Genomic DNA, 115,343 nt, shown 5'->3' on the forward strand with positions numbered 1-115,343 from the left:
CGCGGCGAGACTGTGGTTGCGCAGGGCGTGGGTCAGGGCGACGGCCAAGCCGTCTGCCGCATCGCTTTGCGGCGTGCCGGATAAGCCGAGCATTTGTACGACCATATGCTGTACTTGTTCTTTGGCGGCTTTGCCTTGTCCGACAACGGCCTGCTTGACTTGCAGCGCGGTGTATTCGAACACGGGCAGTTTGCGCATGACCAACGCCGCCATTGCCGCTCCGCGCGCCTGTCCGAGCATCAGCGTTGCCGCCGGGTTGACGTTGACAAATACCTGTTCGACGGCGGCCTGTTGCGGCCGGTATGTGGTGATGACTTCGTCGAGATTTTCGGTGATGACGGCAATGCGTTCGGCCAGCGGCGCATTGGCCGGGGTTTTGATGTAGCCGGAAGCAACGTAAAAATGCTCGCGGCCGCGCACGTCGATGACTCCGAAGCCGGTAACGCGGCTGCCGGGATCGATGCCTAAAACGCGGACGGTGTCGGTATGCATATCGTTTTTTCAGACGGCCTGTTGGTGGGAAGAAAACGGATTATATAGGAAGTCGGTTGTTGGGCGAAGATGGGAAACTTGGACAGAAAGAAAGCTTATTTGTTTGGACAAATAAGCTTTCGTTTTATGAAAGGAGGCCGTCTGAAAATTTATACGAGGATTCCGCTCAGGTTCAATACAAACACGATGGCAAAACCCACCAGATAAACAAAGCCGAGCATGGCAAGAAAATTCATGCCGCCTGAAACAGCGTGCTTGTCGCTGTTTTTTACCAAACGGTAGTTTAGCCAGGCAAACACGGGCGCGGTCAGGAATGCGGAAATCATGGCGAATTTCAGCATTTCACCTAAGGCGCTGTTAAACCATAAAATCACGGCCATGCCTGAAAAAGCCGGCCAGCATGTCCACAATCCGACCATGCGCATATTCAGTTTCGGCTGTTTCAGCATTACACGCAGCGCTTCGGCGTTGACCCGTCCGTAGCCGTCGACCACGGTAATGGTTGTGCCGAACATGCAGGCAAAGGCGATAAAGGCAACCAGTAGTCTCGACCAATCGCCGATGGTGGAGGCATACATATTAATCAGTTGGCCGATATAAGCACCGCCTGCCAATTTCACTTCTTCGCCGTTGCCGTATTGCACCAGTGCGCCCAAAGCCAGAAAAATAATGGCCAATACCGCCGAAACGATATAGCCGACATGGAAATCCCACATGGCATCACGGTAGTTGGCCGGATCCAGTTTCTGTTTGGCGGTAACCCACATCGAGTTGATGGCGGTAACTTCCAACGGTGCAGGCATCCAACCCATTAAGGCGACAATAAAGGCAAAAGAAGCCATGTTCCACGGGGAGGGCTCGATAAAATCCGGAACCTTCTGCGCGCCTTGTCCGGCGGCAATGATAACGGCGGCAAGGGTGGCCAGCGTCAGACTGAACATGATGGCTTTGGTGACTTTGTCCAATACGCGGTAGTGTCCCAGAAGTACAATCAACAGTGTCGCTGCCATTACACTGCCTGCCAACAGGTTGACAGGCAAATCGGCGGCAGGAAAAGCCATTTTGAGAATCACGGCGGTAATCAGTGCCAATGCTCCGGAGCTGATGGTGGAGGAAGCGATGTTGAGCGCGAAGAACACCCATAAATAGATACGGCTGCGTTCGGCATAACCTTCCACCAGCGTTTTGCCGGAGTCTAACGTGTAATGCACGCCGAAACGGAAAAACGGGTATTTCAGCAGGTTGGCCAAAATGATGATAATAGCGAGCTGCCAGCCGTATAACGCGCCGGCTTGGGTTGAGGCAATCAGATGGGAGCCGCCGACTGCTGCCGAAGACAGCAGAATGCCCGGTCCCAAGGCGTGCAGCTTGCTTTGCCAGGTAGATACGGGGGAAACGGAATCCAGTGTCGGTTTTTCTGAAGGGGTTTGCATAGCGTTTTATCCTGATAAGGCTTAATCGGATGGTGTCTGTTATTTTTCAGACGGCCTCTGAAGCAGAGACGGAATCTTATCTTAAAAATTAAAAAATTATTTCGTTATGAATGAAATAATCATATTTAATTTTCTAATTATTTAAACTAAAAATTTGTATTTTTATTGTTTTTGAAATTAAATTTCATTATTTAATGTCGAAAAGCCGATGTATCGCTTTCTTGCCACTGTCGCAACAAGGCTATAAGATAGCCCTTTCTCGCAAAAAAAAGCAGGATCAATCTTATGAAACAGGCTGTATTGGCCGTAACCAGCGGCGAGCCGGCGGGCATCGGGCCGGATATTTGTTTGGACTTGGCTTTAACCGATTTGCCGTGCCGCTGTGTCGTATTGGGAGATAAGGCATTATTCAAGCAGCGTGCGGAGCAGTTGGGTAAACCCGTCCGCATCCGTGAATACGCCGACCAAGCACCGGAGCAGGGCTGCTTGGATGTTGTGCATATTCCGCTGGCGGAAGCGTGTGAGGCAGGCCGTCTGAATGTGAACAATGCGGCGTATGTGTTGAAGTTGCTGGATACCGCATACGACGGCATACAGTCCGGCCGGTTTTCAGGCATGGTTACCGCGCCTCTGCATAAAGGCATCATCAACGATATGGGCTTGGCGTTTAGCGGCCATACCGAATATTTGGCGGAGAAAAGCCGGACGCCGCAAGTAGTGATGATGTTGGCCGGCGGCGGTATGCGGGTGGCGTTGGCGACGACCCATCTGCCTTTGCGCGATGTGGCCGATACCATAACCGTGCCTTTGCTGTGTTCGGTAACCGAGATTCTGTATCGCGACCTGCAAACCAAATTCGGTATTGCCGCTCCGCGGATTCTGGTGGCGGGCTTGAATCCCCATGCCGGAGAAGGCGGCCATCTCGGTCGGGAAGAAATCGAAGTAGTGATTCCGGCTTTGGATTTGTTGCGTGAAAAGGGTTGGGATATCAGAGGGCCTTATCCTGCGGATACTCTGTTTCAGCCTTTTATGTTGGAAGGTGCGGATGCCGTGCTGGCGATGTATCACGATCAGGGCTTGCCCGTATTGAAGTATGCCGGTTTCGGCGAGGGCGTGAATATTACTTTGGGCTTGCCGTTTGTGCGTACTTCGGTTGATCACGGGACGGCTTTAGATCTGGCCGGAAGCGGTAATGCGGATTCGGGCAGCCTGATTGCCGCGGTGGAGGCGGCATATCAAATGGCCGTAGGCGGGAATAAATAAGTTTTTGATTATTTTTGAAACTTAGCAGCCTGTTTTAGGGTCTTACCTTTATTAATGACTGGATTTTGTTTAGGGGTTCCGCCGCGGTTTCGGATAAGCGTCGGAAAGGAAACAGAATCCGTATCATTAATATTGATAAGAGTGTGGTATTTCAGGCAGACGGCTTTGAAATAGCGGGTGTAAAAACTGGCCTTTCAGGAAAATCATGTTATTATGCCGACACTTTTTAGAGGTAGTGATACAAGTTCCCAATAATACTTAAGTTTACGAGCGGAAGATAATAACTATGGCAAAGTTGACGGAAAAAGACATTCTGAATTGGAACGGTCCTGAAGAGGATTATATGAACGAAGACCAATTGGCCTTCTTCAGAGAACTGTTGGTCAATCTGCAAAACGAATTGATCGAGAATGCCTCTATTACTACAGGCCACCTGCAGGAACATGAATCGGCTCCCGATCCGGCAGACCGTGCTACCCAAGAAGAGGAATATGCTCTGGAGTTGCGTACTCGCGACCGTGAAAGAAAGCTCTTGGTCAAAGTTCAGGCGGCCATCCGCAAGATTGACGAGGGTGATTACGGTTATTGTCTGGATACCGGCGAGCCTATCGGCTTGAAACGCCTGCTGGCGCGTCCGACTGCGACTTTGTCGGTAGAAGCGCAAGAGCGCCGGGAACACTTGAAGAAACAGTTTGCCGATTAATGCGAAACGGTTAAACGCATTAACGATACTGATAAAAACAGCCGGGGAAAGGATTCGTTCTGCCACGGCTGTTTTGTATGTTGCCGTGTTTGCACGGGTTAAATTGAAGTTTACACATTTTAACCCTTACCTAATTTTTTAATAATTTTTCGTCTTTACAATGGCATTCATCGGTAAAGCAAGACAGATACTTTATCCCAACAAAAAAGATAGGAAGAAAATATGAAAAAAGCATTTCACGCATTGGCAATGGTTGCTGCATTGGCAGGTATGTCTGCAACGGTATCGGCAAAATCCGATTTGTATAATGTTCCCAATGTGGCGGTAAAACCCGTTCAGGCCATTGAAGCGGCAAAAAAACAATTCGGCGGGTATGCGACCAATTTGGATCTGAAAAACAAATACGGTTCGGTGGTATATAAAATCGAATTGCGCAACGGCAACCAAGAACACGATGTGGTGATTGACGCGCAAAGCGGAAAAGTATTGAGCCACCGCGTTGAGAATGAATGGAAACCGGCCCGCAGCCACAAAATCAGCATGGAAAAAGCCATCAACATTGCGGCAGCGAAAGTACTCGGACAAGTGTTTGATGCCGATTTGGATAACGACTACGGCCGCGGACGTTATGAAGTGAAAATTCTTTCTACCGACAATGTGCCTCATAAAGTCGTAGTGGATTCGGACAGCGGCGAAATTATCTTCAGTGGCGTCGATTACGATTAATTTTGAGTACAATGGCCGTCTGAACATTGCGTCAGGCGGCTTTTTTGTGTGGGAACCGTATCTGCGGTTTGATTGGTACGGTCGATTATTGTGAATGGGAAGCGGAGGGTATATGCGTTTGCTGTTGGTAGAAGACGACAATATGATCGGTGAGGCGGTGTCGGGCAGTTTGAAAGATGCACGTTATACCGTAGATTGGGTTCGTGACGGTAAAACAGCATTGACTTCGCTGTCTGCACAGGCTTACGACGTGGTTTTGCTGGATTTGGGCTTGCCGCAGAAAGACGGCTTACAGGTGTTGTCGGAAATACGTTCCGGCGGTTTGGATGTGCCGGTGTTGATTTTGACTGCGCGTGATGATTTGGACAGCCGTCTGAAAGGCTTGGACAGCGGGGCGGATGACTATATTATCAAGCCCTTCGATATGTCGGAGGTGTTGGCGCGTATCCGCGTGGTCATTCGCAGAACGGGCGGCAGCGCCGTAAATGTTTTGGATAACGGTGTGTTGCAGCTCGATCCGGCCAATTATCATGTGAAGCGTTTGGATACGGGGGAAACTTTCTTCCTTTCTAACCGCGAGTTTGCCATTTTGCAGGCATTGATGCAGTATCCGGGAAAAATTTTTTCCCGCTCCGAATTGGAAGACAAGGTGTATGCCTGGGGTGAAGAGCCTGAAAGCAATGCGGTGGATTATCTGATTCATGCCCTGCGTAAAAAATTGGGACACAATTGCATTAAAAATGTGCGCGGCGCGGGATGGTTGGTGTCCAAGCGCGAGGGTTGAAGGGGCTTTAAATTTTCAGACGGCCTCCTGACGGTATGCGGGGGTGTGGGAGATTAATGTGTTTGTAATTGGTTTGGGTTAGGGGAAATATTTGGCAGCGATATTCAGCAGGCCGTCTATCCAGCGGCGTTTGGCATTATTGTTTACGTTGATTTTCCTGTTTACCGCAGTGGTTGCGGGGGCGGTGTCGTTTTATACCGTTTTTAAAGAAGTTCAGGAATTTCAAGATGATTTGCTGCGTCAAACCGCATTGTTGATCGACAAACCCGGTCGTGCGGGCTATGCCGATATCGACAGCGATGTGCAGATTTATATCCAACCTTTGGACGAAAGCGGCAAGTTTGCTTTGTCTCAATCTGCGGCCGACGGCTTTCACGACATTGCCGACCGCAAGCAGGACGACTCCTACCGCGCTTATGTACACACTTATGAAGACGGCAGCCGTTATGCGTTTATTCAGGAAACGGATTTCCGTGACGACATGGCGGCCGACAGCGCGTTGGTTGCCGTGTTGCCTTTATTGCTGCTGGTACCGATATCAGTGCTGCTGATGGTTTGGGTTGTTTGGCGCACGTTGGCACCGGTCAAACAGCTTTCAAAAGAAATGGAAGGACGGAACGAATCGGATTTATCGCCGTTGCCGATTGAACGGATTCCGGCCGAAATTTACGGTTTTGCCGGTGCGATTAACCGTTTGCTGGGGCGCGTAGGTGAAAATGTGCGCGAACAGCAGCGGTTTATCGCCGACGCGGCGCACGAACTGCGCTCGCCGATGACGGCGTTTTCTTTACAGGCCGAGCGTTTGGCTTCGCGGGAATTGCCGCCTGAAACGGCCGAGCTGGTGGCGGATCTGCGCGACGGTATCCGCCGCAACCGCCGTTTGTTGGATCAGTTGTTGTCGATGGCCAGAGTCAAAGCCGAAGAAGAGCACCCGTTTCAGGAAATCGATGTGGCAAGGCTGTATCAGAATGTTTTGCAGGATCTGTATCCTTTGGCGGATGCCAAGCAGCTGGATGTGGGTGTGGACGGCGAGGTTTCGGATTGCGCTTGCGTTTATGCCGGAGAGGCGGATATGTACACTCTGGTGAAAACGCTGTTGGAAAATGCCATCCGTTATACGCCGGAGGGCGGACAGATTGATTTGCGTGCCCGTGCGGCCAACGGCATGTGTATACTTGAAATCGAAGACAGCGGCTGCGGTATACCGTTGTCGGAGCGTAAGCGCGTGTTTGATCCGTTTTACCGCATTTTGGGCAGTGATGTGGAAGGCAGCGGCTTGGGTTTGCCGATTGCGAAAACCGTGGCCGAGCGTTATGGAGGCAGTATCAGTTTGGCGGATTCCGACAAATTTCCCAGCGGCTTGAAAGTGTCGGTTATGCTGCCCTTGAAAAGATAAGGTTTGAGGCCGTCTGAAAAAAATCAAACGTAAGGCTGTGGCTTGAAAGGCAACAGCCTTTTTTGCTGGATGCCGATATAATGAATGCGCCGTATCCGAATGTTTTACGGCAAACCGGGCCAGAGTTTCCCGAACGGTTTGCAGAGATAGGGCGAAATCAGTTTTGGCAACGGAGGAACTATGGATATTCTCACCCGCCTGCAAAACCTGCCTGCCGGTAAATTTCATTACCGCTTGCTGGTGTTGATCGGTTTGGGCTGGCTGTTTGATGCAATGGATACCGGCATGGTGTCGTTTGTTTTGGCGACGCTGGGCAAAGAGTGGGCGCTGACGCCGTCTGAATTGGGGTGGATTGTCAGCATCGGTTTTATCGGTATGGCTTTGGGTGCGGTCAGCAGCGGTTGGGCGGCCGACCGCTTCGGGCGCAGGAATGTGTTTGTCGGCACGATGGTGCTGTACAGCGTGGCCACCGGCCTGTGCGCTTTGTCTTGGGACTTGGCCAGCCTGCTGTCTTTCCGCTTTTGGGTCGGGTTCGGCTTGGGCGGACAATTGCCGGTGGCGGTATCTTTGGTGAGCGAATATGCACCGCCCAAAGTGCGGGGGCGGTTTATCGTGTTGCTGGAAAGCTTTTGGGGATTGGGTTGGCTGGCTGCGGCTTTGGCGTCTTATTTCGTCATTCCGCAATACGGTTGGCACAGTGCGTTTCTGATTGGTGCTCTGCCGGTGTTTTATGCGTTTTGGGTTTGGAAGAAACTGCCGGAGTCCGTACCTTATCTGTTGAACAAAGGCCGTATTCAAGAAGCGCACGAGTTGGTTTGCCGTTTGGAAGCCGAAGCCGGGCTGCCTGTTGTTCAGACGGCCTCTGTGGCTGAAAAAGCCGTTGCCGAGCCGGTGCGTTTCGCGCAGTTGTGGCAGCCGCCGTTTGCCAAGCGGACGTTGATGTTGTGGTTGATTTGGTTCGGTATCGTGTTTTCGTATTACGGGATTTTCACTTGGCTGCCGAAGTTGCTGGTGGAGCAGGGTTATACGGTGGTGAAAACCTTTGAATATGTGCTGGTAATGATTTTGGCGCAGCTGCCCGGCTATTTTGCGGCGGCGGTGCTGGTGGAGAAAATCGGGCGCAAGGCCACTTTGGCAGGGTTCTTGTTTGCGTGTGCGGTATGTGCCTATTTCTTCGGTCAAAGCGATACCGCTGTTGCCATTATGTTGTGGGGCAGTTTGATGTCGTTTTTCAATTTGGGCGCATGGGGCGTGCTTTATACCTATACGCCCGAACTGTATCCAGTCCGTTTCCGTGCATTCGGCTCGGGCTGGGCCGGCGCGGTCGGCCGAGTCGGCGGTATTGTGGCTCCGTTGGCGGTGGCGGCGATGGTTGGCGGCGAAGGCGGATTCGGTCGCATTTTCATTATGTTTACTGCCGTATTGATGGCGGTAGTTGCGGTGATTGCGGTGTTGGGCGAAGAAACCAAAGGGCGGACGCTCGAAGAGATAAATAGTTAAAGTTAAAATAGTTTCAGACGGCCTGTGTTAAAATGCACAGGCTTTTTTTACGGCTTTTGAGGCCGTCTGAATCATTTTTTCACCTGTCAATAATTATGAATCCATCTATTCAAAACGCATTACAACAGCTCAATACGCTGATTTTGGGAAAAGAAGATACGCTGAAAAAACTGTTTGCCTGTGTACTGGCGGGCGGCCATGTTTTGCTGGAAGACGTACCCGGTGTGGGAAAAACTACGTTGGCAACGGGCTTGTCCGCCGTGTTGGGTTTGGACTACCGCCGTGTTCAGTTTACCAGCGATATGCTGCCGTCCGACTTGTTGGGGGTGAATGTGTACCGTCCGAATGACGGCCAATTTGTGTTTCACCCCGGCCCCCTGTTCCATCATTTTCTCTTGGCAGACGAAGTTAACCGCGCTTCGCCGAAACTGCAGTCGGCTTTATTGGAAGCGATGGAGGAAAAGCAGGTTTCGGTAGACGGTACGACTTACGCCCTGCCGCATCCTTTTATCGTTGCCGCTACGCAAAATCCGATTGGCCAATCGGGTACTTTCCCTTTGCCCGAATCGCAGCTCGACCGCTTTATGATGCGTTTGAGCTTGGGTTATCCGACCGCAGAAGCGGAAAAAACGCTGTATGCCGGCGGCAGCCGCCGTCAGGTGCTGCCGAAGCTGAAGGCCGTCTGTAATGCTGATCAGCTGCAGCAATGGCAGGCGCAGGCTGCGCAGGTGAAGTTTTCGCAAGCCGCCGCCGAATATGTGTACCGCTTGGTGCAGGCAACCCGCCAGCCGGGTTTGTTTGTATTGGGCTTGAGTCCGCGTGCGGGTTTGGCGGTGGTCGCTGCCGCAAAAGCATGGGCGTTTATGGAGGGCAGGGAATATGTGCTGCCCGACGACATTAAAGCAGTGTGGGCGGCGGTGGCCAACCATCGCGTCCAGCCTGTTCAGCAGGGTTTGAGCAGCATGCAGATTTTGTCGGATATTCTGAATCATGTGGCCGTTGCGTAAACGCCGTCTGCCGGCGGTGGCAGGGCGTTCGCCGCGTGTGGCCGATCTGTATTGCCGGCCGACGCGCTTCGGCATCGGCGTATTGGTGGTGATGGTTTTGCTGTGGTTGGTGGGCTTGCAGTATCAGGCCAACCTTGCCTATATCGCCGCATTTTGGCTGACCGGCTTTCTGATTGCGGCGGTTATGCTGAATTTCAGACAGCTTTTGGGTTTGCAGATTGATGTGGATATGGCCGACGAAGTGTTTGCCGGAGGCACGGTGGCGCTGCGGTTGACTGTTCCCGAAAACCGCCGTTCCCGTTGGATTTGGCTTTGCGGCGAGGCGGAAACGCCGTCTGCACAGGGTAGGCTGTCTGAAAACGGATGGCAGTTGTGGCAGGTCGGGCCAGATTCAAATTCAGACGGCCCGACTGACGGCGGCGGTTTTGTTTGGCAATTGGACGCCCCTTTGCGCGGCTATATTTATGCGCCGCCGTTGAGAACGGCTTCGGTAGCACCGTTCGGCATCTGTATGGTCGAGTGTGTCTGGCGTTGGCCGAAGCGTGCGGTGGTGTTTCCGAAACCGATTGCACACGAGTTGCCGCTGCAAGGGCATGCCGAAGCCGGTTCGGAGCGGACGGATACGGCGGACGGCAGCGGCGATTTGTCTTATTTGCAGGCACATCAGGAAGGTGCGTCGTTGCAGCATGTGGCTTGGAAGATGTATGCGAAAACGGGCGAACTGTTGGACAAGCGTTTCGAAGAAGCATTGGCGAAAGTGGACGAAACGGTGATTTCTTATGCGGATTATCCCTCCGAAGGCTCGAAAGAGCGTTTGGCCGGATTGCTGTGTTTCCGCGTTTTGGAAGCGGAACGCCGACATCTGCCGTATTCGCTGGTGTTGCCCGACCGAACCATTGCACCGCAAAACGGACAACGGGAAAAATGTCTGACGGCATTGGCTTTATGGTAGGCATGAGGCCGTCTGAAAAATAAACGATATTCCGACAATAAAAATGATGATACAGATTTCGAATCCGTCTTTTCTCAGCCTGCAGCCGCCGAAACGGGTGCAGCTCTTGGTTTTGGCGGTGTTGCTGTGGACGGCGCTGCCGTTGGCGGGCACATTGCCCGTCGGCGTGATGGTGCTGTTCGGTGCGGTTTGGCTGTTGCGCGTGCTGCTGCTTCAATTGGGGATCAGGCTGCCGGTGTGGCTGCCGGTATTGATGTCGGTGGCGGCAGGATTGGCGGTGTGGCAGCAGCTCGGTACGGTGCTGGGGCGTGAAGGCGGTATTGCTGTATTGCTGCTGCTGGTGTTGATGAAGTCTTTTGAAAACAAATCCATGCGCGATTGGCAGGTGCTGCTGCTGTCTATGCTGTTTTTGACCGGCGCATCGGTGGTGTTGAACCAAAGCCTGCTGACCGGACTTTGGCTGTTGTCGGCCTTAACGCTGTTGGGTTGGTGTTTTGCCTTGCTGTGCGGCTTGGCATGGCAGCAGTCGTTCCGCTATATCGGCAGGGTGTGGTTGGCGGCTTTGCCGCTGGCGGCGGTATTGTTTGTGACCGTGCCGCGTATGGAGCAGCCGTTATGGCGGATTCCGCAGCCGGCGCAAGGGCAGGCGCAAACCGGTTTGTCGGACACCATGTCGCCGGGCAGTATCAGCAATCTGGTACAGAGTAACGAGCTGGTGGCCAACGTCACATTTTCAGACGGCCTGATACCGCAGCGCAGCCAAATGTATTGGCGTGCCATCATCATGAGCGATTTCGACGGCGAACGTTGGCGTGCCGTCGGCGAATCCTATACCGATCAGGCGAAAGCCGACGCCGGGAAAACGGTTTCCTATCAAATGATTCTGCGCGACCAAAACGGCGTTTTGCCCGTGTTGGATTATCCGCAGGCTGATTTGCCTAAAGGCTTGAGCGGCCGTTTGGGGGCGGTGGTCAGGGCGGACAGAAGCAGCGACAGCGTCCGCCGCGTCAGCTTGCAGGCTTCGCTGGCCGACACTTTGCCGCACAGTCTGAATCAGGGCAGCCGTGCGTTTTACACCAAACTGCCGCAGGGCAATCTGCAAACGCGCATTTTGGCGGAACGTTTGCGTGCAGAATCGGCAACCGACAGGGAATTTATCGATAAAGTGCTGGCGCATTTCCGTTCGCAGGGATTCCGTTATACCTTACAGCCGCAACCGACGCCGGGCAAAGACGGCATAGACGGCTTTATGTTTGAAACCCGTAACGGCTTTTGCGAGCATTATGCACAAAGTTTTGTGGTGATGATGCGGGCGGCAGACATACCGGCGCGTATTGTAACGGGCTATCTGGGTGCGGACTTTAATCAGGAAGGCGGATTCTGGCAGATACGCAGCAAAGATGCCCATGCTTGGGCGGAAGTCTGGCTGGCAGACGAACAGGTTTGGCTGCGCGTTGATCCGACGGCGGCGGTTTCTTTGGGACGTGCCGAAAGCGGAATCAGCCGGGCATTGCCGGAGAGCGACCGCCATTTGGTAGCGGCCGACATCGGCGCGTTTAGCCGTTGGCAGGAAGCCGGGCGGTATTATTGGCAGCAGTGGGTGGTGAATTTTGACCACGGCAGACAAAACAATCTGTTTGAGCGTTTGGGCTTGGGCGGTTTCAATTGGAAAACGCTGCTGATGGTTGCCCCTGCCGCTTTGCTTGCCGCAGTGTTGCCGTCGGTGTGGTGGTGGCAGCGCGGCAGGCGGCGGGAACGGGATTGGTTGAACGAAGGTTTCGTGCTGTTGAAAACGGTTTTGCTCGGCAGCGAAGACGACACGCTGCCGTCGGTCAGCGCGGCGGATTTGAAACGGAGAATGCGCGAAAACCGTTGGGAAGACGAAACGCTGTTTGCCTTGCTGGACGAATACGATTTTTGGCTTTACGCCGCAGGGAGGCCGTCTGAAAAAGAGCAGCGCCGTTGGTATAAACAGGTTGCGGCAGCGGCGGCGGAATACGGCGATTGAAAGATAAAGATGGAATCAGTTTTGTAATCAATGTTAGAGATGTGAAAGAGGCCGTCTGAAATTTTCAGACGGCCTTTCGCTTTATCCGAACCAACTTACCATAAATGGCGCATGGCTTCTTCTTCCTGCTTGATGCGGATGCCCAAAATAATGAAATAAACCGGCAGGCCGAACAGCATGGTCGTCCATGCGTGGCATAGAATACCGATACCGATCAGCTCGGGAATTACGTTTAAAAAGTAGTTGGGATGTTTCACATTTCTAAACAGCCACGAGCGGTTGATTTCATGGTGCGGGTGGATATAGATTTTCAGCGTCCAGATTTTGCCCAGCGAGCGGATAACGTAAAACAGCATGACTAAGGCAAACGCGGTAATGCCTGCTCCGAAGGCGGACACGCGGTCAAACGGTACGCCGCGGATATGGGCTTCGGCCAAAGCGAGAAAATAATAAGCGATGTGCGCGGCGGCCAATAATTTGGAATTTTTTTCCCCGAATTGTCCGGCACCTTCGGCAATCAGCCGTTTTTCGTTTTTAATCGAAATCGACAGCGATACCAGACGGATAAGAAAAAAGACAATAAAAAATGCCGTAATCATGAAGTTTGATTCCTTTATAAAAAACAACAAAAAATAAAAAACAGTGATTCAAATTGTTCCGCCAACAATAAACCCGGGAAAACCCGGGCTCACCGTTGGCGTTTTTATGTATGCGGCGCAGATAAACCGGCAGTCTCGAAACACAATGCAAGAAAGCGGTTTGCCGTGCCTGAATTTCAGACGGCCTATTATGATGAGGCCGTCTGAAATTCAAACAGATTCAGGCAGAAGGAAGGTGCCTTGTCCCACTTCGACCACTCTGCCGCCGACAAAAATGTTTTCCGCTCCATCTGTTTGCAGATACAGATAATTGGTTCTGCCTGTTTGCTCTCCTTGGCAAACGGCGGTCTGAAACGGAAAACGGCCGCAGCTGATCAGATAGGCACCCAAATTGGCGCAAGCCGATCCCGTTCCGCTGTCTTCCAAGATGGCGCCGTTTTGGGCGTAAAACATGCGTGCCGAAACTTGTCCTTCGTGTTCGCACCAAAGATAAATCATCGTGCGGCCTTGATCGGCGCGGCAGACGGCTTCGAGATGTGCATAATTAACCTGTACGTTTGCCAAGGCCTGTTGGGCGGCAACCTGAAGCAGCAGTTGCGGCGAACCGCTGTTGACCCAATACGCCCGTTCGGCAATATCGGTTTCGGTCAAACCGGTTGCCGCGGCCAACTGTGCGCGGCCGGCGCGGCTTGCGGTGCAGGTGTAGCCCTGTATCTGCATGGTCATCAAGCCGTCCGCACCGCGAACGGCAACCGGTTTGGCTTGGGTGTTTAACGTAAACCGCTCCGCCAAACCGCGCTGTTTCTGCAACACGAACGCACAGCCCAAAACGGGATGCCCGGCCAGCGGCAGCTCGTGTGCGGGCGTGAAAATCCGCAGGTTGGCCGCCGCGCTGTCGGACGGAAAGGCGAATACCGTTTCGCTCAGATTGAATTGCCGGGCAACGGCCTGCATGACCGCGTCGTCCAAGCCTTCCGCGTTGGGAAAGACCGCCAGCGGATTGCCGCCGAAATGCGATTCGGCAAACACGTTAACCAAATAAAAATCATACCGACGCATATTTCTGCTCCTGTTACTGCCGTTTCAGGCCGTCTGAATTTCTGCCGAATCCCGTTAAATTCCGGCCATCCACATTTTCACCGCGAATCCGGCAAACATCAGCCCGACTGCCGCCATTGCCGCCGAAGAAAGCTTGTGATGCCGTCTGAAAATACGGGTCATATTGTGTCCGGCAAACACCAAAGTGTTCAAATATAGAAAACTGCTTGCCTGCAAAATAACCGCCAAAACCGTGAACGACAAAGCGGGGTGCGGATAGGCGGGGTCGACAAACTGTACGAAAAACGACAGGAAAAACAGAATCGCTTTCGGATTGGTCAGGCTCAACAGCAGGGCGCGTTGGAAAATATGCGGCACCGGTTGTGCGGCGGCGGGTGCGTCCGACATCAGCTTAGACGTATCCAGTTGCCATTTCCTTACAGCACCGTGCAATAAATTCCAGCCGATATAGGCCAGATATAAACCGCCGGCCAATTTCAGCAGGTGGAAAAGGGTAGGGTGGAGTTTCAGCAGCGCACCGGCCCCCAATACCGTGGCCAACATCAATAATGTGTCGCCCAAAATAATGCCCGCAATCGCGCGGTAAGCCGCTTTAATGCCGTATTGCGCAGCCATCGACAGGCAAAACATGGAATTGGGGCCGGGAAGAAGGATCACGGCAACAGTGCCGATAACGTAAGTGGTCAGGTCGGTAATGCCGAACATAGATGGGAAATCGCTTAAGTTTGGAAGAATGGAAAAATGCTTGGAAACGGCAATCAAAAAGCCGATGCCCAAACTGTTTGGCAGCAGATATTGCCGCATAAACTTCAGTTCGGATCAATCGGCCGCATAAACTTCAGTTCGGATCAATCGGCCGTATAAAATTTTCAGACGGCCTTTGCATTTGCGAAAAGGCCGTCTGAAAAAACGCTTATTGTTTGGCAGCTTTCATATTGTCGATAAATTTATCAAACAGATAAGCCACATCATGCGGGCCGGGGCTGGCTTCGGGGTGGCCTTGGAAACTGAACGCCGCCCGATCGGTCAGCTCAATGCCTTGCAACGAGCCGTCAAACAGCGAACGGTGCGTTACTTTCACATGAGCGGGCAAAGTATCCGCATCCACTTCAAAACCGTGGTTTTGGCTGGTAATCATCACTTTGCCGCTGTCCAAATCCTGCACAGGGTGGTTGGCTCCGTGGTGGCCGAACGCCATTTTGCGGGTTTTGCCGCCCACCGCCAAACCTAATAACTGATGCCCCAAACAAATACCGAACAGCGGTTTTTTGCTTTCCAGCAGTTCTTTTACCGCCGCAATCGCATAATCGCACGGCTCGGGGTCGCCGGGGCCGTTGGAAAGAAACACGCCGTCGGGATTCATCGCCAACACGTCTTTCGCAGGCGTTTGAGCCGGCACAACGGTTAAACGGCAGCCGCGCTCGGCCAACATACGCAGAATATTGGTTTTCACGCCGAAATCGTAAGCAACCACATGGAACGGCTGTTCAGACGGCCTTTCAAAGCCTTTGCCCAGCTTCCATTCGCCTTCCGTCCATTCATAAGATTCGCCGCAAGTGACTTCTTTCGCCAAATCCTTGCCGACCATGCTGCCGAATGCCGCAATCAATTCACGCGCTTTTTCCTCGGTAGCGTCCGCACCGGTCAAAATCGCACCGGCCTGTGCCCCTTTGTCGCGCAAGATGCGGGTGAGGCGGCGGGTGTCGATGTCGGCAATCGCCACGGTTTGGTTGCGAACCAAATATTCCTGCAAACTCTCGCTGCTGCGGAAATTGCTGTGCAGGAGCGGCAGGTCGCGGATAATCAAACCGGCGGCATATACCGAACGGCTTTCCGCATCTTCGCTGTTTGCGCCCGTATTGCCGATATGCGGATAAGTCAGCGTTACAATCTGTTTGCAGTAAGAAGGATCGGTCAGGATTTCCTGATAGCCGGTTATCGACGTATTGAATACCACTTCGCCGGAAGTCGTACCTTGATAGCCGACCGAAGTACCGTGAAAGATACTGCCGTCGGCGAGAACTAAAATTGCGGGCGTTGTCATGATGGGGTTCCTGTTTTATCTGCTGAATGTCTCAACAGGCCGTCTGAAAAATCACTGCCGTAATATTTCAGACGGCCTCCGTATACGGGTATTCGGTTAAAAAAAAACACGCCGCACAGATGCAACCATCCGTGTTACGTGCTTTTTAAGGCAAACCTGCGTTGCCTCAGAAGCAATATATTCTAAGCGAAAGCCCTTATTTTTTCAATAAGCAAAACCGATTGTTCACAAGCTGCAACTTAAGAAAATGTTTCATTTCTACCATATTTACCAAGACGGTAGGTTAAGAAATCGGGGTAAACGCCACCGAGCGGCAATATTCAATGTTAAAATCAAAACAATAAGAAAACCCCTATAATACAAACATAAATAAACAATAACCGATGAAGGACGGCACATTATGAAAAAAAACGATATTCACCGCAGCAAACTCAGTCCCTTCGCCTGTACCATTGCTTCCGCTTTGGCTTTGGTCAGTTTGGAAGCACATGCAAAATTCGCCGAGATCCCGCTCCATCTGCAAAACGAAAATACCGTTACCGAGCAGAAAGTCAAACCGCAAGTGATGTTTTTGATTGATGATTCGGGCAGTATGGAATGGGAAGTGGGGTCGAGGAACAAGCCAAAAGATCCGAATAATTCCAGAATGGCAATTGCTAAAAGGGCTTTACATCGGGTTTTGGATAAATATCAGGATAATTTTAAATGGGGTTTGCATACTCTGAATGATGCATCCCTGAATACGAACGGCTATATTACTTATGCTCAGATGAAAAACAAGGTCGGGGAGCTAAAAACAAAAGGCCCGACACCGACAACCCTGGCTTACTATAATACAGCCAAAACGGTTATGGACAACACGCTTTATCGCTGTCAGAAAAACTATATTGTTGTGATGTCGGATGGTGATGCCAATGAGAGCTATAAGATGCCTCAGCCTTATGACTATTTATATGATGTGAAACTTCGTTATTATACATACTATCCTGATAGTATCAAACCTCATTATGAGCCTGATTATATAGTAAATTCTCAATTTACTGCTTCTCTCAATAATAGTAGACCTCCCGCAATTCTCGGAAAATCTCCAGTACAGAAAAATCTACTGAACAACTATTATCAGCAACAGGAAGGGATATTTTCACTTAGATCACAAACACCGATTTCCTTACGTGCCAATAGATCTTATATCCCTAATTTTATTAATGACCATTATTTCGGTTATAAAGAAGGTGGACTCCCTGCATTTATTTATCATAAAAACACGCCTCATATACTTGAATCTTGGGATGAGTTTTGGGATAGAGATGAGGGGTTGAAATGGTTCAGCCATACGTTAGCAACCAAGGACTTTAAAACCAAAGGCGATACAACATCTGGTTCCTCCTATCATGAACAGCATTGGGACGGACATCCCGATGATCCTTTTGACTATTCAAAGCAGACTGCCGAAACATTTACGGTTGGCTTCGGTAGCAGTATTTCAGAAGTGGGTAAACAATACTTATCCAAGGGAGCCAGTAAGCCGTCTTATTACTTTAATGCTGAAAGTGCAGAATTATTAGTTCAAGCTTTTGATACCATTTTCTCCAATATTGCTGATGCCAATGTTCCGGTTCGAACAAATGGTACAGTTGCACCTACGGTATTTGGTAATGGTGTGCCAAACCTTGCAGCGATTGTGAGTGTAAATAGTGGTTCTTGGAGCAGTCAAATTAAGTTTTTTGACATTAATGCTCAAGGAAAATTGACTTCCTCACAGCCGAAAGAGCCTTTATTTAGCGAACGTAAAACATTGATTAATTTGGGTCGTCCGATTGGAGTGGGAACCAACAAGCAGATTTTCTGGGCTGATAGGATTGAGGGCGGCAATAACGGTATGTTTAATTTGACTTCTGCTTCCGAAACGGAATGGCAGGACGCTCTGATACCTTGGACAACACGTACACAGGATGACAATTCAATCGCAGCCAATGCACGGACAAGGAATTTTAGCCAGCCTTACCGCATCCGCCCTACAACGTCCCCGAGCCCCGACTATAAAGATTTCGGCAATCAGCGCAATTTGGGAGATATTTTAGATACACCTGTTTTGACCATCGGCGATTTGGTAAATAACCGCCAAAAATATTTGGTAACGGCCGCGAACGACGGCATGGTGCATTTGTTCAAAGCCCACAATCAAACCAATCCGTATAGCTTGAAGTTAAGCTATATTCCTGCCGGCATGGACCGAGAACCCAATACTACTATGGGCATGGTCTTAAAAGATGTGGCTCATGAAGAATACGGTAAAAAAAGCAATCCGCACCAATATTTGATTAACGGCGGTTTGGTGTTGCGCCGTACTGCCCCGAATCCTGAAAACAACCAAAGTCATTCTTTCTTATTTGGCGCGATGGGTCAGGGCGGACGCGGTGCATATGCTTTGAATATCGGTGGTCATGACCGTGCAACCAATAGTCCGACAGGTATCGATAGTCAGACGGAACAATGGATTAATACCGTACCTTTGTTTGAAACCGAGAAAGGTGTTAACAATAAGCTAGGCTATACGGTCGGCACGCCGCAAATCGGTCGTATTGCTTTGAAGCGCACCCAAAGTAAAGTGAATATCGCTGAAGATGTGGTATATGCAGGTTTCCTGGCAAGCGGCTATTCTTTAACAAAGGGTAAGCAGTCGGAAACAGCTTTGTATATCTACAATATGCTGGGGCAAAACGCCGCCGATGGAACGACAAAAGGGCGCAAAGGTGAGTTGATCCGGAAAATTGAGGTTACTAATACGGTTGGAGGCCTGTCCAGCCCGACATTGGTAGATACCGATTTTGACGGTACGGTTGATATTGCTTATGCCGGTGATTACAGCGGCAATATGTACCGCTTCGATTTCCGTGATGATGATTCGTCTAAATGGAAAGTCAGCAAGATTTATCAAGGCAATTCTAGCCAGCCGATTACCGCCGCGCCTGCCATTTCTCGTCGGGGCAAAAATAAATATGTTGTGATTTTCGGCACGGGTAGCGACCTGTATCAAGACGATCGAGACAGCAAAGTGCAGCAGGCTGTGTACGGTATTTTTGACGATGTCAGCAAAAATGCTGCCGAAGTGCAAGATGGTCAATTATTGAAGCAGCAATTGACTGTTAACGGCGACAACCGTCAAGTTACGAATAATCTGTTGAAACCTAATGAACACAAAGGTTGGATGGTGAATTTGGGTGCGGGTGACGGCGAGCGTGTGGTTATCAAGCCGACTATGGTGTTGCGTAGCGCGTTTATCAGCACACGGATTTATCATTCTCAAAAGAATCTGACCCGTTCGGCCAATAACGATATGTGTTTGCCTGACGTAACCAATCATAAAACCAACAGTTCGAGCTGGGTGTTGGCGTTGAATGCGTTAACGGGCGGTATGCCTTCCAAAGCCGATGCGCATATTAAGTTTATCGAAAGAGCCGATGATCCGAATGCCATTGCGGCCGGTATGAAATATTCGGGTATCGTGAATTTCAGTTATGTCGACGGCAACAACCGCGGTGATGATGCGGTTACGGTCGATGGTGACAGCGGCGGCACGGGAACCGATAAACCTTTGAACGACGGTGAAGCCGGTGCGCCTAAAAACCATTGTTTCTCGGCTAAGGGCAAACGTTTTATCTTGAAGACTGACCAGGAAACGGTGGAAGTAGACGGTAAAGTCTGCAGCGGTGTACGCCGTATCAGCTGGCGTGAAATCTTCTAAGTTAGCCGTTGGGTTTTAATCCGTTTCGGATATGAAAGAGGCCGTCTGAAATTTCAGACGGCCTCTTCTTATTGATGGTGGAATATAACTCGGGTTTAAAGGATTATTTCACTTTGTCTTTCAAATGGCCGTAGCCTTCGGCATCCATTTTGTCCAAAGGAATAAATTTCAGACTGGCGCCGTTGATGCAGTAGCGCAAGCCGCCTTTGTCTTTGGGGCCGTCGGGGAAAACGTGTCCGAGGTGTGAATCTGCCGCGCGGCTGCGCACTTCGATACGCTGCATGTTGTAGCTGAAGTCGTTGTGTTCGGTTACGGCGGCAGGATCGAGCGGTTTGGTGAAACTCGGCCAGCCGCAGCCGGAATTGTATTTGTCGGCAGAGCTGAACAAGGGTTCGCCGCTGACGATGTCGACGTAAATACCGGGTTCGAACAGATGGTCGTAAGCGTGGCTGAAGGCGTATTCGGTACCGCTTTGTTGGGTAATTCGGTATTGTTCTTCGGTCAGCATTTGTTTTAATTCGGCATCGTCAGGTTTGCGGTAGGCAGCTGCATCGAATCCTTTGGTTTTCGGTTTCTCTTTGCCGGGCAACGGTTCGTCGGCTTTGCGGATGTCGATATGGCAATAGCCGTTCGGGTTTTTCAGCAGATAGTCTTGATGATATTCTTCTGCTTCGAAAAATTGCTGTAATTTTTGGTTTTCTACAACAAGGGGTAGGCTGTATTTCTGCTGCTCGCGTTGTAAAGCGGCGGTAATAACGGCCTGCTCGGCCGGGTCGGTAAAGTAAACGCCGGTACGGTATTGCGTACCGCGGTCGTTACCTTGCCGGTTGAGGCTGGTCGGGTCGATAACGCGGAAATAGTATTGCAAAATGTCGTCCAAGCTTAATTTGTCGGCATCGTAAGTAACGCGCACGGTTTCTGCATGGCCGGTGTTGCGGTAAACGACATCTTCGTAAGAAGGTTTTTCCGTTTTGCCGTTGGCATAGCCGGATACGGCATCAATCACACCGTTGATGCGTTGGAAATAGGCTTCCAAGCCCCAAAAGCAGCCGCCGGCCAGATAAATGGTTTTTGTATTCATAACTGAAGATTCCTTTTTCTTGTCGTCCAACTTATAGAATGATTGTTTCAGACGGCCTATTTCTGCCTCCGGATTGTCCAGTAGTGCCAGAGCTTGGGCTTCGTTGATGCTGCCTTTGATAACGCGCGCCACTTCGCCTTTGTGGTCGAGCAATACCCAAGACGGATAAACGCCGATATTCAAATTTTTGGCAATGCTTCCGCCTTCATCGGCAATCACGGGCAGCTTGGGATAGCTTAAACCGGCATACCATTTTTGAAATTCGCCGGCCTTTTTCTCTCCCAAAAATCCGGGGGAGGCAACGGTAATCAGATTGGCAGTCTGAAAACGTTGGTCTTGTACCCAATCTTCGGTGTGTTTCAATTCCGACAAGCACAGCGGACACCAACTTGCCCAAAATTTGATTAACGTCGGCTTGCCGTCTTTTAAATAATGACCGGCAGGCTTGCCTTGCACATCTTGCAGTTTTGATAAGGCGGCCGGTACGGGTGCGGCGGCCGCAGCAGGTGTTTTTGGAAGCAGAAAAGCCACACTTCCGACAACGGCAGCCAAGACCGCGCCTGTTTTCCACATCCGATTGTTCCGATTGTCCATAATATCTCCGGCTCCGTTTAAATAAGTTTATAAACCAATAGACGAAATCACACTATTGTTCTTACAAGATTTTCAGACGGCCTTATTGTTTTTTCCGGTTTGGTAAGGGCAGTATGAGCATTATTGTTGCAAGCAGATTGTCTGTATTGTGTAAACAATGAAGCTTGAACAACCGGCTTATCCAAAAAGCCGTAAATTCAAGTTAAGCATACTTGCTTTGCCAAACCCGGCAACCCTAAAATACCACCCGCTTACCTGCATCGTGCAGATTAAAGTATCCAACCTATTATTAGGAGAAAACAAAAATGAAATTAAAAGCGTTATTGGCTCTGACTGCCGCTTCTGCTCTGTCTGCCTGTGTTGTTTTGGAAGATGCCGGCATGCACACCCATAAAGTAGACACTACACCCAAACACTTCAGCTGCGACAACGGTCTCTCCGTTCAAGTACGCAATGTGGATCACGACAAATTGGAACTGAAATTAGACGACAAAGCAGCTGTGTTGACCGCTACTACTTCAGCTTCCGGCGAACTGTACACCTCTAACCAAGGTTTGTTCGGTCACGGCGCGGAATGGCACCAAAAAGGCAACGAAGCCTACTTTGAGTTTACCGATCCGTACCACAACAAAGTTAACACGACTTGTAACATGAAATAATAGATAGGGTGGTTAAACCATCTTATCGGCCAACACCTCCGGCTTTTACGGAGGTGTTTCTTTTTGGGATTAATGAAAACTTAACGATTCACAGATGAAAAGATCAAACCGCCGGTTTGTTTCGGAATTTAAGGCCGTCTGAATTTTCAGACGTCCTTCTCTTAAGCCTCAAACTAAGAAAAAATTTAGCTGACTAAATAAAATCTCACAATTATAATAAAAAAACATGATTTTCTTTAATCAAAGCTAAGCTATGGACTATCAAAAACTCAGCCGCAAGCTGGAAATCTTAGCCGATGCGGCCAAATACGACGTTTCCTGTTCGTCTAGCGGCGGCTCGCGCGGCAACAACGGTCAGGGGTTGGGCAATTCTTCCCGTGCGGGCATCTGCCACAGTTTTACCGAAGACGGCCGCTGCGTATCGCTGCTGAAAATCCTGCTGACCAACCACTGCATCTACGATTGCGCCTACTGTACCTCGCGCCGCAGCAACGACATCCCCCGGGCAGCGTTTACGGTAGATGAAGTGGTGGATTTAACCATGAGCTTTTACCGCCGCAACTACATCGAAGGGCTGTTTTTAAGCTCCGGCATTTTCAAAAACGCCGACTACACCATGGAACGTTTGGTACGCATTGCCAAAAAACTGCGCGAAGAACACCGCTTTCACGGCTACATCCACCTGAAAACCATTCCCAAAGCCTCGCCCGAAATCCTGCACGAGGCTGGGCTGTATGCCGACCGCCTCAGCGTCAACATGGAAATTCCTACCGTTTCCGGCCTGAAGCTGCTCGCCCCCGAAAAAAACCACAGCGACATGACTCAGCCGATGGCATTTGTGCGTAACGAAATCACAGCTTTTGCCGACAGCCGCAAAACCATCAAATCTACACCCAAGTTCGCCCCGGCCGGACAAAGCACGCAGTTCATTATCGGAGCGGCAGGCGAAACCGACCGCCAAATTATCCGCGCCGCCGGCGGCTTTTACCGCCATTACGGCCTCAAGCGCGTGTATTACTCGGGCTATGTGCCGGTATTGGAAGACAAACGCCTGCCGCCTTTATCGACGCAAGTGCCGCTGCGGCGCGAAAACCGGCTCTATCAGGCCGACTGGCTGATGCGTTTTTACGGCTTTTCCGACCATGAAATCTTAGATGACCAACAACCTTTCCTCGACTTAGATTTCGACCCCAAACTCGCTTGGGCGCTGCGCCACCGCGAATGGTTTCCCGTGCCGCTGCAACACGCACCGCTCGAAACCATCTTGCGCGTGCCCGGCATCGGCGTGAAGTCCGCCCGCAAAATCGTGCAGGCCCGCCGCTTCCGCATGATTACCATGGCACAGCTGCGCAAAATGGGCGTGGCGCTCAACCGCGCGCGCTATTTCATCACCCTACCCGAACCCAACCGCTACGCCGACTTAATCGACAGCCCACAATTGCGCGGCCTGCTGCTGCAAAACACACGCTCCAAGTTCAGCCAAAGCGATGCCGTGCAAAGCGATTTATTTGGCTGAACCGTGCCGACAGGAATCCCATCCATGCGTTTCATCTTGCATTACGACGGCAGCTTCGACGGCCTCTTAACCGCCGTGTTCCAAGCCTATGCACGCAAATACCCGCTCGACAGCGTACACATTACCTGCGATGCCGACGACACCGATTTATTCGGCCAAAGCGAAACCGTCGCCACCGAGCCGGAGCAGGCACAGCGCGTGTTTCAACGCTTGGAACGCCAAATCGGCCGCCGCGGTACGCTCAAATTACTCTACGGCTTTTTATCCGCCGCCCCCGAAATGCCCGACACCTTTTTACGCATCGTCCGCCTGGCGTTGGCACAATCCGGCCGCCGCGACATTTTGAGCGACTACGGCCATTATGATGTGATGCAGTGGGCGAAATGGGTGAAAAGCGTCGGCCACGAAAAACACCGCATGGAAGCCTTTGTGCGCTTTGAAGAAATGGAAAACGGGCTTTACCTCGCCCGTATCGAACCGCAATACGACGTGCTGCCGCTGACCGTGCGCCATTTCCGCCAACGCTATTCCGCACAACAATGGGCGGTTTACGACATGCAGCGCGGCTACGGCATCTTCAACCATTCAGACGGCCTCCATCCAATCAGCGACCTAGCGCAATCCGGCATCGAAGCCCACTATTCCGACCGCGAACGCGATTACCAGCGGCTGTGGCAACGCTATTTCCACAGCACCACCATCCTCTCCCGCCGCAACCCGAACCTGCACCGCAGGCAAATGCCGCAACGCTACTGGAAATACCTAACCGAAAAACAGCCAATGCTCTGATTTAGACGGCCTCCCTATTTGATTGGTCAACATGAATGATTTTTTAAGCCCAGCTCCAAGCAGTCAAAGCATAATCCGCTGTATCCGCAGAAGCTTTTATCCGCCGCCGCAAGCCTTTGCCTTCAAGGCCGTCTGAAACACCGGTGCCATTCCTGCAAAACCCTGTTTTCAGACGGCCTTTTCCTTTGCCAAACCTCCCCAAAACCGCTATCCTTTTCCCTTTTTTTCAGCTTCAACACCTTCACCATGAACATCATTTCAACCATTGCATCAGAATTAAACGCCACCGCCGCCCAAATCCAAGCCGCCGTCGAACTGCTAGACGACGGAGCCACCGTGCCCTTTATCGCCCGCTACCGCAAAGAAGTTACCGGCGGGCTGGACGACACCCAACTACGCCACCTTGCCGAGCGTCTGCAATACCTGCGCGAATTGGCCGAGCGCAAGCAAACCGTTTTAAAAAGCATTGAAGAACAAGGCAAACTCACGCCCGAACTTCAGACGGCCATCGAAGCGGCCGACAACAAAACCGCGCTCGAAGACCTCTACCTGCCCTACAAACCCAAACGCCGCACCAAAGCCCAAATCGCTCGCGAAAACGGTTTGCAGCCTTTGGCCGACAGCTTGTTGCAAAGGCCGTCTGAAAACCCCGAAACCGCCGCCGAAGCCTATCTGAACGAGCAAGTGCCCGACACCAAAGCCGCGCTCGACGGCGCGCGCGCCATTCTGATGGAACAGTTCGCCGAAGATGCCGAACTCATCGGCAACTTGCGCGAAAAACTGTGGAACGAAGCCGAAATCCATGCCCAAGTGGTTGCCGGACAAGAAGAAAGCGGCGAAAAATTCAAAGACTATTTCGACCACCGCGAACCCGTCCGCAGCATGCCCAGCCACCGCGCGCTCGCCGTATTGCGCGGCCGCAACGAAGGCGTGCTGCAAGTCGCCCTCAAATACCAGCCCGACGAAACCCCGATCACCGAACAGAGTGAATACGAAAAAATTATCGCCAAACATTTCGGCATCGCCGATCAAGGACGCCCCGCCGACAAATGGTTGCGCGACACCGTACGCCTCACCTGGCGCGCCAAAATCTTCCTCTCGCTGGAGCTTGAAGCCTTAGGCCGTCTGAAAGAAGCCGCCGACACTGACGCGATTACCGTGTTCGCCCGCAACCTCAAAGACCTGCTGCTCGCCGCCCCCGCCGGCCGTCTGCCCACCCTCGGCCTCGACCCCGGCTATCGTACCGGCATCAAAACCGCCGTGGTGGACGACACCGGCAAACTGCTTGACACCGCCGTCGTCTATCTGCACCAAGAAAACAACGCCTTAGCCACCCTTGCCCGCCTGATCAAACAACACGGCGTGAAACTGATTGCCATCGGCAACGGCACCGCCAGCCGCGAAACCGACAAACTGGCCGGCGAATTGGTCAAAGGCCTGCCTGAAATGGGGCTGCACAAAATCGTCGTTTCCGAAGCCGGCGCATCCGTTTATTCCGCTTCGGAGTTGGCCGCCAAAGAATTTCCCGAGCTGGACGTTTCCCTGCGCGGAGCCGTCTCCATCGCCCGCCGCCTGCAAGACCCGCTGGCCGAATTGGTAAAAATCGACCCCAAATCCATCGGCGTCGGCCAATACCAGCACGATGTCAACCAAAGCCAACTCGCCAAATCACTGGATGCCGTAGTGGAAGACTGCGTGAACGCCGTCGGTGTGGACGTGAACACCGCCTCCGCCCCTCTGCTGGCACGCATTTCCGGCCTCAACAGCACACTCGCACAAAACATCGTTGCCTACCGTGACGAAAACGGCGCATTCGACAGCCGCAGAAAACTCCTCAAAGTACCGCGCCTCGGCGAAAAAACCTACGAGCAGGCCGCCGGCTTCTTGCGCATCAACGGCGGCAAAGAACCACTGGACGCATCCGCCGTCCACCCCGAGGCTTATCCCGTCGTCGCCAAAATGCTCGACGACCTGCACATCAAAGCCGCCTACCTCATCGGCAACCGCGAAAAAATCAAACAAATCAAGCCCGCCAGCTACACCACCGACCAATTCGGCCTGCCCACCATCATGGACATCCTCGCCGAACTCGAAAAACCCGGCCGAGACCCGCGCGGCGAATTTCAGACGGCCACCTTTGCCGAAGGCATCAACGAAATCAGCGATTTACAAGTCGGCATGATTTTGGAAGGCGTAGTGAGTAACGTCGCCAACTTCGGCGCATTCGTCGACATCGGCGTCCACCAAGACGGCCTCGTCCACATCTCCGCCTTGTCAAATAAATTCGTTCAAGACCCGCGCGAAGTCGTGAAAGCCGGCGACGTAGTCAAAGTGAAAGTGCTGGAAGTCGACGCCGCCCGCAAACGCATCGCCCTAACCATGCGCTTGGATGACGAAGCAGGCAGCGGTTCGACAAGAAGCGGCAGGCCGTCTGAAAACAGACGCAATGATAGCGGTAGAAATCAACGCAACCAGCGGGAGCAGACACCGACTAATTCGGCAATGGCGGATGCGTTTGCGAAGTTGAAGCGGTAAAGGCTGCCTGAAAAATCAAACCCCGTAGGGTGGGTGTAAACCCACCTCTTAAAATACATTGCAGGAATAAAAAAATTATGAATATACAGGAATTTATGTCAGCATATACCAACCATCCAGTTTTATTTATTGGAACCGGTATGAGTTTGCGATATTTAAAAAACTCGTATACTTGGGATGGATTGTTATCCAAAATTGCGATTGATTTATTCGGGGATGATAGGGAATATTTGAATATAAAATCACGAAATTCAGAAAATGGAAGTTTCAAATATGAAGCAATTGCAGAAGAATTACAAAGAAAGTTTGATGAAATTCTAGAACAAAATCCTGATGGAAAATTCAAAGAAATAAATGATGAATTTTTTGAGAGTATGCGCTCAGGTAGACCGTTAAGCAGGTTTAAAATTTATATATCCAAACTCCTTGCCAATCTAGAATATAAAGAACATGCAAATATAGAATTGGAAGAATTAAAAAAAGCCAGAAAAAATGTTGGGTCAATTATCACAACAAATTACGATAAATTAGCACAGGATATTTTTGAATTTAATCCTCTGATTGGCAATGACATTCTTCTAAGTAATCCTTACGGTTCAATATATAAAATACATGGATGCATTGATAATCCGTCTAAAATCATTATTACGCAGACAGATTACAAAAAATTCAAAGAAAAATATGAGCTTATAAGAGCACAGCTTCTGTCCCTTTTTATTCATAATCCAATTATATTTTTTGGATATAATGTTGGTGATGAAAATATTAAAGAAATTTTAAAAACTATTTTTACTTATGTAGAGCCTAATTCTAATACTGCTAAAAGAATCCGAAGTAATTTTTTACTTGTAGAATACGAAGCTGATTCAAATAACCAAGATATTGTTGAGCACGATATTGATATAACAGGATTTTCAACCATACGGATTAACAAGATAAAAACAGATAATTTTTCCCAAATTTATAAAGCTCTCGCTTCATTAACCTTGCCTATTTCAGCTATGGATATTCGTAAGCTCCAATCGGTAGTTAAAGAAATTTATACCGGTGGTAATATTAAAGTTAATTTTACAGAAGATATGGATAGTTTGGACAATAGTGATAAAGTCGTTGCTATTGGTTCAACCAAAACTATTAAATATGAATTTCAAACAACTTCTGAAATGATGTCTAATTATTTCAAAATTATTGAGGAAGAAGATTCACAAATTTTAGGTTTGCTAAATAAACAGAAAATAACTTCTACCCAATATTTCCCTATTTACGGATTTAGCAAAATTTGCACGGAAATTATAGAAGAAAACAGATTAAAAACACAGCAAAAAAGTAAATTGGATCATTTGATTAGCGAAATGAAAGATGCCTGCAAAAATTATCATTCTTCCATTTCCAATATTATTAATGATGAAAATATTTCTGCAACATATAAGAATGGAGCAATTGCTTGGGGTATTTGGCATAACCAACTCCCAAAAGATGAAGTCATTGATTATCTTAAAAATTTTGAGAATAAAAAAGGCACTGAATACAAAAAATTACTCTGTATGTTTGATTACAAACAATATGCTGATGCCATCTGAAATTTTAAATGGTGGGTTTACCCTCTACGGTTCTAATCATTCAGACAAAAAGGGAAAACATCATGTCCAACTACCGCCGCAGCTACACCTACGGCGGCATTTACTTTATCACGGCGGGTACTGCAAGACCGCTGTTGTAGTTGACTGGTGCGCTATATTGGCTAATGATGAATTACTGGAACGCATCCGTGATATCCGCGCCAGCGAAAAGCGGGTGTATTTACGTGTGCGTGAGATTTTTGCGCTGGCTGCGGATTATCAGCCCAGCTTTAAAGAAAACACGCAATTTTTTAAAACCATTCAAAACAAGCTGCATTTTGCAGCGACCGGGTATACTGCTGTGGAGCTGGTTTATCGGCGTGCGGATGCCTCTAAGCCGTTGATGGGCTTAACACATATTACTGATGGTGTGGTTCGTAAAAAAACATTAAAACAGCCAAAAACTATTTAAACGAAAAAGAAATCAGCCAGTTAAACCGCATAGTCACTATGTGGCTGGATTTTGCCGAAGATCAGGCACAGAGAAAAAAGCAGGTGTTTTTAAAGGATTGGACGGAAAAGCTGGATCAATTTTTAGCGTTTAACGACCGTGAAGTGCTGCAAGGTGCGGGTAAAATCAGTAAAAAACAGGCCGATGCTAAAGCAGAAGCCGAATACGAACGCTATATGGCTGCACAGCGTCAAATCAAAGAGCAGCGTGAGGGCGACATCGCCGAATTATTGCGCCTGTAAGCTAAAAAGTCTGAAGGCCGCAAACAAACTTAAAGTTTGTCATGGCGTTGCTGCTTTGTATCGGGGATTAAGTAGTTTAACAAATGCCTGTCTGAAATCTTTTCAGACAGGCATTTATCGTTTTCAAACTAAGCGGATTTAGGTTCTTGAAACAAGAGTTTGCTGATTTCTTCCGAGGCTGCTTTCATATCGGGAACGAAAGAGAGTAGGTCATCAAGGCTTTTGCGTATGGTGGGGGCGTGGGTGTATAGGGCGGCGATAAATTGGCCGTCGGCATCAAGCACGGGTACGGAGCAGCCGACCATGCCGGAAATGAATTCTTCATCGTCAAAGCCGATGTCGGTTTTGCCGATTTTTTTTATGGCTTGTTCTAAGGCTGTGGGGTCGGTGAGTGTGTTTTGTGTCATGCGGGTGGGTTGCATGTGTTCGATCAGCCGTTTTCGTTTTAATGCGGGCAGGGAGCTAAGGTAGAGCTTGCCGCCGGCCGTGCAATACAGCGGTACTTGTGTGCCGCTGGGTAGGTAAACTTGTAGCGGCCAGTTGGTTTGTACGCGGTCGGTATAAGACATACAGTTGCCGTTGGGCACGCTGATGCCGCAGGTTTCGCCGATTTTAGCGGAAAGCGTGCCTAAAATTGCTATCCGTTCCGCTTGATGGTGTTTGCTTTGCCAAATGTTGACGCTCAATCTTAATGAGCGGATGCCGGGCACGATGCCGCCTTGCAAATCGGTTTGGATAAATTGCTCGCTTTCCAGCAGTTTGAGCAGGCGGTGCAGGCTGGGTTTGGGGATATCCAAATCTTGAATCAAATCTTGCGGTGTGGGCGGGCGGTCTGCGGCGGCCACTGCTTCGATAATTTCCAAAACCCGTGTGATGGATGAACCTCTGCCGGAAGACGTGTCCAATTTTCTTTCCTTCTATTTGAAATCATTAAAGATAAGCTGTTGTGACATAAGCTGATTTATGAATCTAAAACGCTCAAAATCAATTATATATAACTTATTCTGATTGTAAACATTAGAAATTATGATTTTATCCTAAGCTTTTCTGTTTCTATAATCTGTTTAAAACGATACAAATTGTTTCAAATTAGTAAAATTTATATCAAAAATTGATGCAGAAAATCCGCAGCAATAAGAATAAGCCGGCAGCCGATGGGTAATAAGCTTTTGGTGCAGCCGGCCCGATAAATGGGAAATGGAAGGAGAAACCGATTATGTTGAGTTTGACAGGCATTGTGCTTTCACTCGTGCTTTTGATGGTATTGGCCTACAGGGGTGTGAGCGTGTTGATTTTGGCGCCTTTGTTGGCAATGTTGGCGGTGTTGTTTAGTGCGCCTTCGAATGAGCTTTTGGGTACGTACACGCAGGTTTTTATGCAGGGTATGGGGGGATTTGCGATTAAGTTTTTCCCGATTTTTCTATTGGGCGCGATTTTCGGCAAATTGATGGAGGATTCCGGTGCGGCGCACAGTATCGCACATACGTTGGTGGATAAATTGGGCAAACAGAAAGCTTTGCTGTCGATTGTGTTGGCTTCGGCTATTTTGACTTACGGCGGGGTGTCGGTGTTTGTGGTGACTTTTGCCGTGTACCCGATTGCGGCGGCTTTGTTCCGTGAGATTGATATTCCCAAACGTTTGATTCCCGGGGCGATTGCCGTGGGTGCGCTCACATTCACGATGACCGCCCTGCCGGGTACGCCTTCTATTCAGAATGCCATTCCGATTCCTTATTTCCAAACTGATGCGTTTGCATCTCCGGGTTTGGGTGTGATTGCCGGAGTGATTATGTTTATTTTCGGCATGATGTGGCTCAACCGCCGCCTCAAGCATGCGGCGGAAGCGGGCGAGGGCTACGGCAATCACCACGACAGCCATGTAAAAGAGCAGGATTTCAAGCATTTGCCGGGTTTGGCCAAAGCGCTGGTACCGATTATTGTGGTAATTGCGTTGAACTACGCGTTAACCAAGTTTATTTTCCCCGCGATGGATACGGCTTATTTGGCCGATAAAAAATTCGGGGGCGTTTCCCTGAATTCGGTGGTCGGCTTGTGGGCGATTATCGCGGCTTTGGTGGCGGGATGTGTGTTTCTGATTTTTGCCAACATGAAATATTGGCGCAACTTGAAAAAGTCGCTCAATGACGGTGCGATGGGTTCATTGCTACCGATTTTCAACACGGCATCCGAAGTGGGTTACGGCTCGGTAATTGCCACTTTGGCGGGCTTTATCATCCTGCGTGATTTTATGATCGGGCTTTCTCCGGATAATCCTTTGATTTCCGAAGCGGTTGTGGTGAACGTGATGGCAGGTATTACCGGCTCTGCTTCCGGCGGCATGAGTATCGCACTCAGCGCGATGGGCGAAACCTATGTGCAGATGGCGAACCAAACCGGCACTTCACTCGAGCTGATGCACCGTGTGGCATCAATTGCATCAGGCGGTTTGGACGCGCTGCCGCACAACGGCGCTGTGATTACCATGCTGGCGATTTGCGGTTTGACACACAGGGAATCTTATTTGGATATTTTGGTGGTTGCCGTGATTGTGCCGTTGATTGCTTTGGCTGCCGTGGTTGGGCTGGGCACCCTATTCGGTTCGTTTTAATGCCTGTCTGAAAAAAGACGGAAGATAAATAGGAGGAATTATGTCCGCACAAGTTGTATTACCCCGTTTTATGCACATCGGCAGGCACGCCTGCGAAAAGCTGCCTGAGCTGGTAAAAACTTTAGATTGCAGCAAGCCTTTGATCGTAACCGATAAAATGATGGTTCAGCTCGGCTATGTGCAACGAGTTTGCGATATTTTGAATTCAGACGGCCTTAAAGCCGATATTTACGACGATACCGTGCCCGAGCCTACCGATTCTTCGATTGAGGCGGGTGTGGAAAAAGTAAAAAACGGTAATTACGACATCATTATCGCTTTAGGCGGCGGCAGCCCGATCGACAGTGCCAAAGCCATTGCCGTGTTGGGTAAGTTCGGCGGCAATATACGCGAATACAAATTTCCGCGCCAAGTGAACGAACACGGCCTGCCGCTGATTGCTGTGCCCACTACGGCGGGAACAGGCTCGGAATGCACGCGCTTTACCATCATCACGGATGAAGCCACCAGCGAAAAACTGTTGTGCGTCGGCTTGGGATTTATGCCCACGGCAGCAGTGATTGACTACGAGCTGACTGTGAGCGTGCCGCAGCGTACCACCGCCGACACCGGCATCGACGCGCTTACCCATGCCATCGAAGCTTATGTGAGCAAAAAAGCCAATCCGTATAGCGACGTGCAGGCTTTGGCTGCCATGAGACTGATCGGCGGCAATTTGCGCAAGGTGTACCACAACGGCAGCGAACTTGCCGCGCGCGAAGCCATGATGCTGGGTTCGACTCTGGCGGGCATTGCGTTTTCCAATGCGTCGGTTGCGTTGGTACACGGCATGAGCAGGCCGATAGGTGCGTTTTTCCATGTGCCGCACGGCTTGTCCAATGCCATGTTGCTGCCTGCCGTTACCGCCTATTCCGTGCCTGCCGCGCCGGAACGCTATGCCGAATGCGCCCGTGCGGCCGGATTCGCTTCGCATGATGACGATACGGACACGGCCAACCGGAAGCTGCTTGAGGGATTGGTGGCTTTAAACCGTGAATTGAATGTGCCCACTTTGGCGCAGTTCGGTGTGGAGAAAGCCGAGTTCGACAAAGTGGTGGAAACCATGGCCGAGCAGGCTTTGGCTTCCGGTTCGCCCGGTAATAACCCGCGCGTACCCGAAAAAGAAGAGATTATCGCCATCTACCGCCAGCTATGGTAGCCGGGTAGACCTTTATTTTTATGAATTGAAACGGTATGGATATACCGAAACTTTAAACCAGGAGAAACAACATGAGCCAAATCATCGGTCATTTTATCAACGGAAAAATCATTGAAGACAAAGCGCGCACCCAAGATGTGTATAACCCTTCCACAGGAGAGGTAAGCAAACAGGTGGCGCTGGCTTCCAAAGCCACGGTTGAAGAAGCCATCGCAGCCGCACAAGCCGCGTTCCCCGCGTGGCGGCAAACACCGGTTATGAAGCGCGCCCGCATTATGTTCAAATACAAAGAGCTGCTGGAGCAAAACCGCGACAAAATCTGCGAGCTGATCGGCTCGGAGCACGGCAAAATTTCGCATGATGCGGCGGGCGAATTGCAGCGCGGCATTGAAAATGTGGAATACGCTTGCGGCGCGCCCGAATTTTTGAAAGGTGACTTCAGCAAAAACGTAGGCCCCGATATCGATTCGTGGTGTGATTTCCAGCCTTTGGGCGTAGTGGCGGGCATTACCCCGTTCAACTTCCCGGCTATGGTGCCTTTGTGGATGTTTCCGCTGGCGATTGTGTGCGGCAATACTTTCGTATTGAAGCCCTCTGAACGTGATCCGAGCGTAGGCCTCTTTTTGGCGCAGCTGTTGCAGCAGGCAGGTTTGCCTGACGGCGTGCTGAACGTGATAAACGGCGATAAAGAAGCCGTGGATACGCTGCTGACCGACGAGCGCGTTCAAGCCATCAGTTTTGTCGGTTCCACCCCGATTGCCAAATATATTTACAGCACCGCCACAGCGCACGGCAAACGCTGCCAGGCTTTGGGCGGCGCGAAAAACCATGCCATCGTGATGCCGGATGCGGATTTGGACAATGTGGTGAATTCGCTGCTTGGCGCCGCATTCGGTTCGTCGGGCGAGCGCTGCATGGCTTTATCGGTAGCCGTGGCGGTGGGCGACGAAATTGCCGACCGCATGGTGGCGGGCATCAAAGAAGGCATGAAAAACATGAAAGTCGGCCCGTTTTCCGATGCCGGCAACCATTTCGGCCCTTTGATTACCGCCGCGCACAAAGCAAAAGTGGAAGGCTACATCGCCAGTGCGGCAGAGCAGGGCGCAACCATCGTGGTGGACGGGCGCAACCCGTCCGTGCCGGGTTATGAAAACGGTTTCTATCTGGGCGGTACGTTGATTGATCACGTTACCCCGGAGATGACCAGCTATCAGGAAGAAATTTTCGGCCCTGTGCTGCAGGTGGTGCGTGTGAAAACCATGCAGGAAGCCATGGATTTGATTAACAAACATATCTACGGCAACGGCACCTGCATCTACACCCGCGACGGTGAAGCTGCCCGCTACTTTGCCGACAACATTTTGGTCGGCATGGTCGGCATCAACATCCCGCTGCCTGTGCCGGTGGCTTACCACAGCTTCGGCGGCTGGAAACAATCGAGCTTCGGCGATTTAGGCGCTTACGGCCGCGACGGTGCGCGCTTCTACACCCGCAGAAAAACCATCACCCAACGCTGGCCGACTTCGGAAGTACGCGAAGGTGCGGTATTCTCAATGCCGACGCTGGGTTAAGATTTAAGCTTAAAACGGTTTGAATATGCCTGTCTGAAATTTGTTTTTCAGACAGGCATATTTGTTATGTAGTCATACTTGGGTCTGACCTGCATTTCGAGTTTCAGTAATCTTGGCTACGTCCGCTTCTCCGTTGGCGCCGCCGAACGGAGCAGGATTTTCGGGGGAGTAAGGCCGCTACCGGAGCGCAGCGACTAGCGGCCGCCCCGAAAAGCATGCGCAGTGAGGGCAGTTTGCGTAGCAAACCGGCAACCGCGGCCGCCTTTCTTTGCCTACTTTCTTTGGCGAAGCAAAGAAAGTAGGTGGCCGCGCGGCCATGAAGCGCAATCTTGAACAGCATGAAACAGACAAGTAAAAAGCACGTGCTGCCATGTCGAATTTTAAATTAGTTTGTCATAGTTGCTACAACACAATGCCTGTCTGAAACCCATTTTCAGACAGGCATTCATTGTGGTTGATGCACCTTAAATCATTTCACCAAACCCGGCTCGTATAAATCAATAATGGCGGAAAAGTCCAACTGGCCTTCGTGGGTTTCGACGAAGCGGTTGTATTGCGCCAACGCCTGTTCGCCCATCGGTGTGTCGCTGCCGCAAGACTCTGCCAGCGAGCGGGCGAGGTTTAGGTCTTTCAGCATTAAGGCGGCCATGAAGCCGTTTTGATAGCCGCGGCCGGCGGGTGCGTTTTCCATCACGCCCGGATAAGGGTTGTATACATTCAGCACCCAGTTGCCGCCGGAGCTTTTCGACATGATGTCGGACAACACTTTCGCATCCAAGCCGTTTTTCACACCCAGCGCGATGGCTTCGGACGTGCCGGCCATTAAAATGCCGAGCAGCATATTGTTGCAAATCTTGGCTACCTGCCCCGCGCCGTGGCCGCCTGCGTGGAAAATATTTTTGCCCATGGCTTCAAGCACGGGTTTGGCGCGCTTGAAATCTTCGGCGCTGCCGCCCACAATAAAGCTTAAGGTGCCGGCTGCCGCTCCTGCCGTTCCGCCGGATACGGGCGCATCCAAAAAGGCAATGCCGTGTTTGGCGGCCGCTTCGGCCAGTTCGCGCGCGTCGGTGGCGGCGATGGTACTGCAATCGATTACCAGGCTGCCCGAGGCCAATTTATAGAACAATCCGTTATCCTGTTCGCCCAGGTATACATTGCGCACATGCGCGCCTGCCGGCAACATACTGATAACCAGCTGCGTGTTTTCTGGTAATTCAGACAGGCTGTCGATTTGGTTTGCGCCTTGGGCAACCAGATTGGCAACCGCATCTTGGTTCAAATCAAACACGGTTACGTCAAACCCTTTTTTTACCAGATTGGCCGCCATCGGTGCGCCCATATTGCCCAAGCCGATAAACGCGATTTTGATTTTTTCAGACATGGTTTTCTCCTTTGCTTACGAATTTTGCCACTTTAAACATAGCAAATTTCCGCTATTTGATACAAATTGTATTATTTTATGCATTTCATCATGAAAAATGATGAGGTTGGAATTTAAGTGGTTTATTGTTTATAGTGGAGCCCTTTTGAGAATGCCTGTCTGAAAACCATGGATGAACATCTGTTAATCGAAACCCACCCCTTGCCCCCTTTCACGCCTGCCAATGCCAAGCTCTTGATGCTCGGCTCGTTCCCGCCGCCGCAGGCGCGTTGGAAGATGGATTTTTATTATCCGAATTTTCAAAACGATATGTGGCGGATTTTCGGTTTGGTGTTTTTCGGCGATAAGGATTATTTTGTCGAAGCAGGCGGGAAAGCGTTTAAAGAAAAGCCGTTGCGGGCATTTTTGGCGGATAAAGGCATTGCCATCAGCGATACGGCGCATAAGGTAATCCGCTTGCAGGGCAATGCTTCGGATAAGTTTTTGCAGATTGTCGAGCCGGTGGATTTGCAGGGATTGTTGGCGGAGATGCCGCTTTGTCAAACGGTGATGACCACGGGGGAGTTGGCGACGGATACGTTGTTGTCTTTGATGCCGTCTGAAACGGACAAGCCGAAAATCGGCGGGTTTGCGGAAGCGGAATATTGCGGGCGTGTGCTGCGGCTTTACCGTATGCCGTCTTCTTCGCGGGCGTATCCTTTGGCTTTGGAAAGGAAGGCGGAGGTGTACGGGCGGTTTTTTGCGGAGGTGGGTTTGTTGTAGTGGATTCGGGTAAAGATTGGAGAGAGACGCTGCTTTTTTCAGACGGCCTTGCATACTTGTTGTTACAATAAGCGGCAGGCTTTTTTATTGTTTGCTTTAAGTGAAAATCTTTTAATTTATAGTTGGTTATGGTTATTTGATTTTGCTTTGTGCCGTTTTATTGAATATGCCGTCTGTTTTTCAGACGGCCTCTTTCGGGAATATTTATGTCTTCTAGTGAATCAAGTGTGTTGCGGCAGGTGTTTTCGCGCCGTATGCTGATTTGTATTTTTACGGGTTTTACTTCGGGCTTGCCGCTGTATTTTTTGATTAATCTGATTCCGGCGTGGTTGCGTAGTGAGCAGATTGATTTGAAAACCATCGGTTTGTTTGCTCTGATCGGCTTGCCGTTTACTTGGAAGTTTGTTTGGTCGCCGATTATGGATGCGGTGAAACTGCCGTTTTTGGGGCGGCGGCGCGGTTGGATGTTGGTGACGCAGATTGGTTTGTTGTTGAGCTTGGCGGCTTATGCGTTTTTGAATCCGCAGCAGCATATTCCGGTGATTATGGCTTTATCGTTGGTGGTGGCGTTTTTTTCTGCCAGCCAGGATATTGTGTTGGACGCTTACCGCCGGGAGATTTTGACGGATAACGAGCTGGGCTTGGGTAATGCGATTCATGTGAATGCGTATCGGATTGCGGCTTTGGTTCCGGGTTCGCTGTCGCTGATTTTGTCGGACTTGATGTCTTGGCATAATGTGTTTCTGATTACGTCGCTGTTTATGATTCCGGGTTTGGTGATGACGTTGTTTTTGGCGCACGAGCCGGATTTGCCGCCTGCGGTGCCGAAAACTTTTAAGCAGACGGTGGTTGAGCCTTTTACGGAGTTTTTCAACCGTAAGGGGACGAGACATGCTATTTGGGTGTTGCTGTTTATTTTCTTATATAAATTGGGCGACAGTATGGCCACTGCATTGGCTACGCCGTTTTATTTGGATATGGGGTATAGCAATACCGATATCGGTTTGATTGCGAAAAATGCGGGGCTTTGGCCTATGGTGATTTTCGGGATTATCGGCGGCGTTTGGATGTTGAAGCTGGGGATTAATAAGGCTTTATGGTTGTTCGGACTGGTGCAGATCGTAACGATTTTGGGCTTTGTTTGGCTGGCGGGGTTCGGTCATTTTGAAACGATTACGGCAACCGAGCGTTGGATGTTGGGCGGTGTGATCGGTGCGGAAGCGGTGGGTATCGGTTTGGGTACGGCGGCATATGTGGCATATATGGCGCGTGAAACCAATCCTGCTTTTACGGCGACACAGTTGGCTTTGTTTACCAGTTTGTCTGCCGTGCCGCGTACGTTTATGAATGCGACAACGGGCTATCTGATTGAGTGGCTGGGATATGTCAACTTTTTCTGGTTGTGCTTTTTCCTTGCCGTGCCGGGTATGTTGCTGCTGTTTAAGGTGGCGCCGTGGAACGGGGATAAGGTTCAGGAAACGGCTTCTTAAATATTGTCGGTGAATAAAGGCCGTCTGAATTTTCAGACGGCCTTCTGATCTTTAAGATGGGCGTTGTTTCGTTTTCGGTTCTGTTTTAAAACGGCGGTTTTCGATATTTGAAAACACCATCAAACTTACAAACGTTTTTAAATAAGGTTTATACAAAAAGGCCGTCTGAATTTTCAGACGGCCTTCGGATATTTAAGTTAAGGGAATATCGGCTTAGCCTTCGACTCTTACTTCAACGCGGCGGCCTTCAACATCGTTGCCGATGGCGCCGGTTGTGCTTTCCGGTTTGCGCAATTCGATGTTGGTAGCGTCCACGCCTTGTGCTTCGAAGAAAGCTTTAACAGCTTGGGCGCGTTGTTTGGACAATTCCGCATTGGCGGCGGCATTGCCCGTGCTGTCGGCAAAACCGCTGACAACGAGTTTTTTGCCTTCTTTACCTGCGGCAATCACGTCGGCCACAATCATTTCTGCACCGTCAGCCACATCTTTCTTCGCAGTGGCAAAGTAGAATTTGGCAACGCCGTCTTCATAGGTTACCAGTGCGGTATCCGGATTCAGGGCGACGGCCGGTTCGGCTTCAGGTTCAACCGCTGCGGCAGGGGCAACGGTTTCTGAAGCAGGTGCTTCGGCAGGGGCAGCCGCTTCCTGAGCCGGCGCCGGCTCTACTTTCGGTTGGCCGGTGCTGCAGCTCTTAAAGGCGAAGAAGCCTACTGCTGCGGCCAAAGCCAGTGCAATCCATTTGCCCAAGCCTGAGCCGCTTGAGGCTGCGGCCGCCGTTGCCGCTGTTGCAGCCGTTGCCGCACCGGCACCGCCCAGCAAGCCGGTTAAACCGCCGAACAGGCCGCTTAAGCTGCTGATGCCCAAAGCAGACAGCATATTGCCGCTCAAAACTTGCGACAGCCAGCCTTGTTGCTGACCCAGCAGACCCAAAAGCTGCGCTTTGTTCAAATCGTTTTTCTGTGCTTCGCCACGCAGACCGGACAGCACCAAAGGCAAAGCCAATGACAGCAACGAACCTGCCGATGCTTTGGAAATGCCGCTTTCTACGGCAATTTGATCGGCTACGTTGGATGCTTTGCTGCCGAACAGATTGGGCAGCAGGTTTTCGCCCAAATCAATCAGACCGTTGATGTTGTGGCCGCTTTCGGCTTGCTCGACCGCACCGTCCAAAGTGTGTCCGGTCGAACCTTTTACCAAGTCGAACAAACTGCCTGCATTGGCCGGATTGCCGCTGATGTGTTTCACCAAACCGGCAATCACGGCCGGAATCGCCAAACCTGTGGCTTTGGCGCTGCCTTCGGCAGATTCTCCGTGCGCGGTAACAAAACGATTCAGCACATTACCCAGCTGGGCTTGCAGAAGATGACCTAAATCTAGAGACATGCTTAAGCTCCTTCATTGTAGTTAAGTTTTCATGAAGCCCTGCAAACAGTAATGATTTGCAAGTAGGGCGTACTTCATCTTACCTTGCAGCCTACGGCTTTCGGCCGATCCATAAAAAACTTAAACAACTTTTACAGAATGCTAATCGCATATAAACGAATTGTGTCGTTTTTCGTGTCCAATTGTCGTCATTCTGCCGTGACCGGCAACAACAGCGGTGTCTTCGGGTAAAATCAACAACTTACTTCGGATATTATTAATCAAGTGTTCATGATTGCCGCGCGGGAAATCCGTCCGGCCGATGGTTTCATAAAACAATACATCGCCGGCAATCAATAAATCAGCCGTTTGGCAGTAGAAAACCACATGCCCGGGCGTATGGCCGGGGATATGTAATACCTCAAACCGATACGCGCCGACGGTTAGACTGTCGCCCTCTTTCAGCCATTGATCCGGTACAAACGCAGGCGAAACCGGAAAACCGTATTGCGCCGTAATCGTCGGCAGCTGTTCCAACAAAAACAAATCGTCTTCATGCGGCCCCAGCACCGGCACTGCATGATGGCCGCGCATTTCAACCACGCCGCCGGCATGATCCAAATGACCGTGCGTCAACCAAATAGCCGTCAACTTTAAGTCGCGTTTGGCAATTTCTTCCAAGATAAAACCGACATCCCCGCCCAAGTCGGTTAACACCGCCTCACGGGTTTCATCGTCCCAAATCAGGCAGCAGTTTTGGCGGAACGGAGTAACCGCCATAATTTGCAGCTGTAAAGCCATAATTGTGTTCCTTTATTTTTCAGACGGCCTGTAATAATATCTTAAGTGCTTATTTTTATTACAAGGGGAAATAAAATGAAAGCTATCATACCCGTTTGGCTGGTGTTTTTCACGTCTCTAAGCAGCGCCGCACCGCCCGATCTCATATTGGCAAAAGAGTATGAAAACCAAGATATACGCGGTTGGGCGATGAGCGAAAAACTTGACGGCGTCCGCGCCTATTGGGACGGGAAACAATTAATCAGCAGGCAAGGTTATCCCTTTACCCCGCCGGCGGGTTACACACGACACTTTCCCCCGTATCCGTTGGACGGAGAACTGTTCAGCCGCCGCGGCGCATTCGAACAGATTTCAGCCGCCGTCCGCAGCAAAGCAGGAGACTGGTCAACCATCCGCCTGCATGTGTTTGACGTACCCAAAGCCGAAGGAAACCTATACCGCCGTTTAAATAAACTGCAAACATGGTTGGATAAACACCCCCAAGCCCCCATTACCATAATCAGGCAGATACCCGCACGCGATACCGGGCACGCCAAACAGTTTCTCAAACAAACCGAAGCACAAGGCGGAGAAGGCATTATGCTGCGCCATCCCGATTCCGTTTACCAAAGCGGCAGAAGCAGCACCTTGCTGAAAATGAAAACCGCACACGACGCAGAATGCACCGTTACCCGACATCACGAAGGCAAAGGCAAATACACAGGCAAACTCGGCGCAATCAGCTGCAAAAACCAATACGGCGAATTCCGAATCGGCAGCGGTTTCAAAGACGCAGACCGCAGCAACCCGCCGCCCATAGGCAGCACCATTACCTATCAATACCGCGGTTTCACACAAAAAGGCACGCCGCGTTTCGCCACCTACCTGCGCCGCCGAACCGATTAACACGAGGCCGTCTGAAAAAACAGCCTCCCCGTTTTCAAGAAATGAAATAAAGATGAAAACCCCGCCCAAACAAACCGTCAAAGTCCGGCCCTTACCGCAGCAAGCATCAGACGAAGCCAAGCTCGAAGCATGGCGCGAAACCTCCGCACAACACCAACTCAGCGGGGAATGGGCCGTATCCGCCCGCTTGGGCCAACCCGCTTATACCGACGAACAGATAGAAATGATTGCCAATCTGTTTGGCCGTTGAAGATAGACATATTGAAAGCAGGGAGGCCGTCTGAAAATTTCAGACGGCCTTACGCAGCACTAAAAACCGTAAGCCGAAAAAAACATTTGAACCGGCTGCAAGAAGATGCACGAATCCGTTTTCAGCATACCAAACGTAAAAATCATACGATTTAGTGTAATCAAATGTCGGCAAATAGCGTATAATCCCGACTGGCCGATAATAATAAAATCGGATAAAAACGCACACAGCGAATGGATAACAAAGGGCCGTCTGAAAATTCAGACGGCCTTTCATTAAAATAATTTTCCGTAAAATATCAGTTGTGCGAAAGATAACCCGAATATTAAGCCCAACCGCACAGATTATTTTTCAGACGGCCTTAACCGACAATCAGTAGGGTGTGTGTCAAACGGCATGTACGCAGTTGTCGAGGCGTGCAGTAGAAATAAAAAACGCGTACTTAAGATTGCCCTGTTGTGGGTCGGATTCTTGAATCCGACAATTAAGAAAATGCACGGCAAGGAAAAATAGTTCAGACGGCCTTAGAGGGTTTGTCGGATACGAGTATCCGACCTACGGCTTGCTGAAAATTCAGACGGCCTTAATAAAAATCAGTAGGGTGTGTGCCAACGGCACGCACGCGGTGGTTAACATTTTCAGTAGGAATAAAAAACGCGTGCGTGGCTACGCCACACACCCTACACGCAGGCTACGCTTGCTGCCGCCTTTCAAGCGCTTCCCGTGTAGAATTGGCCGAAGCCACAGGCATTTGCGAAGCGCAAATCGCCGAACACGCTTACTGGCTCGACAGCGGTTCGCCGCAACTTTTGCTGCAAGTTTATACCGCCGCCGCGCTGGAAAACGCCCGTATCGACTACGCCAAACTCAATGCCGTTTGCCGCGCAGATTCGGGGCGCACCATGATTTACCTGTGGCACGAACAAGACGACACCGTTCAGGCGCGGATGTTTTACGCACAAAACGGCACTATTTTAGAAGACAACGGCACCGGTTCCGCTTGTGCCAATCTCGGTGCCTACTACCTTTCGCGCGGCACCTTTCCACTTAAGCGCAGCGTTCGGCAAGGCGACCAAACCGGCCGCCCCAACCGCCTCAGTTTGCGCGTGGACGAAGCCGAAAATATCTATGTGGGCGGGCGCGTGGTGGAAGTCGGGCGCGGCGTGTTCAAGCTGCCGCGTTAATCTGTAAAATATTTTACCGGTGATATATTTGCCATGTTTAAGGTTGGTTTTTTTAAATTATTCAGATGTAGGTCGGATTCTTGAATCCGACAGAATAGGGAAATGTGCTGTAAAGAAAATTAGTTCAGACGGCCTTAAATGGTTTGTCGGATACGAGTATCCGACCTACGGCTTGCTATGGCAAAAGCACATGCACGGCAATTGAGATTTGCAGAGTATGTTTGCTTTAAGATTACTCGGGTATAGGTCGGATGCTTGAATCCGACAGATAGGGATGTACCGTAAAGAAAAAATGTTTGGGGTAGACTTACAATTGATTTTGTCGGATTCAAGTATCCAACCTACGTTTGCTAAAGAGAGAGTAAATTATGAAGATTGATAATTTAACGATTATTAAAACTGAAACAGATGCTATTCCAATGCCTGAAATATCTGATGAAATAAAACGCAAAGCACGTGAACTTTCCAATTTAAAAGATAATCAAGATTCAGATTTAGAAGATAAAACATATGCCGAGGAACCATACGGATTTATTAAGTTAAGATTCCCTTTTATAGGTGAATATTTAAATGAACAAGTAGGAACAATGCAAACCTTTTCTGGTTATGTAAATCCTTGTTATGTCGTAGGTCGAAATTATAGCAATAACAATAAGTTGGATCATTTAGACTGCAATAAGAAAAAAGAGCTTATTAAAGAGCTTATTCATGAATATAGTACAAAACCGAATAAATATGGTAAAAAACCGACTCCTAATCGAGCAGTATATTGGTGGTTAGATAGTTTTGGTATTTTGTATGCAGGTGAAGGTAAAAGGCGTGTACATTTTATGAAAGAACATAGTAGTGGTAATGCTATCTATGTAGAGGAAATTAATAAATTAAAAATGCCAAAACCTAACCAAATTTCAATCATTTCTTTATCCCCTACAAATCCACGACCTGAAACAAGTTTTTTATTGATTAAAGATGACAATAACGATGAGCATCTTTATCCAATTATTGAAGAATATACCATTGATTTTATGAAATTATATTCTAATAATCTTACTTTAGACATAAAAACATTAATTGAAGAGGCTCGCTGGTATTGGCGTTTATCTCCAAATAAATTTTCTAGAAAATTACATAGTTTGCTTATTAAAAAGCTCTTTGTTAAAAAGCTCTTTGATGAGAGAGGTAAAAATAGGTTTAATAAAAAAATTGTATTAGCATCTGTCAAACTCTTTGGTTAATAATTTAGAAAGCGAAAAACATGCCCAAACGTACCGACCTAAAATCCATTCTTATCATCGGCGCCGGCCCCATTGTGATCGGCCAGGCCTGCGAGTTTGACTATTCCGGCGCGCAAGCGTGTAAGGCTTTACGCGAGGAGGGCTATAAAGTCATTCTCGTCAATTCCAACCCCGCCACGATTATGACCGACCCTGAAATGGCCGATGTTACCTATATCGAGCCGATTATGTGGCAGACGGTGGAAAAGATTATCGCCAAAGAGCGCCCCGATGCGGTGCTGCCGACCATGGGCGGCCAAACGGCGCTGAACTGTGCGCTGGATTTGGCGCGCAACGGTGTGCTGGCGAAATATAACGTCGAGTTAATCGGCGCAACGGAAGACGCGATTGATAAGGCGGAAGACCGCGGCCGCTTTAAAGAGGCGATGGAGAAAATCGGCCTTTCCTGCCCGAAATCTTTTGTGTGCCACACCATGAACGAAGCGCTGGCGGCGCAAGAGCAGGTGGGCTTTCCCACGCTGATCCGCCCGTCGTTTACCATGGGTGGTTCGGGCGGCGGTATTGCCTACAATAAAGACGAGTTTTTGGCGATTTGCGAACGCGGTTTCGATGCTTCGCCCACGCATGAATTGCTGATCGAGCAATCGGTGCTCGGTTGGAAAGAGTACGAAATGGAGGTGGTGCGCGATAAAAACGACAACTGCATCATCATCTGCTCCATTGAAAACTTCGACCCGATGGGCGTGCATACCGGCGACTCGATTACGGTTGCGCCCGCGCAAACGCTCACCGACAAAGAATACCAAATCATGCGCAATGCTTCGCTGGCGGTGCTGCGCGAAATCGGCGTGGACACGGGCGGCTCGAACGTGCAGTTTGCCATCAACCCTGAAAACGGCGAGATGATTGTGATTGAGATGAACCCGCGCGTGAGCCGTTCTTCGGCGCTGGCTTCCAAAGCCACGGGCTTTCCGATTGCGAAAGTGGCGGCGAAACTGGCGGTGGGCTTCACGTTGGACGAATTGCGCAACGACATCACCGGCGGCCGCACGCCCGCGTCTTTCGAGCCTTCGATTGACTATGTGGTAACGAAAATCCCGCGTTTTGCGTTTGAGAAATTCCCCGCTGCCGACGACCGCCTGACCACGCAAATGAAATCGGTGGGCGAAGTGATGGCGATGGGCCGCACGATTCAGGAATCGATGCAGAAAGCCCTGCGCGGTTTGGAAACCGGTTTGTGCGGCTTTAATCCGCGTACTCAGGACGCTGCGGAAATCCGCCGTGAATTGGCGAATCCGGGGCCTGAAAGAATGTTGTTTGTTGCTGATGCATTCCGCGCAGGATTCAGCAAGGAAGAGATCCACGAAATTTGCGCGATTGATCCGTGGTTCTTGGCGCAAATTGAAGACTTGGTTAAAGAAGAGCAGGCGGTTGCGGCAGGTACGTTACAGGCTTTGGGTTATGCTGATTTACGCCGTCTGAAACGAAAAGGCTTCTCAGATAAACGCCTGTCTCAATTGTTGAATGTGAGCGAAAAAGCTGTTCGCGAGCACCGTTACAGTCTGAATCTGCACCCGGTTTATAAGCGTGTCGATACTTGTGCGGCAGAGTTTGCAACGGATACTGCTTACCTCTATTCCACTTACGAAGAGGAATGCGAAGCGAGGCCGTCTGAAAAACGCAAAGTGATGATTCTCGGCGGCGGCCCCAACCGCATCGGTCAAGGTATCGAGTTCGACTATTGCTGCGTGCACGCCGCGCTGGCGCTGCGTGAATCGGGGTTTGAAACCATTATGGTGAACTGCAACCCCGAAACCGTGTCCACCGACTTCGATACTTCCGACCGCCTCTACTTCGAGCCACTTACTCTGGAAGACGTGCTGGAAATCGTGCGCACCGAAAATCCGTGGGGCGTGATTGTGCACTACGGCGGCCAAACCCCGCTGAAACTCGCCAATGCTTTGGTGGAAAACGGCGTGAACATCATCGGCACGTCCGCCGATTCGATTGACGCCGCCGAAGACCGCGAACGCTTCCAAAAAGTGCTCAACGACCTCGGCCTGCGCCAACCGCCCAACCGCACCGCGCGCAACGAAGAAGAAGCACTGCGTTTGGCCGAAGAAATCGGCTATCCGCTGGTGGTGCGCCCGTCTTATGTGTTGGGTGGTCGTGCAATGCAAGTGGTTCACAGTCAAGACCAATTGAAAACCTATATGCGCGAAGCGGTTCAGGTATCGGAAGACAGCCCGGTGTTGCTGGACTTCTTCTTGAATAATGCCATTGAGGTTGATGTGGATTGTGTGTCTGACGGTAAAGATGTTGTGATCGGCGGCATTATGCAGCACGTTGAGCAGGCCGGTATCCACTCGGGCGATTCTGGCTGTTCGCTGCCTCCATACTCGCTCTCCGAAGACATTCAAGACGAAATTCGCCGCCAAACCAAAGCGATGGCTTACGCACTGAACGTAGTCGGTTTGATGAACGTACAATTTGCCGTGCAAGACGGCGTGGTGTTCGTGCTGGAAGTGAACCCGCGCGCGTCGCGTACCGTGCCGTTTGTTTCTAAAGCTACCAGCGTGCCTTTGGCTAAAATCGGCGCACGTTGCATGGCGGGCATCAGCCTGAAAGAGCAAGGCGTTGAAAAAGAAGTGATTCCGGACTTCTACGCTGTAAAAGAAGCGGTATTCCCATTCATTAAATTCCCCGGTGTAGATACCATTCTAGGTCCGGAAATGCGCTCAACCGGTGAAGTAATGGGTGTGGCAGAAACATTCGGTGAAGCTTATTTGAAAGCCCAATTGGGTGCCGGAGAGCGTATGCCTGCGACAGGTAAAGTCTTCTTGGCAGTAAAAGATGAAGATAAACCTTTGGTAGTGAAAACGGCACAAAACTTCCAAGCTTTGGGGTATGGTGTATGCGCCACCAGAGGCACGGCAGCTTATCTGAAAGAACAAGGTGTGACTGTCCAAGTGGTCAACAAAGTATTGGAAGGACGCCCGCATATCGTTGATGCAATCAAAAACGGTGAGATTGCAATGGTGGTAAATACGGTTGTGAGTAATCCTCAAGCCGTTGCAGACAGCCATTCTATCCGCCGCAGCGCTTTAACCCAGCGAGTGCCCCAATATACAACGGTTGCGGGCGGTGAAGCGATGAGTGAAGGTGTGAAGAGCTTAAACAACATCAGCGTTTACAGTGTTCAAGAGTTACATAGCCGTTTGCGTAAATAATGGTTTGGTATTAATAGATATGTAAGGAAAAAAGGCCGTCTGAAAATTCAGGCGGCCTTTTTAGTTTTGTGTTTTGTTTTTAGTTTTGGACAAGCTTTGTAAAATCTTTTGAAATAAAAACCGATAATAAATAGGGGTTTGTCTGATTTTTAGTATTTTTGTTAGTTTTTTGGTTGACGATTGTTTTTTGTTGGCGTATAGTTCGGTTCTTCGCTGCTGACGCGGTGAAGCAAAAAGAACAGAAGATTATACCACAGTTGATGATTGGTTTTAAGTTTTTTGAGGCCGGGTATTGACAAGATGTTTTGGTGGTGTATAATTCTGCTCCGCTCTTTAACAAACAGATTACCGATAAGTGTGAGTGCAATTGAGCCTCACACTGCGACAAAAACAGACAAGATAAAATTTTTGTCGGTTTCTTTGAAGCAGACCAGAAGTTAAAAAGTTAGAGATTGAACATAAGAGTTTGATCCTGGCTCAGATTGAACGCTGGCGGCATGCTTTACACATGCAAGTCGGACGGCAGCACAGAGAAGCTTGCTTCTTGGGTGGCGAGTGGCGAACGGGTGAGTAATATATTGGAACGTACCGAGTAATGGGGGATAACTTGCCGAAAGGTAAGCTAATACCGCATACGCTCTGAGGAGGAAAGCAGGGGACCTTCGGGCCTTGCGTTATTCGAGCGGCCAATATCTGATTAGCTAGTTGGTGGGGTAAAGGCCTACCAAGGCGACGATCAGTAGCGGGTCTGAGAGGATGATCCGCCACACTGGGACTGAGACACGGCCCAGACTCCTACGGGAGGCAGCAGTGGGGAATTTTGGACAATGGGCGCAAGCCTGATCCAGCCATGCCGCGTGTCTGAAGAAGGCCTTCGGGTTGTAAAGGACTTTTGTCAGGGAAGAAAAGGTTGTGGCTAATATCCATGACTGATGACGGTACCTGAAGAATAAGCACCGGCTAACTACGTGCCAGCAGCCGCGGTAATACGTAGGGTGCGAGCGTTAATCGGAATTACTGGGCGTAAAGCGAGCGCAGACGGTTACTTAAGCAGGATGTGAAATCCCCGGGCTCAACCTGGGAACTGCGTTCTGAACTGGGTGACTAGAGTATGTCAGAGGGGGGTAGAATTCCACGTGTAGCAGTGAAATGCGTAGAGATGTGGAGGAATACCGATGGCGAAGGCAGCCCCCTGGGATAATACTGACGTTCATGCTCGAAAGCGTGGGTAGCAAACAGGATTAGATACCCTGGTAGTCCACGCCCTAAACGATGTCAATTAGCTGTTGGGCAACTTGATTGCTTAGTAGCGTAGCTAACGCGTGAAATTGACCGCCTGGGGAGTACGGTCGCAAGATTAAAACTCAAAGGAATTGACGGGGACCCGCACAAGCGGTGGATGATGTGGATTAATTCGATGCAACGCGAAGAACCTTACCTGGTCTTGACATGTACGGAATCCTCCGGAGACGGAGGAGTGCCTTCGGGAGCCGTAACACAGGTGCTGCATGGCTGTCGTCAGCTCGTGTCGTGAGATGTTGGGTTAAGTCCCGCAACGAGCGCAACCCTTGTCATTAGTTGCCATCATTAAGTTGGGCACTCTAATGAGACTGCCGGTGACAAACCGGAGGAAGGTGGGGATGACGTCAAGTCCTCATGGCCCTTATGACCAGGGCTTCACACGTCATACAATGGTCGGTACAGAGGGTAGCCAAGCCGCGAGGTGGAGCCAATCTCACAAAACCGATCGTAGTCCGGATTGCACTCTGCAACTCGAGTGCATGAAGTCGGAATCGCTAGTAATCGCAGGTCAGCATACTGCGGTGAATACGTTCCCGGGTCTTGTACACACCGCCCGTCACACCATGGGAGTGGGGGATACCAGAAGTAGGTAGGGTAACCGCAAGGAGCCCGCTTACCACGGTATGCTTCATGACTGGGGTGAAGTCGTAACAAGGTAGCCGTAGGGGAACCTGCGGCTGGATCACCTCCTTTCTAGAGAAAAAGAGGTTTGGTTGTACTCACACTTATCGGTAAACTGTATTTAAAGAAGCAAGGAAGAAAACAAAGGCCTTGGGTTTGTAGCTCAGCTGGTTAGAGCACACGCTTGATAAGCGTGGGGTCGGAGGTTCAAGTCCTCCCAGACCCACCAAACGACAGGTTAGGTTGAGCCATCTACAATGGGGGCATAGCTCAGTTGGTAGAGCACCTGCTTTGCAAGCAGGGGGTCATCGGTTCGATCCCGTTTGCCTCCACCACTTCCCAAATCAAAACAAGTTGGCTGGTTAAGTATATTAAGTAAAGTATACTTAACAAGTTTATTGACTTTAACAAGTCAAGTGCTATAATAGCTAGCTCGTTTTGATTTGCGAAGTGAAGAAAAAAATCTTCTAAGCATACGATCTTTAACAAATTGGAAAGCCGAAATCAACAAACAAAGAAAATGTTGGTTTACCCTGTAAGTAAGCTGATGCAACAGATTACTTACTACTTTAAATAGTAGGGAGTAAACGAACAGTATTTGGGTGATGATTGTATCGACCGGACTGTGAAATACAAAAGGCACAGTTCGGTACACAACAAGCAGTAAGCTTTGTCAAAGTAGAGACTTCAAGTTGCGTAGGTAGTCAACGCCGAAACAACGAAGTCAGAGAGGTTCTTGAAATGATAGAGTCAAGTGAATAAGTGCATCAGGTGGATGCCTTGGCGATGATAGGCGACGAAGGACGTGTAAGCCTGCGAAAAGCATCGGGGAGCTGGCAATAAAGCTATGATCCGGTGATGTCCGAATGGGGAAACCCACCGTATTCTGTACGGTATCCTTATCTGAATACATAGGATAAGCGAAGCGAACCCGGAGAACTGAACCATCTAAGTACCCGGAGGAAAAGAAATCAACCGAGATTCCGTAAGTAGTGGCGAGCGAACGCGGAGGAGCCTGTATATAATAACCGATATGCTAGAAGAACAAGCTGGGAAGCTTGGCCATAGTGGGTGACAGCCCCGTATTCGAAAGCAAATTGGTGGTACTAAGTATACGAAAAGTAGGGCGGGACACGTGGAATCCTGTCCGAAGATGGGGGGACCATCCTCCAAGGCTAAATACTCATCATCGACCGATAGTGAACCAGTACCGTGAGGGAAAGGCGAAAAGAACCCCGGGAGGGGAGTGAAATAGAACCTGAAACCTGATGCATACAAACAGTGGGAGCCTATTAATTGGGTGACTGCGTACCTTTTGTATAATGGGTCAACGACTTACATTCAGTAGCGAGCTTAACCGGATAGGGGAGGCGTAGGGAAACCGAGTCTTAATAGGGCGCTGAGTTGCTGGGTGTAGACCCGAAACCGAGTGATCTATCCATGGCCAGGATGAAGGTGCCGTAACAGGTACTGGAGGTCCGAACCCACGCATGTTGCAAAATGCGGGGATGAGCTGTGGATAGGGGTGAAAGGCTAAACAAACTCGGAGATAGCTGGTTCTCCCCGAAAACTATTTAGGTAGTGCCTCATGTATCACTTCCGGGGGTAAAGCACTGTTATGGCTAGGGGGTCATTGCGACTTACCAACCCATGGCAAACTAAGAATACCGGAAAGTGCAATCATGGGAGACAGACAGCGGGTGCTAACGTCCGTTGTCGAGAGGGAAACAACCCAGACCGCCAGCTAAGGTCCCAAATGATAGATTAAGTGGTAAACGAAGTGGGAAGGCCCAGACAGCCAGGATGTTGGCTTAGAAGCAGCCATCATTTAAAGAAAGCGTAATAGCTCACTGGTCGAGTCGTCCTGCGCGGAAGATGTAACGGGGCTCAAATCTATAACCGAAGCTGCGGATGCACCTAGTGCATGGTAGGGGAGCGTTCTGTAGGCCGATGAAGGTGACTTGAGAAGGTTGCTGGAGGTATCAGAAGTGCGAATGTTGACATGAGTAGCGATAAAGCGGGTGAAAAGCCCGCTCGCCGAAAGCCCAAGGTTTCCTACGCAACGTTCATCGGCGTAGGGTGAGTCGGCCCCTAAGGCGAGGCAGAAATGCGTAGTCGATGGGAAACGGGTTAATATTCCCGTACTTTGATTTAGTGCGATGTGGGGACGGAGAAGGTTAGGTTAGCAAGCTGTTGGAATAGCTTGTTTAAGCCGGTAGGTGGAAGACTTAGGCAAATCCGGGTCTTCTTAACACCGAGAAGTGATGACGAGTGTCTACGGACATGAAGTAACCGATACCACGCTTCCAGGAAAAGCCACTAAGCTTCAGCTAAATCAGAACCGTACCGCAAACCGACACAGGTGGGCAGGATGAGAATTCTAAGGCGCTTGAGAGAACTCGGGAGAAGGAACTCGGCAAATTGATACCGTAACTTCGGGAGAAGGTATGCCCTTCGATGTGAAAGACTTGCTCTGTAAGCATTGGAGGGTCGCAGAGAATCGGTGGCTGCGACTGTTTATTAAAAACACAGCACTCTGCTAACACGAAAGTGGACGTATAGGGTGTGACGCCTGCCCGGTGCTGGAAGGTTAATTGAAGATGTGCAAGCATCGGATCGAAGCCCCAGTAAACGGCGGCCGTAACTATAACGGTCCTAAGGTAGCGAAATTCCTTGTCGGGTAAGTTCCGACCCGCACGAATGGCGTAACGATGGCCACACTGTCTCCTCCCGAGACTCAGCGAAGTTGAAATGGTTGTGAAGATGCAATCTCCCCGCTGCTAGACGGAAAGACCCCGTGAACCTTTACTGTAGCTTTGCATTGGACTTTGAAGTCACTTGTGTAGGATAGGTGGGAGGCTTAGAAGCAGAGACGCCAGTTTCTGTGGAGCCGTCCTTGAAATACCACCCTGGTGTCTTTGAGGTTCTAACCCAGGTCCGTCATCCGGATCGGGGACCGTGCATGGTAGGCAGTTTGACTGGGGCGGTCTCCTCCCAAAGAGTAACGGAGGAGTTCGAAGGTTACCTAGGTCCGGTCGGAAATCGGACTGATAGTGCAATGGCAAAAGGTAGCTTAACTGCGAGACCGACAAGTCGAGCAGGTGCGAAAGCAGGACATAGTGATCCGGTGGTTCTGTATGGAAGGGCCATCGCTCAACGGATAAAAGGTACTCCGGGGATAACAGGCTGATTCCGCCCAAGAGTTCATATCGACGGCGGAGTTTGGCACCTCGATGTCGGCTCATCACATCCTGGGGCTGTAGTCGGTCCCAAGGGTATGGCTGTTCGCCATTTAAAGTGGTACGTGAGCTGGGTTTAAAACGTCGTGAGACAGTTTGGTCCCTATCTGCAGTGGGCGTTGGAAGTTTGACGGGGGCTGCTCCTAGTACGAGAGGACCGGAGTGGACGAACCTCTGGTGTACCGGTTGTGACGCCAGTCGCATCGCCGGGTAGCTAAGTTCGGAAGAGATAAGCGCTGAAAGCATCTAAGCGCGAAACTCGCCTGAAGATGAGACTTCCCTTGCGGTTTAACCGCACTAAAGAGTCGTTCGAGACCAGGACGTTGATAGGTCGGGTGTGGAAGCGCAGTAATGCGTGCAGCTAACCGATACTAATTGCTCGTGAGGCTTGACTCTATCATTTGAAGAACTTCAGATGAAAGCTTACTGTATCCTGACAGGATACGATACAAACATTACCGAATATTGATTGTTGGTTCTGAATTCAAGTAATTCGGACGGCTTACCGATTTGTACAGTTTACGTCTGGCGGCCATAGCGAGTTGGTCCCACGCCTTCCCATCCCGAACAGGACCGTGAAACGACTCAGCGCCGATGATAGTGTGGATACCCATGTGAAAGTAGGTCACTGCCAGACACCCATTCCGAACCCCTGACTGCATTTGCCGTCAGGGGTTTCTTCATTTGCATACCTTCTCTTCTGTGCTGTGCCGTCCTTATCGTGCGGGCGGGTGCTGCAAACGGCCGTGAGGTGGTGAAAACGTGGCGGAAGCCCCGTCCGGTGTTGGATAATTAGAGTAACAGTTTCCGAAATGAATAAAACGGTTGAATCCGAACCGGAATCTCTTTATGATAGACGGCTTGAGGTGCGGTTTCTGCATACCGATGCCGGAAGCGCACCGTGATGCCAACCGGATTTAAGAAAGGGGAAGACGATGAAACGATATCTGTTGGGTTTGGCCGGAGTGCTGCTGTCGGCGCTGTCCTTGGCGGCGGTGAACATCAACACCGCAACGGCGGAGGAATTGAAGGCGCTGCCGGGTATCGGTCCGGCGAAGGCGGAGGCGATTGTGGCCTACCGCAGTGCGAACGGTCCGTTCAAAGCGGTGGAGGACTTGAAGAAGGTGAAGGGGATAGGCGAAGGCGTGTACGGCCGTCTGAAGGATGAGGCGACGGTGGCGGGGGTGAAGAAGAAGGAGGCGAAGCCGCTGGCGAAGAAAGACGGAAGCAAAAAACCTTAAGCGGACGGAGGGTTCGCGCAGTCTGTCCGGGGGCGTACCGGGTTGGTACGTATCTGTCGGAGAAGCCGTCCTTAGGGGGCGGCTTTGTTTGTATGGGGTTGGGCCGTCTGAAAAGGGTTAGGCCGTCTGAAAAAGGTTAGGCCGAGACCTTTGCAAAATAGCCCCTTTACCCAACAGCCGAAAACCAAACACAGGATTTCGGCTGTTTTCCGTTCTAAATATCCCTTCATTCCCCTCAAATACCCGATAATCGGGTATCTGAGCTGCCTTTCAGACGGCAACAGGCGCACGTAGCCTGTTGGCTGCTTTCAGCAGGTTCAAACACATCGCCTTCAGATGGCTTTGCGCACTCACTTTGCTCAGACCAAAATAAGTTGCCCGGGCATGGCGGAATTTACGGTGCAGCGTACCAAAGCTTTGTTCGACCACATAACGGGTTTTCGATAAGTGTCGGTTACGTTTGGTTTGCGCTTCCGTCAACGGCCGGTTGCGGTGGGATTTGCACATGATGCCGTCCCGCAACTGATGTTCTTCCAGATGTTGCCGGTTTTCCATACTGTCGTAGCCTTTATCGGCATAGACAGTCGTGCCTTTGGCTAGGCCTTCCAACAAAGGCAGCAGGTGTTTGCACTCATGGGCATTGGCGGCAGTGATGTGCAGTTTCTCAATATAGCCTTCCGCATCGGTACGGGTATGTTGTTTGTAACCCAGTCTGTATCGGCCGTCTTTCTTTACCCAACGGGCATCGCTGTCTTTACTCGGTGTGGTTTGGCTGTTGACCCGCCCTTCGTCATCCACTTCTATGGCCTGACGCTGTTTGCCGCCGGCCGTCTGAATAATGGTAGCATCAACGATGGCGGCGGATGCTTTCTCTACTTTTAAGCCCTTGTCAGTCAGTTGGCGGTTAATCAGATCCAGTAGTTCGGCCAAGGTGTTGTCTTGCGCCAGCCAGTTGCGGAAACGGCAGAGGGTGCTGTGGTCGGGAATGCAAAAGTCGTCAAAGCGGCAGAAGAGTTGGAAATCGATGCGGGTGATGAGGCTGTATTCGAGTTCGGGGTCGGAAAGGCTGTGCCATTGGCCGAGTAAAACGGCTTTGAACATGGACAGCAGGGGATAAGCTGGACGGCCGCGGTGGTCTCGAAGGTAACGGGTTCTTTGATGGTTGAGGTAATGCTCGATCGGTTGCCAATCAATCACCTGCTCCAGCTTCAGTAGAGGAAAGCGGTCGATGTGTTTGGCAATCATGGCTTGTGCGGTTTGCTGAAAGAAGGTGCTCATGAAAAATCCCCTAAATGTCTTGGGAGGGAATTTAGGGGATTGTGGGGAATTTTGCAAAGGTCTCAGGCCGTCTGAACGAGAGGGGAGGCTAGGGAGGAGGAAGTGTGGATGTCGCCATTCGCTTTAGAATGATATGGGTTTTGTTACGTAGCACTTTATCGTTTGGATGTGCTGCATAATATAGAGGGCGTGGCACACGGGCGGCTAGGTTTGCTGCCTGTTGTTTACTCAGGTTGGAAGCAGGTTTTCGGTAAAAATGTTGTGCCGCAGCTTCTGCGCCAAATACGCCGGGAGCCCATTCGATGGTGTTTAAATATAAAGCAAAAATACGGTCTTTATCCGTTGTTGCTTCCATCATGGCAGTAATTGCGGCTTCTTCCAGTTTTCTAATATAGCTGCGTTGATCGTTTAGAAATAGGTTTTTAGCTAATTGTTGGCTGATAGTAGAGCCGCCTGCTCTAACTTTTCCAGTTTTTTGGTTCCGTTTAATGGCATTTCTGATTCCGCTCCAATCAAAGCCGCTATGGTCGGCAAATTTTGCGTCTTCAGAAGCAATTAATGCTTTTTTTAGATTAGTTGAGATTTTGTTGTAAGTTATCCAATCATAATGAAAGTCAACAGATCTTCCTTCATTTCTGAATTCTTTCATGCGCATGTTCATAAAAGCTGTTTTGTTTGGGGCGATAGCACGATAAGTCAGAATATTACCGTAAACATAGGCGTTGAAGAGAATAACTGCGGCGAAAGGTAAGATAATCAGCCACTTAAACAGTTTCATATTCTTTTCTCATAATTTTTGTCACGGTGGCAATATCAGGTTTAAAACCACGCCATAACTCATAGGCAAAGGCGGCTTGTGCTACAAGCATACCCAAACCGTCGGCTATATAATGGGCTCCTGAGTTTTGGGCAAAATTAAGGAAGTTTTCTGCAGCAGTGCCATATACCATGTCGTATGCCAACTCACAGGCGGTAAAGACTTCCGGTTGTATATTCGGTATTGCTCCGCTTAGGCCGCCGGAAGTACCATTAATAATGATGTCGAAGTGGTTATGTGGCAATTTCTCAAGTAAGGCCGTCTGAATTTTGAATGTTTCGGCTAAGATTATTGCTTTTTCAGGTGTTCGGTTCGCAATGGTGATGCTGGCCGGCATTTGTTTCTGAATAATCGGAATAACGCCGCGAACTGCACCGCCTGCCCCTAAAATCAATATTTTTTTGTCTTGTATACTTGTTTTGAGAACTTCGGTAATGTCTTTAACCAAGCCGACCCCGTCGGTATTGTCTCCACGAATACGTCCATTCTCCAATTTGATGAGAGTGTTGACTGCGCCTGCTGCTTTGGCCCGCTCAGAAAGCTCGTCAACCCAATCAAAAGCAGCAGTTTTAAAAGGTACGGTAACATTAGCTCCGCAGCCGCCTTCGTTGAAAAAATGTTCTACGGTAGAGGTGAAATTATTTTCTTCAGCTAAAATCCGCTCATATTTGATTGAAACACCTTCTTGACAGGCAAAATATTGGTGGATTTGCGGGGACTTGCTATGAGCAATCGGGTTTCCGAAAACAGCATATTTCGGTACAGTATGTTTTTTCATCTTGGGTAACCCATTGTAAATACTGCTGCCATTATATAGCAAACCCGTTTGATTTTTATTGTGGCCTTATGGTTGGTTTTACAGGGTTCTGTGCTTTCTTGAGGCCGTCTGAAATTTTCAGACGGCCTCAAGAATTGATAGCAGGGGAAATTGTAAACAATTTTATGTGCTGTTTGGTTTGGTTTGAGCCGTGCTGCAGTTATAGTTAATTAATTTTAAAAATAAAAAATATAAAAATAATCAAATTGAATGTTTGTATGATTTTTTAGAAACTTCTGAAAAGCATTTTATTTTTCAGCAAAGATATATTTTTCCCCCTGATTTATGGCAAAATATGCCCCGTAAACCGCTATTGTGTTTGTGTGGCGGATGCAGGATAAACAAGCATAACCACCCTCTATTATTTCCCCAGGAGCTTTACCATGTCTGTTAAAGATGTAGTCAAACTGATTGAAGAAAACGAAGTACGCTATGTTGATTTGCGCTTTACCGATACGAAAGGCAAACAGCAGCACGTTACCGTTCCTGCCCGTATCGTATTGGAAGATCCGGAAGATTGGTTTGAAAACGGTCAGGCTTTTGACGGTTCTTCCATGGGAGGGTGGAAAGGTATTCAGGCTTCTGATATGCAGTTGAGGCCTGATCCTGAAACGGCATATTTAGATCCGTTTTATGATGATGCAACTGTTGTGATTACTTGTGATGTCATTGATCCTGCCGATGGTCAGGGCTATGACCGTGATCCGCGTTCAATTGCAAAACGGGCGGAAGCCTATTTGAAATCCACTGGAATCGGTGATACTGCTTATTTCGGCCCTGAACCCGAGTTTTTTGTTTTTGACGGTATCGAATTTGAAACCGATATGAGCGGTGCACGTTTCAAAATCCATTCGGAAGAAGCGGCTTGGTCCAGCGGAAAATCTTATGACGGTCAAAATACCGGACACCGCCCTTTTGTAAAAGGAGGCTATTTCCCGGTTGCGCCGGTAGATTCAGGTCAAGACTTGCGTTCTGCTATGGTGAATATTTTAGAAGCCATCGGTGTGCCGGTTGAAGTGCATCACCATGAAGTGGCGACAGCCGGCCAAATGGAAATCGGCACGCGCTTTGATACTTTGGTGCGTCGCGCAGATCAAACGCAAGATATGAAATACGTTATTCACAATGTCGCCCATAACTTCGGTAAAACAGCTACATTTATGCCGAAACCGCTGATGGGTGATAACGGTTCGGGTATGCATGTGCATCAGTCAATTTGGAAAGACGGACAAAACATGTTCTCCGGAGACGGTTATGCCGGTTTGTCTGAAATGGCTCTGTATTATATCGGCGGTATTATCAAGCATGCTAAAGCCTTGAATGCTATTACCAATCCTTCTACTAACTCATACAAACGCTTGGTGCCGCATTTTGAAGCACCGACCAAATTGGCTTATTCGGCGAAAAACCGTTCTGCGTCAATCCGCATTCCGTTTGTTCAAAGCAGCAAAGCACGCCGTATCGAAGCGCGTTTCCCTGACCCGATGGCAAACCCGTATTTGTGTTTTGCCGCTTTGCTGATGGCAGGTTTGGATGGTATTCAAAATAAAATTCATCCGGGTGATCCTGCCGATAAAAATCTGTATGATTTGCCCCCTGAAGAAGACGCCTTAGTGCCTACTGTTTGTGCCTCTTTGGAAGAAGCGTTGGAAGCATTGAAATCTGACTATGAGTTCCTGACCCGCGGCGGAGTGTTCAGTAAAGATTGGATTGACAGTTATATTGCTTTGAAAGAAGAAGATGTAAAACGTATCCGCATGGCACCTCATCCTTTGGAATTTGAAATGTATTACTCTTTATAATTCCTTGCTTTTAGGCCGTCTAAAATTTAGGCCGTCTGAAAATTCGAATACCCGTTTAAGTCAATTTAAGCTTAAACGGGTATGTTTTATTGAGTGTTGCACAGATATAAAAATCCACCCAAGTTATAGAAACAGGGTGGATTTTTGGTTACCTGATGATGACTATTCATTACTGAAAAAAACATCAAGGCTTGTGTGGCCTCGCCGACAGGAATCGAACCTGTATTTTACGCTTAGGAGGCATACGTTCTATCCGTTGAACTACGGCGAGAAAAGTTAAGAAATACGGGCAAGCGATTCGGCGGCCAGAGCTTTTAATGCTTCGGTAACTTCGTTTTGAGGCAGATTATCCAAGCAGGCAATGGCTTTTTCCACTGCTATGCGGGCTTGCCCGGTTGAGTATTCCAACGCTGCGGATTGCTGTACATGTCGGTAGATAGTAGGGAAGTAGCTTTTATCTGCATTTTGCAGAGCGTTGCGAACATCTTCGGCAGCTTGTTCGCTGCCTTGCCGCATCAAATAAATCAATGGAAGCGTCGGTTTGCCCTCAGCCAAATCATCGCCGACATTTTTGCCGATTTGTTCGACGCTGCCGGAGTAGTCGAGAATATCGTCGATAATTTGGAAAGCAGTACCGACATACATCCCGTAATCTTTCAAGGCCTGTTCTTGCTCGGGTGTCGCACTTGCCAGGATTGCCCCCACTTGCGCGGCTGCTTCAAACAGTTTGGCGGTTTTATATTGGATGACCTGCAGATATTCTTGTTCTGTAATATCGACATTGCCGATATTCATTAACTGCATGACTTCGCCTTCGGCAATGATATTCGTGGCATCGGCCATCACTTCCAGAACTTTCATACTGCCGGAGCCCACCATCAGTTGAAAGGCGCGGGTATACAGAAAATCGCCTACCAATACGGCCGCCGCATTGCCAAACAGATTATTGGCTGTTTTCCGGCCGCGTCTCAATTCGCTTTCATCGACAACATCGTCATGCAACAAGGTGGAAGTATGGATAAACTCCACCATGGCGGCCAGAGAATACAATTTATCGTGATCGTATCCCAGGGCTTTGCCGGCTAATATAGTGATGATCGGGCGCAGACGTTTGCCGCCGGCGCTGATGATATAAGTGCCGATTTGTGAAATCAAGGCGACTTCGGACTGGACTGCCTGATTGATAACCGTATTGACACGGCCTAAGTCGGCTTCAAGATGGTTTTGAAAGTAAGGCAGGTTTTCCAGCATGATTATCTTTCGGTGGTAATACAGTAGACATCAATGAAATGAATCTTGGAATTATAACATCAGTCGGTTTGCTATTGCAGCAGGCGGTAGGAAAAAATGTATGCTTATAACCCGTGAGGAAAGTTTTTGACAATATATGTTTGATTTGGATATAATTACACGCTTCGCGCATGGTGCGTGGATTTTAGAAATTAATTCTCATGGAGTTGAGTATGTACGCGGTCGTAAAAACCGGCGGTAAACAATACAAAGTTACCGTTGGCCAAAAATTGAAAGTAGAACAGATACCTGCCGAACTCGACAGCCAAATCGAACTGAACGAAGTTTTGATGATTGCTGACGGCGAATCTGTAAAAGTAGGTGCCCCCTTGGTTGAAGGGGCCAAAGTAACTGCTAAAGTGGTTGCTCATGGTCGTGGCGAGAAAGTACGTATTTTCAAAATGCGTCGCCGCAAGCACTACCAAAAACGTCAAGGCCATCGCCAAAATTTCACCCAAATTGAAATCGTGGCAATCGCTTAATTCAGATTATTAAAGTTTAGGAGTATTAAACATGGCAACCAAAAAAGCTGGTGGTAGCTCTAAGAACGGTCGCGATTCAGAAGCCAAACGCTTGGGTGTGAAAGCCTATGGCAACGAGTTGATCCCTGCCGGTTCTATCATTGTTCGTCAACGTGGTACCAAATTCCACGCCGGTGAAAATGTAGGTATGGGTAAAGACCACACTTTATTCGCTAAAGTTGACGGTTATGTTGAATTCAAAACCAAAGGTGCTTTGAACCGTAAAACCGTTAGCGTTCGTCCATACACCGGTGCTGACGAATAATAAGACTTAATCCTTATAGCAAAGAAAACCCTGCATTGCAGGGTTTTTGTTTTTGTAAGACATTGATTGATTTTTTTACTTTTTGTTGTCTGTTTGAAATGATAGGGTAACCTATGGATATGCGCTCAACATATCTGAATTTGGGATGGTTGGCGCATCAAGTTTGCAGCGGAAAGCAAGCCGATTGTAATAGGCAGAGACCTTTGCAAAACCCTCAGATGTAGATGCAGTTCAAGGCGTAGCAGCACAGCGAGTGCAGACATATCATATAGATAGGCAAACGATCGAGCAGCGCACAACGCAGAAATGCGCCGCAGATGGGGGTTTTGCAAAGGTCTCAGGCAGTGTTTTTTAATATTGATATTTGAAATGCTTTGCCCAATCAGGCGTATATGATTTAGCCGGGTTGTTATATGATTCAGCTGGGGCGTTGCAATTGTCGAAAACAAGCTTTGATGGATAAAGTATAAAATTTTCAGACGGCCTCAAGGAAACTCGGTTTCGGTATTGGGGTTGATTTAGATTGCCGTGATCGTATGATTGTGCCGGCAGTCCGATATTGGTTTGATTGGATTGAATATCGTCAGATTACTTGGTTAAGAATGATTTCTTAAAATGTATAAAGTTATTCCCATTATTCATGTTTTGTCGAAACTGGGCGTATTGTTTTCATTTATGCTTATTGTGCCGACTTTCGTTTCTTATCTGTTTCTGGATGATGCCTTTTCGGCATTCGGGCAAACGGCTTTGATTACGATTACTTCGTCCAGTTTGGTATGGCTGCTGACTCGGAAATATAACCGTGAATTGCGCTCGCGTGACGGGTTTACGCTGGTGTTTATGCTGTGGATTGGTTTTGCGGCGATTGCGGCGATGCCGTTTTACCTTTATTTTCCCAACATCAGTTATACCGATGCTTTTTTTGAGGCGATGTCCGGTTTGACGACAACCGGTGCGACGGTGATGACCAGTTTGGACACTTTGGCGCCGTCGGTTAATTTCTGGCGTCATATGTTGAACTGGCTCGGCGGTATGGGGATTATCGTTTTGGCGGTGGCGATTTTGCCGATGTTGGGCATCGGGGGAACGCAGCTGTTTAAGGCGGAAATTCCCGGTATCGATAAAGACAGCAAAATGGCACCGCGTATTTCCCAAGTGGCGAAAAAACTTTGGCTGTTTTATTTTATTTGTACCGTATTAATCGGCTTGGCACTGCATTGGGCGGGTATGAGCTGGTTTGATGCGGTTTGCCATGCGATGTCGGCCTTTTCTTTAGGCGGTTTTTCCACTCACGATAACAGTATTGCCTATTTTAATTCTGTGGCGGTTGAAGTGGTGCTGATGATCGCCACCATATTGGGCGCGATTAGTTTTGCCAGCCATTTTACCGTGTTGAAGGCCAGATCGGTTAAACCTTATTGGCGCGACGAAGAGTGCCGCATTATGTTGGTAACTTTGTTTGCAAGTATCGTCGCGGCAAGTCTGTATTTGTGGCACAAGCAGTATTACACGTCGTTATATGATTCGTTTCGATTTGTGAGCTTTAACTTCGTGTCGATCGGCTTGGCCAACGGCTATGCGAATGCGGACTTTGCCAAATGGCCGCTTTTGACATCATTGTGGATGTTTTTCTTGGCCAACGTATTGGCCAGTTCGGGTTCGGTTGGCGGCGGTATTAAAAACGTGCGCGCGATTGTGCTGTTTAAATTCAGTTTGCGGGAAATGCTGCTTCTTCTGCATCCGAAGGCGGTGAGAACGGTTAAAGTAAACGGCCGCAGCATTCCCGAACGTATGGCGCTGACGGTTTTGGCCTTTATTTTCGTCTACTTTTTTACCGTTGTGCTGTTTACATTTTTAATGATGGCAACCGGCTTGGACTTCGTGTCTGCGCTGACAGCCGTGATTGCCTGTATCACCAATGCCGGCCCGGGCTTGGGGGCGGTGGGGCCGGCGGGTAACTATGCGGGATTGAATGATTTCCAAAAATGGCTGTGTACCGGCACCATGCTGCTGGGGCGGTTGGAAATTTTTACGGTATTTATTCTGTTTACACCGGCATACTGGAAAAAATAGTCTTGAGGCCGTCTGAAAAATGTAAATGTTTGTTGGTATGACGGGCGGTAAGATGCAAATGGCTTAGAATGGCGGCTGTTGATGAAAATGATTACTTACTAAGAAGCGGACTATGAATTTCAAACATCTATTTCCCGCTGCCGTTCCGGCTGCCGTCTTGCTGGCGGCCTGTTCCAGCGAACCTCAGCGTGCCGATTCGGGGCAAAAAGGGGTAACGGTTGCGCCGATTGTGCGCAGTGCCGAGCATCCCGGCAAAGTTTTATCGGACTACAATTTTTTTCAGACGGCCTTAGAAGCCGCCAAACGCCATGACGATATCGCCCCCGCCCAATTTTTGGCTCAAGCAGGACAAAGCGCGATGGCCGAAGCCGTACGTAACGAATGGCTGAAAAGTTTAGGAAAACGCGGACTGTGGACGCAGTTTGGCCAACAATACAAATTATTGGACAAAGAAAGCCGCAGCCGGGAAGCCGCTTGTTATGCAGAATACGGATTGCAGGAAAATCACGGTCTGGCCGCAGAATTGGTGAAAGAACTCGGCCGCCTACCCGAAGGTTGTAACACTTTGTTGGCGGCAGCCGCTTCATCAGGCCGTCTGAATACCGAAGATGCTTGGCGCAGGGTTCGCGGCTTAGTCAGCAACAACCAGCTGACCGACGCACGTAATCTGGCTGCCGCTTTAGGCAGTCCCGTTGAAGCAGGCGGGCGCGGTGCCGTCGAATACGGCTTATCCGGCATCATCGGCAATACCGCCAAAAAAAGCACAGCATCCGCAGCACGCCTATCCGCAATGGAAAGCAGCTTGAGCCGACAGCAGAGCGGTTTTGCTTGGGGCGTACTGGGGCATGCACAAGCCCTAAATCAAAATATGTCGACGGCCTTGAGCTATTTCAACCGCGCCGACCGTTCGCAATTAAGCGACGAACAGTTCGAATGGTACGCCCGTTCCGCTTTGCGCCTGCAGGCATGGCAGGATTTGAACGGCATTATCCGCGCCATGCCGGAAAAACTGCGCCAAACCCCTACTTGGCAATATTGGTTGGCCAGAAGTTATGTCGCTTTAGGCGATCAGTCTTCCGCCAAACCGCTGTATGAAAAAGCCGCACAATCCGGCCGCAACTTCTACGCCGTTTTGGCTTCCGAAGAATTAGGCCGAAAAGTAAGCGTACGCAATAACGTCGGCAACGCATCCAAAGACAGCGTCAACCGTTTGGCCAAAGACGGCGCCATCGCACGCGCATTAACACTATTCAAAGTTTCCCAAAGCAACGGTGATTGGAAAATGCGTCGTCAGGCACAAGCTGAATGGCGTTACGCCACACGCGGCGCAGACGAAGACCGATTGCTGGCTGCCGCACAGCTGGCATTCGACAACGGCTTCTACGAAATGGCCATCAACAGCGCCGAGCGAACCAACCACAAATTAAACTTCAACTTGCGCTACTTATCACCGTTTAAAGACACCACGCAGCGTTACGCCGCACAAGCAGGCGTCGATTCCGCCTGGGTATACGGCCTGATCAGACAGGAAAGCCGCTTCATGCTGGGCGCACAGTCCAGCGTCGGCGCACAAGGTTTGATGCAGGTGATGCCCGCAACCGCACGCGAAATTGCCAACAAAATCGGCATGAACAGCAGCGAGCTTTATACGATGGACGGCAATATCCGCATGGGAACCTGGTATATGGCCGACGCCAAACGCCGCCTGCAGAATAACGAAGTGTTAGCAACGGCAGGCTATAACGCCGGCCCGAGCCGCGCACGCAAGTGGCAGGGCAGCTATCCTTTGGAAGGCGCGATTTACGCCGAGACTATTCCGTTCAATGAAACACGCGACTATGTGAAAAAAGTGATGACCAACGCGACTTACTATGCCGCATTGTTCAACCAACCCAAAACATCTTTAAAACAGCGTATGGGCACAGTTCCCGCGCGCTGACAGCAGTAAAGCGGGAAGGCCGTCTGAAAATTTCAATTTTCAGACGGCTTTTTTTAATAGAGCCGTCTGAAAAAACAAAGGCCGTCTGAAAAAAAGGCAAACAGTCGAACTGTTTGCCTGAGTTATGGAGACTTATGAATTAGTTATTGTCGGGATGGGTTTCCGCAGCCGGAGACAGCGGCAATTCAGGTACGGTGCGTGCGGCTTCGGGTACGGTGCCGGTCAGCGCATTCATAAAGGCCACCATGTCGTCGACTTCTTCTTGCGGAATGGTTTTACCCAATTGGGTTTCGCCCATAATGCTGATGGCTTTGTCCAGTTCCCAAACGCTGCCGTTGTGGAAATACGGGAAGGTCTTGGCTACGTTTCTCAAGCCGGGAACGCGGAAGAAGTATTTGTCGGCTTCGTTTTTGGTAACTTCGAAGAGGCCTTCGTCATGCTTGGTGCTGTCGATGTAGTTCCAATACGGTCCTTTTACCAAACCGAATTTTTGGAAAGAGTCGCCACCTAAGTTAACGCCTTTATGACAGGCGATACAGCCGTTATTGATAAACGCGCGTACGCCTTTGCGTTCTTTTTCGGTTAAAGCGTTTACATCGCCTTTCAGGTAGTCGTCCCAACGGCTCGGCGTCAGCAGGGTGCGTTCGAATGCGCCGATGGCTTTAGTGATGTTGTCAAACGATACCGCGCCGCCGTTTTCGGCAAAGGCTTCTTTAAACATCGCTTGGTATTCGGGGATGTGGGCGATTTTCTTCTCAACTGCCGCTTGGTCGGTATGTGCCATTTCAACCGGGTTCAACAGCGGGCCGCCGGCTTGTTCTTCAACGTCTTTGGCGCGTCCGTCCCAGAATTGGCTGCCCAATAAGGCGGCATTCAGGGCGGTTGGAGAGTTGCGTGCGCCAAAGCTGCCTTTGTGGCCTTGGCTGGTCGGCAGATTGTCTACGCCGCCGGTGGCTAAGTTGTGGCAGGTGTTACAGCTGACAGTGTTGCCGCGGGATAAACGCGGTTCGTACCATAATTGGTGACCCAGTTTGATTTGGGCATCGGTAATCGGTTTGGCCGGATCGATTTCGGCGCGTTCGGGCAAGGGTTGGAAGAAGCCTTGTGCTTGTTTCAGCAGTGCTTTGTCTTCTTCGGAAACATTGGCATCGCTTGGAGCGGCTTGTTCTGCCTGTGCGGCTGCGGTCTCCGCCGTTTTGGCTTCAGGTTTGGGTTCGGGCGCTTTGTCTCCGCAGGCGGCTAAGGCCAATAGGGTGGAAACGGCTAAAATTCGGTAAGCGGTGTTTAATTTCATCATGTCAGCCTTTATGGTGGTTGTCATCGAGAAAGTGAAGCGGAACAGTTGAGGTTGAGAAAAGTATTGTTCTAAATAAAAAAGTGTTCCGAATCTGATTTATGTAATTTTCATTAAGTATAAGCAGGGGGGTGAAACCTATATTTGCGCCATATCAAAAACAATTTTTTGATTGTCAATATGAATGATGGCGATAAATATTTATAATGAATGGGCGATGTGTGCCGAAGACCGCGAATCCGCCGGTGAAACTTGCACCTTTGACGTGATTGTTTTAAAGTTTGCAGTAATTTTGATTGAGAGAGTTTTTATGAAAATAACTGTGATGGGCGCAGGAGCTTGGGGTACGGCTTTGGCCGTTCATTTTGCCAAGCACGGCAATGAGATTGCTTTGTGGTCGAGAAATCCGCAGCACATGCAAGAACTGGCCGAAAACCGTGAAAACCGCCGCTATCTGCCGGGTTTTACTTTGCCTGACAATCTGATCGTGCATACGGATTTGGCGGATGCGCTGAAAAATGCAGAGCTGGTGTTGATTGTAACTTCGGTGGCTGGTTTGCGTGAAAGTGCACAGTTATTGGCTGAGAATAATGCCGGACATCTGCCGGTATTGACTGCCTGCAAAGGATTTGAACAAGATACGGGCTTGCTGACTTTCCAAGTGATTAAGGAAGTTTTGCCGGATAACGATAAAATCGGCGTATTGTCCGGCCCGAGCTTTGCCCAAGAGTTGGCCGAGCAACGCCCTTGCGCGGTGGTACTGGCTTCTGAGAATAAAGACTGGATCGAGCAGTTGGTCGGCAGCCTGAATACCAATGTGATGCGTTTGTATGGCAGTGATGATGTTATCGGCGTAGCGGTCGGCGGAGCGGTGAAAAATGTGATGGCGATTGCCACCGGCCTTTCAGACGGCCTCAATTACGGCTTGAATGCCAGAGCCGCTTTGGTTACGCGTGGTTTGGCGGAAATCACCCGTTTGGCGATTGCTATGGGTGCGCAGCCGAAAACTTTGATGGGCTTGTCGGGAATCGGTGATTTGATTTTGACCTGTACGGGCGCATTATCCCGCAACCGCCGTGTCGGCTTAGGTTTGGCCGAAGGTAAAGAGCTGCACCAGGTATTGAAAGAAATCGGTCACGTTTCCGAAGGGGTCAGCACTATTGAAGAGGTATTCAATGCAGCCTGTAAATATCAAATCGATATGCCGATTACCCATACGCTTTTGCAGTTGATACGGAAAGAATTGACGGCACAGCAGGTAGTAGAGCGTTTGATGGAGCGTGAAGCCCGTTTCGAATAAATCAATATAAAGTTAAATTGGTTAAAGAGGCCGTCTGAAATTCAGACGGCCTTATTTGACATACATATAGCTTCAATCTATGCTGCAAAACATCATTGTATAAACAGAATCGTTCAAAATATGAAGCAGAATCTCGAAAAGCTCGAAGCCTGTGTTCTCAAGTTGGTGGAAAAAATGCAAACCCTGCTGAATGAAAACCGGCGCCTGCAGGAAGAAATCACCCATTTGAAGCTGGAACACGAGCAGCAAAAGCAGGAACATCAAGCTGCCGTAGATGAATTGAGCGATGCTCTTTTGGTTCAAGTCGGTAAGCTGAAAAACGATCTGCAAGATAAAATAGACGATTTGTTGTTGGAAAACAGCCGATACCGTCAAATCTTGGCAAAGCATCCGGAATATGGGCAGGATAATCGAGAAGCTGCTTCGGAAAAACAGGAAAAGGTTGAGCAATGAGCCACGAACGAGTTAGCGTTAATATATTGCATCGGACTTTTGAGATCGGTACACCGTCTGAAGAAAAAGCCACATTACTGCAAGCTGTGGAATTATTAAACCAGAAAATCGGCATCATTCAAGACAGCGGTAAAGTGATTGAAACAGAGAAAATCATTATTCTCGCTGCCTTGAATCTTGTGCATGATTTATTGAAGAATTCATGCCATGTAAATAACTTAAAAGATGATTTGGCAAGCAAAGAATTTGAGCGTAAAATAATAGACATAGTAAATGTTTGTGAGCAAGCATTGTCGCAAGTCGATAATTAATTGGCATAAACATCCCTTCTTTTCCCTGCGGTGTTCGCGAAGGCATATATTCCTTTGAACCAATAAGTTCGCTTTAGGTTGCCGGGAGTTGCAATGGGCGCGAGCGTCTTAATCTGTAAGATGCACCCGAAATTGTCCGAGGTGACCGCCTTGTCCACAAGGTTCAAGCGGATTCAGCCTGAACGGCACACGTGGGGATTCTCTATTCATATACCGCCTCTATACAAAGGCGGTATTTTCTTAAATGAGACAGATTTTTTGGAATATTCGCGATATTAATTGCAAATATTTTCAGTAATCTAATTTAGATTGACAGAAGCGGAAATCATCTCTAAAATCGGTAGCTTTCTATATATTTGTTTGGATTACTCCGTATGAAAACCTTTTCAGCTAAACCGCATGAGGTGAAGCGCGAATGGTTTGTAATCGATGCCGAAGATAAAGTTTTGGGTCGTATTGCAGCTGAAATCGCACACCGTCTGCGCGGCAAACACAAACCTGAATACACTCCACACGTTGATACCGGCGATTACATCATCGTAATCAATGCAGACAAATTGCGCGTAACCGGTGCTAAGTTGGAAGATAAGAAATACTACCGTCACTCAGGTTTCCCAGGCGGTATCTATGAGCGCACTTTCCGTGAAATGCAAGAGCAATTTCCGGGCCGCGCTTTGGAGAAAGCCGTTAAAGGTATGTTGCCCAAAGGTCCTTTGGGTTATGCCATGATTAAGAAACTGAAAGTGTATGCCGGTTCAGAACACGGTCATGCTGCTCAGCAACCTAAAGTTTTAGATATCTAAGGGACACGATATGAACGGTAAATATTACTACGGTACAGGCCGACGCAAAAGTTCAGTAGCTCGTGTATTCTTGCAAAAAGGTACTGGTCAGATTATTGTAAACGGTCGTCCCGTTGATGAATTTTTCTCTCGCGAAACCAGCCGCATGGTTGTTCGTCAACCTTTGGTTTTGACTGAAAATGCCGAATCTTTCGACATTAAAGTAAATGTTGTCGGTGGTGGTGAAACCGGTCAATCAGGCGCTATCCGCCACGGCATTACCCGCGCATTGATCGATTTTGATGCTGCGTTGAAACCTGCTTTGTCTGCTGCCGGTTTTGTTACACGTGATGCTCGTGAAGTTGAGCGTAAGAAATTCGGTTTGCGTAAAGCACGTCGTGCGAAACAATTCTCTAAACGTTAATACTTTGTTTGGCGATATGTTAAAAAAGCCCTGTTTGATACAGGGCTTTTATTATTTGATATGTTTGTCCGATTGGTGTTTGAGGTAAAAATTTGAGGCTTCTGGCGTCTATCATTTTTTGGTATTTCGGAGTGTTTTTAATTGCCTATCATGCTGGGAAGGCTGCTTTTTATTGATCTTGTAGAATTGATTGTATTGTTAAGAAATTGATTGAAAATAAATGCAAGAATTTCTGTCTGAAGTGGGTAACTGTGTATAATATTTAATTCATTCTTGAATGGGCATTTCAAGATAGAACAAATAGACGATAACTTATAATTGAATTTATTGAGAGGATAACGTATGGGATGGTTGATTACTATCTTGGTTGGCTTTATTGTTGGTGTATTGGCTAAATTCCTACATCCGGGTAAAGACAATCTTGGTTTTATTATGACTACGATTTTGGGTATTGCCGGTGCGGCACTGGCTGGTTTTGTCGGTCAGTCTGTGGGTTGGTATCAAGTGGGTGAGCCTGCCGGTTGGATTGCTTCAACTATATTCGCTATTATTATTTTGGCTGTATATACCCGTGTGATTAAAAAGTAATTTTTAATGATTTAATAATAGAGGCCGTCTGAATTTTCAGACGGCCTCTTGTTTGCTTGGCTGGTGGGGAATATTTCGCGTTAGTCGGGATTGTTTGACAGCTTATGGGTATTTTGTCTGTTTCCTTTAGAAGGTTTTTTGAGAATCCAGCAGTAGAGTCACCGGGCCGTCGTTACATAGTTCAATTTGCATATGGGTTTGGAACTTTCCTGTTTCAACGTTTAAACCATGAATGCGTAAATGTGTCGCTACCGATTCGTACAGTGTATTTGCTTGCTCCGGTTTTGCGGCTTGGGAAAATGACGGTCGTCTGCCGTTTCTTGCGTCTGCGTATAAGGTGAACTGTGATACCAGGAGTATAGAGCCGTTAATATCTTTAATGGAGAGGTTCAGTTTGCCTTCCGCATCTTCGAAAATACGTAGATTGGCAATTTTTTCGGCGATGTATTTTGCATCGGCTTCAGTATCCTCATGACATATACCTAGCAATATCATGAAGCCGGTATTGATTATCCCATTGGTATAGCGTTGTTGGTTTTCGATAATATCGACTTTTGCTTTAGTAACTTTTTGAATAACGGCGCGCATGATGTGATAAGGGGTAATAGCTCAAAAATTAAATATCTGGGTTGATTGGAATGGATTGTTTTTAGGTTTGCGGAGAGAGGCAGTCTGAAAATTTAGGCATTCTGAATCTTTGCAATAACATTTCTATTTATTGGTGGCGCATATATTGCAATGGGGATTTTTTTCAAACGGAAATTGCTGCCATGTGTTGGTCAGGGCATCGTAGGTAATCAGTTTCCCATGTGATGGTGAACCGATACCGATGAGTATTTTTAGTGCTTCCGAAGCTTGGGTGGTTCCGATAATGCCGACAAGTGGGGAAAATATGCCGAATGTGGCACAGCTGCCGTCGGTTGCATCGCCTTCTTCAAAGAGGCAGGTATAGCAGGGAGAGTCGGGTAAATCGGCTCTATAAACGCTTATTTGGCCTTGAAACCGTACTGCTGCGCCGGATACCAAAGGCGTTTGGGTGTTGACTGCCGCTTGGTTGACGGCTTGGCGTGTTGTGTAATTGTCGCTGCAATCCAAAACAATATCAGCTTGCTGCATGAGCGTTTCCAGTTGGGTTCTATGCAGTCTTTCGTTAATCGGTCGGATTGTAATCCTGCTGTTGATGGCTTGAAGACGCTCGCTCATGGCAATTGCTTTTGAACGGCCCAAGTCCGCTTCGGTGAAGGTAATTTGACGTTGCAGATTGGTGTTGTCGATAACATCATCATCGGCAATGATCAGGCGGTTGATGCCGGAAGCGGCGAGGTAGGGAAGCGCTGCGGCGCCTAAGCCTCCGCAGCCAATCACTAAAACACAGGCGTTCAGTAACTTCTCCTGACCTTCTATGCCGATTTCTTCTAAAAGAAGGTGCCGGCTGTAACGCAATAAATCACAATCATCCATTATCGGTTAGTAATTGATGTTTTCGTATTTGTCGGTCAGGGTGAAGTTTTCACTTTTACTGTTGGTTTTTTCCTGCAGGTGGATGTGGGTTAGTGCCATGTTTTTATCAACGGCTTTCAGTAAATCGTAAATGGTCAGTAATGCGATGTTGACTCCCATTAAAGCATCCATTTCCACGCTGTGTTTGGCGTTGCCGGTTGCGGTTACGGTGGCTTTGATTCGGCTGAGAGAAAGATCGCTTTCAAAGTCCACTCTGATATGGTTTAGCGGAGCCGGTTGGCACAGCGGAATCAGAAAGCCGGTTTGTTTTGCACCTTGAATGGCTGCGATGCGTGCGATGCCCAGCACATCGGTTTTTTGTGGATTATTTTGCGTAATCAGTTTGATGGCATCACTATTCATGTTGATGTAGCCGCAGGCCTTGGCGGTTGCGGAGGCTTCAGGCTTGTTGCTCGGGTCAACCATGGTTTCGGTGTGGTTTTCGCTGAGGTGGGTTAAGTTAATCATCTCGTATTTCCTAGAATGCGTTTTATGGATTGAGCCTGGCAGGGGTATTGGGATTTTAAAACTTTGCCAGGTGCTTGTAAAAGCTTGTTTCAGGCAGGCTGCTTCAATTGTATTATTTTGTTTTTAAAATAGTTTCAAATCTTTCCAAGGCAGGGCCTATGGCATCGTTGATATGTTGGGCATCGAGCCAGTCGACTTGTATAAACATCAACATCAGTACCGAGCTGGCCAAAATCATAGCAATTGCATAAGCAATATAGCCAACCAGCACTTTTGTGGATGAGTGACCGCTTAATTTCATAAAGCCGTTATATTGTGCCCCAAAAGTCCAAATCTGCCAGAAGAGGCCGAGAGCGGCTAAAGTGGGAATATATAAAACGGCCAATGAGGGAATAGACAAGGCTTCCGAAGCCAAAACAAAGCCGCATAGGTTTTGTTTGGGCTGGTTGGGTTGCTGCAGCATAAACCGCATAACACTGCACATCAGCAGGCATCGGGTTGCGGTAAATAAAACTGCGTAAGCAATAACGCCGTCTCCGCTGCCGAGAATGTAGGACATTTTGGACGCCTCGATAAAGCCCATCAGCAATATCACCGCCAAAATAACGGGAAGGGTGTAGCGATACTCGGAAGCTGCTTGATAACGCAGACGTAGAATGCCGAGCATATCGTTTAAGAATTTATATAGCATGGTTGGTTTGGAATCCGTAAGTGTGCAAACTGATTAGGCCTATCCGTATCAGTGATAAGTTCCATTTACTATGATTACTGTTGCCATTTTATGCAGGAAGGCCGTCTGAAATTTCAGACGGCCTCCGCAAAGTTGCGGATCATAATGTATACCGTATCAAATGACGATATTAAATATTACCTATTTTATTTTTACCGTTTTATATCGGAAAACAGTTTGAGTCAATTAATTTTTGCTGTCGTGCAATTCTGCTGCCTGCAAAGTATTTTCCAGCAAGGTAGCGATGGTCATGGGGCCCACGCCTCCGGGAACCGGTGTGATCATCGCCGCGCGTTCTTTGGCTGCGTCAAATTCTACATCTCCGCATAGTCTGCCGTCTTCTAACCGATTGATGCCGACATCAATCACAACAGCCCCCGGCTTAATCCATGCGCCTTTAACAAAGTTGGGGATGCCGACGCCGACCACAACAATGTCTGCCGAACCGACTTCCTCGGCCAGATTTTGCGTTTTACTGTGGCAAACAGTTACTGTGGCGCGCGCCAACAGTAATTCCAAAGTCTGCGGTCGGCCGACGATATTGGAGGCGCCCACCACAACGGCTTTTTTGCCGACCACATCAATGCCGTATGACTCCAGCAAGGTCATTACGCCTTTGGGTGTACAGGGACGCATGAGCGGCATTTTTACTGCCAAGCGGCCGACGTTGTAAGGATGGAAACCGTCCACGTCTTTATCCGGCACGATCCGTTCCAATACGGTTTGGCTGTCGATTTGTTTCGGTAACGGCAGCTGTACCAAGATTCCGTCTACATCGGCATTGGTGTTTAATTCGTCAATCAACGACAACAGTTTGTCCTGTGCGGTATCCTCAGAAAGTTCGTAAGACAGGGATTTGAAACCGACTTTTTCGCAAGCCAGTTTTTTGTTGCGGACATAAACCGCGCTGGCCGGGTCGTTACCCACTAAAATCACAGCCAAACAAGGTGCTCTTTTTCCGGCTGCTTGGCGTTCGGCGACTTGTTGCGCAACCAGTTGCAGCCGTTGCTGCGATATTTCTTTACCGTTGATTAATTGGGCAGTCATGAAAGTGTTTCCCTTTTGCGGAAGATAAATTGTGGACAAATATCAGGAGGGGGATTATCGCATTTTTAAGGTGTTTTTTCATCTGTTTATCGCTATAAGTCATGATGAGGTTGTTTTCTTATGATTCGGTTGCTGAAAGTTAGGATAAAAAAAGAAAAATAAATTTCATTTAAAAACAAAAATATCTAGATTTTTATAGCAATTTGTTTTTTCAAACGCTTGACGCTTTTTTTATGCGGGGGTATAGTTCGATTCTCTCGTCGGGGCGTAGCGCAGTCTGGTTAGCGCACCTGTTTTGGGAACAGGGGGTCGTGAGTTCGAATCCCACCGCCCCGACCAAAAAAGATTTTTAGTTATGCACGGTACCCGTGTGGTAAGCGCCCGTAGCTCAACTGGATAGAGCACCGGCCTTCTAAGCCGGGGGTTACAGGTTCGATTCCTGTCGGGCGTGCCAAAATTTAAGTTTACGGTGGCTGTAGCTCAGTTGGTAGAGCCCTGGATTGTGATTCCAGTTGTCGTGGGTTCGAGCCCCATCAGCCACCCCATTTAAAAATTCCCTACATTGAAAAATGTAGGGAATTTATTTTTGGAATTTTGCTTGAATTTTGAGCGTGGCGGCAAGGCTTGTTGCCAATAAGACAAATAAACAAGGTGTTCTTAAAGCGATAATGTCATTATGCTTAATGTAAGGGCTATAAAGGCCGTCTGAAATTTTCAGACGGCCTTTGTTTTGATTGGTTCGTTAATGCAGGGACGTTTCCTATAAATATGATGTCGGTTTATGGTTTTGCCGTATTGGTTTCGGGCAGGAGTACGGCATTGGCTGCAGCTTTTCCAAATGCTGATGCTTCGGTATGATGTTGAAAATTTTTGGAAAGAAATGATATGTCTGATTGGATTCTTCCTGATTTCGAAAATAAGATTTGTACTCCGGAGCAGTTGGCAGAGCGTATCCGGGCATTGCCCAGGCCGCTGGTGTTTACCAACGGCTGTTTTGATATTTTGCACCGCGGGCATGTGACTTATTTGGCTCAGACCCGGGCATTGGGTTCGGCAATGGTTTTGGCTTTGAATACCGATGCTTCCGTACGCCGTTTGGGTAAGGGAGACGATAGGCCGATAAATTCATTGGAAAATCGGGCTGCGGTTGCTGCGGCATTGTCCAGCGTGGATTTGGTAACGTGGTTTGACGAGGATACGCCGGCAGAGTTGATTGAGTTGGTGAGACCGGATATTTTGGTTAAGGGAGGGGATTGGCCGGTTGAAAAAATCGTCGGTTCGGCTGAAACTTTGGCGCGTGGTGGTCAAGTTTATTCTATTCCTTTTCTACATCAAACTTCTACAACGCAGACATTGGAAAAAATCCGTGCTGCGGAGGCCGGGGCGAAATGATGTCTCTTAAACCGCAGCAGTGGCAGCTTTTGGCGGCTTTGGCAGATGGAACGCCTTGTCATGTGTCCGACTTAAGCCGTCTGATCGGGATCAAGCCGCAGCAGATTAACGGTTTTTGGATGCAGATGCCGCCTCATGTGCGCGGATTGCTGCGGCAGTATGACGGTTTATGGCGTTTGGTCAGACCGTTGGCGGTATTGGATGCTGAAAAGGTTGGGCAGATCGGCGTGCAAAGCGGATTTCGGGCGGTGTTGCATAATGAATGCGGTTCGACCAATGATATTGTTTTGGAACAGGCGCGACAAAGTGTTGAACGTGCCCACCGTTTTTTATGTATCACCCATAGCCAAACTCAGGGACGGGGTAGGCAGGGTAAGGCTTGGCAAAGCAGGTTGGGTGAGTGCCTGATGTTCAGTTTCGGCTGGGCTTTTGATAAGGCGCAACATGAATTGGGGGCTTTGGCACCGGTTTCGGCACTGGCCTGTCAGAAAGTGTTAAACAGGTTTGGTATCCCGGCGCAAATAAAATGGCCGAATGATTTGGTGGTTGGCGGCGACAAGCTCGGCGGAATTTTGATTGAAACCATCAGACACGGCGGTAAAACGGTTGCGGTGGTCGGTATCGGTATCAATTTTGTTTTGCCTAAAGAGGTGGAACATGCTGCTTCTGTACAGACTTCTGTGCAGACTGTTTCTGTGTATGGTGTAACCGCCGGCCGTTTGCTCGCGGATTTAATGCGGGAGTTGCAAAGCAGTTTTGAGATGTTCGAACGGCATGGTTTTGCGCCCATGTTGCCTGATTATTTGCAGGCAAACCGTGATTATGGACATCCGGTGAGATTGTTGCGGGACGGCCATGTGGTGCAGGAAGGAATGGTGGCGGGCGTTACCGAACATGGTGCGCTCCGTTTGCAGACGGCCGCCGGAGAGCAGATTGTGGTCAGTGGTGAAATCAGTTTGAGACCGGATGCGGAAGCGGCAGTTAGGCCGCCTGAAAATAATGAAAGCACCCTCTCTTTATTGTTGGACGGAGGCAACAGCCAGCTGAAATGGGCGTGGGTAGAGGGTGGCAATATTGCCCGTATCGGCCGTGCGCCTTACCGGGACTTGGCTAAGTTGGGTGAGGAATGGCTGCAATTTTCAGACGGCCTTACCCGTATTGTCGGCTGTGCGGTATGCGGAGAAGCGAAGAAAGCTTTGGTTGAACAGCAGTTGCCGAAATCCGTGGAGTGGTTGGAGTCGATGCAACAGGGATTGGGTATCCGCAACCATTACCGCAATGTTGCCGAACATGGCTCGGACAGATGGTTTAATGCGTTGGGCAGCCGCCGCTTTACCGATCATGCTTGCGTGGTGGTCAGCTGCGGAACGGCGGTAACGGTGGATGCATTAACCGATGACAATCATTATTTGGGCGGTACGATTATGCCGGGCTTTCATTTGATGAAAGAAGCGATGGCTGCCAAAACTGCCAATCTCAACAGGCCGCTGGGGCGGGTGTATCCTTTTCCGACTACCACGGCGAATGCGTTGGCGAGTGGGATTATCGATGCGGTTTGTGGCTCGATTTTATTGATGCACGGCCGCCTGAAAGAAAAAGTAGGGGTTGATAAGCCGGTTGATTTGATTATTACCGGAGGCGGTGCTTCCAAAGTCGCTCAAGCGCTGCCTGAAGCTTTTACTTTGGACAATATTGTTAAAGTTGTAGATAATCTCGTCATTTACGGATTATTGAATTGGGTTGAGCAAGAATGAAGTGGTTGTTTTTCATATTGGTGGCGCTGAATATCATCGTTTTCGGAGGTATGGTGGCAGGCCGTGTTGTAGAAAAGCAAAAAGCAGTGGTTGCGCCGACCGTTCCGATGGTGGGAAAGGTGCACGAATTGTCTTTGCCCGACAACATTAAAGATCCCGGTTCCGAAAAATTGGACTGGGTAACGGATGACGGTAAACGTGCCGACCAATTGGAAGAGGAAAAGAAAGCCAAAGAAGCGGCCAAGCTGGCACAGGAAAAGAAAGCCCGGGAAGAGAAAAAGCGTAAAGAAGAAAACAGCCAGCAATCTGCGCAGGAGCTTCCGGTTATTGCGCAGCGTCCGCAACCGGCGGCGGGTAATGTTTGTGTGGCTACGGCTTCCGTTTCGTTGGAAGAAGATGTGTACCATCGCATTAAAGGTTTGTTGAACCGTTGGCCGCATGCGGCGACCAGAACCGTTGAGAAGCGCGATGGTGCGGTGAAAAAGGCAAAAAAAGCCGTTGTTAAGCATTATCGCGTGGTATTGCCGTCAAACGGAGACGCGATTGCACAAATGGACAGTTTGGCCGCCAAAGGCTTTACGGGTTCGCTGTATCAAGGGCAAATCAGTGCCGGTATCGTGAAAAGCCGGTCTGCCGCACAAGTTCTGGTATCGCGATTGGCCGCTTCGGGATTCGGCGGTGCAAGCGTGGTGGAACAGGAAGAGCGCAGCCGTATTTCTGAAGAAAACGAGTTGAGCGTGGCGAAAATGAAAGTGGTATTTTTGGCGGTTAACGATAAAGAAATTAAAGAAATCCAGTCGATTGTCGGCAAATACGGCCAACTGGCGCGTAATAAGTGTAAGTAGTGTATTGACGGATTATCTATATCAAAGGTGATTGCGTTGATATAAACACAAACCCACTGTTGGCTAACAGTGGGTTTGTGTTTTTCGGTTTTGAGTATTGGATGTAAAGGGAATTGTTTGTCGTATATGCACACTCCGAAGTAATTGAAGATGACGAGAGAATAATAAGGTAATTTGTTTAATGGCCTGATATTTAGGATGGCTACCAGGTGTTTTGAATTATACGCGAATAATAATAATTATCAATAAGAAAAACATAAAATAAGTGTGTAAATTATTTAAATAATTGAATTTAAAGAAAAATAAAAGAATTGATAGGCTGGGTTAATCGCATATTTAGCTGATTTTAAGCAAGTGTTTCATATCATCGTGTCGGTAAATGCCGTATAATTCAGCGATATTCGATTACGTGAAGGCCGTCTGAAATTTTATGCAAACTTATCAAACCGTTACCCGTGATTTATTGGATGCCAACCAGCTTTCTCCGGAAAGGTTGGCAAAGAGTTTGGCTTTGATCGGCAGTCATAAAGTCGACTATGCCGATATTTATTGTCAGCGTACTGCCTTTGAAAGTTGGCATTTGGAAGAAGGCATTGTTAAGTCGGGCAGTTTCCAGATTGATCAGGGTGTCGGCGTGCGGGCTGTTGTTGGCGAAAAGACGGCTTTTGCTTATGCAGACAGTTTGAATGCAGATTCGGTTGACCGCTCCGCGCAGGCGGTGCGTGCGATCGGTTCGGCCGGTCAGGCGGCTTCGGTTTGCGTGCCGTCCGTCCGTTGCGGCAAAGCAGTGCATGCTGTTTCCAATCCCATTGCCAGCTTGGATTCTGCAGCGAAAGTGGCCTTGTTGAATAAAGTTGAAGCATTGGCTAAAGCGGCGGATCCGCGCATTGTACAGGTGATGGCAGGGCTGACTTGCGAATATGATTTGATTTATATTGCACGGTTGGACGGCAGGCACAGTGCCGATATCCGTCCGATGGTGCGTCTGAATGTAACCGTGATTGCCAAGCAGGGCGAGCGTCGGGAGCAGGGGAGTGCCGGTGGCGGCGGGCGTTACGACTTGGCTTATTTTGACGAATATTGTGTCGGGCAGTATGTGGCTTCCGCAGTTAAGCAGGCGTTGACGAATTTGGAATCCCGCCCGGCTCCTGCGGGTGCGATGACCGTGGTATTGGGCAGCGGTTGGCCAGGCGTATTGCTGCATGAGGCGGTCGGGCATGGTTTGGAGGGTGATTTCAACCGTAAAGAAACCAGCGCGTTTTCCGGCAGGATAGGCGAGAGGGTGGCAGCCAAAGGCGTAACCGTTGTCGATCAGGGCGATATTGCCAATCGTCGTGGTTCTTTGAATATTGATGACGAAGGCAATGAAACCCGACGTACGGTTTTAATCGAAGACGGTATTTTGGTGGGTTATTTGCAGGACGAAACCAACGCGCGGCTTATGGGTGTGCCGGTAACGGGTAACGGTCGTCGTGAGAGCTATTCTTCCGCGCCGATGCCGAGAATGACGAATACGTTTATGGAAAGCGGCAGCCGTGATCCGGAAGAAATTATTGCTTCGATCGATAAAGGTCTTTATGCGGTAAATTTCGGCGGCGGCCAAGTAGATATTACCAGCGGTAAGTTTGTGTTTAGCGCGTCCGAAGCATGGTGGGTTGAAAACGGCAAGCTGCAATATCCGGTGAAAGGTGCCACGATTATCGGCAACGGGCCGGAAGTATTGAAACATGTAAGCATGATCGGCAACGATATGTCTTTGGATGCCGGTGTCGGTGTATGCGGTAAAGACGGGCAGAGCGTGCCTGTCGGTGTGGGTCAACCTACTTTGCGTATTGATGCCGGTTTGACTGTCGGCGGTAGTGAAGTGTAATGGGTTACGGTTTGAGGCCGTCTGAAAATCGAAATACAGATAAACTAAAAAGGCCGTCTGAAATTTCAGACGGCCTTTTTTATTGGTTTGGGATTAGTCTTCGCCACCCAATGACAACAAGATATTCAACAAGCTGCTGAAGATGTTATAAATGGAAATGAAGATGGTCAGCGCGGCACTGATGTGGCTGGTTTCACCGCCGTCAATCACGCTGCGGATCTGCCACATAATCAGCAGTGAGCTGAACAGAACGAAACCTGAAGAAATAGTTAAGCTCAAGGCTGGAATCTGCAGGAACATATTGGCAACAACGGCAATCATCAGGACAACTGCACCAACGGTTAAGAAGCGGCCCAAAGAATTCATATTCATATTGGTGCGGCGTGCCATTGCGGCCATGGTGAAGAATACGGCGGCGGTCATGGCGGCGGCGATGCCGACGATTTGTGCACCGTTACTCAGGCTCAGGCTGTATTGCAGCAGCGGGCTGATGAGCACGCCCATGCCGAAGGTAAATACCATCAGCAAAGTGGCGCCGGTGTTGTTGTAGCGGTTTTTCTCAATCAGGAAACACATGCCGTAGAAAAAGGCCAAGGTAACACCGAAAGCAATCCAGCGGTTTCCAAACAGGCTAAACAGGCTGAAGCCCATTTGGCTGCTTAAGAATGCACCGGCTGCGGCAGGAATGAAGGATAAACCGAGCAGGTTGTAGGTTTTGCGTAAAACCGTATTTTTGGCTACGGCACCGGGACTTGAGGATTGTGTGTAGTCGTAAACGTCGTGTTGCATGGCGTTTGCTCCTGTATATATTTGGTTTATAAAGTAGAGAGCCGATTCTAACAGCAATTTCACGATATTGGCTGAAAATTATCGGTATTGCCTGAAATTAGCGTATGTAATCCGCCGGAATGTCCGCTGCCAACCACAATAAGACAACCCACGTTAAGACGGTAAAGCTCCATTGCGGCAGCATGCGGTTCAGCAGAAGCGGAGATGATGCTTTTTTTAAGAAAAACAAGTGTGCGGTGCTGAAAACCAGCAAAACGGTTTGCAAAACGGCTTGTTTGCCGGCAGTGTATACTAAAGGCAGCCATATCGACCAACATAGTGCGGCAATCAGCAGTAAAGCCGTGTGGTACAACTTGGCGCGTGCCGTTCCAAGCCGTACGGCCAGTGTGCGCTTTCCGGCACAGGTGTCGCTGTCGATATCGCGCATATTGTTGAGATTCAGCACCATGCAGCACCACAGTCCCAAAGCAGTTGCAGGCAGAAAAGAAAGCATATTCAGACGGCCTGTATGCAGATATTCGCTACCGATAACGCCCAGCCAGCCGAAAAACAGTAAAACGGCTGCTTCGCCGAAACCGTGATAGCCGTAGGGTTTAATGCCTGCCGTGTAGGTAAAGGCGGCAAGAACGGCTGATGCGCCGAGCAGCAGCCAAAGTGTATAGCGGATGTCGGGTCGGGCGGCAGACAGCAGCAGAATGCCGGACAGGCAGCAGGAAATGGCGCAAGCAAGCAAGGCTTTCTGCATTGCGGTACGGCTGATTTTACCGCCCGCCACCATGCGTTCGGGGCCTTGTCTGAGACGATTGTCCGCACCGTGTACGGCATCGCCGTAATCGTTGGCCAGGTTGCTGAAGATTTGCAGCAAAGCGGCGGTCAGGATACTCAGCACCAGAGTTATGATATGCAGCTTGCCTTGTTGTGCGGCGAGCAGGCCGCCGCACAGTGTCGAAGCCAGTGCCAAAGGTAGGGTTCGCGGTCGGGCGGCTTGCAGCCAGTATCGGACAGCCATGTGTTTCGGGTCGGGTAAAGGGGGGAGTCAAAGCGGTTGGAAAGCCGACGGGTTTGATTGCGGCAGTAAGTATTGCCGTATCCGTTGGCTGGCGGTTCGGTATCCGGCAGTTTGATTGTTTATAAGGCCGTCTGAAATTTTCAGACGGCCTTATGTTTATCGTTTGCCGGTATTTAGTCTTGGGGAACGTAGCCCTGAACTTGGTCGGCACCGTCGCCGAAAAAGTAGTTTTCCATTTGTTGTGCCAAATATTGGCGTGCGCGCGGGTCGGCCAGGCTCAAGCGGTTTTCGTTGATCAGCATGGTTTGGTGGCGCGTCCAGGCATCCCATGCTTCTTGTGATACGTTTTCGAAAATGCGCTTGCCCAGTTCGTTGGGCAGGGGAGCGAATTTCATGCCGGGGGCTTCTTTGCCTAATTTGATGCAGTTAACCATACGGGTCATGGCCGGTTTCCTTATTCGGTTTGATTTCAGACGGCATTGATTTTAACGGAGTCGCCGCCGTTTGTATATTGCTTCACTGCGGTGTGCGCTTTTAGAGCGTGTAGGCAAAAATTTTCGACCGGCGGCCGCTTTCGTCGTATTCCTGCCGTCTTTCTTGGGGTAAGTCGTCAACGGAGGCCGTCTGAAAACCGCGCTCGATAAACCATTCTCCGGTGTGCGTGGATAAGGCCAACAGGGTTTTGAGGTTTTTTTGCCGGGCTTGGCGGAGCAGGTGTTCGAGCAGCAGTTCGCCGTAGCCGCTGTCTTGCGTTTGCGGGGAAACCACCAGGCAGGCGAGTTCGCCGACATTCGGGTCGGCAAAGGTTTTGAGGGCAACACAGCCGTAGATTTGGCGGTCGTGTTCCAAAATGGAAAATTGACCGATATGGTTTTCCAGATATTCGCGACTGCGGCGCAATAAGATGCCTTGATCTTCCAGCGGACGGATTAAGTTGATGATGTCGGGAATGTCGGCACTTTGCGCTTCGCGTATGTTCATAAACGGATTGCGTGCGATGGAGGTGCCGACACCGTGGCGGGTAAACAGTTCGGCAATCAGGCTGCCGTTTTGGCGGCCGCCGAGAATCTGTACGCGCGAAACCTGATTTTCAACGGCGCGGATGGCGTATTGCAGCAGACGGCGTTGTTCGGGATGTGCGGTTTGATTGTCGAGCAGGCTTTGCGCTTCTTGTGCGGAAAGGTTGCTGATGACTTGGCCTGCTGCGTTGAGAATGCCGTCTTGCTCCACCAGATAAATCAGTTTTTCGGCTTGCAGGGCAACAGCTGTGGCTTCGGCAATGTCGCCCATGCTCAGATTGAAAGTTTTGCCGCTGAGAGAATGGCCGATCGGGCTGATAAGTACCAGCGAACCGTTATCCAAACAACGGCGTATGCCTTCGGTATCGATTTTGCGGATACGGCCGGTGTAGCCCATGTCGATGCCGTCGATAATGCCGAACGGCCTTGCCGAAATAAAATTTCCGCCGGCGATATGGAGCGGCTTGCCGCGCTGCGGGGCATGGGCGATGCCGACGGATAATGCGGCTTCGATGTCGCAGCGAATCATGCCGACGGCCTGTTTGACGTACGATAAGGTCTGTTCGTCGGTAATGCGGAAATTATTGTGGTATTGCTGGGGATGCCGGTCTTTATCGGCCAACCGGTTGATTTGGACGCGTGTGCCGTGTACGAGCACCAATTTGACGCCGAGACTGGCTAAAAGGTTAAGGTCGGCGGCAAGCGTGTTCAACGCCGGGCCGGACAGCAGGCTGCCTGCTACGCCGATAACGAGGGTTTTGCCGCGCAGATAGTTGATGTAAGGTGCGGCTTCGCGGAAATCACGGATAAAGTCGGCGGTTGTGTTCATTGCAGGAGAATCAGATAGAAAAGCTGCATAATCAATACGGTCAGCGCAACCAGTGAAGCCATTGTCCAATTGAAGCCCGCTGCGGCTTTGGCTTTGACCGGAGCCGGTTCGCTTTTGCCTGCAGGTATGAAGTTGTCGAGCAGATCGGCGATTTCGTTTTTGGAAATGACTTTGCGCGTGCGGACTTGCGGCCCGAGGTTGTGCACCAGTTTGACATCGGTAACGGCATTGGGCAGTTGTCCCGGCCGCATATTTTCCGGTGTGTCGCGGACATGGTTTTTGGCTTGGAACAATCCTTCGCATTTGCTGCACATCACAAAACCTTGTGCAACATTGAGCTGGTTGTCTTGTACCCAAAGTTGGGTTTTGCAGTGAGGGCAGGCGCAAACGGGCATGGTCGGCTCGCTTTGTTAAGTTAGTTATTGTAAACGGTATTGTAAGGAGTTTCAGACGGCCTGTATAGAATAAAGGCCGTCTGAAAATCGAAGTTGTTTTCAGACGGCCTTTTCATGCTTCAAATGCAGCGTTTATGCCACGCCGTAACGCTCGCGGTAAGCGCGCACCGGTTCCAGATAAGCACCGAATTCGGCATTGTTTTCCAGCAGAGCCAGCAAGTCTTTCAGGTTAGCAATCGCCACAACCGGCAAGCCGTATTGCTGTTCCACTTCCTGCACGGCCGATTTGTCGCCCGTACCTTTTTCCATACGGTCTAGCGCAATGGCAACGGCGGCGGGGGTTGCGCCTTCCGCCTCAATCAGCTTAACCGATTCGCGCACCGACGTACCTGCCGAAATCACGTCGTCGATAATCAACACGCGGCCTTTGAGCGGCGCGCCCACCAACACGCCGCCCTCGCCGTGGTCTTTCGCTTCTTTGCGGTTGTAGGCAAACGGCACGTTCACGCCCTTTTCGGCCAGCATCATGGCGGTGGCCGCCGCCAGAATAATGCCTTTGTAAGCAGGGCCGAACAGCATATCGAATTCGACTTTGCTCTCGATAATCGCTTCTGCATAGAATTTGGCCAATGCCAAAGTGGACGCGCCGTCGTTAAACAGACCGGCATTAAAAAAATAAGGCGACTGACGGCCTGCTTTGGTGGTGAACTCGCCGAACTTCAAAACGTTTTGCGCTAAGGCGAATTTCAGGAAATCTTGACGGAAATCGGACATTTTCGACTCTTTCTCTATTGATAGATGAAAACAAAGCGGATTATAGCTGAAGGCGGTATGCGGTAACAGGCCGTCTGAAACACATTTCGGGTACAATGCTGCTTTTCTTGATTACGTTGAAACATTATGTTGAAAATCATCTCCGCCAATGTGAACGGCATCCGTTCCGCTTATAAAAAAGGCTTCCACGAATACATCGCCGCGTCGGGCGCCGACATCGTTTGCGTGCAGGAATTGAAAGCGCAAGAGCCGGATTTGTCGGACGATATGAAAAATCCGCACGGTATGTATGGCGTATGGCATTGCGCCGAAAAACGCGGTTACAGCGGCGTGGCGATATACAGCAAGCAACGCCCCGACAATGTGCAAATCGGCATGGGCATTGAAGAGTTCGACAGCGAAGGCCGTTTTGTGCGTGCCGATTTCGGCAAATTGAGCGTGATTTCGCTTTATCTGCCCAGCGGCACCAGCGCACCGGAGCGGCAGGAATTGAAATACCGCTTTCTGGATGCGTTTTACCCCATGTTGGCCGAGATGAAAGCGGAAGGCCGCGATATCGTGGTGTGCGGCGACTGGAACATCGCCCATCAAAACATCGACTTGAAAAACTGGAAAGGCAATCAGAAAAATTCGGGCTTTCTGCCGGAAGAACGCGCATGGATAGGCAAAGTGATTGCCGACTTGGGCTGGGTGGATATGTGGCGCAAACTGTATCCCGAAGTGCCCGGCTACACTTGGTGGAGCAACCGCGGGCAGGCGTATGCGAAGGATGTGGGGTGGCGTATCGACTACCACATGGTCACGCCCGATCTGGCAGCCAAAGCGGTGCAGGCGCATGTGTATAAAGATGAAAAATTTTCCGACCATGCGCCGCTGGTGGTGGAATACGATTATTCGATCTGATGCGTTTTCAGACAGGCATGGGCAATCCTGCCTGTTTTTATTGGCTTACAATCAATCCACTTACATAATAAATAACGATACCGTCATATACGGGCTTATCCAGGTATGACGAGCGTACTGTTTTTAAGTTGATTAACCATATCAAGCTCAAGGTTTGCGCGGCTGCGCATTTTTAGAGACCGCATCAAGATAATCCATAAGGAAGCAGCTGTCATTTTCAACAATATTGTCAATGCGGTACACAACGAAGCGGTCGGATGGGAAATTGCGGCTGCTTTCTTTGATTTCCGGAGAATCCGCGGCCACCCTCAGCCAGAAATTCGCGCGGGAATGGTGCGGGGAGCGGGGCGGCAGCTTTTTTATCAAAGCGCGGACTTTTGCTTCGTCTTCCGATTGTTTGAACACCGCAACCCAGTCGGAAGCGGGTGAAGAGCAGGGAGCCAGAATGACCCGGCCGTTTTCTTCGGAAGCCAAAACGGAGAAAATATCATGGAAATCATCTGCTTCGGAGGTTTGATGGTGTTCGGATTTTGCTGCGTTTGCCAGTGATAAAGACAGCGATAATAATGCGGCCAGTAGAGTGAGTTTCATGTTTGTCAGTATGAGTTGTGATGGTTTCGGAAATGTGCCGTCATAGTAGAACACGATTATTCGATTTAATACAAACTTTTTCAGACAGGCATTCGTTATAATGCCTGTCTGAATTCTGATTTAGAGGAGGAACGATATGAAAGTTTACCGTATGCTTACCGGCCCGGACGATGCTGTGTTTTGCCGCCGCGTAACCGAAGCCTTGCAGCACGGCTGGGATTTATACGGCAGCCCGACCATGACCCACACGCCCGACGGCGTGCAGGTGGGGCAGGCCGTAGTAAAAGATGTGGAAGGTGTTTACGACCCCGACAAACCTCTGCATGAATACTGATGCCTGTCTGAAACCATGAAACCGGGCGATTTAGAAGACTTAACCCTATTCTTGATACGCGATGCGGACGAACCTGCCATGTGGATAGACCGCTGGGCGGTCAGCTATCCGACCGTGCGGATGGTGGAAATATCGCGCCGTCAAAGTATCCGGCAATGGCAGGATATTGTTCAGACGGCATGGAGTGGTATCTGTGGGCGGAATGTCGCGGTGGTTGCTCACGGCGCAGGTGTGTCGGGCTGGCTGGCGTGGCTGTATTTGGCCGATGTGAATATGCAGAAGCGTATCCGCAATATGATGCTGGTGTCGCCGCTGCAAAACGCGTTTCCCGATGACGAGTGCCATACTTTGCAACGGGTGCGCTGCCATTGTAAAACGGCGTTGGTGATCGGGGAGCAAGATGACGATTGTCCGCAAGCGTGGGCGCGGGAAATGGCGCGGCTTTGGGGCGCGCGCTTGCTGGTGTCGCCACATGAAGGCCGTCTGAATGTGCCGTTGCACGGTTGGCAGTGGGGGATGAAGTTGTTGCAGGAAATGCTGCTGGATTGATGGAGCGTGCAGTTTTAAATGGACAAGAGCAACACAGGCCGTCTGAAATTTTCAGACGGCCTGTGTTTGTATGGACAAAGCCTTGCGGAATGGCCGGTAGCGTTCGGTTTGCTTGGTTTTTGAGGTTCGAAAGAAAGGGCGGAGAAGATTCCGCCCTTTATGCTGCTTACCGCAGTGCTTAATGTGCCGTCGTTTTCATACACGCGACTTGATGTGCGGCGGAGCCTTGCAGCACGGGTTTGGTTTCGGCGCAGCCGTTGTCGGCCTGTGGGCAGCGGGTACGGAATACGCAGCCGCTGGGCGGGTTGATGGGGCTGGGCAGGTCGCCGGGCAGAAGTTGGATGGTTTTGCTGCGCTCGGCTTCCGGGTCGGGCAGCGGTGCGGCAGACATTAAGGCGCGGGTGTAGGGGTGGGCGGGGTTGCCGTACACTTCGTGATCGGTGCCGAGTTCGATGGCATTGCCCAGATACATCACCAGCACGCGGTCGGAAATGTGTTTGACTACCGATAAATCGTGGGCGATGAAAATCAGGGTCAGCCCCATTTCTTTCTGCACTTCTTTCAACAGGTTGACGACTTGTGCCTGAATGGAAACGTCGAGCGCGGAAACGGGTTCGTCGCAAATAATCAGCTTGGGTTTCAGAATCAGGGCGCGGGCGATGCCGATGCGCTGGCATTGGCCGCCTGAAAATTCGTGCGGGTAGCGGTTGATGAGGTTGGGCAGCAGGCCGACTTTGGCCATCATGTCTTTGACCTGCTTTTCGATTTCGGCTTTTTTGAGCTTGGGGTAAAAGGTTTTCAGCGGCTCGGCGATGATGTCGCCCACGGTCATGCGCGGGTTGAGCGAGGCCAGCGGGTCTTGGAAAATCATTTGGATTTCACGGCGTTTCAGGCGCATGGCGGCGGGGGAAAGGGCGGTTAAGTCTTCGCCTTGCCAGATGATGTTGCCGCTTTTGGCTTTGACGAGACCGATGATGGCGCGGGCAAGGGTGGATTTGCCGCAGCCGGATTCGCCGACGACACCGAGGGTTTCGCCGGCTTGAAGGTCGAACGATACGCCGTTGACGGCTTTGAGGGTGGCGGGTTTTTGCCAAAACCAAGCGTTGTCGGCTTTAACGTCGAAGGTAACGTGTAAATCGCGTACGGATAATAGGGTTTCGCTCATGCCTGTGCTCCCTGTAAATATTCAGACGGCCTGTGGCAGGCGCGTTTGCGGTGGTCGTGCAGGATTTCCAATGCCGGTGCTTCGCGGCGACAGATGTCTTCGACGTGCAGGCAGCGGTTTTGGAAGGGGCAACCGGGCGGCAGGCTGGTGAGGTTGGGCGGGTTGCCGGGAATGGTGGACAGGATGTCGGCGGTTTCGTCCATGCGCGGCACGGCACCGAGCAGGCCGATGGTGTAGGGGTGGCTGGGGCGGTAGAAAATGTCGTCCACTTTGCCGTATTCCATGGTGCGGCCGGCATACATCACCAACACTTGGTCGCAAATGCCGGCAACCACGCCTAAATCGTGGGTAATCATGATGATGGTGGTGCCGAAATCGCGTTTCAAATCATTGAGCAACGCCATGATTTGCGCCTGCACGGTAACGTCGAGCGCGGTGGTGGGTTCGTCGGCAATCAAAAGTTTGGGGCGGCACAACAAGGCCATGGCAATCATCACGCGCTGGCGCATGCCGCCTGAAAATTCGTGCGGATACATGCCGATGCGCTTTTTGGCTTCGGGGATTTTCACGGCTTCGAGCATACGCACGGATTCGGCCCACGCTTCGGCTTTGCCCATGCCTTTGTGCAGGCGCAGCACTTCGGTAAGCTGGTCGCCCACGCGCATATAGGGGTTGAGCGAGGTCATCGGGTCTTGGAAAATCATGGCGATTTGTTCGGCGCGGATTTTGTTTAACTCGCGCTCGGGCAAGCCAAGGATTTCGCGGCCGTTGAAAACGGCGGAGCCGGAAGTTTGACCGTTTTTGGCCAGCAAGCCCATGATGGCGAAGGCAGTTTGCGATTTGCCGGAGCCGGATTCGCCGACGATGCCCAGCGTTTCGCCTTCGTGCAGATCGAAATTGAGTTTGTTGACCGCGGTAACGAGGCCGTCTTCGGTTTTGAAGCGGACTTCGAGGTCTTTTACTTGCAGTAAGGGTGTGCTCATTGTTTTTTCCTTTTCAGACGGCCTCAAGCATCAAGAGGCCGTCTGAAAATATTGATTTTTCTTGGATTTATCTGTCTTTCGGGTCTAACGCGTCGCGCAGGCCGTCGCCGATGAAGTTAAAGCAGAACAGCGTAACCACCAAAAACACGGCGGGCACGAGCAGCTGCCACGGCGCAATCTGCATGGTGTTCGCGCCGTCTTGCAACATTGCGCCCCAGCTTGTCATCGGCTCTTGCACGCCCAAGCCCAAGAAACTTAAAAACGATTCAAACAGAATCATGCCCGGCACCAGCAGCGAGGCGTAAACCACCACTACGCCCAGCACGTTGGGCACGATGTGGCGGAACACGATGTGGCGGTTGGATACGCCGCACACATGGGCGGCTTCGATAAATTCTTTACGTTTCAGGCTCAAGGTTTGGCCGCGCACGATCCGCGCCACGTCGAGCCACGACACCATGCCGATGGCCACGAAGATAAACGCCAGATTGCGGCCGAAAAACGTAACCAGCAGAATCACGAAAAACATAAACGGAAACGCGTTCAGAATCTCTAAGAAACGCATCATCAGCATATCGGTTTTGCCGCCGAAAAAGCCCGACACCGCGCCGTACACCACGCCGATAATGACGGCCACCAGCGCACCGGCCACGCCTACCATCAACGAAATGCGTCCGCCCACGGCCACGCGGGTAAACAGGTCGCGGCCGAGCGAGTCGGTGCCGAAATAGTGTTTGTTGGCCCATTCGGGCGGCATCTGCATCGCGCCCCAGTCGGTGTGGGCATAGTCGTAAGGCGCAACAAGCGGCGCAATCAATACGAACAGGCAGATCAGCAGCAACACCAGCCCGCTTGCCAGCGCAGCGCGGTTATGGCGGAAACGCCGCCATGCGTCCTGCCACAGGCTGCGGCCTTTTACATCGGGCAGGTTTTGGTCTTCCAAGGCGGCGGCTAATGCGGCTGCCTGTTTTTTACTTACCATCATGGTTGTGTGCCTTATGGTTTTTTGTTTTATCTACAAGATGAGGCCGCCTGAAAAGCGGCAATCGTTAAACTGAATATCCTATAACTGTATCGTCATACTCGGGCTTGACCCGAGTATCTTAGGGTTCTGTGAGCTTGGAGATACTCGGGTCAAGCCCGAGTATGACGAATGTGCTGTTTATCAACCGCTTGGGCTAACGGTTTTCAGACGGCCTCTCGAATCAATAACGGATTTTCGGATCAATCACCGCATACAGAATATCGACCACGGCGTTGAACACAATCGTGAGCACGCCCACGAGAATGGTCAGGCTCAACACCATGCCGTAATCGCGGTTCAGCGCACCGTTCACAAAAAGCTGGCCGATACCGGGCAGGCCGAAAATGGTTTCAATCACAATCGAGCCGGTGATGATGCCCACAAACGCAGGGCCGAGATAAGAAATCACCGGCAGCATGGCGGGGCGTAAGGCGTGTTTCCATACGATATAGCGGGTAGGCAGCCCTTTGGCGCGGGCGGTGCGGATAAACGGACTGTTCATCACTTCGATCATCGAGCCGCGCATAATCCGTGCAATGCTCGAAATATAGGCAATCGCCAACGCCGCCACCGGCAGCACCAGATTGCTCACGGCTCCGTCGTTCCAGCCGCCGGCGGGCAACCATTTGAGCCAGATGGCGAAAATCAGCACCAGCAGCGGTGCTTTCACAAAGCTGGGAATCACCACGCCCGTCATGGCCACGCCCATGGTGAGGTAGTCGAGCCATGAATTTTGCTTCAAGGCCGCCAGCACGCCGAGCAGCACGCCGACAACCAGCGCGATAATAAAGGCGTACAGGCCGATTTCGAGCGACACGGGAAAGGCTTGCGAGAGCAGCTCGTTAACCGTGTAGTCTTTGTATTTGAACGACGGCCCGAAATCGCCGTGCGCCAGTTGTTTCAGATAATTGAGATATTGCAGCCAGATGGGGTCGTTGAGATGGTATTTGGCTTCGATGTTTGCCAGCACCGCGGGCGGCAGGTTGCGCTCGCCGGTAAACGGGCTGCCCGGAGCCAAACGCATCATGAAAAACGATACGGTAATCAGAACCAGCAGCGTGGGTATGGCTTCCAACACGCGCCTGATGATGAATTTCAACATAAGCGAACTCTAACGGTGGTTTGTACTTTCGGCCCGGCCGTTTCAGACGGCCTGTGGTTGTTGTAGATAAACGTGCTTTTCAGGCAAAGGCCGTCTGAAAACAAACAAACTTGTTTTCAGACGGCCTTTTTGGGTTTTAGTGTTTCAGGATTTTCCAGTTTTTGATTTGCCAGTTGTCCATCGGGTCTTTGGTTGAATAGCCGTCAACATAAGGCTTCACCAAACGGGCATTTACATAGTGGAAAACGAAAATGGTTGCCGCATCTTTATCCATCACGGCTTCGGCTTGGCTGTACAGCTCGCCGCGTTGCTCGGGCGTTACATCGCCGCTGAGCGTTTTCAGTATCAGATTGTCGAATTCGGCACTTTGATATTTGCCGTAGTTGCTGCTGTTGTCAGACTTAAACGTGTTCAGGAAAGTTGAAGCTTCGTTGTAGTCGGCACACCAGCCGCCGCGCGCCATTTGGTGTTTTTGGTTGCGGCGGGTATCGAGATAGGTTTTCCACTCTTGGTTCACCAGATTCACATTCACAAAACCCAATGCCTCTTTCCACAAGGCGGCAGCGGCCACGGCATTTTTCTTGTGGTTTTCATTGGTGTTGTAGAGCAGCTCGAAATTCAAAGGCTTAGACTCGCTGTAACCGGCTTCGGCCAGCAGTTTTTTCGCTTCTTCGATGCGTTTGGCCTTATCCCACGATTTCCATTCCGGCACAAATTCCTTCATGCCTTGGGCGGCAGGCGGCGTGAATTGGTAGGCGGCCGTTTCTCCGCGCCCGATCACTTTATCTACCATGGTTTCGCGGTCTAAAGTGAGTTGCAGCGCCTTGCGCACTTTCACATCGTTAAACGGCGGCTTGGTGTGGTTGAACTCGTAGTAATAGCTGCACAGATAGGGGGCAACTTTCATCTGACCGCCCATCTCTTGCTGCAACGATTTGAATTGTTCGGTCGGAATGTCGTTATACGTTACGTCCACTTCGCCCGCTTTGAAGCGGCTCATATCGGTAGGCGGCGAAGAAATCGGCAGCAGGGTGGCTTTGGTGATGGTGGTGTTGGCATCGTCGAAATAATTCGGGTTGCGCTCCAACACGATTTGGCTGTTTACGTCCCACGTTTTCACGGTGTAGGGGCCGTTTACCACGATATTGGCGGGAGAAGTCCATTTGTCGCCGAATTTTTCCACCGTGGCTTTATGCACGGGCTTCACGGAAGTGTGGATCAACATGTCGGGGAAGTAAGGCACCGGCTCTTCCAGCGTGATTTCCAGCGTTTTCGCATCCACAGCTTTCACGCCCAAGCTGTCGGGCTTGGCTTTGCCTTCGATGATTTTGGCGGCATTCAGAACTTTGGCATCAGCCAGATAGCTGGCATAAGGCGACGCGGTGGCCGGGTCGGTAACGCGGCGGAAGCTATATGCGAAATCTTCGGCGGTAACAGGGTCGCCGTTGCTCCATTTGGCATCACGCAGGGTAAATTTCCATACTTTGTTATCGGCACTTTCCCATTTTTCCGCCATGCCCGGAACGGTGTTGCCGTCGTTATCGGTAGAAGTGAGGCCGACTAAAATTTGGCGCAGAATACCCGATTCGGGTACGCCCGATACTTTGTGCGGATCGAGCGATTCGGGCTCGGCACCGTTGTTGATGACGATTTCTTGTTTTTCAGCCGCCTCGGTGGAAACGGGCGCCGTATTTTGGTTATTCTCCGCGCTGTTTCCTCCGCCGCAAGCCGCCAATCCGAAAGCGGTGGCTACGGCCAACAGCAGGGCTTTTTGCTGAAAAAAGGTGTGTTCTTTCATATTGTTCTCCTTTTAATTCAATTGGTTTTAATCAATAAAACTTTTCAATCGGGTCTATTTTTTTTAATTTAAGTAAAGCTGTCAAGAAAAATTTTACGTTAACATTGTTAACAATACGGCTTCTTTACACGAATGCGCCCGCCGCAAAACCGCTTTTTACAAACGGTGCAACCCGCCTGCCCGCATCATCATCTTCCCGATAGAAGCTGTTGAAGCGGCAGAATATTCCCGTTAAACTGCCCGCACTGCCGATGCCGTCTGAAAATATTTAAGCCGTTTCAGACGGCATCAACAGGCAAACCGCTGCTGCAAACATTGTGCTTGCAGTTTTGCACGTCAGCGTCATTGCGCCGCTGCGAAACCCGATAAAGAAAGACACGATATGACCGTATCCCCCGTAGCCTTGCGCCGCCAAACCGAGCGCAAGCCCCATGCTACCGCTCAATACTGGCGTAAATGCCAAGTTGAAGAACTGTTTGAAATGCCGTTTTTGGATTTGGTTTACAAAGCCGCCGCCATCCACCGCGAACACTTCAATCCGCGCGAAATTCAGCTTTCCACCCTGCTTTCCATCAAAACCGGCGGCTGCCCCGAAGATTGCGAATACTGCCCGCAATCGGCGCACTACAATACCGGCCTCGAAAAAGCCAAAATGATGGATGTGGAAGAAATCCTCGAAAAAGCCAAAATCGCCAAATCGCGCGGCGCCAGCCGTTTCTGCATGGGCGCGGCGTGGCGCGGCCCCAAACCGAAAGACGTAGAAACCGTGTCGGAAATCATCAAAGCCGTCAAAGGCTTGGGTTTGGAAACCTGCGGCACTTTCGGCATGCTTGAAGACGGCATGGCCGAAGATTTGAAAAACGCCGGTCTCGACTACTACAACCACAACCTCGACACCGACCCCGACCGCTACAACGACATCATCCACACCCGCCAGCACGAAGACCGCATGGACACGCTGGGCAAAGTGCGCGGCGCAGGTTTGAAAGTGTGCTGCGGCGGCATCGTAGGCATGAACGAAACCCGCCCCGAACGCGCAGGCTTAATCGCCAGCCTCGCCAACCTCGACCCGCAGCCCGAAAGCGTGCCGATTAACCAGTTGGTCAAAGTGGAAGGCACGCCGCTGGCCGATGCCGAAGATTTGGACTGGACGGAATTCGTGCGCACCATCGCCGTCGCCCGCATCACCATGCCGAAAAGCTACGTTCGCCTGTCGGCCGGCCGCAGCGACATGCCCGAAGCCATGCAGGCCATGTGTTTTATGGCTGGGGCGAACTCGATTTTCTACGGCGACAAACTGCTCACCACCGAAAACCCCGAAGAAGACGGCGACCGCGTGTTGATGGAAAAACTGGATCTGTATCCGTTGCAGCATCAGGCCGGTGCTTAATCTGTTGTACTCATACCGTTTGCTTCATATACAAAGAGGCCGTCTGAAAATTTCAGACGGCCTCTTATTTATTTTATGTCAATCCCGAATCATTTGACGGTTTGAATGTTGCAATCTGTTTCTGTCTGCCGAGTGTAAACGATAAGGTCAATCGGCTCGGTTATTAAAACAGATTATCCATAACGTTTTTCGGCTCAGCCGGTTTGGGGGCGGGTTTGGGAGCAGGCTTCGGAGCCGGTGTGTAAACAGGTTCGGGTTTCGGCTCGGGCTTCGGTTCGGGCGCGGCGACGGTTGCCGTCTGGATTTCCTGAACAGGCTTGGCGGCAACGGCAGGAGCCGGTTTGACGTTGGTCGGCAGGACAGGGGTTTCCGCATTCGGTTTGGTTTCTGTGACAGCGGTGTTTTCTGTTTTATCTTCCGCAACGCTCGGACGTGTTTGCGGTTTTGCCGGTATCGGTGCGGTTTCTTTGAATGTGGGTTCGGATGCCGGTAAAACGGGTGCAGAGCTTGTGGCGGCCGTTGCCGTATCCGCCGGACTGACGCCGCGCGGAGACAGAATTTCTACGCCGGTATCGGTTTTGGGGGCGGGCGCGCCGACAGTTTGGGGTGTGTTCATGGTCGTCAATACGCCGGCAAGTAGGGCGCCGACTGCGACGATAACGAAAATAAAGGCTGCCAACAACAGGTGTTTGGGCTGCAATCGGAAGCCTGAATGTTTTTTTGGAGATTCGGTCATGGTAAATGCTCCATAAGAGGCCGTCTGAAATTTTCAGACGGCCTTCTGGTTATTGTTGCGGATTATAGTTTTGGTAGAGGGTTACGACTTTCTGCACGCCGGCGGTGGTGCTGACTTTTTCGGTAACGGCGGCTTGTTCGGCAGGGGTAAGGATACCCATTACATAGGTAACGCCTTCATAGGTAACGATTTTAACGCGGCTGGGAATAACGCCTTGAACGCCCAGCAGGGTGGTGCGGACTTTGGACGTGCCCCAAGTGTCGGCCAATACATTGCCAAAGGTGCGGTTTTGCGGTGCAACGGAAATGTAGTTGTAGACTTCTTGCGCGGATTGTTCGGAACGGGCTACTTGTTCGACAAAGCGGCGTTCGTCTTCGGTTGATACCTGACCCAACAGCAGAATATGGCGGTTGTAGCTGACAACGGAGAGTTTCGGTTCGTATTGGGTGGAAGCGTGGTTGTTCAGATAATCCAACGCGGTATTTTTAATCCGCACTTCCATAACGTTGTCGTCGGTTTGCGAGCCGATGGTGCGGCGGTCGATGGCGGATGCACCGCCCAATGCGGCACCGCCGACCAGTGCGCCGACGCAGCCGCTTAATATGCCTGCTAAGGCCAGAGCGGTTAACAGCTTGAATGTGTGTTGTTTCATGTTCATTAAAAACATCCTTATTATCTAGGTTTTCAGACTGAGGCCGTCTGAAAATCGGGCAGAAAATATTGTATCCGCACGGGGCGGCTCAGGCAGCCGTTTTCCGATTGGTGCGGCGGTTGGCGGATAAGCGGATTACATGCCTTCCAAAAGCATGGAATCAATGCTGTCGCACAGGGCGTGGATCAGCAGGATATGGATTTCCTGAATGCGTGCGGTGCGCGGGTGCGGCACGTTGAGCAGGATATCGGTGTCTTTCAGCATGGCTGCGATTTTTCCGCCGTCGCGGCCGGTAAGGGCGATAACCTGCATATCTCTTTCATGGGCGGCTTTAATCGCTTCGATGATGTTGGCCGAGTTGCCCGAAGTGGAAATGCCGATCAGGATGTCGCCGCTGCGGCCTAGTGCGCGTACCTGTTTGCTGAACACGTGGTCGAAGCCGTAGTCGTTGCCGATGGCGGTCAGTGCGGAGGAGTCGGTGGTCAGCGCGATGGCTGCCAGTTCCATGCGTTCGCGCTCGAAGCGGCCGGTCATTTCGGCGGCAAAGTGTTGGGCGTCGGCTGCCGAGCCGCCGTTGCCGCATGCCAGGATTTTGCCGTCGTTCATTAGGCAGCTGAGCATGAGTTCTGCTGCTTGGGCCGTAGGTTCGCTTAATAGTTCTGCCGCCTGCTGTTTCGCTTCGATGCTTTGGGCAAAGTGGGCGGCAACGCGTTCTTGTAATGTTGTCATGTTGGGTTAGCCTGTGATGTTTTTAATCCACTCGGGAGTTTGGTTTCCCTGAATCAAGACGGCATCCAAGCGGCAGGGCGCACGGTTGAGACGGTTTTGCTGCAGATAAAGTTCTGCGCTCCGCTGCAGTTTGTCGAGTTTGGACGGGGTAATGCTGTGGGCCGCGCCGCCGAAATGGCTGCTTTTGCGGTATTTTACTTCAACAAACACGATTGTGTGGCCGTTTTTGACAATCAGGTCGATTTCTCCGAACGGACAATGCCAATTGCGTGCGATCAGGGTGCAGCCTTGCTTTTTCAGGTATTGCAGTGCCGCGTCTTCGGCGGCTGCGCCTTCTTTATGGTTTAGTCGCATGGAGGGGTGCCGTAGGTTGGGGGAAGGGGTTTTGCTTTATAATACCGCATTGTTTATTTTTCAGACGGCCTATCATTATGATGCAGAAACATTATCAGAAAGCCTGCGAGGGTATCTCAGCGCAAACATTATACGTGGTTGCCACGCCCATCGGCAATTTGGCCGATATTACCCTGCGCGCGTTGGCGGTATTGGGCCGAGCCGATATGGTGTGTGCGGAAGATACGCGTGTAACGGCGCAGTTGTTGAGCGCATACGGCATGCAGGCCAAGCTGGTCAGCGTGCGCGAACACAACGAGCAGCAGATGGCGGACAAAGTGATTGCCGCATTGGCCGAAGGTATGGTGGTGGCGCAAGTGTCTGATGCGGGTACGCCGGCGGTGTGCGATCCGGGTGCGAAGTTGGCGGCAAGGGTGCGTGAGGCCGGTTATACCGTGGTGCCGGTGGTCGGAGCGAGTGCGGTGATGGGGGCGTTGAGTGTGGCCGGAGTGGCGGAGCCGGAATTTTACTTTAACGGCTTTTTGCCTTCGAAGCCGGGTGAGCGCCGCAAGCTGTTGGCGGAATGGGAAAAAGCGGCGTATCCGGTGGTCATGTTTGAAACGCCGCATCGCATCGAAGTGGCTTTAGCCGATATGGCCGAAATGTATCCTGAACGAAAGCTGGTGTTGGCCAGAGAAATAACCAAAACTTTTGAAACGTTTTTAAGCGGTACGGTGGCGGAAGTGCGGGAGAGGGTCGGGGCGGACAGCAACCAGAGTCGGGGCGAGATGGTATTGGTTTTGCATCCGGCCAAAGTGGAAAAAAATGTCGGGCTTTCCGAGAAGGCGGAGCAGGTGATGAAGGTATTGTCAGCCGAGTTGCCGACCAAGCAGGCGGCGGATTTGGCGGCGAAAATTACCGGAGAAAACAAAAAAGCCTTATACGATTTGGCTTTGGAATGGAAAAAGCAATAAATAGAAACGGGAGGCCGTCTGAATTTTCAGACGGCCTCCCGGCTTATTGGGTATCTGTTTTTATTGCTGTTTCGGTTTAAATCGGGTTTATGGATATATAGAGCAGGCGTTAAACCCGTTATACAAAATCGCCCCATAAAGTCTGCATTGCGGCAATGGCGGCTAAAGAAGCGGTTTCGGTGCGCAAGATCCGTTTGCCGAGTGTCACCGCTTGAAAACCGGCATCAAAAGCCTGCTGTTCTTCTTCGGGTGTCCAACCGCCTTCAGGGCCGACCATAAACGTGATGTCCGACGGTTTGTCTGCCACGTCTTTCAAGCTTCGGGCTTGGTTCAGACTCATCAGCAGTTTCAGGCTGGTTGGTTTGAGCTGTTTTAAAGCCGTCTGAAAATGAAGGATGGGTAAAACTTCGGGTACGGTATTTCTGCCGCTTTGCTCGCAGGCGGAGATGACGATTTCCTGCCAGCGGGCAACCCGTTTGTCGGCGCGTTCTCCACCGAGACGTACCACGCAACGCTCGCTCAATACCGGTTGGATACGGCTGACGCCGAGTTCCACGCTTTTCTGTAAAGTAAAGTCCATACGCTCGCCGCTGGATATGGACTGGATCAGCGTGATGTTTAACGGAGATTCGTTGTTTGCTGGCGATTCGCCGGTGATTTCAGCTTCGGCGGCGCGTTTTTCCAAGCGGTTCAGGCGGGCGGAATAGCTGTTGCCGTTGCCGTTAAACAAAACGATTTCTTCTCCGGGTTTGATACGCAATACATTGAGATGTCTGACAACATTGTCGGGCAAAGCCAGTGCGGTGCCGTTGCTCAGGTCGGATGGAACGTAAAAACGGGGCATAATTCAGTTGGTGTTTGCTGGGAAAATGGTTAATATTGACGATTATCGCAAATAAACTTTGTTTCTGCTATGGCGCGGCTGCGGCTGATAATCGGCATTCAAAGCCAGTTTATTTGCCGCATAGGCGAAGAAAGTCAGTTTTCAGGTTTTAAGGAATAAGGAAAAAATGTGTTAGACCGATTGCAGGAAATCGTGCGCGAAGTGGCGCAGGCCGAAGTGATGCCGCGCTTTTTGGATGTCGAGATTAGCCGAAAATCTGACGGGTCGCTGTTTACCGAAGCCGATTTGGCTTCGCAGGTCGCTTTTGCCGAGAAGTTGCCGGGATTAATCGACTGCCCGATGTTGGGTGAAGAGATGAAGCCGCAAAGGCAGCAGGAGCTTTGGCAACACAGCCGTCGCGGTTTGTGGGTGGTGGATCCGATTGACGGCACGAATAATTTTGTTAACGGTTTGCCGCATTTTTCTTTGTCGGTGGCTTATGTGGAAAGCGGAAAAACCCGGCTCGGCGTGATTTTCAATCCGGTCAGCAACGAATGTTTTTATGCCGAGCGCGGGCGCGGTGCGTTTATGAACGGCCGCACTTTGCCGTTGCGCAAGGCGCCCAAGCAGTTGCACGAGGCGATAGCGGGTGTGGAAATCAAATATCTGCGTTCGGGAAAATTATCCAGCCGTATCAATACATTGGCACCGTTCGGCAGCTTGCGCAGCTTGGGTTGCAGTACTTTGGACTGGTGTTATTTGGCGGCCGGAAGATATGATGTTTATGTGCATGGCGGCCAAAAATTATGGGACTACGCGGCCGGTGCATTGATTTTTGAAGAAGCCGGCGGCAAATTGGCCACTTTGGAGGGCGATGAGTTTTGGAGCGGCGAACATGTGTTTAAACGCTCGGTGGTCGCGGCTTTACAGCCCGAATTATTCGAACGCTGGCTGAATTGGATACGGGAAAATCAATAATTGGGCGGTTGTCGGCGCAGCAGGAAAACGTTTGTGTGAAAAAGTCGGACTTTCAGAATAGTGAAACTCCGACTTTTTTATGGCTTTCTTTGCCGCTTATTTGAAGAATTGCCCGCAGCATTGTTTGAATTTCTTGCCGGAGCCGCAAATGCAGGGCTGTTTCATCGTAGGCAGCGGCACGGTTGGGTCGATAAAATACCATTTGCCGTCAATGCGTACAAAAGCAGAGCATTCATGATGGATATGCTTGCCGTGTTCGTCTGCAAAATGGGCTTCAAATTCGACTTGTGCGTGCTGTTTGCCGATATTGGGGATATGAGTCAGAACCCTCAGCGCCAGCCAATCGTTATGTCTGCTCCAATGTGAGATTGCATCGGTATCCAACAGGGTTTGTTGGTCGGGTACGGTGGTGGCAATTAGGTAGCCGATTTCATGCAGCACATAGGCGCTGTATCGTGATCGCATCAAGGCTTCGGCGTTGTTTGCATGATGTCGGCCGGAGTGCAGAAGTTGGCAGCATTGCTTGTAGGGTAAATTGGAACCGCAGGGGCATGGTTGGTTTTCGGTCATACTCATTGGGGAAGCATCAGGTTGGATAGGAAAAGGTTGTTAGGGTTTGAGTGGCTTGCATATTAAGATTCATGTTCCGTTCCGCTTTCCACTTCCACGCGACGGGCAATGTCTTTCAGATTGGAATAACTTTCTACCAGCCTCGGCACATCGTCCAAACTCATGGCAAACATCCATAAATAAGTGGTGAGCGAATAGATATGCCCTGCGCTGCCGTAGCCGTTTAAGGTTATCCACACAAAAGTAAAGCCGAACAACAAGGCCATTGCTATGCCGACGCACAGATAGCCCGCTGCTTCGCGGTTGGAAATCAAAATGCGTAGGCGGGCAACCAAGCCGAAATGCTTATGCAGCGTGGCTTCGGGAGCGGATTGAATCATGTCCACATCACGCTCCAAGCGGTTGTTGAGTTTGAAATACAGCTTTTCACTCACGCGGGAAAAGCCCGGCAGCAATATCAAAAATACCGCCAAAACCAACAGACTCAACACGCCGGCCCAAAATTCCAGTATCAAAAGCATGAAAGCCGCGCCAAATACCGACACCAGCGACGTGATCGCCGTAGGCAGATGCATTTCAAAAAAATCGACAAATTCCCTCGACAACGCTACACGCGCCGCGATTTCAGACGGCGTCTGCCCCTGTATGCGCTGCTTCACAATCACAGGTACGGCGATTTCGCTGTAAATGCGGGCAAATACACGCGTATCTGCGCTGCGCCGTGCCGCTCCCACCAGCCACATCAACAACACCAAAAGCGCGTAAGTCAGCGCCTGCCAGACCTTGCCCTGCATGACCGCGTTGACGGCAAAACCGCCGAACACGGGGTAAATCAGAAACAGCAGATTTTCCAAAGCCACGATACTGAACGTGAGCAACAGCTTTTTGCGGTGTGCGGTGCCGATATTTTTTAAAGTATTCCACATGATGTTTCGGTTTTACTTCTTAATAAATACAGCCTGATGCATCGAGGCCGTCTGAAAATTTATATCTTTAGTGTAAGGATAATAAAAAGAACCGGGTCGGCATGGACTTCGGTTCTTTTTCGGTTGAAGCCGTTATTTTTCAGACGGCCTTGCGTATATCAGGCGTCGATATTTTGGGCAATCAGTGCGTTGTTTTCGATAAAGGCGCGGCGCGGTTCCACTTCGTCGCCCATGAGGGTAACGAAGACTTCGTCGGCGGCAATGGCATCTTCGATACGCACTTTCAGCAAACGGCGAACGCTCGGATCCATCGTGGTCTCCCACAATTGCTCGGGGTTCATCTCGCCCAAACCCTTATAGCGTTGGATAGACATGCCTTTCTGTGCGCCGGTCATCAAAATATTCAAAGCTTCTTCAAAACTGTGAACGGGCTGCTCGGTTTCGCCTTTGATTAGCTTGGCATCGCTGCCGATCAGACCTTTGAGCATGGCTGCGGTCTGGTTGATGGTTTGGTAGGCTTTGCTGTTGATGAATTTGCTGTCGATATAGCTGACCATCATGTTGCCGTGCAGTTTACGGGTAATTTTGATGAAATGCTGGCCTTCGGCATTTTCGGTGCGTTCCAACGACACTTCTTTGTTGTCGAGCAGGGATTGCAGTACCGCGATGGCTTTATCCGTATTTTCAGGGCTGTCTAATTCGATGTTGTCACTATGCAGTAAGGCGTTTAATACCAAGCTGTCGATAACGCGGCTTTCCTGTTCGATAACGGTTTTAGACAACAAAAATTGTTTGGCTGTTTGCGCCAATGCTTCGCCTTCTAAAATATGGCCGTCTGAAATAATTTTAGCTTTATCTAAAGCCAAGCCCAGCAGGAATTGGTCTTTTTCAAATTCGTCTTTCAGATAGCGTTCCTGTTTGCCGTGTTTGGCTTTGTATAACGGCGGCTGGGCGATATAGATGTAGCCGCGCTCCACCAATTCGGGCATTTGGCGGTAGAAGAAAGTCAGCAGCAAAGTGCGGATGTGCGCTCCGTCCACGTCGGCATCGGTCATGATGATGATGCGGTGGTAGCGCAGTTTTTCGGGATTGAATTCTTCTTTGCCGATACCCGCACCCAAAGCAGTAATCAATGTCGCCACTTCTTGGCTGGCCAACATTTTTTCAAAGCGGGCTTTTTCTACGTTGAGGATTTTACCTTTCAACGGTAGGATGGCTTGGAATTTGCGGTCGCGGCCTTGTTTGGCAGAACCGCCGGCAGAATCACCCTCGACCAGATACAGCTCGGATAAGGCCGGGTCTTTTTCCTGACAATCCGCCAGCTTGCCGGGCAAGCCCAAGCCGTCCATCACGCCTTTGCGGCGTGTGATTTCACGGGCTTTGCGGGCAGCTTCACGGGCGCGGGCGGCATCGACGATTTTGCCGCAAATGGTTTTGGCCTCGTTGGGGTTTTCTTCCAGAAACTCGGTTAAGGCTTGGTTGATCACTTCATTGACCACGGGGCCGATTTCGCTGGAAACCAGTTTGTCTTTGGTTTGAGAAGAGAATTTCGGGTCGGGCAGTTTGACGGACAATACGCAAGTCAAACCTTCGCGCATATCGTCGCCGCTGGTGTCGACTTTGGCTTTTTTGGCGATTTCGTTGGACTCGATATAGCTGTTAATCGTGCGGGTCATCACTTGGCGCAGAGCGGTTAAGTGTGTGCCGCCGTCGCGCTGGGGAATGTTGTTGGTGAAACACTGAACGGATTCTTGGTAGCTGTCGTTCCACTGCATTGCCACTTCCACGCTCATGCCGTCTTTTTCTCCGGAAGCGTAGAAGATTTTTTCATGCAGAGGAGTTTTTTTGCGGTTCATGTATTGTACGAAGCCGGACACGCCGCCGGATAGGGCGAAGTTTTCGTGTTTGCCGTCGCGTTGGTCGAATAATTCGATGTCGACACCGTTATTCAGGAAAGAGAGTTCGCGTATGCGTTTGGCCAGAATATCGAAGCTGAATTCGACATTGCCGAATGTTTCTGCGCTGGCCATAAAACGCACGGTCGTGCCTTTTTTGTCGGAAGGACCGACTTCTTTAAGCGGTTCTGCGGCGGCGCCGTTGACGAATTTGACGAAGTGTTCTTTGCCGTCGCGGTAGATGGTCAACGCCACCCAGTCGGAAAGGGCATTTACTACGGACACGCCTACGCCGTGCAGGCCGCCTGAAATTTTATAGCTGTTGTTGTTGAATTTGCCGCCTGCGTGCAGTACGGTCATGATCACTTCGGCGGCGGAACGGCCTTCGGTCGGGTGGATGCCTGTGGGCATGCCGCGACCGTTGTCTTGCACGCTGACTGAATTGTCCGAATGAATGGTTACGGTAATTTTGTTGCAGTGGCCTGCCAGGGCTTCGTCGATTGCGTTATCCAATACTTCAAACACCATATGGTGCAGTCCCGAACCGTCTTGGGTGTCGCCGATATACATGCCGGGACGTTTGCGTACTGCTTCCAGACCTTCTAAAACTTGGATACTGTCTGCACCGTATTCTTCGTGTTGTTGTTCAGTCATAATGCCTTTTCTTATCGGTTTGAATGCTTCGGATATGTTCAAAGTGGCAACCTGTATTTTCAGACGGCCCCGTGTATTCGGAAAGTTATCGGAATACAAAGTTTTAACTTGCCGATTATACCTGAATCTGCGTCTTTTTTCAGCTTGTTGTCAGTGCTGTTTGAGCTTGTCCGAACATTCGGAAAGGTTGTTCGGATTAAAAAAGGCCGTCTGAAATTTCAGACGGCCTTTCCGGTGGTGATTTCTAGAATCAGAATACGTTTCTTAAAATCAGGAAGCAGATAACCGATAGGATGGCGGCGGCAGGAAGGGTAATCACCCAAGCCAAACCGATGGGCTTCATCATCGCCCAATTGGCGTTGCGGTTAACCAAGCCGATGCCCAATACCGCGCCTACCAAAATATGGGTACTGGAAACGGGCAGACCCATCAGCGAAGCCATCATTACAACGGCTGCTGCAGCCAATTCTGCGGTAAAACCGGAAGCGGGATGCATTTCTGCCAAACTGGTGCCGACGGTTTGGATAACTTCTTTACCGATAAACCATAGGCCGACAATCAAGGCGATACCGAATGTGAGCATGGCAATCGGCGGAACCGGAGCTTGTGCACCTACATCGCCGGTACGCAATACGTCCATAATGGCGGCAAACGGGCCGATGGCGTTCGCAATGTCGTTTGCGCCGTGGCTGAAAGCAAAACCGGCTGCGGTAAATACCTGCATCCAACTGAACATCAGGAAGGTTGATTTGCTGAGATCTTTACGTTTCAGGGTTTTGCCGTAGATGAATGTTGCCATCCAAATTGCTGCGCCTACCATGAAAATGGTCAGGAAACTGCCCATATTGCTCATGCCCAGCTGCAGGTTTTTCAGGCCTTTGAAGATCAGCATGGATGCGATCATCATGCCGCCGATAGAGGCGATAATCGGTACCCAAGAATGTAGGGCTTTGTATACGTCTAAATTGTGTTTCCGGCTGTCGATTTTGTAGAGGCCTTTGTAGTATACCGATTCCAGTTCGTTCGGATCTAAGTCGGGCTCGCCGTAAATTTGAGCATCACGTGCCATTTGGGAGGCGCATTCGACTTTTTCTACTTCACTCAAGCCTTCGAAAAACAGCTTGTGCTGTTCTTTATAGGATTTCTTTTCTTGCTTGATGGATTTTAAAGTTTGTTCGGCTTTGGTGTTGTAATCGAGAACGTGTTTTTTGATTTGTGCAAACAAAATATAAGAAACCAAACCGCCCAATACGGGGGATAAAACCCAAGAAATGGCAATTTGCGCCATGTTGTCCCATTGAACCAGGCCGAAAGCATCGGAACCGTTGGTTAAGAAGCCCAGGCACAATGCGCTGCCGACAATACCCCCGATAATGGCATGGGTAGTGGAAACGGGAAGGCCGCGTTTGGTTGCAAACAGCAGCCATAAGGCAGCGGCAAGCAGGGCGGACATCATGATATAAACAAACTGCATCGGCTCAAGATTCATGACCTTTAAGTCAATCACGCCTTTGCGGATGGTGTTGGTTACTTCGCCGCCGGCGATAACGGCACCGCTGACTTCAAAAATCGCAGCGATAACTAGAGCCTGTGGAACAGTCAGCGTACCTGCGCCAACGCTGGTGCCGAAAGAGTTGGCAACGTCGTTACCGCCGATATTGAAGGCCATAAAAACGCCGAACAGAGTAGCCAGCAGAAAGAGTATGGTGTGGTTGTTATTTGTGTATCCGATTCCCCAGAAAATAAAATATCCCACAGCAATAATCAGTAGTGATGCAAAGATCAGATTGATTCTTTTCATGCTTACACTCGTTTGAGCCTGAGTCATGTTTTTTCCTTATAATTGTCCAGTACAGCTAACAGTCCAGCATTTTATATAACAATGATGACAGCAGTATTACAGCTGGTACACGATTATTTTAGCATTATTATGAATGTAATAGGCCGTCTGAAAGGAAATTAAAGATATGTTTTTCCAACCGTTAGCCGCCCGGCTTCGTTTTTATGCCGTAGTTCCGACTGCAGAATGGGTCGGACGTATGGTTAAGGCCGGTGCAGACACCGTCCAGTTGCGCAATAAAGATTTGACGGGTGAGGATTTGTATCGGGAAATCGAACGGAGTGTGGCTTTGTGTCAGGGCACGGCAACACAGTTGTTTATTAATGATTATTGGCAGGAGGCCATCCGTGCCGGTGCATACGGTGTGCATTTGGGGCAGGAAGATATGGACAGTGCGGATTTGCAGGCTATTGCCGATGCGGGATTGAGACTGGGCATCAGTACGCATTCTGTGGCAGAGTTGGATAGGGCGTTGTCTGTCCGTCCGAGTTATGTGGCCAGCGGTGCGGTGTTTCCGACCACAACCAAGAAAATGCCGACTGAGCCGCAAGGCTTGGAGAATCTGCGCCGGTATGTCGAGCAGGCGGGTGAAACGCCCGTGGTGGCAATAGGCGGTATCGATTTGACGAATGCCGAAGCGGTATTGGCCACCGGTGTGTCGTCATTGGCAGTAGTCAGGGCGGTAACTGAAGCAGAAAACCCGGAAGCTGTAGTGAAGGCTTTTCAGAGCTTATTTGATTAGGAAAATCAAGATGGTTAATAAGCGGTTTATGTTGATGTAGTTTCGCTTTTAACCAATCTTATGTTGCCATTCTGTTTTCAAAAGTTCGTTATTTAAAGTGAGTTGGTTTACTCTGATTAAAATATAAACAAAAGGCCGTCTGAATTTTCAGACGGCCTTCTTTATGTTACGGGCTGGCTTTTAGGAAACCACTTCACCTGCAGCGCGTTGTTTTTCAATACTGCGGTTGATGTGCCATTGTTGGGCAATTGTCAGAATATTGTTGACCACCCAGTACAGTACCAAACCAGCAGGGAAGAAGAAGAACATTACCGAGAAAATCACCGGCATAATCTTCATCATTTTGGCCTGCATAGGATCGGTTGGCGGAGGGTTCAAAGCCGTTTGGATAAACATGGTGGCAGCCATGATGATGGGCAGGATAAACCAAGGGTCGGTACGGCTTAAGTCGGTAATCCAGCCGATCCATGGGGCTTGGCGCAATTCTACGGATGAGAAAATCGCCCAATACAAACCGATGAATACCGGAATTTGCAGCAGCATAGGCAGGCAGCCGCCCAAAGGATTGATTTTTTCATCACGGTAAAGCTGCATCATGGCTTGCTGCATTGCCATGCGGTCATCGCCGTATTTTTCCTTCAAAGCCTGCAGGCGCGGAGCAACGGCACGCATCTTGGCCATAGAGCGGTAAGAGGCGTTGGTCAGCGGATAGAAAACGGCTTTAACAATGATGGTCAGCAAAACAATGGCCCAGCCCCAGTTGCCTACCAAGTCGTGCAATTTGTTTAGCAGCCAGAAAAGCGGTGAAGCAAAAATATGTACTTTGCCGTAGTCTTTAGCCAATTGCAGATTGTCTGCCACATTGCTGATGATGTCGGTTGTTTGCGGGCCGGCATATAGGGTAACGGGGAAAGATAGTTTGCCTTCGCTCTGAATGGCGGGTAGCGGAACACGCACATCGGCAGAATAAAGTTTGTCTTCGCGACGTTTCAGATCGATTTGGCAAGCGCCCGCTTCACAGATGGTTTTGCCGTCTTTGGGCTGTAAAATCCAAGTAGCCATAAAATGGTGTTGGATCATGCCTAACCAGCCGCTGTCGGTTTTACGTACATATTCGGCTTGATCGCGTCCGGATTCAAAGTCATCGTCCAGATCGCCGAAAGGTACTTTTTCAAACTCGCCTTGAGGTGTGTAAACCACAGGACCGGAATAAGTATGGGTGAAGTAGCCTTCGCCGTCCGGCTTGCTTTGATCGCGTAAAATCCGGTATAAGCCGCTTAATTGAACGGGTTGGCCGCTTTGGTTGGTAATATCGAAGCGTACGTTTACAACGTAGCTGTTTTTGGTAAACGTATAAACTTTGTCGATATTCAAGCCGTTATCGGTTTGTGCGCTGAGACGTACTTCGACTTGATCGCCATTTAAGGTGTATTGTTTTTGCGGTGCGGAAAACGAAATATTTTTCAATATGTTAATACCGTTGGCGTTCAATAACTCAGATTGGGCGATGTAGGTGTAATCTTTGTTGTCGTTAAACAAAACGAAGTTTTTACTTTCATCGTCGGACGAGCTGTATTTCAGCAAGGTCAATTGACGTAAATCACCGCTTTTTTCGTCAATAACGGCTTTTACCGTATCGGTAATCACGGTAACCGGTACGGCTGTTTCCAGGGGGGATGAGGCTTGTGCGGGTGCTGCCGCAGTTGCGGTCTGTGCAGCTTGTTGCGCCGGTGTCGGCTTAGGTGTCGGGAAAAGTTGCTCCCAACCTAACAAAATCACCAGTGCAACGGCGAAAAAAGCCGTTAAGCGTTTTAAGTCCATATAAGGTTTCCTAATGGATGGTGTTTAATTAAAAGCTGAAAATGCTTGATTTCAGACGGCATTATATACAAACCGAATGAAAGCGGCAGGAATTCTTTAAAGTACAGGTTGCGGTCAGGGTACCGGGTCGTGTCCGCTGCCGCCGAAAGGATGGCAGCGTCCAATGCGTTTGGCTGCGAGCCAGCCGCCTTTCAATGCACCGTATTTTTTTACGGCTTCTACTGCATATTGCGAGCAGGTTGGCGTGTATCTGCATCTGGGCGGGAGCATGGGGCTGATGGCATATTGGTAAAGGCGTATCAGGCCGAGTAGGATTTTTGCCAACATGATTTAAGGTTTCTCCATCAATTGCTTCAGTTGTTCCCTGACCTCGGCCGCAGTGTGTGGCTCGAAAGGCCGGATAACTCTGACGATGTAGTCTTGATGGGGCAGTTTGTGCTTTCGGGTTCGAAACCATTCCCGAATCACGCGTTTCATGTAGTTTCTGGCATTGGCACGTTTGGCGGTTTTTTTGCTGACAACCAACCCCAATCTCGGATGTCCCAGTTGATTGTCGCCGCTGTTGAATACCTGTAGAAAAGAACGGCTCCGTCGCTTTTTCAATGCAAAAACGGATGAAAAATCATCCGTTTTTAATAAGCGGTACTGCTTGCTGAAACCGTTGTCCAACTTATACAGCCAAGCGTTTACGGCCCTTGGCGCGACGTGCTGCCAAAACAGCGCGGCCGCCGCGGGTTTTAGAGCGAACCAAGAAGCCGTGAGTGCGTTTGCGACGGGTAACTGAAGGTTGATAAGTGCGTTTCATGTCTGTTTCCTAAAATTTGTCTAAAAATCAAACCGTAAATTACACCTTAATTTATTCTTTTTGTCAATAAATATCAGTTTGGCCGGCTTGCGGAGCCGGTGCCGTTGTAAGTCGGTAACATTGTTGTTGATAATGGCAGTTGTGGATAATTTTGGGTATAATCGCGCCAGCAGTATTGCCATATGCCGTATTCAGGCTGTAGCGGTTTGTAACCGTCTCGAGGCTATGTTCAAATCCAAACCATCTTTTAAAAATATATCGAGCTAGCGATTCCATGACCCTTGCTGAATTTTGGCCCCTGTGCCTGCGCAGACTTTCCGATACTTTGACACAGCAGCAGTTTAAAAACTGGATTGCTCCGCTTACTGTTGGAGAAGAAAACGGTATTTGGGTGATTTACGCCAAAAATCAGTTTGCCTGCAATATGGTGAAAAATCAGTTTGCTAATGCGATTGAATCGGTAAAAGGTGAGTTGGCTGCCGGCCATGTGCCGTTGGTATTTAAAATCGGTGTCGGTAAGGTATTCGAGATGGCCGCCGAATCTGCTGCCGAAAAGTCTTCGGGGGGCGTTCATACTCGGCCTGAAGATGGGGGCGGGTCTGTTGGGATTGCAAAAACGGTTGATCCTGCATCGGTTCCGGAAAGCAAGCCTGAATCCGCTTCTGCGAAAGATAAAGATCAAACAGAGGCTGCGGAAGTGGTGCGGGTAGTTGATCAGCCGTTATCGGGTAACAAGAAAACTGTTCAAGATATCTTGGCAAAACATTTGAATAAACTGCCTCCGGAGATTCAGAATAAGAATAGGCCGTCTGAAAATAAGACGGCCTCAAAGCCGCAGGCTGAAGCGGCTGAAGAAAAGAAGGAGCAGCGTTACCAACAAACCAACCTTGCTCCCGACTATACCTTTGAAACTTTGGTTGAAGGTAAAGGCAACCACTTGGCTGCCGCTGCGGCTAAGTCGATTGCGGAGAAGCCCGGGCAGAATTACAACCCGTTTTTCTTATATGGCAGTACCGGTTTGGGTAAAACGCATTTGGTGCAAGCCATCGGTAACGAATTGTTGAAAAACAAGCCCAATGCAAAAGTGAGATACATGCATTCGGATGACTATATCCGCAGCTTTATGAATGCGGTGCGCACGAATTCCTATGATGTATTCAAACAGCAGTATAAACAGTACGATTTGCTGATTATTGACGATATTCAGTTTATCAAAGGCAAAGACCGTACTATGGAAGAGTTTTTCTATCTGTATAACCACTTCCATAATGAAAAAAAACAGTTGATTTTGACTTGCGATGTGTTGCCTACCAAGATCGAAGACATGGACGACCGTTTGAAGTCGCGTTTTTCTTGGGGTTTGACTTTGGAGCTGGAGCCGCCGGAACTGGAAATGCGGGTGGCGATTTTGCAGAAGAAAGCCGAAGCAGCCGGCGTCAACCTCAACGAAGATGCCGCTTTCTTTATTGCCAACCTGATTCGTTCGAATGTGCGCGAATTGGAAGGTGCGTTTAACCGGGTCAGTGCCAGCAGCCGCTTTTTAGGCAAAGAGATTGATATAGATTTGGCAAGAAATTCTTTGCAGGATATTGTTGCAAACTCATATAAAGTGATTACCGCAGATTTGATTATTGATGCGACGGCCAAATATTACCGGGTAAAAATCAGTGATATACTCGGCAAAAAGCGTACGCGTAACATTGCGCGTCCCCGTCAAGTGGCCATGAGCCTGACCAAAGAATTGACCAATTTGAGTCTGCCGTCCATCGGCGATGCCTTCGGCGGGCGAGACCATACGACCATCATGCACGGTATTAAGGCGGTTGCCAAGTTGCGTGAAGAAGATCCGGAGCTGGCTCAGGATTACGAGAAATTGTTGATTATTATCCAGAATTAATTTATTCCTAAGGAATCAATATGTTGATTTTACAAGCAGAACGGGATGCTTTACTGAAACCTTTGCAGGCCGTTACCGGTATTGTCGAGCGCCGTCATACGCTGCCGATTTTATCCAATGTTTTGATTGAGAGCGTACACGGACAAACCAATATTTTGGCTACCGACTTGGAAATCCAAATCAACACGCACGGTCCGGCAACCGATAGCGAAAATTTCCGTATCACGACCAATGCCAAGAAGCTGCAAGATATTTTGCGTGCCCTGCCCGACGGTATGCCGGTTTCTTTGGATTGGGCGCAAAACCGTTTGACGCTGAAGGCAGGTAAATCCCGTTTTGCCTTGCAAACGCTGCCGGCGGAAGATTTTCCGCTGATGAGTGTGGGTGAAGAAGTGAGCGTAGCATTTTCTTTGCCGCAAGAGGCATTCAAGCATATGCTGTCTCAAGTCCAATACAGCATGGCGGTTCAGGATATCCGTTATTATTTGAACGGTTTGCTGATGCAGGCGGAAGGCAATCAATTGCGTTTGGTGGCAACGGACGGACACCGTTTGGCTGTTTCTTGTGCAACGATTGATGCGGAGCTGCCTAAGGCCGAAGTGATTTTGCCGCGTAAAACCGTGTTGGAACTGTTTAAGCTGCTGAACCATCCGAGTGAGCCTGTAACGGTTGAATTATTGGATAACCAAGTGCGTTTCCGCTGCAACGACATTGTTGTCGTGAGTAAGGTGGTAGACGGTAAATTCCCCGATTTCAACCGCGTGATTCCTTTGGATAACGATAAGATTTTCTTGGTGAACCGTACCCAATTGTTGGGTGCGTTGGAGCGTGCGGCAATTTTGGCAAACGAAAAATTCCGCGGTGCGCGCTTGCATATCCGCCCGGGTTTGTTGAGCGTGGTGTGCAGTAACAATGAGCAGGAAGAGGCGCGTGAGGAGCTGGAAATCGCTTATCAAGGAGCGGAATTGGAAGTCGGCTTCAATATCGGTTATTTGATGGATGTGTTGAGAAACGTACACGTTGAGGATATGCAGTTGGCTTTCGGTGATGCTAACCGTTCGACCCTGTTTACGATTCCGAATAATCCCGATTTCAAATATATCGTGATGCCGATGCGCATTTGACACAGAAACGGCAAGCAGTATTACAAACGGCATTGTTTGGCGGCAATGCCGTTTTTGTATGGTTTTGTCTGTTTTGACGGGAAAAGCGGATTAGGCAATAGAAAAGGCCGTCTGAAATTTTTGCTGATTTTTCAGACGGCCTTTGGGAACCGGCATTCTTATTTATCCTGTTTGTGCTGTCGGATAAGATATTGGAATGTAACTGTCGGTTATGGTTGCCGTGGGCTTGGACTAGCGTTTCAGCGAGTCAATGGCCAATAGATGGTTGGTAAACGTGTCTTTTGTTTCGCAACGCCAGCTTGCCCATAGTTTGCGGCCGTTCGGGTTGCTATCCAGCTCCAATGCCAGCCAGTTGCGTGCAGGCATGATGTAGCGGTTTGACCCGGGAAACAGCATCATTTCCGCTTCTAAATGAATATCGAGTTTTTGTTTTTTCTTTGCCAGAGTATTCAGCATTTGGCAAAACAGCCGTTCCATCACCGATACCAGCGAAGGGTGGACGATAGCGCTGGAGGTGAGTTGCTGTATTTGGGTGGTGCAGTCGCAGTTGCTCAAATCGGTGCGGTTGACTACGCCCCAAGCGGCAACGTGCACGTCGCCGGACAGTACGGTAACGCGCAGCTGTTTGTCTTGTGCTGTTTTAAACAGGTTTTCAATCAAACGTTTACGCTCGCCTTCGTGGTCGTCGTTGGTCCAATGGTCTTTTAGGTCGTCGGCACTGCTGTCGAGTACGTGATCATAGCCGAGATTGTCCATTAGGATTTCGGCTAAAGATAATTTGGGGTGCATCACCGGAACGGACGATACAAACAGCAGGTGGCGGTCGTTCGGGTAGGCGGGGATTTCTGAAGACAGCCATTTCTGCATGGCTTTCCAGGTAGAAGGCCCCATAATTTGGCGGTGGGAGCGCTCGGTGCGTAAGTCGGACACCAATAGGCTGACCGGTCCGATGTTGTGACCGAATGAGAATCCGGGTTGGTTGTCGAATAGCGGCAGAGCCAATTTGTCGGATTTCAGTACGTCTGACCATTTGATCGGCTCGAAAATCGGGTCGTCGATTTGCATATTGAGATCGCTGCGCAATTTCAATTCGGGCAATTGGTCGGCGGCCTGTTGCATTTGGAAAGTCCAGAATGCGCGCCGTGCGTGGTAAAACAGGCGTTGGAATAAAGGGCTGCGCTGCATTTCCGGACTGTGCGAACCCCAGCCGTCGAAGATATCGTGGTCGTCCCACATCATGATGGTGGGAATGCGTGCCATGCCGTGAGCGGAATCTAAGGTTTTTTTGTTCGAACCCCATGGGGCATGGTTGCTTGGCAGCCAGCGGTTGAGATAGAAGTCGATATAGTAGTCTTCGATTTTCTTTTCCAAGGCCGCGCTGACGGTGTATTTCAATTGTTCTTTACGGGGGAGGCCGATCCATTTTTTCAGCAGTTTGATGTCTTCCCAAATCGGATCGAAGTAAATTTGGTCGCCACCCATCACCATTAGGTGAAAGCGTTGCAAGCCTTTATTGTGGGTGTGGGTTTCGTGCCAAAGCTGCTCTTTATCCAGACGGTAGTCTTTCGGACGGACGGTTTTATCGTGGTTGCAGAGTAAATCTTCCCAGACGGCATTTTCTCCTTTGATCAGCTTGCGGATGCCGTTGGCATCGGAGAAGCCGTTGCATGATAAGTAAACCATACGCGGTGCGTCACCGCGGGCGGGTACGGTGAAATGCCATGCTTCGTCAATCCCGGCGATACGGTATTCTGCTTTGCGTTCTTCTTTTTGCTGTTTGCAGGATAAGTCGTAGCGTAGAAAGGCTTTGCCGCGGTGTTCCAATAAAATAGTGGGGGCGGATGTGGCTTTGCCGTCTAGGGTGATGATTGGAAATGGGGCATGGCTGTCAACGGCAATCAGGGCGGTGACTTTCCAGATGCCTTTTTCCGCGCCGCCGCGAAACGATAAAACCGGGCCGAGATAGAGTTTGGTCATGTTGATTCCCTTGTAGAGTAAGTGTTAGCTGTTTTTTAGAGAGGCCGTCTGAAAAATAAGGTATGGAAAAGGCTGCTGGTTGCCGAAAGCGGTTTATGTAGTGGTTTCCTGTTGTATCTATTTATAAATATTACTATTTTTTCAGGAAAGCTTATCTGATACAGGTTAAATAACAAACGGTTGCCGTTATGAGGGTCGGTTCATTCGGGCGGCATTTAATCTGTTTTTCGGGGAGTGTGCTGATTTTTCATATAAAAGGCCGTCTGAAAAAACAGACGGCCTTCCGGGTTGCTTTAAGGGAATGAACTAACGGCAGGTAGACAGACAATCGCGTACCAGTTGCGGGCCGGCGTAAATCAGGCCGCTGTATATTTGTACGGCGGTAGCACCCAATCTGAGCTTGAGTGCCGCATCTTCGCCATTCATAATGCCGCCGACGCCGATAATAGGCAGCTTGCCGTCAATGTGTTGTGCCAGTTGCTGCAAAACACGGTTGCTGGCTTGGCGTACCGGCAGTCCGCTTAGGCCGCCTTGTTCGTTTGCCAAAGGATGTTGGCCTAAAGAGGATTTGTCGATGGTGGTGTTGGTGGCGATGATGCCGTCCATTTCGGTTTGGATGACGACATGGGCGATATCGGCGATTTGTTGGTCGTCCAAATCGGGGGCGATTTTCACGGCCAAAGGCACATAACGGCCGTGTGCGGCGGCCAAGTGCGCCTGTTTGTTTTTTAATGCGGTCAGTAGGGCGCTTAATTCGTCTCCGCCTTGCAGGGCGCGCAGGTTTTTGGTGTTGGGCGAAGAAATGTTAACAGTAATGTAGCTGGCGTGGGGGTAAGCTTTTTCCAGGCAGATAAGATAGTCGTCGGCGGCATTTTCAATCGGGGTTACGGCGTTTTTGCCGATGTTGATGCCGAGAATGCCGCTGTATTTGCTGGCCCGGATATTGCGGATCATGGCATCGATGCCGTGGTTGTTGAAGCCCATGCGGTTGATGATGCCTTGATGTTCGGGAACACGGAACAACCGCGGTTGGGGATTGCCGCTCTGCGGTTTGGGCGTGATGGTGCCGACTTCGATAAAGCCGAAGCCGAGTGAAGCCAGGGCGTCGATGTATTCGCCGTTTTTATCCAAGCCTGCGGCCAAGCCGACGGGATTGGGTAAGTCCAAGCCCATCAGTCGGGTCGGCCGGGTTTGGTTGGATACGTTGGGAGCAAAGCCGAGTTTGTGTGCGGTTTTCAGGCTGTTCAAGGCCAGATGGTGCGATTTTTCGGCGTCCATTTTGAACAGTAGCGAGCGGGCAAGTGAATACATGGCAGTTCTTTAATCGGTTGGGTTGAAAGAAAGGGAAAGAGGCCGTCTGAAAAAATCATTGATTTTCAGACGGCCTTACGATTACCAGATTTTATGGCTTTGCTCTTGGAAAACGCTGATCATGGCACTGCCTATGCGGCGGGTCAGGGTGCTGAACAGGTCTTCTTCCGGCGAATAGTTGATGAGTTCGGGCGCTTGGAATTCGTCGCGGGCAATGCTGTAAATATTGCCGTAGCCGTCAATCAGGCCGACTTCTTTGGCTTCTTTGCCGGTATAGATGCGGCCGCTGAAGATGTCGGGATTTTTCTTCTCGTCGATGGCTTTACCGCGGCCGGTTTTAACGGCGGTGATGAAGTTGTTGTGGATGTCTTGCAGCATTTTGTTCCAAATGGCGGTTTGTTCGGGGGTTTCCGGAGAGAACGGGTCGCCCATGCCTTTGTTGCTGCCTGCAATTTTCAGACGGCGTTTTACACCGAGCTTGTCCATCAGTCCGGTAACGTCGAAGCCGCCGCCGATAACGCCGATACTGCCGACAATGCTGGAAGGATCGGCATAGATTTTATCGGCTGCCGAAGCGATGTAGTAGCAGCCGGAAGCGCAGACATCTTCGGTAACGACATATAAAGGAGTATCGGGGTGCTGCTGTTTTAAAGTGCGGATTTCTTCAAATAGGATATTGGAAACCACAGGTGAGCCGCCCGGGCTGTCGGCGCGGAGAATAATGCCTTTTACGTCGGGATTTTCATAGGCGGTGGTCAGGCTTTCGCGCAGGGTGGCGATTTGGT

The 115,343-nt window shown here is 49.9% G+C and carries 100 protein-coding genes, 6 tRNA genes, 3 rRNA genes, 1 other RNA gene and 1 pseudogene (2 of these 111 only partly in view); 60 read left to right on the forward strand and 51 right to left on the reverse strand.

Annotation, left to right across the window (positions count from 1 at the left end):
• Both ruvC and EL309_RS06745 read right to left on the reverse strand, forming a co-directional pair.
• On the reverse strand, positions 1-492 hold the 5' portion of the coding sequence (gene ruvC, locus EL309_RS06740; RefSeq protein WP_004282430.1) for a crossover junction endodeoxyribonuclease RuvC. The gene continues 51 nt to the left of window position 1, outside the view; 492 of the gene's 543 nt are visible here — the first part of the coding sequence; the start codon lies at positions 490-492; the stop codon falls past the left edge of the window.
• A 149-nt stretch (positions 493-641) separates the two neighbouring features.
• Positions 642-1,925, reverse strand: a complete 1,284-nt coding sequence (locus tag EL309_RS06745) for an NRAMP family divalent metal transporter (RefSeq protein ID WP_004282429.1) — start codon at positions 1,923-1,925, stop codon at positions 642-644.
• Between the two features lie 285 nt (positions 1,926-2,210).
• Here EL309_RS06745 and pdxA point away from each other — a divergent pair, with 285 nt between their 5' ends.
• From pdxA to EL309_RS06790, 9 genes are all read left to right on the forward strand, one after another.
• Positions 2,211-3,188, forward strand: a complete 978-nt coding sequence (pdxA, locus tag EL309_RS06750; protein ID WP_004282428.1) for a 4-hydroxythreonine-4-phosphate dehydrogenase PdxA — start codon at positions 2,211-2,213, stop codon at positions 3,186-3,188.
• Between the two features lie 286 nt (positions 3,189-3,474).
• The gene (gene dksA, locus EL309_RS06755) at positions 3,475-3,891 is read left to right on the forward strand and encodes an RNA polymerase-binding protein DksA (RefSeq protein WP_004282426.1); all 417 of its coding nucleotides are present in this window, start codon (positions 3,475-3,477) and stop codon (positions 3,889-3,891) included.
• A gap of 222 nt (positions 3,892-4,113) precedes the next feature.
• Entirely contained in the window at positions 4,114-4,617 is a 504-nt protein-coding gene (locus tag EL309_RS06760) for a PepSY domain-containing protein (protein ID WP_004282425.1), read from the forward strand.
• A 112-nt stretch (positions 4,618-4,729) separates the two neighbouring features.
• On the forward strand, positions 4,730-5,401 hold the full coding sequence (locus tag EL309_RS06765; protein WP_004282423.1) for a response regulator transcription factor: 672 nt from the start codon (positions 4,730-4,732) through the stop codon (positions 5,399-5,401).
• A gap of 91 nt (positions 5,402-5,492) precedes the next feature.
• Entirely contained in the window at positions 5,493-6,797 is a 1,305-nt protein-coding gene (locus EL309_RS06770) for an ATP-binding protein (RefSeq protein ID WP_004282421.1), read from the forward strand.
• A 180-nt stretch (positions 6,798-6,977) separates the two neighbouring features.
• Complete coding sequence (locus EL309_RS06775) at positions 6,978-8,297, forward strand: MFS transporter (protein ID WP_004282420.1); 1,320 nt, start codon at positions 6,978-6,980, stop codon at positions 8,295-8,297.
• 95 nt (positions 8,298-8,392) lie between these two features.
• The gene (locus EL309_RS06780) at positions 8,393-9,304 is read left to right on the forward strand and encodes an AAA family ATPase (RefSeq protein ID WP_004282419.1); all 912 of its coding nucleotides are present in this window, start codon (positions 8,393-8,395) and stop codon (positions 9,302-9,304) included.
• Entirely contained in the window at positions 9,288-10,256 is a 969-nt protein-coding gene (locus EL309_RS06785) for a DUF58 domain-containing protein (protein ID WP_004282418.1), read from the forward strand. The genes EL309_RS06780 and EL309_RS06785 overlap by 17 nt, the downstream gene beginning before the upstream one ends.
• A 43-nt stretch (positions 10,257-10,299) precedes the next feature.
• Complete coding sequence (locus EL309_RS06790; protein ID WP_004282417.1) at positions 10,300-12,264, forward strand: transglutaminase family protein; 1,965 nt, start codon at positions 10,300-10,302, stop codon at positions 12,262-12,264.
• Positions 12,265-12,359: 95 nt separating this feature from the next.
• On the opposite strand, the gene EL309_RS06795 is transcribed toward EL309_RS06790, so the two are convergent.
• From EL309_RS06795 to carA, 4 genes are all read right to left on the reverse strand, one after another.
• The gene (locus tag EL309_RS06795) at positions 12,360-12,863 is read right to left on the reverse strand and encodes an isoprenylcysteine carboxyl methyltransferase family protein (RefSeq protein WP_004282416.1); all 504 of its coding nucleotides are present in this window, start codon (positions 12,861-12,863) and stop codon (positions 12,360-12,362) included.
• Positions 12,864-13,073: 210 nt separating this feature from the next.
• On the reverse strand, positions 13,074-13,922 hold the full coding sequence (locus EL309_RS06800) for a PhzF family phenazine biosynthesis protein (protein WP_004282415.1): 849 nt from the start codon (positions 13,920-13,922) through the stop codon (positions 13,074-13,076).
• 54 nt (positions 13,923-13,976) lie between these two features.
• Positions 13,977-14,726, reverse strand: coding sequence for a leucine efflux protein LeuE (leuE, locus tag EL309_RS06805; RefSeq protein WP_004282414.1), 750 nt, complete (start codon positions 14,724-14,726; stop codon positions 13,977-13,979).
• Between the two features lie 109 nt (positions 14,727-14,835).
• Positions 14,836-15,966: a glutamine-hydrolyzing carbamoyl-phosphate synthase small subunit gene (gene carA, locus EL309_RS06810; protein WP_004282413.1), complete on the reverse strand. Its 1,131-nt coding sequence runs from the start codon at positions 15,964-15,966 to the stop codon at positions 14,836-14,838.
• A 478-nt stretch (positions 15,967-16,444) separates the two neighbouring features.
• On the opposite strand from carA, the gene pilC reads away from it, so the two are divergent.
• Positions 16,445-19,711, forward strand: a complete 3,267-nt coding sequence (pilC, locus tag EL309_RS06815) for a PilC family type IV pilus tip adhesin (RefSeq protein WP_164717530.1) — start codon at positions 16,445-16,447, stop codon at positions 19,709-19,711.
• 103 nt (positions 19,712-19,814) lie between these two features.
• Here the strand turns inward: pilC and msrAB are convergent, their stop codons facing one another.
• Positions 19,815-21,365 (reverse strand): bifunctional peptide-methionine (S)-S-oxide reductase MsrA/peptide-methionine (R)-S-oxide reductase MsrB, encoded by a 1,551-nt coding sequence (msrAB, locus tag EL309_RS06820; RefSeq protein WP_050793658.1) that lies wholly within the window; start codon positions 21,363-21,365, stop codon positions 19,815-19,817.
• Positions 21,366-21,691: 326 nt separating this feature from the next.
• Between msrAB and EL309_RS06825 the strand changes: the two genes are divergently transcribed.
• From EL309_RS06825 to rhuM, 6 genes and pseudogenes are all read left to right on the forward strand, one after another.
• Positions 21,692-22,045, forward strand: coding sequence for an MliC family protein (locus EL309_RS06825; protein ID WP_004282409.1), 354 nt, complete (start codon positions 21,692-21,694; stop codon positions 22,043-22,045).
• Positions 22,046-22,298: 253 nt separating this feature from the next.
• Positions 22,299-23,561, forward strand: coding sequence for a putative DNA modification/repair radical SAM protein (locus EL309_RS06830; protein ID WP_004282408.1), 1,263 nt, complete (start codon positions 22,299-22,301; stop codon positions 23,559-23,561).
• 24 nt (positions 23,562-23,585) lie between these two features.
• On the forward strand, positions 23,586-24,350 hold the full coding sequence (locus EL309_RS06835) for a TIGR03915 family putative DNA repair protein (RefSeq protein WP_004282407.1): 765 nt from the start codon (positions 23,586-23,588) through the stop codon (positions 24,348-24,350).
• Positions 24,351-24,596: 246 nt separating this feature from the next.
• Positions 24,597-26,885, forward strand: a complete 2,289-nt coding sequence (locus EL309_RS06840; RefSeq protein WP_040669415.1) for a Tex family protein — start codon at positions 24,597-24,599, stop codon at positions 26,883-26,885.
• Between the two features lie 77 nt (positions 26,886-26,962).
• Positions 26,963-28,465, forward strand: coding sequence for an SIR2 family protein (locus EL309_RS06845; protein ID WP_004282404.1), 1,503 nt, complete (start codon positions 26,963-26,965; stop codon positions 28,463-28,465).
• A 166-nt stretch (positions 28,466-28,631) separates the two neighbouring features.
• A pseudogene (gene rhuM, locus EL309_RS06850) lies at positions 28,632-29,197 on the forward strand (RhuM family protein); the annotation flags it as partial.
• Between the two features lie 128 nt (positions 29,198-29,325).
• Here the strand turns inward: rhuM and EL309_RS06855 are convergent.
• On the reverse strand, positions 29,326-30,102 hold the full coding sequence (locus EL309_RS06855) for an IclR family transcriptional regulator (protein WP_004282400.1): 777 nt from the start codon (positions 30,100-30,102) through the stop codon (positions 29,326-29,328).
• Positions 30,103-30,413: 311 nt separating this feature from the next.
• Here EL309_RS06855 and EL309_RS06860 point away from each other — a divergent pair, with 311 nt between their 5' ends.
• The 3 genes from EL309_RS06860 (at position 30,414) to EL309_RS06870 (ending at position 34,574) form a co-directional block, all read left to right on the forward strand.
• Positions 30,414-31,805: a GntP family permease gene (locus tag EL309_RS06860; RefSeq protein WP_004282399.1), complete on the forward strand. Its 1,392-nt coding sequence runs from the start codon at positions 30,414-30,416 to the stop codon at positions 31,803-31,805.
• Between the two features lie 40 nt (positions 31,806-31,845).
• Positions 31,846-33,003, forward strand: coding sequence for an iron-containing alcohol dehydrogenase (locus EL309_RS06865; RefSeq protein ID WP_004282398.1), 1,158 nt, complete (start codon positions 31,846-31,848; stop codon positions 33,001-33,003).
• A 71-nt stretch (positions 33,004-33,074) separates the two neighbouring features.
• Positions 33,075-34,574, forward strand: coding sequence for a CoA-acylating methylmalonate-semialdehyde dehydrogenase (locus EL309_RS06870; RefSeq protein WP_004282397.1), 1,500 nt, complete (start codon positions 33,075-33,077; stop codon positions 34,572-34,574).
• A gap of 469 nt (positions 34,575-35,043) precedes the next feature.
• On the opposite strand, the gene mmsB is transcribed toward EL309_RS06870, so the two are convergent.
• Positions 35,044-35,955 (reverse strand): 3-hydroxyisobutyrate dehydrogenase, encoded by a 912-nt coding sequence (gene mmsB / locus EL309_RS06875; RefSeq protein WP_004282396.1) that lies wholly within the window; start codon positions 35,953-35,955, stop codon positions 35,044-35,046.
• 168 nt (positions 35,956-36,123) lie between these two features.
• On the opposite strand from mmsB, the gene EL309_RS06880 reads away from it, so the two are divergent.
• Both EL309_RS06880 and EL309_RS06885 read left to right on the forward strand, forming a co-directional pair.
• On the forward strand, positions 36,124-36,717 hold the full coding sequence (locus EL309_RS06880) for a uracil-DNA glycosylase family protein (protein WP_004282395.1): 594 nt from the start codon (positions 36,124-36,126) through the stop codon (positions 36,715-36,717).
• A 206-nt stretch (positions 36,718-36,923) separates the two neighbouring features.
• Entirely contained in the window at positions 36,924-38,207 is a 1,284-nt protein-coding gene (locus EL309_RS06885) for an AmpG family muropeptide MFS transporter (RefSeq protein ID WP_004282394.1), read from the forward strand.
• A 213-nt stretch (positions 38,208-38,420) separates the two neighbouring features.
• Here the strand turns inward: EL309_RS06885 and EL309_RS06890 are convergent, their stop codons facing one another.
• Together EL309_RS06890 and EL309_RS06895 are read right to left on the reverse strand one after the other, a co-directional pair.
• On the reverse strand, positions 38,421-39,590 hold the full coding sequence (locus tag EL309_RS06890) for an OmpA family protein (protein WP_004282393.1): 1,170 nt from the start codon (positions 39,588-39,590) through the stop codon (positions 38,421-38,423).
• Positions 39,591-39,731: 141 nt separating this feature from the next.
• A complete protein-coding gene (locus EL309_RS06895) occupies positions 39,732-40,370 on the reverse strand; it encodes an MBL fold metallo-hydrolase (protein ID WP_004282392.1) in 639 nt (212 codons plus the stop codon).
• Between the two features lie 75 nt (positions 40,371-40,445).
• Between EL309_RS06895 and EL309_RS06900 the strand changes: the two genes are divergently transcribed.
• The 11 genes from EL309_RS06900 (at position 40,446) to EL309_RS06950 (ending at position 53,557) form a co-directional block, all read left to right on the forward strand.
• Complete coding sequence (locus tag EL309_RS06900; protein WP_004282391.1) at positions 40,446-41,255, forward strand: DNA ligase; 810 nt, start codon at positions 40,446-40,448, stop codon at positions 41,253-41,255.
• 52 nt (positions 41,256-41,307) lie between these two features.
• On the forward strand, positions 41,308-41,505 hold the full coding sequence (locus EL309_RS06905) for a hypothetical protein (RefSeq protein ID WP_004282390.1): 198 nt from the start codon (positions 41,308-41,310) through the stop codon (positions 41,503-41,505).
• Positions 41,506-42,167: 662 nt separating this feature from the next.
• The gene (locus EL309_RS06910) at positions 42,168-42,689 is read left to right on the forward strand and encodes a PhzF family phenazine biosynthesis protein (protein WP_232014412.1); all 522 of its coding nucleotides are present in this window, start codon (positions 42,168-42,170) and stop codon (positions 42,687-42,689) included.
• Positions 42,690-43,057: 368 nt separating this feature from the next.
• Positions 43,058-43,924 carry a hypothetical protein gene (locus tag EL309_RS06915; protein ID WP_004282386.1) on the forward strand — a complete coding sequence of 289 codons (867 nt, stop codon included), beginning with the start codon at positions 43,058-43,060 and terminating at the stop codon, positions 43,922-43,924.
• A gap of 20 nt (positions 43,925-43,944) precedes the next feature.
• Positions 43,945-47,154, forward strand: coding sequence for a carbamoyl-phosphate synthase large subunit (carB, locus tag EL309_RS06920; RefSeq protein WP_004282385.1), 3,210 nt, complete (start codon positions 43,945-43,947; stop codon positions 47,152-47,154).
• A gap of 454 nt (positions 47,155-47,608) precedes the next feature.
• Positions 47,609-49,149: ribosomal RNA gene (locus EL309_RS06925) — 16S ribosomal RNA — on the forward strand.
• A gap of 80 nt (positions 49,150-49,229) precedes the next feature.
• Positions 49,230-49,306: transfer RNA gene (locus EL309_RS06930), tRNA-Ile, on the forward strand.
• A gap of 30 nt (positions 49,307-49,336) precedes the next feature.
• Positions 49,337-49,412, forward strand: a tRNA-Ala gene (locus EL309_RS06935).
• Between the two features lie 413 nt (positions 49,413-49,825).
• Positions 49,826-52,712 (forward strand): 23S ribosomal RNA (locus tag EL309_RS06940).
• A 128-nt stretch (positions 52,713-52,840) separates the two neighbouring features.
• Positions 52,841-52,953, forward strand: a 5S ribosomal RNA gene (rrf, locus tag EL309_RS06945).
• The 16S, 23S and 5S rRNA genes sit together here with 2 tRNA genes alongside, the layout of an rRNA operon.
• Positions 52,954-53,251: 298 nt before the next feature.
• A complete protein-coding gene (locus tag EL309_RS06950) occupies positions 53,252-53,557 on the forward strand; it encodes a ComEA family DNA-binding protein (protein WP_064130790.1) in 306 nt (101 codons plus the stop codon).
• A gap of 270 nt (positions 53,558-53,827) precedes the next feature.
• Here EL309_RS06950 and EL309_RS06960 read toward each other — a convergent pair whose 3' ends face one another.
• The 3 genes from EL309_RS06960 to aroE form a co-directional block, all read right to left on the reverse strand.
• Positions 53,828-54,835, reverse strand: a complete 1,008-nt coding sequence (locus EL309_RS06960; protein ID WP_126382095.1) for an IS5 family transposase — start codon at positions 54,833-54,835, stop codon at positions 53,828-53,830.
• Between the two features lie 88 nt (positions 54,836-54,923).
• Entirely contained in the window at positions 54,924-55,613 is a 690-nt protein-coding gene (mtgA, locus tag EL309_RS06965; RefSeq protein WP_004284033.1) for a monofunctional biosynthetic peptidoglycan transglycosylase, read from the reverse strand.
• Positions 55,600-56,430, reverse strand: a complete 831-nt coding sequence (gene aroE, locus EL309_RS06970) for a shikimate dehydrogenase (RefSeq protein WP_004284032.1) — start codon at positions 56,428-56,430, stop codon at positions 55,600-55,602. The genes mtgA and aroE overlap by 14 nt, the downstream gene beginning before the upstream one ends.
• A gap of 422 nt (positions 56,431-56,852) precedes the next feature.
• Here aroE and glnA point away from each other — a divergent pair, with 422 nt between their 5' ends.
• Complete coding sequence (glnA, locus tag EL309_RS06975) at positions 56,853-58,271, forward strand: type I glutamate--ammonia ligase (protein ID WP_004284031.1); 1,419 nt, start codon at positions 56,853-56,855, stop codon at positions 58,269-58,271.
• Positions 58,272-58,467: 196 nt separating this feature from the next.
• On the opposite strand, the gene EL309_RS06980 is transcribed toward glnA, so the two are convergent.
• Both EL309_RS06980 and EL309_RS06985 read right to left on the reverse strand, forming a co-directional pair.
• Positions 58,468-58,542, reverse strand: a tRNA-Arg gene (locus EL309_RS06980).
• A gap of 5 nt (positions 58,543-58,547) precedes the next feature.
• On the reverse strand, positions 58,548-59,522 hold the full coding sequence (locus EL309_RS06985; RefSeq protein ID WP_004284030.1) for a polyprenyl synthetase family protein: 975 nt from the start codon (positions 59,520-59,522) through the stop codon (positions 58,548-58,550).
• 212 nt (positions 59,523-59,734) lie between these two features.
• Between EL309_RS06985 and rplU the strand changes: the two genes are divergently transcribed.
• Entirely contained in the window at positions 59,735-60,043 is a 309-nt protein-coding gene (gene rplU / locus EL309_RS06990; RefSeq protein WP_107727415.1) for a 50S ribosomal protein L21, read from the forward strand.
• Positions 60,044-60,074: 31 nt separating this feature from the next.
• Positions 60,075-60,347 carry a 50S ribosomal protein L27 gene (rpmA, locus tag EL309_RS06995; protein ID WP_004284028.1) on the forward strand — a complete coding sequence of 91 codons (273 nt, stop codon included), beginning with the start codon at positions 60,075-60,077 and terminating at the stop codon, positions 60,345-60,347.
• 125 nt (positions 60,348-60,472) lie between these two features.
• Here rpmA and EL309_RS10795 read toward each other — a convergent pair whose 3' ends face one another.
• Complete coding sequence (locus EL309_RS10795; RefSeq protein ID WP_232014438.1) at positions 60,473-60,718, reverse strand: hypothetical protein; 246 nt, start codon at positions 60,716-60,718, stop codon at positions 60,473-60,475.
• A 244-nt stretch (positions 60,719-60,962) separates the two neighbouring features.
• Between EL309_RS10795 and EL309_RS07005 the strand changes: the two genes are divergently transcribed.
• Together EL309_RS07005 and EL309_RS07010 are read left to right on the forward strand one after the other, a co-directional pair.
• Positions 60,963-62,420 carry a TrkH family potassium uptake protein gene (locus tag EL309_RS07005; protein ID WP_004284026.1) on the forward strand — a complete coding sequence of 486 codons (1,458 nt, stop codon included), beginning with the start codon at positions 60,963-60,965 and terminating at the stop codon, positions 62,418-62,420.
• 112 nt (positions 62,421-62,532) lie between these two features.
• A complete protein-coding gene (locus EL309_RS07010; protein WP_004284024.1) occupies positions 62,533-64,359 on the forward strand; it encodes a lytic transglycosylase domain-containing protein in 1,827 nt (608 codons plus the stop codon).
• A gap of 139 nt (positions 64,360-64,498) precedes the next feature.
• Here EL309_RS07010 and EL309_RS07015 read toward each other — a convergent pair whose 3' ends face one another.
• Positions 64,499-65,656, reverse strand: coding sequence for a cytochrome-c peroxidase (locus EL309_RS07015; protein WP_004284023.1), 1,158 nt, complete (start codon positions 65,654-65,656; stop codon positions 64,499-64,501).
• A gap of 307 nt (positions 65,657-65,963) precedes the next feature.
• On the opposite strand from EL309_RS07015, the gene EL309_RS07020 reads away from it, so the two are divergent.
• The 7 genes from EL309_RS07020 to EL309_RS07050 all read left to right on the forward strand — a co-directional run bounded on the left by EL309_RS07020 (position 65,964) and on the right by EL309_RS07050 (position 69,511).
• Positions 65,964-66,953, forward strand: a complete 990-nt coding sequence (locus EL309_RS07020) for an NAD(P)H-dependent glycerol-3-phosphate dehydrogenase (protein WP_036494920.1) — start codon at positions 65,964-65,966, stop codon at positions 66,951-66,953.
• A 120-nt stretch (positions 66,954-67,073) separates the two neighbouring features.
• On the forward strand, positions 67,074-67,406 hold the full coding sequence (locus EL309_RS07025; RefSeq protein ID WP_004284021.1) for a hypothetical protein: 333 nt from the start codon (positions 67,074-67,076) through the stop codon (positions 67,404-67,406).
• The gene (locus tag EL309_RS07030; RefSeq protein ID WP_036494862.1) at positions 67,403-67,717 is read left to right on the forward strand and encodes a cell division protein ZapA; all 315 of its coding nucleotides are present in this window, start codon (positions 67,403-67,405) and stop codon (positions 67,715-67,717) included. Before EL309_RS07025 ends, EL309_RS07030 begins: the two co-directional genes overlap by 4 nt.
• 19 nt (positions 67,718-67,736) lie before the next feature.
• A non-coding RNA gene (ssrS, locus tag EL309_RS07035) (6S RNA) lies at positions 67,737-67,919 on the forward strand.
• Positions 67,920-68,091: 172 nt separating this feature from the next.
• A complete protein-coding gene (gene rplM, locus EL309_RS07040) occupies positions 68,092-68,520 on the forward strand; it encodes a 50S ribosomal protein L13 (protein WP_004284018.1) in 429 nt (142 codons plus the stop codon).
• 10 nt (positions 68,521-68,530) lie between these two features.
• A complete protein-coding gene (gene rpsI, locus EL309_RS07045) occupies positions 68,531-68,923 on the forward strand; it encodes a 30S ribosomal protein S9 (RefSeq protein ID WP_004284017.1) in 393 nt (130 codons plus the stop codon).
• Positions 68,924-69,265: 342 nt separating this feature from the next.
• A complete protein-coding gene (locus EL309_RS07050; protein WP_004284015.1) occupies positions 69,266-69,511 on the forward strand; it encodes a GlsB/YeaQ/YmgE family stress response membrane protein in 246 nt (81 codons plus the stop codon).
• A gap of 126 nt (positions 69,512-69,637) precedes the next feature.
• Here EL309_RS07050 and dtd read toward each other — a convergent pair whose 3' ends face one another.
• The 5 genes from dtd to folD form a co-directional block, all read right to left on the reverse strand.
• Entirely contained in the window at positions 69,638-70,099 is a 462-nt protein-coding gene (gene dtd / locus EL309_RS07055; RefSeq protein ID WP_004284014.1) for a D-aminoacyl-tRNA deacylase, read from the reverse strand.
• A gap of 123 nt (positions 70,100-70,222) precedes the next feature.
• Positions 70,223-70,972: a HesA/MoeB/ThiF family protein gene (locus EL309_RS07060; protein ID WP_004284013.1), complete on the reverse strand. Its 750-nt coding sequence runs from the start codon at positions 70,970-70,972 to the stop codon at positions 70,223-70,225.
• 6 nt (positions 70,973-70,978) lie between these two features.
• Positions 70,979-71,479 (reverse strand): cyclic pyranopterin monophosphate synthase, encoded by a 501-nt coding sequence (moaC, locus tag EL309_RS07065; protein WP_004284012.1) that lies wholly within the window; start codon positions 71,477-71,479, stop codon positions 70,979-70,981.
• A 112-nt stretch (positions 71,480-71,591) separates the two neighbouring features.
• Positions 71,592-72,170 (reverse strand): hypothetical protein, encoded by a 579-nt coding sequence (locus EL309_RS07070; RefSeq protein ID WP_004284010.1) that lies wholly within the window; start codon positions 72,168-72,170, stop codon positions 71,592-71,594.
• 225 nt (positions 72,171-72,395) lie between these two features.
• Positions 72,396-73,256, reverse strand: coding sequence for a bifunctional methylenetetrahydrofolate dehydrogenase/methenyltetrahydrofolate cyclohydrolase FolD (folD, locus tag EL309_RS07075; RefSeq protein ID WP_004284009.1), 861 nt, complete (start codon positions 73,254-73,256; stop codon positions 72,396-72,398).
• Between the two features lie 261 nt (positions 73,257-73,517).
• Here folD and EL309_RS07080 point away from each other — a divergent pair.
• From EL309_RS07080 to tldD, 7 genes are all read left to right on the forward strand, one after another.
• A tRNA-Pro gene (locus EL309_RS07080) sits at positions 73,518-73,595 on the forward strand.
• Between the two features lie 38 nt (positions 73,596-73,633).
• A tRNA-Arg gene (locus EL309_RS07085) sits at positions 73,634-73,710 on the forward strand.
• 15 nt (positions 73,711-73,725) lie between these two features.
• A tRNA-His gene (locus EL309_RS07090) sits at positions 73,726-73,801 on the forward strand.
• A 340-nt stretch (positions 73,802-74,141) separates the two neighbouring features.
• A complete protein-coding gene (gene rfaE2, locus EL309_RS07095) occupies positions 74,142-74,648 on the forward strand; it encodes a D-glycero-beta-D-manno-heptose 1-phosphate adenylyltransferase (protein WP_004284008.1) in 507 nt (168 codons plus the stop codon).
• Positions 74,645-76,402: a bifunctional biotin--[acetyl-CoA-carboxylase] ligase/type III pantothenate kinase gene (locus EL309_RS07100; RefSeq protein ID WP_004284007.1), complete on the forward strand. Its 1,758-nt coding sequence runs from the start codon at positions 74,645-74,647 to the stop codon at positions 76,400-76,402. Before rfaE2 ends, EL309_RS07100 begins: the two co-directional genes overlap by 4 nt.
• Positions 76,399-77,247 carry a hypothetical protein gene (locus tag EL309_RS07105; protein WP_004284005.1) on the forward strand — a complete coding sequence of 283 codons (849 nt, stop codon included), beginning with the start codon at positions 76,399-76,401 and terminating at the stop codon, positions 77,245-77,247. The genes EL309_RS07100 and EL309_RS07105 overlap by 4 nt, the downstream gene beginning before the upstream one ends.
• 430 nt (positions 77,248-77,677) lie before the next feature.
• A complete protein-coding gene (gene tldD / locus EL309_RS07110) occupies positions 77,678-79,117 on the forward strand; it encodes a metalloprotease TldD (RefSeq protein WP_004284003.1) in 1,440 nt (479 codons plus the stop codon).
• Between the two features lie 93 nt (positions 79,118-79,210).
• Here tldD and EL309_RS07115 read toward each other — a convergent pair whose 3' ends face one another.
• The 6 genes from EL309_RS07115 to pyrE all read right to left on the reverse strand — a co-directional run bounded on the left by EL309_RS07115 (position 79,211) and on the right by pyrE (position 83,932).
• The gene (locus EL309_RS07115; RefSeq protein ID WP_004284001.1) at positions 79,211-79,906 is read right to left on the reverse strand and encodes a Bax inhibitor-1 family protein; all 696 of its coding nucleotides are present in this window, start codon (positions 79,904-79,906) and stop codon (positions 79,211-79,213) included.
• A gap of 97 nt (positions 79,907-80,003) precedes the next feature.
• Entirely contained in the window at positions 80,004-80,915 is a 912-nt protein-coding gene (menA, locus tag EL309_RS07120; RefSeq protein WP_081463197.1) for a 1,4-dihydroxy-2-naphthoate octaprenyltransferase, read from the reverse strand.
• A gap of 173 nt (positions 80,916-81,088) precedes the next feature.
• On the reverse strand, positions 81,089-81,358 hold the full coding sequence (locus tag EL309_RS07125) for an oxidative damage protection protein (RefSeq protein ID WP_004283996.1): 270 nt from the start codon (positions 81,356-81,358) through the stop codon (positions 81,089-81,091).
• A gap of 91 nt (positions 81,359-81,449) precedes the next feature.
• Positions 81,450-82,763, reverse strand: a complete 1,314-nt coding sequence (gene argA / locus EL309_RS07130) for an amino-acid N-acetyltransferase (RefSeq protein ID WP_004283993.1) — start codon at positions 82,761-82,763, stop codon at positions 81,450-81,452.
• On the reverse strand, positions 82,760-83,158 hold the full coding sequence (locus tag EL309_RS07135; RefSeq protein ID WP_036494865.1) for an MJ0042-type zinc finger domain-containing protein: 399 nt from the start codon (positions 83,156-83,158) through the stop codon (positions 82,760-82,762). The genes argA and EL309_RS07135 overlap by 4 nt, the downstream gene beginning before the upstream one ends.
• Before the next feature lie 132 nt (positions 83,159-83,290).
• Positions 83,291-83,932, reverse strand: a complete 642-nt coding sequence (gene pyrE / locus EL309_RS07140; RefSeq protein WP_004283990.1) for an orotate phosphoribosyltransferase — start codon at positions 83,930-83,932, stop codon at positions 83,291-83,293.
• 126 nt (positions 83,933-84,058) lie between these two features.
• Between pyrE and EL309_RS07145 the strand changes: the two genes are divergently transcribed.
• Positions 84,059-84,835 carry an exodeoxyribonuclease III gene (locus EL309_RS07145; RefSeq protein WP_004283988.1) on the forward strand — a complete coding sequence of 259 codons (777 nt, stop codon included), beginning with the start codon at positions 84,059-84,061 and terminating at the stop codon, positions 84,833-84,835.
• A 147-nt stretch (positions 84,836-84,982) separates the two neighbouring features.
• Here EL309_RS07145 and EL309_RS07150 read toward each other — a convergent pair whose 3' ends face one another.
• Positions 84,983-85,426, reverse strand: a complete 444-nt coding sequence (locus EL309_RS07150) for a phosphatidate cytidylyltransferase (protein ID WP_004283986.1) — start codon at positions 85,424-85,426, stop codon at positions 84,983-84,985.
• A 136-nt stretch (positions 85,427-85,562) separates the two neighbouring features.
• On the opposite strand from EL309_RS07150, the gene EL309_RS07155 reads away from it, so the two are divergent.
• Both EL309_RS07155 and EL309_RS07160 read left to right on the forward strand, forming a co-directional pair.
• Positions 85,563-85,760 carry a DUF1737 domain-containing protein gene (locus EL309_RS07155; RefSeq protein ID WP_004283984.1) on the forward strand — a complete coding sequence of 66 codons (198 nt, stop codon included), beginning with the start codon at positions 85,563-85,565 and terminating at the stop codon, positions 85,758-85,760.
• A 15-nt stretch (positions 85,761-85,775) separates the two neighbouring features.
• A complete protein-coding gene (locus EL309_RS07160; RefSeq protein ID WP_004283982.1) occupies positions 85,776-86,309 on the forward strand; it encodes an alpha/beta hydrolase in 534 nt (177 codons plus the stop codon).
• Positions 86,310-86,487: 178 nt separating this feature from the next.
• On the opposite strand, the gene oppF is transcribed toward EL309_RS07160, so the two are convergent.
• The 5 genes from oppF to EL309_RS07190 all read right to left on the reverse strand — a co-directional run bounded on the left by oppF (position 86,488) and on the right by EL309_RS07190 (position 92,381).
• Complete coding sequence (oppF, locus tag EL309_RS07170) at positions 86,488-87,474, reverse strand: murein tripeptide/oligopeptide ABC transporter ATP binding protein OppF (protein WP_004283978.1); 987 nt, start codon at positions 87,472-87,474, stop codon at positions 86,488-86,490.
• Positions 87,471-88,457, reverse strand: coding sequence for an oligopeptide ABC transporter ATP-binding protein OppD (gene oppD / locus EL309_RS07175; RefSeq protein ID WP_004283976.1), 987 nt, complete (start codon positions 88,455-88,457; stop codon positions 87,471-87,473). Before oppD ends, oppF begins: the two co-directional genes overlap by 4 nt.
• Positions 88,458-88,524: 67 nt before the next feature.
• Positions 88,525-89,442 carry an oligopeptide ABC transporter permease OppC gene (oppC, locus tag EL309_RS07180; protein WP_004283975.1) on the reverse strand — a complete coding sequence of 306 codons (918 nt, stop codon included), beginning with the start codon at positions 89,440-89,442 and terminating at the stop codon, positions 88,525-88,527.
• 220 nt (positions 89,443-89,662) lie between these two features.
• Positions 89,663-90,583, reverse strand: coding sequence for an oligopeptide ABC transporter permease OppB (gene oppB / locus EL309_RS07185; protein WP_004283974.1), 921 nt, complete (start codon positions 90,581-90,583; stop codon positions 89,663-89,665).
• 136 nt (positions 90,584-90,719) lie between these two features.
• Positions 90,720-92,381, reverse strand: coding sequence for an ABC transporter substrate-binding protein (locus EL309_RS07190; protein ID WP_004283973.1), 1,662 nt, complete (start codon positions 92,379-92,381; stop codon positions 90,720-90,722).
• Positions 92,382-92,763: 382 nt separating this feature from the next.
• Here EL309_RS07190 and bioB point away from each other — a divergent pair, with 382 nt between their 5' ends.
• Positions 92,764-93,771: a biotin synthase BioB gene (gene bioB / locus EL309_RS07195; protein WP_040669821.1), complete on the forward strand. Its 1,008-nt coding sequence runs from the start codon at positions 92,764-92,766 to the stop codon at positions 93,769-93,771.
• A 163-nt stretch (positions 93,772-93,934) separates the two neighbouring features.
• On the opposite strand, the gene EL309_RS07200 is transcribed toward bioB, so the two are convergent.
• The 4 genes from EL309_RS07200 to EL309_RS07215 all read right to left on the reverse strand — a co-directional run bounded on the left by EL309_RS07200 (position 93,935) and on the right by EL309_RS07215 (position 96,242).
• Complete coding sequence (locus EL309_RS07200; protein ID WP_004283969.1) at positions 93,935-94,507, reverse strand: hypothetical protein; 573 nt, start codon at positions 94,505-94,507, stop codon at positions 93,935-93,937.
• Positions 94,508-94,556: 49 nt separating this feature from the next.
• On the reverse strand, positions 94,557-95,165 hold the full coding sequence (locus EL309_RS07205) for a BON domain-containing protein (RefSeq protein ID WP_193777288.1): 609 nt from the start codon (positions 95,163-95,165) through the stop codon (positions 94,557-94,559).
• A gap of 129 nt (positions 95,166-95,294) precedes the next feature.
• Entirely contained in the window at positions 95,295-95,888 is a 594-nt protein-coding gene (locus EL309_RS07210; RefSeq protein WP_004283966.1) for a phosphoheptose isomerase, read from the reverse strand.
• Between the two features lie 6 nt (positions 95,889-95,894).
• Positions 95,895-96,242, reverse strand: coding sequence for a YraN family protein (locus EL309_RS07215; protein ID WP_004283964.1), 348 nt, complete (start codon positions 96,240-96,242; stop codon positions 95,895-95,897).
• Between the two features lie 77 nt (positions 96,243-96,319).
• Here EL309_RS07215 and rsmI point away from each other — a divergent pair, with 77 nt between their 5' ends.
• A complete protein-coding gene (gene rsmI / locus EL309_RS07220; RefSeq protein WP_004283962.1) occupies positions 96,320-97,195 on the forward strand; it encodes a 16S rRNA (cytidine(1402)-2'-O)-methyltransferase in 876 nt (291 codons plus the stop codon).
• Between the two features lie 118 nt (positions 97,196-97,313).
• Here rsmI and EL309_RS07225 read toward each other — a convergent pair whose 3' ends face one another.
• A complete protein-coding gene (locus EL309_RS07225; RefSeq protein WP_004283961.1) occupies positions 97,314-98,039 on the reverse strand; it encodes a 16S rRNA (uracil(1498)-N(3))-methyltransferase in 726 nt (241 codons plus the stop codon).
• A 168-nt stretch (positions 98,040-98,207) separates the two neighbouring features.
• Here EL309_RS07225 and EL309_RS07230 point away from each other — a divergent pair, with 168 nt between their 5' ends.
• Positions 98,208-98,996 carry an inositol monophosphatase family protein gene (locus tag EL309_RS07230; protein WP_004283959.1) on the forward strand — a complete coding sequence of 263 codons (789 nt, stop codon included), beginning with the start codon at positions 98,208-98,210 and terminating at the stop codon, positions 98,994-98,996.
• A 96-nt stretch (positions 98,997-99,092) separates the two neighbouring features.
• Here EL309_RS07230 and EL309_RS07235 read toward each other — a convergent pair whose 3' ends face one another.
• The 4 genes from EL309_RS07235 to EL309_RS07250 all read right to left on the reverse strand — a co-directional run bounded on the left by EL309_RS07235 (position 99,093) and on the right by EL309_RS07250 (position 104,869).
• Positions 99,093-99,572, reverse strand: a complete 480-nt coding sequence (locus EL309_RS07235) for a YchJ family protein (protein WP_081463196.1) — start codon at positions 99,570-99,572, stop codon at positions 99,093-99,095.
• Positions 99,573-99,628: 56 nt separating this feature from the next.
• The gene (locus EL309_RS07240) at positions 99,629-100,492 is read right to left on the reverse strand and encodes an ABC transporter six-transmembrane domain-containing protein (RefSeq protein ID WP_004283956.1); all 864 of its coding nucleotides are present in this window, start codon (positions 100,490-100,492) and stop codon (positions 99,629-99,631) included.
• 158 nt (positions 100,493-100,650) lie between these two features.
• Positions 100,651-103,041: a DNA topoisomerase (ATP-hydrolyzing) subunit B gene (gyrB, locus tag EL309_RS07245; RefSeq protein WP_004283954.1), complete on the reverse strand. Its 2,391-nt coding sequence runs from the start codon at positions 103,039-103,041 to the stop codon at positions 100,651-100,653.
• Positions 103,042-103,291: 250 nt separating this feature from the next.
• Entirely contained in the window at positions 103,292-104,869 is a 1,578-nt protein-coding gene (locus EL309_RS07250; protein ID WP_036494872.1) for an inorganic phosphate transporter, read from the reverse strand.
• Between the two features lie 139 nt (positions 104,870-105,008).
• Between EL309_RS07250 and thiE the strand changes: the two genes are divergently transcribed.
• Positions 105,009-105,623 (forward strand): thiamine phosphate synthase, encoded by a 615-nt coding sequence (thiE, locus tag EL309_RS07255; RefSeq protein ID WP_004283949.1) that lies wholly within the window; start codon positions 105,009-105,011, stop codon positions 105,621-105,623.
• Positions 105,624-105,803: 180 nt separating this feature from the next.
• Here thiE and yidC read toward each other — a convergent pair whose 3' ends face one another.
• From yidC to rpmH, 4 genes are all read right to left on the reverse strand, one after another.
• Positions 105,804-107,444, reverse strand: coding sequence for a membrane protein insertase YidC (gene yidC / locus EL309_RS07260; protein WP_004283947.1), 1,641 nt, complete (start codon positions 107,442-107,444; stop codon positions 105,804-105,806).
• Positions 107,445-107,558: 114 nt separating this feature from the next.
• A complete protein-coding gene (gene yidD / locus EL309_RS07265; protein WP_036494874.1) occupies positions 107,559-107,771 on the reverse strand; it encodes a membrane protein insertion efficiency factor YidD in 213 nt (70 codons plus the stop codon).
• A gap of 3 nt (positions 107,772-107,774) precedes the next feature.
• Positions 107,775-108,113 (reverse strand): ribonuclease P protein component, encoded by a 339-nt coding sequence (gene rnpA, locus EL309_RS07270; protein WP_004283945.1) that lies wholly within the window; start codon positions 108,111-108,113, stop codon positions 107,775-107,777.
• Position 108,114: 1 nt separating this feature from the next.
• Positions 108,115-108,249 carry a 50S ribosomal protein L34 gene (gene rpmH / locus EL309_RS07275; RefSeq protein WP_004283944.1) on the reverse strand — a complete coding sequence of 45 codons (135 nt, stop codon included), beginning with the start codon at positions 108,247-108,249 and terminating at the stop codon, positions 108,115-108,117.
• Between the two features lie 274 nt (positions 108,250-108,523).
• Here rpmH and dnaA point away from each other — a divergent pair, with 274 nt between their 5' ends.
• Complete coding sequence (dnaA, locus tag EL309_RS07280) at positions 108,524-110,146, forward strand: chromosomal replication initiator protein DnaA (RefSeq protein WP_004283942.1); 1,623 nt, start codon at positions 108,524-108,526, stop codon at positions 110,144-110,146.
• A 20-nt stretch (positions 110,147-110,166) separates the two neighbouring features.
• Positions 110,167-111,270, forward strand: a complete 1,104-nt coding sequence (gene dnaN, locus EL309_RS07285; RefSeq protein ID WP_004283941.1) for a DNA polymerase III subunit beta — start codon at positions 110,167-110,169, stop codon at positions 111,268-111,270.
• Positions 111,271-111,501: 231 nt separating this feature from the next.
• Here dnaN and EL309_RS07290 read toward each other — a convergent pair whose 3' ends face one another.
• The 3 genes from EL309_RS07290 to EL309_RS07300 form a co-directional block, all read right to left on the reverse strand.
• Positions 111,502-113,247 (reverse strand): alkaline phosphatase D family protein, encoded by a 1,746-nt coding sequence (locus EL309_RS07290; RefSeq protein WP_004283940.1) that lies wholly within the window; start codon positions 113,245-113,247, stop codon positions 111,502-111,504.
• A 306-nt stretch (positions 113,248-113,553) separates the two neighbouring features.
• Entirely contained in the window at positions 113,554-114,558 is a 1,005-nt protein-coding gene (locus EL309_RS07295) for a quinone-dependent dihydroorotate dehydrogenase (protein WP_036494878.1), read from the reverse strand.
• An 81-nt stretch (positions 114,559-114,639) separates the two neighbouring features.
• A protein-coding gene (locus EL309_RS07300) for a S49 family peptidase (RefSeq protein WP_004283937.1) crosses the window boundary here: on the reverse strand, positions 114,640-115,343 show its 3' portion. It continues 274 nt past the right edge of the window; the window shows 704 of its 978 coding nt (coding positions 275-978); the start codon falls outside the window, past its right edge; the stop codon is at positions 114,640-114,642.

Source organism: Neisseria weaveri (assembly GCF_900638685.1).
Classification (GTDB): Bacteria; Pseudomonadota; Gammaproteobacteria; order Burkholderiales; family Neisseriaceae; genus Neisseria; species Neisseria weaveri.

Coding starts and splice junctions, on each gene's coding strand:
- EL309_RS06985 (WP_004284030.1), bottom strand. CDS start 59,522: ATGCTGGAAAACCTGCCTTACTTTCAAAACCATCTTGAAGCCGACTTA.
- EL309_RS07295 (WP_036494878.1), bottom strand. CDS start 114,558: ATGTATTCACTTGCCCGCTCGCTACTGTTCAAAATGGACGCCGAAAAA.
- leuE (WP_004282414.1), bottom strand. CDS start 14,726: ATGCGGCAATATCTGCTGCCAAACAGTTTGGGCATCGGCTTTTTGATT.
- dksA (WP_004282426.1), top strand. CDS start 3,475: ATGGCAAAGTTGACGGAAAAAGACATTCTGAATTGGAACGGTCCTGAA.
- rpmH (WP_004283944.1), bottom strand. CDS start 108,249: ATGAAACGCACTTATCAACCTTCAGTTACCCGTCGCAAACGCACTCAC.
- rpmA (WP_004284028.1), top strand. CDS start 60,075: ATGGCAACCAAAAAAGCTGGTGGTAGCTCTAAGAACGGTCGCGATTCA.
- EL309_RS06825 (WP_004282409.1), top strand. CDS start 21,692: ATGAAATTAAAAGCGTTATTGGCTCTGACTGCCGCTTCTGCTCTGTCT.
- EL309_RS06895 (WP_004282392.1), bottom strand. CDS start 40,370: ATGGCTTTACAGCTGCAAATTATGGCGGTTACTCCGTTCCGCCAAAAC.
- EL309_RS07115 (WP_004284001.1), bottom strand. CDS start 79,906: ATGCAACACGACGTTTACGACTACACACAATCCTCAAGTCCCGGTGCC.
- EL309_RS07125 (WP_004283996.1), bottom strand. CDS start 81,358: ATGACCCGTATGGTTAACTGCATCAAATTAGGCAAAGAAGCCCCCGGC.
- EL309_RS06865 (WP_004282398.1), top strand. CDS start 31,846: ATGTCCGCACAAGTTGTATTACCCCGTTTTATGCACATCGGCAGGCAC.
- pdxA (WP_004282428.1), top strand. CDS start 2,211: ATGAAACAGGCTGTATTGGCCGTAACCAGCGGCGAGCCGGCGGGCATC.
- EL309_RS06775 (WP_004282420.1), top strand. CDS start 6,978: ATGGATATTCTCACCCGCCTGCAAAACCTGCCTGCCGGTAAATTTCAT.
- EL309_RS07240 (WP_004283956.1), bottom strand. CDS start 100,492: ATGTGGAATACTTTAAAAAATATCGGCACCGCACACCGCAAAAAGCTG.
- EL309_RS07135 (WP_036494865.1), bottom strand. CDS start 83,158: ATGCCCGTTTGCGCCTGCCCTCACTGCAAAACCCAACTTTGGGTACAA.
- EL309_RS06885 (WP_004282394.1), top strand. CDS start 36,924: ATGTCTTCTAGTGAATCAAGTGTGTTGCGGCAGGTGTTTTCGCGCCGT.
- EL309_RS06960 (WP_126382095.1), bottom strand. CDS start 54,835: ATGAGCACCTTCTTTCAGCAAACCGCACAAGCCATGATTGCCAAACAC.
- oppC (WP_004283975.1), bottom strand. CDS start 89,442: ATGATGGTAAGTAAAAAACAGGCAGCCGCATTAGCCGCCGCCTTGGAA.
- EL309_RS06890 (WP_004282393.1), bottom strand. CDS start 39,590: ATGTCTCTAGATTTAGGTCATCTTCTGCAAGCCCAGCTGGGTAATGTG.
- EL309_RS06745 (WP_004282429.1), bottom strand. CDS start 1,925: ATGCAAACCCCTTCAGAAAAACCGACACTGGATTCCGTTTCCCCCGTA.
- oppF (WP_004283978.1), bottom strand. CDS start 87,474: ATGAGCGAAACCCTATTATCCGTACGCGATTTACACGTTACCTTCGAC.
- EL309_RS07155 (WP_004283984.1), top strand. CDS start 85,563: ATGAAAGTTTACCGTATGCTTACCGGCCCGGACGATGCTGTGTTTTGC.
- EL309_RS07200 (WP_004283969.1), bottom strand. CDS start 94,507: ATGACCGAATCTCCAAAAAAACATTCAGGCTTCCGATTGCAGCCCAAA.
- EL309_RS07050 (WP_004284015.1), top strand. CDS start 69,266: ATGGGATGGTTGATTACTATCTTGGTTGGCTTTATTGTTGGTGTATTG.
- EL309_RS06840 (WP_040669415.1), top strand. CDS start 24,597: ATGAACATCATTTCAACCATTGCATCAGAATTAAACGCCACCGCCGCC.
- rplU (WP_107727415.1), top strand. CDS start 59,735: ATGTACGCGGTCGTAAAAACCGGCGGTAAACAATACAAAGTTACCGTT.
- EL309_RS06905 (WP_004282390.1), top strand. CDS start 41,308: ATGAAAACCCCGCCCAAACAAACCGTCAAAGTCCGGCCCTTACCGCAG.
- aroE (WP_004284032.1), bottom strand. CDS start 56,430: ATGAAAAAACATACTGTACCGAAATATGCTGTTTTCGGAAACCCGATT.
- EL309_RS06780 (WP_004282419.1), top strand. CDS start 8,393: ATGAATCCATCTATTCAAAACGCATTACAACAGCTCAATACGCTGATT.
- EL309_RS07290 (WP_004283940.1), bottom strand. CDS start 113,247: ATGACCAAACTCTATCTCGGCCCGGTTTTATCGTTTCGCGGCGGCGCG.
- EL309_RS06790 (WP_004282417.1), top strand. CDS start 10,300: ATGATGATACAGATTTCGAATCCGTCTTTTCTCAGCCTGCAGCCGCCG.
- EL309_RS07210 (WP_004283966.1), bottom strand. CDS start 95,888: ATGACAACATTACAAGAACGCGTTGCCGCCCACTTTGCCCAAAGCATC.
- EL309_RS07030 (WP_036494862.1), top strand. CDS start 67,403: ATGAGCCACGAACGAGTTAGCGTTAATATATTGCATCGGACTTTTGAG.
- EL309_RS07225 (WP_004283961.1), bottom strand. CDS start 98,039: ATGCCCCGTTTTTACGTTCCATCCGACCTGAGCAACGGCACCGCACTG.
- EL309_RS07215 (WP_004283964.1), bottom strand. CDS start 96,242: ATGCGACTAAACCATAAAGAAGGCGCAGCCGCCGAAGACGCGGCACTG.
- EL309_RS06765 (WP_004282423.1), top strand. CDS start 4,730: ATGCGTTTGCTGTTGGTAGAAGACGACAATATGATCGGTGAGGCGGTG.
- EL309_RS06835 (WP_004282407.1), top strand. CDS start 23,586: ATGCGTTTCATCTTGCATTACGACGGCAGCTTCGACGGCCTCTTAACC.
- EL309_RS06795 (WP_004282416.1), bottom strand. CDS start 12,863: ATGATTACGGCATTTTTTATTGTCTTTTTTCTTATCCGTCTGGTATCG.
- rplM (WP_004284018.1), top strand. CDS start 68,092: ATGAAAACCTTTTCAGCTAAACCGCATGAGGTGAAGCGCGAATGGTTT.
- bioB (WP_040669821.1), top strand. CDS start 92,764: ATGACCGTATCCCCCGTAGCCTTGCGCCGCCAAACCGAGCGCAAGCCC.
- EL309_RS07145 (WP_004283988.1), top strand. CDS start 84,059: ATGTTGAAAATCATCTCCGCCAATGTGAACGGCATCCGTTCCGCTTAT.
- argA (WP_004283993.1), bottom strand. CDS start 82,763: ATGAACACAACCGCCGACTTTATCCGTGATTTCCGCGAAGCCGCACCT.
- rpsI (WP_004284017.1), top strand. CDS start 68,531: ATGAACGGTAAATATTACTACGGTACAGGCCGACGCAAAAGTTCAGTA.
- EL309_RS06860 (WP_004282399.1), top strand. CDS start 30,414: ATGTTGAGTTTGACAGGCATTGTGCTTTCACTCGTGCTTTTGATGGTA.
- mtgA (WP_004284033.1), bottom strand. CDS start 55,613: ATGAAACTGTTTAAGTGGCTGATTATCTTACCTTTCGCCGCAGTTATT.
- EL309_RS07205 (WP_193777288.1), bottom strand. CDS start 95,165: ATGAACATGAAACAACACACATTCAAGCTGTTAACCGCTCTGGCCTTA.
- rfaE2 (WP_004284008.1), top strand. CDS start 74,142: ATGTCTGATTGGATTCTTCCTGATTTCGAAAATAAGATTTGTACTCCG.
- EL309_RS07025 (WP_004284021.1), top strand. CDS start 67,074: ATGAAGCAGAATCTCGAAAAGCTCGAAGCCTGTGTTCTCAAGTTGGTG.
- msrAB (WP_050793658.1), bottom strand. CDS start 21,365: ATGTGGAAAACAGGCGCGGTCTTGGCTGCCGTTGTCGGAAGTGTGGCT.
- oppB (WP_004283974.1), bottom strand. CDS start 90,583: ATGTTGAAATTCATCATCAGGCGCGTGTTGGAAGCCATACCCACGCTG.
- EL309_RS06950 (WP_064130790.1), top strand. CDS start 53,252: ATGAAACGATATCTGTTGGGTTTGGCCGGAGTGCTGCTGTCGGCGCTG.
- EL309_RS06915 (WP_004282386.1), top strand. CDS start 43,058: ATGAAGATTGATAATTTAACGATTATTAAAACTGAAACAGATGCTATT.
- EL309_RS06870 (WP_004282397.1), top strand. CDS start 33,075: ATGAGCCAAATCATCGGTCATTTTATCAACGGAAAAATCATTGAAGAC.
- EL309_RS06800 (WP_004282415.1), bottom strand. CDS start 13,922: ATGCGTCGGTATGATTTTTATTTGGTTAACGTGTTTGCCGAATCGCAT.
- EL309_RS07015 (WP_004284023.1), bottom strand. CDS start 65,656: ATGATGAAATTAAACACCGCTTACCGAATTTTAGCCGTTTCCACCCTA.
- menA (WP_081463197.1), bottom strand. CDS start 80,915: ATGGCTGTCCGATACTGGCTGCAAGCCGCCCGACCGCGAACCCTACCT.
- gyrB (WP_004283954.1), bottom strand. CDS start 103,041: ATGACTGAACAACAACACGAAGAATACGGTGCAGACAGTATCCAAGTT.
- carB (WP_004282385.1), top strand. CDS start 43,945: ATGCCCAAACGTACCGACCTAAAATCCATTCTTATCATCGGCGCCGGC.
- EL309_RS06880 (WP_004282395.1), top strand. CDS start 36,124: ATGGATGAACATCTGTTAATCGAAACCCACCCCTTGCCCCCTTTCACG.
- EL309_RS06785 (WP_004282418.1), top strand. CDS start 9,288: ATGTGGCCGTTGCGTAAACGCCGTCTGCCGGCGGTGGCAGGGCGTTCG.
- tldD (WP_004284003.1), top strand. CDS start 77,678: ATGCAAACTTATCAAACCGTTACCCGTGATTTATTGGATGCCAACCAG.
- EL309_RS06845 (WP_004282404.1), top strand. CDS start 26,963: ATGAATATACAGGAATTTATGTCAGCATATACCAACCATCCAGTTTTA.
- EL309_RS07005 (WP_004284026.1), top strand. CDS start 60,963: ATGTATAAAGTTATTCCCATTATTCATGTTTTGTCGAAACTGGGCGTA.
- yidD (WP_036494874.1), bottom strand. CDS start 107,771: ATGTTGGCAAAAATCCTACTCGGCCTGATACGCCTTTACCAATATGCC.
- glnA (WP_004284031.1), top strand. CDS start 56,853: ATGTCTGTTAAAGATGTAGTCAAACTGATTGAAGAAAACGAAGTACGC.
- pyrE (WP_004283990.1), bottom strand. CDS start 83,932: ATGTCCGATTTCCGTCAAGATTTCCTGAAATTCGCCTTAGCGCAAAAC.
- EL309_RS07160 (WP_004283982.1), top strand. CDS start 85,776: ATGAAACCGGGCGATTTAGAAGACTTAACCCTATTCTTGATACGCGAT.
- folD (WP_004284009.1), bottom strand. CDS start 73,256: ATGACTGCCCAATTAATCAACGGTAAAGAAATATCGCAGCAACGGCTG.
- rsmI (WP_004283962.1), top strand. CDS start 96,320: ATGATGCAGAAACATTATCAGAAAGCCTGCGAGGGTATCTCAGCGCAA.
- dnaA (WP_004283942.1), top strand. CDS start 108,524: ATGACCCTTGCTGAATTTTGGCCCCTGTGCCTGCGCAGACTTTCCGAT.
- EL309_RS07070 (WP_004284010.1), bottom strand. CDS start 72,170: ATGCTATATAAATTCTTAAACGATATGCTCGGCATTCTACGTCTGCGT.
- EL309_RS07010 (WP_004284024.1), top strand. CDS start 62,533: ATGAATTTCAAACATCTATTTCCCGCTGCCGTTCCGGCTGCCGTCTTG.
- EL309_RS07060 (WP_004284013.1), bottom strand. CDS start 70,972: ATGGATGATTGTGATTTATTGCGTTACAGCCGGCACCTTCTTTTAGAA.
- EL309_RS07150 (WP_004283986.1), bottom strand. CDS start 85,426: ATGAAACTCACTCTACTGGCCGCATTATTATCGCTGTCTTTATCACTG.
- EL309_RS06760 (WP_004282425.1), top strand. CDS start 4,114: ATGAAAAAAGCATTTCACGCATTGGCAATGGTTGCTGCATTGGCAGGT.
- thiE (WP_004283949.1), top strand. CDS start 105,009: ATGTTTTTCCAACCGTTAGCCGCCCGGCTTCGTTTTTATGCCGTAGTT.
- EL309_RS07250 (WP_036494872.1), bottom strand. CDS start 104,869: ATGACTCAGGCTCAAACGAGTGTAAGCATGAAAAGAATCAATCTGATC.
- mmsB (WP_004282396.1), bottom strand. CDS start 35,955: ATGTCTGAAAAAATCAAAATCGCGTTTATCGGCTTGGGCAATATGGGC.
- EL309_RS07190 (WP_004283973.1), bottom strand. CDS start 92,381: ATGAAAGAACACACCTTTTTTCAGCAAAAAGCCCTGCTGTTGGCCGTA.
- EL309_RS06900 (WP_004282391.1), top strand. CDS start 40,446: ATGAAAGCTATCATACCCGTTTGGCTGGTGTTTTTCACGTCTCTAAGC.
- carA (WP_004282413.1), bottom strand. CDS start 15,966: ATGACAACGCCCGCAATTTTAGTTCTCGCCGACGGCAGTATCTTTCAC.
- EL309_RS07105 (WP_004284005.1), top strand. CDS start 76,399: ATGAAGTGGTTGTTTTTCATATTGGTGGCGCTGAATATCATCGTTTTC.
- dnaN (WP_004283941.1), top strand. CDS start 110,167: ATGTTGATTTTACAAGCAGAACGGGATGCTTTACTGAAACCTTTGCAG.
- moaC (WP_004284012.1), bottom strand. CDS start 71,479: ATGATTAACTTAACCCACCTCAGCGAAAACCACACCGAAACCATGGTT.
- EL309_RS07100 (WP_004284007.1), top strand. CDS start 74,645: ATGATGTCTCTTAAACCGCAGCAGTGGCAGCTTTTGGCGGCTTTGGCA.
- EL309_RS07020 (WP_036494920.1), top strand. CDS start 65,964: ATGAAAATAACTGTGATGGGCGCAGGAGCTTGGGGTACGGCTTTGGCC.
- EL309_RS07235 (WP_081463196.1), bottom strand. CDS start 99,572: ATGAGTATGACCGAAAACCAACCATGCCCCTGCGGTTCCAATTTACCC.
- dtd (WP_004284014.1), bottom strand. CDS start 70,099: ATGCGCGCCGTTATTCAAAAAGTTACTAAAGCAAAAGTCGATATTATC.
- EL309_RS06830 (WP_004282408.1), top strand. CDS start 22,299: ATGGACTATCAAAAACTCAGCCGCAAGCTGGAAATCTTAGCCGATGCG.
- oppD (WP_004283976.1), bottom strand. CDS start 88,457: ATGAGCACACCCTTACTGCAAGTAAAAGACCTCGAAGTCCGCTTCAAA.
- yidC (WP_004283947.1), bottom strand. CDS start 107,444: ATGGACTTAAAACGCTTAACGGCTTTTTTCGCCGTTGCACTGGTGATT.